The following is a 112109-nucleotide window of genomic DNA, read 5'->3' on the forward strand; positions in this document are numbered from 1 at the left end:
CTCCTCGGCGGTCAGCGCGGGCAGCAGGTGGAACGACTGGAACACGAAGCCGACCAGGCGCCGGCGCAGGTCGGCGCGCGCCTCTTCGTCCAGCGTCTGCAGCGCGTGGCCGTCGAGGGTGATGCTGCCGCTGTCGGGTGTGTCCAGCCCCGCCAGCAGGCCGAGCAGGGTGGTCTTGCCGGAGCCGGAAGCGCCGACGATGGCGAAGCTTTCGCCGGGGAGAATCTGCAGGCTGACCTTGTCGAGAATATCCAGCCTGCCTTCGGGACCATCGACCGACTTGCTAACATCGCGAGCTTCAAGCAGCGGTTGGGAAGAATCACTCATGCGTCGAAGCCCTGGCTGGTGGTTGTGCAGCGTGTTGTTGCTCGGTTGGTTCGGCGCCGCTCAGGCCGCGTCGCCGAAGACCGTGCTGGTACTGGGTGATTCGCTGTCTGCCGCGCACAACATTCCGGTCGAGTCCGGCTGGGTACACCTGCTGGATGCGCGTCTGTCCAACATGGTGCCGAAGTGGACCGCGGTCAATGCCAGCATCAGTGGCGAAACTTCATTGAGTGGACGCAATCGCCTGCCTGCGCTGCTGACCCGGTACCGGCCCGCCGTGCTGATCATCGAACTGGGTGCCAACGATGGCTTGCGCGGCCTGCCGCTGCCGGCACTGCGGGCGAACCTGGAGGTGATGATCGTGGCGGCGCAGCAGGCGAAGGTGCGCGTGCTGCTGGTGGGTATCGAGCTGCCGGTGAACTATGGACCGCAGTATCGCGATGGCCTGCGTGCCATCTATGCCGAGCTCGCGCTCAGCCATCGCACCGCGTTGGTGCCGTTCCTGCTGGAGGGCGTCGCACTTGATCCGGCGAAGATGCAGGACGACGGCCTGCATCCGGTGGCCGCTGCCGAGCCGGCGGTGCTCGATACCGTGTGGAAGCAACTGCAGCCGTTGTTGCGTGAAAGCAAAACCAAACAGGTCATGAATTGATCCCGCTGGTTTCACGCTACCCTCACCCCGTCGACGTTTTCATCTTCACTTATGTGAAATCACGGAAGGGGAAGACAAATGACCGTACACGACGAGCAAGCCGGACTGATCCTGCTGGTTGAGGACAACCGCCAGATCGCCGAGATGGTGGGCGAATTTCTCGAACGCCGGGGCTATTCCGTGGATTATGCGGCGGACGGCGTGAGCGGCCTGCATCTGGCGGTGGCCAACAGCTATGACGTGCTGGTGCTGGACCTGATGCTGCCCGGTCTGGACGGGCTCGAGGTCTGCCGCAAGCTGCGCAAGGAGGCGAAGAAATCCACGCCGGTGCTGATGCTGACCGCGCGCGACACGCTGGAGGACAAGCTGGCCGGGCTGGAAGCGGGTGCCGACGACTACCTGGTCAAGCCTTTCGAAGTGCGTGAACTCGAAGCGCGCGTGCGCGCCCTGATCCGCCGTGACCGCCGTCAGGTCTCCACCGAGGTGTTGACGGTGGGCGACATGACGCTGGATACCGCCACGCTGCAACTGACCCGCGACGGGCAGGAACTGACCGTGTCGCCAATCGGCCTGAAGCTGCTGGCGATCCTGATGCGCGAATCGCCGCGGGTGGTCAGCCGGCGCGACATCGAACGCGAGATCTGGGGCGATACGCTGCCCGACTCCGATACCTTGCGCTCGCATCTGTACAACCTGCGTCGGGTCATCGACAAACCCTTCGCACGCCCTCTGTTACATACCATTCATTCGGCAGGTTATCGCCTTGCGGATCTCGAATCCGAAGTCGCCTCTTCCCCCGAGACGGCGTGACCCGAGGTGGCGAAGTCAGGTAATGGATAGCAGGGTCACCGTTGTGACATCACGGGTGGGTGCCTTCCGTCGACGCATCGCGATGGTCTTCGCGCTCCAGTTCGTCACCGTGGTGTTCGCCTGTGTGCTGGGCATGTACAACGTGATTCCCACGCCCCTGGTGATTGCGGTGATCGTGATCATCACGACGCTGGCGTGGTTCATCACACGACGCGCGTGGCGGCCGGTACGGGCGCTGGCGCGCGTGGTGAAGCGCTGGGATGGTCAGTCGCCCGATCCGGGCTTGCTGAAAGTCGAGCAGCTGTCGGCGCACACTGATGCTGATGTCGCCTTGCTCACGCGTGGCCTGCACGGTTTTGCCGTGCGGCTGGCCAGCTTCAATCAGCGCGAGCGCAATTTCACCCGCGACGCCAGCCACGAACTGCGCAGTCCGCTCACCGTGATCAAGATGTCGGTGGACATGCTGGCCGAGGAAGAGGGGTTGAGTGATTTTGGTGCGCGCTCGATACGCCGCATCAAGCGCGCCACCCGGGAAATGGAGGTGCTGGTGGAAGCCTTGCTGGTGCTGGCACGCGAAGCGGACAGCCCCGCGGATGACCGTCATTTCATCGTCAACGACATCTTGCGCGAGGAGCTGGAGGCCGCACGCGAAATGCTGTCTGGCCGGCCGATCGAACTGCTGCTGGAAGAACCTGCGCGATTTGCCCTGCAGGGTTCGCCGCAGGCGTTGTCGGTGCTGTGCTGGCAGCTGATCCGCAATGCCTGCCAGCAGACCGAGCAGGGCAGCGTGGTAATCAGCGTGCTGCCGGGGATGATCACCGTGCGCAATCGTGCCGGCACATCGGAACCGGGGCCGGTAGGGCCCCCACTGCGTGCGGAAGGTGTCGACCGACACGGCTTCGAATTGGCGATCGCACAGCGCATCAGCGACCGCTTCGCATGGCCGCTGGAACTGCAGACGCTGCCCGGCAAGGACAACGTCGCCAGCATTCGTTTCCCGCACCCGCTGCCGGCCGAGCTGTCCGCCGTTTCCGGGTCGTAGGCGGGCGCTGCCCGCCGTTTTCGTCACGTACGGAAAGCGCCGGCGGGGGAGCGTATCCCCCGTCTCGCACGCCCCATATCAGCCTGCCAGCGAAGACGCCAAGGCGAACGCGCAGCCGGTCTTGCTCTTGACGTCTTCCAGGCTCACCCCTTCGTTGAGTTCGAGCAGGGTCAGGCCCTTGCCCTTCTCCACCGCGAACACGCAAAGGTCGGTGATGATCAGGTCGACCACCTGCTTGCCGGTGAGCGGCAGGTCGCAGGCATCCTTGATCTTCGGTGAGCCGTCCTTCGCGTTGTGCTCCATCAGCACCACCACGCGCTTGACGCCGCTGACCAGGTCCATCGCGCCACCGGGGCCCTTGACCATCTTCCCCGGCACCATCCAGTTGGCCAGGTCGCCCTGCGCGGAGACTTCCAGGCCACCCAGGATCGACAGGTCGATGTGGCCGCCGCGGATCATCGCGAACGAATCGGCGCTGGAGAAGAAGCTGGAGCCGGGAAGGGTGGTGATGGTCTGCTTGCCGGCATTGATCAGGTCGGGGTCGAGCTGGTCCTCGGTCGGGAACGGACCGATGCCGAGCAGGCCGTTCTCCGACTGCAGAGTGACGTTGACGCCGTCGGGGATGTAGTTCGCCACCATGGTCGGAATGCCGATGCCCAGGTTCACGTAGAAGCCGTCCTGCAGCTCCTGTGCGGCGCGTTTGGCCATCGCCACGCGGATCGGGCTTTCCTTGCCGGCAGCCACGCCGGCGATGGTGCGGAACTCGATCCGCTTCTCGTATTTTTCGCCCTGCACGATGCGGTCGACGTAGATGCCCGGCACATGGATGTTGTTCGGGTCCAGCTCGCCGACCGGCACCAGGTGCTCCACCTCGGCCACGCAGGCCTTGCCGCAGGTGGCGATCATCGGGTTGAAGTTGCGCGCGGTCTCGCGGAACACCAGGTTGCCGTGCGCGTCGCCCTTCCACGCCTTGACGATCGACAGGTCGGCCGTGATGGACTCTTCCAGCACGTATTCCTTGCCGCCGAACACCTTGGTTTCCTTGCCCTCGGCCAGCTTGGTGCCGAACGCGGTGCGCGTGTAGAAGCCGGGGATGCCCGCGCCACCGGCGCGCAGCTTCTCGGCCAGCGTGCCCTGCGGGGTCAAATGGAGTTCCAGTTCGCCGGCCAGCGTCTGCCGCTCGAATTCCTTGTTCTCGCCCACGTACGACGCATACACGCGCTTGACCTGATGCGTCTTCAGCAGCGGACCCATGCCGAAATCGTCCACGCCGGCGTTGTTGCCCACGATGGTCAGATCCTTGGTGCCTGCTTCGAGCAGCGCGCCGATCAGGTTCTCGGGGATGCCGCACAGGCCGAAGCCACCGGCGGCGATCGTCATGCCGTCGACCAGCAGGCCATCGAGGGCCTTGGCGGCGTTGGGGTAAACCTTGTCCATGCTGTGCCTTCCTCAGGGAGAGTCAGCTGAGAAGGATACGACGGATTGGGTCGCACCGACCTTGTACCAAGGTCCGAGACCACCCGGACGATGGACTTGACGCTAGCAATTACGCGTGTAAACATAAATTTACTTACACGCGTAAACGGTGCGCCATGGCAATCAGTGAAGCCGAAGCAGTGGTGATGGATGTGCTGTGGCGCGAGGCGCCGCGCACGGCGGAAGAAATCCTCGCCGAGGTCGGTCCGGCACAGAATTGGCAGGAAGGCACGGTGAAATCCCTGCTCAACCGCCTGTTGCGCAAGAAGGCGGTGCATGCCGAACGCGACGGTCGCCGCTATCTCTACACGCCGCTGCTGGCACGCGAGCACTACGTGCAGCAGGAGAGCAAGGGCCTGCTCGATCGCCTGTTCGGCGGCCGCGTGGCGCCGCTGGTGGCGCACTTCTCCGAGCAGCGCAAATTGTCGAAGAAGGACATCGCCGAACTGCGCAAGCTGCTGCAGGAGCTCGACGATGAACATTGAACTGACCGGCATCGACTGGCTCGGCCGCGGCTGGTTGCTGCTCCTCGCGTTCACCGCGGCGGCGCTGCTGGTGGCAGCGCTGCGCCGGCCATGCCGCCGCCTGTTCGGCACCGAACGTGCCTTTCAGCTGTGGCTGCTGCCACCGCTGGCGATGGTGGCCAGCCAGCTGCCGCATGCGGCCGTCGCGTCGGTCGTCGTGTTATCGCCGGTGGTATCCGCCATCACTTCGATGGCCACCGCGTTGCCGGCGCACGCCGCCGGTTCGGCTGTCACCGACTGGCGCGCATGGGTCGTGCTGCTGTGGCTGCTGGGCAGCATGCTCAGCCTGCTGCTGGCAGCGCTCGCGCAAGCGCGTTACCGCGCGCGGCTGCGTGGTGCAACGCATGTCATTGACGTGCACTCGCGCTGGCCGATGCTGCGTGCGCCAGGCTCGGATATCGGCCCCGCCCTGGTCGGTGCCTGGCGCAGTCGCATCGTGCTGCCTGCTGATTTCGAATGCCGCTACGACGCCACAGAGCAGATGCTGATTCTCGCCCACGAAACCATTCACGCGAACCGCCGCGATGGCTGGTGGTGCTTGCTGGCGCAACTCGTGGCCGCGATGTTCTGGTTTCATCCACTGGCCTGGTGGGCGCTGGCAGCGTTGCGCCATGACCAGGAGCTGGCCTGCGACGCCGCGGTGTTGCGCGCGTATGGCACGCAGCGGCGCAGTTATGCGAATGCGATGTTGAAGACCCAGTCGGCCGCGTTCGCATTGCCGGTGGGTTGCCCCTGGTCACCCCGTCATCCCATCACGGAGCGTATCGCCATGTTGAAGCTGCAACAGCCCGATCTTTTCCACCGGCGCGCCGGTGGCGCACTTGTCGCCTTCCTCGCCATCGGCGTGGCCGGTGCCGTCTATGCCACGACGCCTTCGCCACCCGCAAAAACCGGCGATGGCATCAGCGACCACTACAACCTGAAGATCGACGTCGCCATGGCGGGACACCCGGATTCGATGCATTTCATCCGCTGCCTGAAGCCGGGCGAATACACCGAGCTGAGCGGTACGGACACCAGCACGCTGTCGTGGCAGGGCCGATTCAAGGTGTCGCCGGTGACCGGTGGGCAGTTGGAAGTGAGTGCGCAGGTCGATACCCATTTCGATCGCGGTGACGGCAATGTGCGGACGCAGTCGGCCAAGCCGATCGTGCGAACCATGCCGGGCCAGCAGGCAAGCATCGTGTTCGGCCAGACTATTGACGGCAAGCATCGCGAGAAGCTCGAAAACAACACCATCAGGATCGGTGTGACGCCCGGCATAGGTTGCGATAGCGGAGCTATTTCATCTGCTTGGCATCCGGTGACGGTCGATCAGCGGGCCAAGGGCAGTCCAGCGCGAGCGCTGGCGGAATCGGTGGCAGCCAAGGCCGGGTTTGTGCTGGTGAATCCCGAGGCTCTGGACAACCGCCAGGTAAGCTTGAATTTCGAACAGGTTCCGGCCACGTCAGCCTTGCAGCTGATCGCCGATATCGATGGACTGCGTGCGGTATTCAACGACAAACGAGTGCACTTCGAGCCGAAGTGACCGGCAAGGCTGGCTATACTCTCCCGGTGATCAACCGGGAGAGTTTCGTGACGCTGCGCCATCTGCTTGTTGCCCTTGCCGCCCTCGGCATCGCCGCCGCCAGTCATGCCGCCGTCCCGCCCGTGCTGGTAATCCACGGCGGCGCCGGTGTGATCAAGCGCGACATGACGCCGGCGAAAGAGCAGGCGCTGCGTGCGGCGATGACCCAGGCCTTGCAGGACGGTTACGCGCGGCTCAAGGCGGGCAAACCGGCGCTGGACGCGGTGACTTCGGCGCTGACCGTGCTGGAGGACGATCCGAACTTCAATGCGGGCAAGGGTTCGGTATTCACCCACGACGGCCGCAACGAACTGGACGCGGCGATCATGGACGGCTATACGCTTCGCGCCGGTGCGGTGGCCGGAGTGCAGCGGGTGAAGAACCCGATCCTGCTGGCGCGTGCGGTGATGGAGCATTCGCCGCACGTGATGTTGTCCGGGGCTGGTGCGGAAGCGTTCGCGCAGAGCATCGGCATGCCGCTGGTCGATCCGCCGTATTTCCGCACCGATGCGCGCTGGCAGCAGTTGCAGAAGGCATTGAAGGAAGACTCTGCGAAGCAGCCGCATGCGGATGAAGAGACGGCCAGACATTTCGGTACGGTGGGCGCGGTGGCGCTGGATGCGCAAGGTCATCTGGCAGCAGGCACCTCCACCGGTGGCATGACCGACAAGCGCTGGGGTCGCATCGGTGATTCGCCGATCATCGGTGCCGGCACCTATGCCAACTCCGGTTGTGCGGTATCGGCCACCGGCTGGGGCGAGTTCTACATCCGCACCGTGGCGGCGCACGCGATCTGCATGAGGGTGACCCTGATGCGCGTGCCGCTGAAGCGCGCCGCCGCCGAGGTGATCAATCAGGAAATTCCGTCGATGGGTGGCAACGGCGGCGCGATTGCGCTGGACGCGCAGGGTCACATTTCGATCCCGTTCAACACCGACGGCATGTATCGCGGCTGGATTGGCGCCGATGGCGTGCCGCATGTGGCGTTGTACGGGGATGAGGATGACGGTACCGCCGAGATGCCAGCGCCGGCGCCCGCCGAAAGCGCACCGCCTTTGTAGGAGCGCACCTCGGTGCGCTCCTACAGCAGCTTGTGCAGCTGTTCGGGCGTCAGCGCGCCGCTGATGCCGATCCGGCTGCCGTCGGCGCGGATCACCAGCACGCGTGGGGTCTCGCCACCCCAGTTCGGATCGAGCAGGAAGTTGATGCGTTCGGGTGAGGCTTCGGCGTAGGCGCGCGCAGGATAGACGTCCATCTGCATGCTGTGCAGACGTGCTTCGATCGCCTCATGCGATTCGATGCTGTCGGTAGTCACCGTGACCAGTTCGATATCGTGCGGGTGGGCCCGTTGCAATTTGGCCAACGCTTCGAGGTTCGGTTCGCAATAGGCGCAATCGAGTGACCACAGGGCGATGATGCGCATGCCGTGCGCTGGTGCCTGCAACAGGGCGGGGGTGTTGGTGGCGGCCAGTGGCTGCAGCGAGCCGGCGCAGGCCAGCGTCGGCAGCAGCAGGACGAACGCGAGCAGCAGGCGTTTCATCGCGGCACCTCGACCAGGCGAAAGCCCGCGGCGGTATTCCACGCCACGAACGCGCGACCCTGCTTCTGCAGCAACTGCGGTGAGCCCGTCGCGCCGGCGCTGCGGGCAATCTCGCGGGCGGCATCGAAGTGCGCCCCGTTGTCGGTGGAGCGGCGCAGCATCAGCGCGTAGACCCCGGCGCCGACCTGATTCCATACCACCCATACCGTGTGGTCATGCACGACCACGTCGGCATGGCTGGCGCCGGCGCCGGCAACCACCAGTGGCTGTTGCGGCGGATGGCCGGGATCGAGCTGGCCGTAGTGGATGGTGGGCGCGCCTTTCGCCCCGTACCACACGGCATGACGCACGCCGTCGGCACCGATCGCCAGGCCGGGACCGTGGTGCGGACAGCCGGCGATCTGCCAGTCGCTGAAGGTGGCGCGCTCGACCTGGCTGGTCTGGCCGTCGGTGCGCAGCACGGCCAGCGCATGGTCGCGGATGTTGTCGCCGTAGATGCTGCGGAAGAACGCTGCTATCCGGCCGTCCGGCGTGCGCGCCAGCGCAATGCGGCAGCACTCGCAGCTCTGGTCGACCAGCTTGCGCTCGGGCACGAAAGTGCTGCCGCCATCGTCCGACCAGCTGTAGTACACCGCGGCGCCCAGGTAGCGCTTGCCGGTGGCGCTGGCGGCGAGCAGGTCGCGCTTGTCGATCCAGGCGATCACGATCCGGCCCTTGCCATCGACGGCGAGCGCGTCGAAGCGGTGGGTGATTTCGGCGCGATCGTGGTGCACGGTGAGCGGCGCGCTGAAATGCTCGCCCGCATCCATCGAGCGGGCGAAGCGCACGAAGCCGGTCCATGGCGCGGCGCGTGGTTGCGACCAGCTCACGTAGATTTCGTCGTGCGGTCCGAACGCGATCTTCGGGCGGTTCTCGCCTTCGGCGTAGATGCGTTCGGCCTGCGCGTTCACCTCGATCGGTGCGCTCAGCGTGCGGCCGTCATCGTCGGAGTGACGCAGTCGCACGTGGCCGTCCGCGGCGTCCACCAGGTACAGCCGACCGTGGCTGTCGAAGGCCGCGCTGGCGCCGAGTTCGGGGCCCTTGGGCATGTCCATCTGCATGCTGTCGTGGGCCAGCAATACAGGTGAGAACAGGAAGAGCAGGGTGATCAGTAGTGGGCGCATCACGGTTCCTCGGGATTCCAGGCTTTGCTCCTCCCCCTGCTTGCAGGGGGAGGTTGGGAGGGGGTGAGGCTTTTGACTTTGTGGTCAAGAGCGACCCCACCCCAACCCTCCCCTGCAAGCAGGGGAGGGAGCAGGGCGCGCTGGGCGGGAGCGCTGTTCACAACTCCCAGCGCAGCTCGCCGAACCAGCTGCGGCCGGCGTAGGGATGGTAGACCCAGTAGTGCTCGTTGGTGAGGTTGTCGACACCGAGCGCGGCGACCCAGCCCGGGGCGAACTGCCAGCGCAGTTTCGCGTCGGCGACGGTGAAGCTGCTGACGGCGCCGTAGCCGTCCAGGTGGTCGCTGTTGTCCAGTGAACCGTACTGGCGACCGGAGTGACGGATGCCGAGCGAGGCATGCCACTGCGGCGCGAAATGGTAGTTGGCGAAGACGCTGGCACGGACCTTCGGAATGCGCGGAAAGCTCTTGCCGTTGGCCAGCGGATACTGGCTGTCGGCCAGCGTTTTGGCGTGGTTGAAGGCGAGGCTGGCCTGCAGGTCGAGGCCGTCGAGCCAGAGATCGCTCAGGCCGATTTCGCCCTCGATCCCGCGGCTGCGCATGCGGTCGATGTTCTGCACGCTGGTGACGGTGGGAGTGACAGTGATGTCGGTCTGCGAGTACAGCGAATCGGCGATGCGATCCTGATACAGCGAGACACGCCAGTGCCCGTTCGCCAGATGCCGGTTCAGCGTGAGGTCGGTGGATTCGTCGATCTCGGGCTTGAGGTTCGGGTTGTTGTTGACGATCGCATTGGCCGACAGGCTTCCCTGGAACAGCTCGTTCACGGTCGGGTAACGCACCGCCTTGCCGTGGGCCAGACGCAGCTCCCAGTCCTCGGCGAAGTCCCAACTCAGTGCCGCCTTGGGCGAGAAGTCGGTGCGCTGGCGATCGGCGTAGCGCAGGGTGTTGTTGGTGTTGCCACGCAGGCCACCGTAGGCGCGCCATTGCTCCAGCCGGCCGCCCACGGTCAGCGCCCACGCGTCGGCGAAGCTCCATACGTCCTGCAGGTACAAAGCGCGGGTCTGGCTGCGACCGCCGAACGCACTGACCAGCACGCCATCCGCGTCGCCCAGCCAGTGGCTGGCGTTGCGCACCCGGCTGTCCAGCACGTAACGATCGACATGTGCGCCCGCGTACAGCATGTGCTGCCCGCCGAGCGGGCCGGAGCTGCGCAGGTCCAGCGTATCCCAGCCGGACCCGGCCTTGTTCGCGACCGTGCCGGGACCACCGGCCGGCTTGCCGGGTTCGGCGAGGCTGGCGGTGTTGGCCAGCGAATGCAGGAAATCGTAATGGCTGGCCACCGCGGTCCAGCGCCAGCCGCCATCAAGGTGGCCGTTCAGCTCGATGCCGTAAAGCATGTGCGTGTCACTGGCCGAGCTCGGTGCCAGTCCGCTGGCGGGCAAGGTCCAGGTCTGCCCGGCGGCGCTGATGGTGCCGCTGCCGACCAGGTTGCCGTTGCCATCGCTGATCAGGCTGCGGGTGAAATCCTCGGCGCGGTTGTGCCACCAGCCGACGGTAAACAACGCGGCGACGTGGTCGCCGAGGTCGACGCCGACTTTCAGCTTGGCCTGATCCTGCACGGTGTGTTCGATGCTGTTGGCGCCATAAACCAATCGGGACGAGCCATTCGGGTTGCGATCCAGCACGGCGCCGCTGACCGGCACCGCGATCGCCGGATCGCCACCGGCCCTGGCGGTGGCGTACTGCATCGGCTGGCTGTGGTTGTCCAGGCGGCTGTATTCGAGCAGCCAGCTGAAGCGGCCTTGCTTGTTGCCCAGCGTTGCCGCGGCCTGGTGTCCGTTGTAGTGGCCGCCGGCACCGTAGGCGTCGTGATAGTCCTGGCTGAAGAACTGGGTGCTCACGCTGGCGGTCAGCCGCTGTGGCAGCACGGTATGGATCAGCACCGTGCTGCCGAGCGAGTTGCCCGGAAACAACGCGGAGTAGGGCCCGTACAGCACGTCGACCGCACCGATTTCCTGCGGCGCCACCATGCCCCAGCGCGGCGCGCCGTCATAGCCGTTGGTCATCAGGTTGGAAAGCAGCAGGCCGTCGGCATAGACCAGGCTGCGTGCGCTTTGCAGGGTGCCGGCATTGCGTCCGCTGATCACCGCATTCGGATCGCCGATGTAGCGCTTGCGCACCATCATGTTCGGCGCGTACTTCAGCGCGTCGGCACTCTCGGTGACGTTCTGCTGCTGCAGCTGCTGCCGGTCAACGCGGACTTGCACGGCGGGCGTTTCCGTCACCATGGTGTCGCTGGCGTGCACCGAGATTGGTGTGAGGGTGGTGGTCTGCAGCGGATTGTCGGAAGCCCGCGAGGGAGTGGTGGCCACGGCGGCGGCGAGCGCGCAAAGGCCAAGCGGGAGGGCGTTCATTCGGTACTCTGGACGGGGGTCTAGGGTTGCAAGGATAGTCCGATGTCCTGCACGCGAAAGATGGCGCGTTGTCGCAGCAGAGGGCCGCCATGGGATGCGCGGGCCCGGCGAAAGGTGCCCGGCTTGTGTGTAGGAGCGCACCCTGTGCGCGATGCTCTTCGTCACGTGACGGAAAGCATCGCGCACAGGGTGCGCTCCTACACACGCGAATCAGTCGTCGCGCTCGGGCCTTTCGCGCACCGGATGCTTGCTCAGCTTGCGCTGCAGGGTGCGGCGATGCATGCCAAGCCGGCGTGCGGTTTCGGAGATGTTGCCATCGCATTCGGTGAGCACGCGCTGGATGTGTTCCCATTCCAGCCGGCGCAGGGCCAGCGGCTGCTCCGGCGCGTCGGGCAGATCGCCGTCGTCGGCTTCGCTGTCGCCGTCGAGCAGCGCGCGCACCACGGCATCGGCATCGACCGGTTTGGCCAGGTAGTCGTGGGCGCCGCGCTTGATCGCCTCCACCGCGGTGGCGATCGAGGCGTAGCCGGTCAGCAGCAAGACGCGAAGATCCGGCACCAGGGTGTGCAACTCGGGGATCAGCCGCAGGCCGTTTTCCTCGCCCAGTTTGAGATCAAGCACGCAGTAGCGCGGGTTGTGCCGGCGGGTCAGTGCGCGGGCGTCATCGAAGTTGCCGGCGGTGATCACCTCGAACCCGCGCGAGCCCATCGCCCGTGCCAGCACGCGCAGGAAGGTGGCATCGTCGTCGACCAGCAGCAGCGGACGCGCCGTGGCGGCTTGGGGCAACTCGGTCATCGCGGTGCTTCCTGATCGTGGTCAAGTTCCCATTCTTGCCGGAAGCGGCCGGACTTGCACGTGTGGCAGCCTATTTTTCGGCGATCACCGCCAGCGGCAGGCGCAGGCGCACCTCGGCGCCATGGGCGGTGTTTCCGGCGATCAATTCGCCGTCGAGCCGTTCCGCGGTGGCTTCGGCGAGGGCCAGGCCGATGCCCAGCCCGGCCTGCTTGTGTGAATGGCCGAGTGCCGTGACCTGGTCATCTTCGTCAAAGCCGGGGCCATGGTCGCGTACGCACAACTGCAGCCAGCCGCCGTCGCGCGAAATCGCCAGCGCCACGGCGCAGGAGTGCCGGGTAAGCGAGGCGTCGACAGCATTGTTCAGCAGGTTGAGCAATGCATGCCGCAGGCCCGGCGGCGTGCGCAACATGATGGGTGCCAGTTCCGCGTCCAGCGTCACGGTCAACTCCGCTTCCGGGCGCAACAGCTGGAAGCGTTCCAGGCAGCCATGGATGAACTGGTCCAGCCTCAGCCGCTCCGGCTCCTGCGACAGCTGCGCCTTGCCGAAGGCGACCATCTCGCGAAGAATCGTGCGGCAGCGATCGACCTGGCCTTCGAGCAGTTCCAGGTCTTCCGACAGCGTGCCTTCGCCGGCATGCTCGCGGCGCAGCTCGGGCAACAGGGTGCGCATGGTCGACAGCGGCGTGTTGAGTTCGTGCGCGGCGCCAGCGGCCTGGGTGGCAATGGCCAGAATGCCTTCATCGCGCAGCGCACGTTCACGCACGCGCTGCACTTCGAGCTGCTGCAGCCGCAACACATGGGCCAGCCGGCTGATGAAGAAGCTCAGCAGCAAGGCCATGATCACGAAGTTCACACCCATGCCGGCCACATGCAGCGAGAACCGGCTGGGCGACAGCTCGCCGACTTCCATGGGTAGCGGTTGGTGCCAATACAGCAGGATCAGGTAGGCAATGCCGGCCAGCGTGGATACGGTCAGCACCGAGCGCGCCGACAGCGCCGCCGCGCTGAGCGCGATCGGCACCAGCAGCAGGGTGATGAACGGATTGCTGGCGCCGCCGGTGAAATACAACAGGTAGCCCAGCACCAGCGTGTCGAAGGCGATATGGCCGACCGCCTCCCATTCGCCGAGCGGCCACGGCTGGGTCAGTCGCCATGCGGCGAAGACCGAGAACACCGCCAGCACGCCGATGCCGACCAGCAGGGGCAGCAGCGGCACATCCAGATGCATCCACCAGGCGCATACCAGCACCGCGGTGCTCTGGCCGGCGATCGCGCAGATCCGCAACCAGGCCAGCGTGCGCGTCAGCGCGAACGGGCCGATGCGTTGGGCGGACCGATGAGGCATGGCGATCTTCCAGATGGGCGCGCAATTTGCGAAACCCGCCGCGCGAGGCGCGGCGGGTTTCGGCGGTCACGCCGGGTTGTTGAATTCCTCGCTGCGTACGGCAGGCAGCGGCGTGTGGCTGTTCGCGGGATCGGAATGACTGGCCGACAGCTTGTTCATCAGCGGCAGCATGACCAGCGCGATCACCACGCAGGCGATGCCGACGAAACCGAGCTTGTTGAACAGGCTCACGTAGATCGTAAGCGACTGCACCGGGTCGGTGATGTTGTCGGGGATGTGCGCATAGTTGGCCACGATGCTGCCGAGGTATTGCGACAGGCCCACCGCCACGTAGTACGCGCCCATCATGAAGCCGCCCATGCGCGAGGGCACGTAGCGCGCGATCATCGCCAGGCCCAGGCCGCTGACCAGCAACTCGCCCAGCGAGTACCAGCCGTAGCCCCACACCATCGTCCACGACGACACCTGGCCGGCCACCGCCGAGCTTGCGCCCACGCCGTACATGAAGAAGCCCACGGCGACGGCGGCAAAGCCCAGCGCGAACTTCAGCGCGATCGAGGGATCCTTGCCGAGGCGGCCGAGCGAGTTGTAGGCGAATACCAGCACCGGGCTCAGGATGACGATCCAGATCGCGTTGAGGTTCTGGTACTGCTCGGGAATCCAGTTGAACAGATGCTTGCCGAATACCTCGAACGACAGGTTCACGTTGTGCTGCGCGAACAGGTTCAGCGACGTCGCCATCTGCGAGTAGAAGATGAAGAAGAAGATCGTTTGCACGGTCAGCACCAGTGCCGCGATCAGGCCGGCGCGTTCGCTGGGCTGGCTGCTGCGGATCAGGTGGGCGAACACGCCCAGGATCACCAGGCCGGCGGCATAGACGCAGACCCGCGCCACGAATTCGCTCTGCAGGATGAAGGTGACCACGAACACCAGCAGGAACGCTGCGCCGAACACCGGCAGCGCGCGGCCCATGTTCATCGGCAGGTCGTCCGCCGGCGAGCCGATGTGCCGCAGTGCGCGACGCATGAACAGGTAATTGACCAGGCCCAGGATCAAGCCGAGCGCACAGACGCCGAACGCGGTGTGCCAGCCCATGGAGTCGCCGTATTTCGCCGCAACCACATTGCGGATCCACGGTGTGGCCGTCATCGAGATCATCGAGCCGATGTTTACCGCCATGTAGTAGATCGTGAAGGCGCTGTCGATCTTGGTGTCGTCGCCCTCGTAGATCTTGCGTACCAGATTGCCCGCGTTGGGCTTGAAGAAACCGTTGCCGACCACGATCACGCCGAGCGCGAAATAGGTGAGGTTGGCCGGGGTCAGCAACGCCATCAGGCCGCTGCCGCCATCAGTCAGGCCCAGCGCCTCCGGCGGGATCCACAGGATGCCGTAGCCGATCGCCAGCACGGTGGCGCCGATCAGCATGGTGCGCCGCGTCCCCAGCAGCTTGTCGCCGACCCAGCCGCCGATCGCCGGGGTGGCGTAGATCAGCGCTGCCGCTGCGCCCCAGACCAGGTTGGCCCTGGTGTCGACGAAGCCGAGCTTCTTCATCAGAAACGTGACCATCAACACCTGCATGCCGTAGAAGCCGAAGCGCTCCCACATCTCGATCATGAAGACGGTGGTGAAGGAGCGCGTCTGCGAGACGGGCGGATTCTGGATTGCCATAGATTTTCCGTGCGGGTTTCAGACCATGGCGACGTGCTGGCACGCGCCTGCGGCATGTGATCCTGAACAGACCACAACCGCCGAAGCGTAACCCATTCGCCCGCGGGGTGTAGCTGCACTGCGACATGACTTAAGCGCGGCGCGTATGCCTGGCAGCCGCATGGCGGGGATTCGGCCAGCGCTGATCGGTGCACGCTTGTGGCATCATCTGGCGCTTGCCATCGCCTGTTTACGGAGTCCGGTCACCCATGCGCCAGCCTGATCCGAACCTGCGGCAGCCGGCCGCCCGGCGCTTCCGATAATGGCCGCCGAAGGTTTTCGCGGCCCGAAGCAGGTCTGGAATGCGTTCCAGTGGTCGATGAAGGGGCTGCGCGCGGGGTGGAAGCACGAGGCATCGTTTCGCCTGGAGGCCTGCCTCGCCATCGTGATGGTTCCGCTGGGGCTGTGGCTGGGCCATGGCGGGCTGGAGAAGTTCGCGCTGATCCTTGCGCCGCTGCTGGTGTTGTCGGCCGAACTGCTCAACTCGGCGATCGAGGCGGTGGTCGACAAGGTCAGCCCGGAATTCAACGAACTGGCCGGGCGCGCCAAGGACATGGGCTCGGCAGCCGTGTTCGTGCTGCTGGCGCTGGTGGTGCTCAGCTGGGTGCTGATCCTCGGCCCACGCCTGTTCGGCTGAGCCGCCGCTTTCACCCGGTGCTGACACGATGGCACGCAGTCGCGTGGGATGATCGAATGAAACCTTTCACCGGAACGGAGCCGTCCATGAAGACCTTGCGCCATCTCGTACTGCTGCTGCTCGTGGTCATGCTTTCGGGCTGCGGCTACAACGCCATCCAGAAGCAGGACGAAGCGGTCAAGGCCGCGTGGTCGGAGGTGCTCAACCAGTACCAGCGCCGCGCTGACCTGGTGCCGAACCTGGTCAACACGGTCAAGGGCTACGCCCAGCACGAGGAAAAGGTCTTCGTCGAGGTGACGCAGGCCCGCGCCAAGGTCGGCAGCCTGCAGGTCAATGCCGACTCGCTGAACGATCCGCAGAAGCTGCAGCAGTTCCAGGCCGCGCAAGGCGAACTGGGCAACGCGCTGTCGCGCCTGATGGTGGTCAGCGAGAACTATCCGCAGCTGAAAGCCGACGGCCTGTTCCAGAACCTGCAGGCGCAGCTGGAAGGCACCGAGAACCGGGTCAGCGTGGCGCGCAACCGCTACGTGCAGGCGGTGCAGCAGTACAACGGCATGATCCGCACCTTTCCCAACAACATGACGGCGAAGATCTTCGGCTACCAGGTCAAGCCGAATTTCAGCGTGCAGAACGAGCAGGCGATCTCCACCGCGCCGAAGGTCGACTTCGGTACCGGTGCGCCGGCACCCGCCGCGACGCACTGATGATGGCCAGGCGCCTCCTGCGGCGCTGGCTGCTGCTGGCCCTGCTGCTGCCGGCGCTGTTGCACGCGGCTGCTGCGGTGCCAAAGCTGGCGCGCCATGTCACTGACCTCACCGGCACGCTGAGCGCGCAGCAGGTCGACCAGTTGGACGGCCAACTGGTCGCACTGGAAAAGGCCAAGGGCGCGCAAGTGGTCGTGCTGATGGTCGGTTCGACCGGCGACCAGGACATCGAGGGCTACTCGCTGGCAGTTGCCGAAGCCAACAAGGTCGGCCGCAAGGGCATCGACGATGGCGTGCTGCTGCTGGTCGCCAGGGACGACCGGCAGGTGCGCATCGAAGTCGGCTACGGCCTCGAGGGGGCGATTCCCGATGCCGCCACCGCGCGGATCATCCGCGAATACATTGCGCCGAAATTCCGCAGCAACGATTACTTCGGCGGCATCAGCGATGCGGTCGGTGCGTTGACCCAGTTGATCAACGGCGAAGCCTTGCCGCCGCCCGTGCGCGGCTCTCCCGAGGATGCCCACTCCGGTCTCGATCTGCAGACCGGACTGATGATCGCGGTATTTGCGGCGCTGTTCCTGCGCGGCATTTTGGGGCGGGCGCCAGCCTGGCTGCGTGTAGCGCTCGGTGCGCTGGCGATCGGCGGCCTGCTGTGGTTGCTGATCTCGATCGGCGCCGGCCTGCTCGGTGCGCTGATCGGTGGCGTGCTGATGCTGCTGCCCGGCGGCGCAGGGCGTTCGATCGGTGGCGGCGGCTGGGGCGGATTCGGCGGGGGTGGCTGGGGGGGCGGCAGCAGCGGTGGCGGTTTTGGCGGCGGCGGTTTCAGCGGTGGTGGCGGCAGCTTCGGCGGCGGCGGTTCTTCGGGGAGCTGGTGATGGTGCGCATGCAACGGCTGTGGGCAAACCTGTTCGGCGGCTGGTTTCAGCTGTCGCGGCGTTTTCCGGCTGCCCTGCTGGACGAGATGGCCGCGGTGATCGCCGCCGGCGAGCGCAATCATCTGGGAGAGATCCGTTTCGCGCTGGAGTCGCGCCTGGCACCGCTGGAGGTGCTGGGCGGACTTGATGCCGCGACCCGGGCGCGGCAGGTGTTCACCCAGCTGCGCGTGTGGGACACCGAACTCAACAGCGGTGTGCTGCTCTACGTGCTGATCGCCGAACAGCGCATCGAGATCGTTGCCGATCGCGGCATTTCGGCCAAGGTGGCGCCACGCGAATGGGAGGCCGTCTGCGCGCGCATGCATGAGAGCTACGCCCGCGGCGAATGGCGCGCCGGCAGTCTGGCGGGCATCATTGCCGCGAGTGATCTGCTGACGCGGCATTTCCCCGGTGAGGGCAAGTCCAATCCGGACGAATTGCCTGATCGGCCGGTACTGCTCTGAACCAGGCCGATCGAGTGGTGCACGCGGGGAAATCCAGCCCTGAGCCGTCACGCAAGCGCGTCGGGTTGCATCAACTTCCGTTGTCGGACAACAGCGCCTTGTCGTGAGGATGCACGCCGCCATCGAAACCGGTATGCGAACCGGTCATCCGGGCGCTGACTATTCGCCGGCGCGGATTTCCGCCAAAAAAGAGGCCGGCATCAGCCGGCCCCCCTTCACCTGATGTGACTTCCGGCGGTCAGAAGAACTTCCACTCCAGCTCGGCAAAGATCGAGCGACCGTAGCCGTTGTAGTTGAAGCCGTCGTAGTAGGGATAGGCGGTGTAGGTGCTGTCCCGCGGTGGCCGCTTGTTCAGCACGTTGTTCGAGATCAGCGACACCTTGACCTCGTCGTTCACCTGCAACTGCACGCTGGCGTTGTAAGTGATCCACGGCCCCACCGTACCGGTCTCCTTGTAGTTCATCGTCGGGCCGTTGCGCATGCCGTACAACGTGGCAGACACGGGCCCCTTGGTCCAGTTGATGGTGGCGCTCTCGCGATGCTTGAACTCACGCGGGAAGGCGCGATAGCTGAGCAGATTCAGGGTGGGATCACCCGGGTACTGCTTGTAGGTATGATCAAGCGTGACGTTGTAATCGGCACCGAAGGTGAAGTCGCCGAAGCTGCCAGCCTCCCAGCGGTACTGCGCGCCAGCCGTGGCACCGGTCACCTTTTCCTCGGAGATGTTGATCGGATAGGTGCTTACGCTGTTGATGCCCGACTGCAGTGGATTGGCGGGGTTGTTGTTGCGGTCGATCAACGCCAGTGCTTCCACGCAACGCGGCGAATTGATGTCCACCGATGACCCGCCGATCGTGTGGCCAAGCCGGCAATCGGCTTCCAGCGAGAGGATGCCGTTGATGCTGCGCTGGGATACCTCGTTGCTGATGTTCACACGGTAGTAGTCAGCGTGGATGTTGAAGTTGGAGCTGGGCGACCACACGATGCCGCCGGTGAGCGACTTTGCCGTAATGTTTTTCAGGTCCTTGTTGCCGGCCTGGGTGCCGAATACCTGTTCGTTGTTGTAGGGACAGGTGTCCACGTCAAAGTGGTCGCCGTCCTCCACCCGGCAGCGGTAGTAGTCCACCACGTTGGTATAGAAACCGCTGGAGCCCTGGAACAGGCCGGCCATGTCCGGTGCGCGGAAGGCGGTGGCGTAGGTGCCGCGGATGAGCAACGTGTCGATCGGGCGCAGTTCCAGACCCAGCTTGTAGGTGGCCTTGGAGTCCGTGCGACCGGCTGCCTTGTAGGTGTCGTAGCGGGCCGAGGCGCTGGCAGTCAACCAGGTGGTCACCGGCAAGCTCAATTCGGTGGCGGCCGCGTAGCGGTCGCGCGTGCCTTCACCCTGGGTGCCGGTGAGGCCCCAGAAATAGCCGTCGATCAGGCGCGGATCGGTGGGGTTCTCCCATTTTTGGTCGCCGTATTGCAGCAGGATCGCCAGGCCGGCCGAGCCACCAGGCAGGTCGAAGAGGTTGGTATTGGTAACGGTGCCGGTCACTTCCTGCGTATAGGTATGCGAGCGCGTGCGGATCTGCTCGCTCAGCGAGTTGTATACCGCGGGCGTCATCAGCGAATAGAAGCGGTCCAGGTTGAGGTTGAAGACCGGGTAGTAATCGAAGACGGGGTCGTAGCCGATCTGGTCACCCAGGAAGTAGTTGTCCACCTTGTTTGCCACCAGATGCATCTGGCGGGTGGTAATGACGTTATCGGAGCGGTGGTAGTAGGCGTCGTAGCCCCAATCGGAATCACCGAAGGTGCCGCGGAAGCCGATATTGGCGACATAGGACCGGTTGAGATCCGTTTCATTGGCCGCGTTGCCAATGCCATTGGCGGAGCTGTCGATGGTGTATTGGGTCTGGATGAACGAACCGGGGCCGTCAGCAGCCGAACCATTGTCGACGTTGGCGGCATAGATCGGACCGAAATCGCTGCTGGAACCCCACCAGGTGTAGTTGGTGCCGACGTAGTAATCGGTCTTGCTGACGTTCAGCAGACCGTTGGCGTAGAACTGCGTATTCGGCGTGATGTCGTAGGAGAAATTCAGATAGCCGGTGCCGGCTTTCGCCCCATTCATGATGGTGGAATAGGCAGGCGAGTTCGGGCTGCCGCAGAAATTGCCGCGACCGGCCGCGTCGGTGGCGTACACGGTGGTGTTGTCCGAACCGCCGGCAACCCGGTCGCAGCTGGCCTTGCCACCGGGCACGAAGAACTGGTCGGTGCCGATCTGGTCGTAGAACAGGTCGACCAGCAGGTAGTCCAGCGCCGGTCGGGTCTGGCCCGCGGGCAAGCCCGGACGATCATTGTTGGAGTCGAACCAGCGGCGCTGGTAGCGGTAGATCGGACGCTGGTTGCGCAATTCCAGACTGTAGGTCAACTTGGCCTTTTCCCAGTCGTGGCCGCCGGTGAGCTGGAAGCGCTGGCTGCCACCGCCGCCTTCGGAGAAGCCGCCACCACGCAGGTTCATGGTGACGCCTTCAACGTGCTGCTTCAGGATGATGTTGACCACGCCAGCGATCGCGCTGGAGCCGTAAATCGCCGACTGGTTGCCGGGGACGATGTCAATGTGGTCGACCATCGCCATCGGGATGGTGGAGATGTCCACGAAGTTGCCCGAGCCGTTGTACAGCAGCGGGTAATCGGCCATCGGCTTGCCGTCGATCAGGAACAGGGTGAAGCCGGGATCGAGGCCGAGCAGGCTGATCGTCTGCGCACCCTGAGTGAAGCCGCCGGAAAACTGCGATCCTTGCACGGAACCGGTGGCTTGCGGCAAGGCCTGCAGGGCGTCGGCAACGGTGGTGAAGCCCTTTTTGGTGATGTCCTCGGCGGTGATCTGGATGGTCGGCGTGGCCGTCTCGATCTGCGAGCGCGGCAGCAGCGAGCCGGTGACCTGGATGCTCTTCAGCTTGGTGGCATCCTTCTCGCTTGCCTTGGTCGCGGGCTGATCGACTGCTGCTGTGCCGCTTTGATCCGAAGTGCTGCTGTTGTCCTGGTTCTGCGCATGAGCGGCGGTTGCCCACAACGGCAACGCCAACGAAGCACAGATGGCCGTGGCAAGAAGCTTGCGATGCATGTATTTCCCCTTGTATGGCAGGAATGCCTGCGAGGTTTCCCCATCGCAGACTTTCGGCGAATGTCCCCCGACATCCATTTGGTGACCCGATCGTCCAAGTAGTGCGGCAAGTCACGATTTCGACCATAACGCAAGCTTTACAAAGCCGCAACAAGTTGCGCTGGCATTTGATTCAGCGGGCTCTGGCTGGCGTGTTTCCCCGGATTTCGGCGAGGACTGCGCCGCAGCGATACGCGGAGCAGGCAAGGGTGATTTCGCCGCGGGCGGGACCCCGGGCGCCTTGCACGCCCGGGGCGGATGAAAGTGGAATCAGACAACAGCATCGGCTGTGAATCGGGCCGTTCCGGTCAAGGTGCTCCGGTGCCGATGTGCTTGTCCAGGAATGCCTGCAACGCCTCGTAGAACGCGAGATTGTTTTCTTCGCTGTAAAAGCCGTGTTGTTCCTTGTCGCGCACCAGCCACTCATAGGGCTTGCCGGCCTTGTCCAGCGCCGAGCGCAATTCCGTGGCGTTCTCGTAGGGGACGCGCGGGTCGTCCTTGCCGTGGATGATCAATACCGGGATGTTGAATTGGTCCAGGTGATAGATCGGCGAGATCGCACGAATGGTCGCGTCATCCGTGCCGATGGCCTGGACGAAGTAGTTGCGGCCACTGGCCGAACGGCGCGTGTCGCTGCGATGCAGTTCGATGGCGTAGTCGGAGACACCGGCATAGTCCACCGCGCACTGGAACATGCCCGGTGCGCGGATCGGCGCCATCAACGCGGAGTAGCCGCCGAAGCTGGCGCCGAAGATGCACACGCGTTTGGAGTCGGCGTAGCCCTGCCTGATCGCCCACTTCACTCCGTCGATCAGATCCTGCTGGATGCCGGTACCGAATTGCTTGTAGCCGGAGTGCTCGAAATTGGTGCCGCGCCCACCCGAACCGCGGTAGTTGACCTGCAGCACGCCGTAGCCGCGATTGGCCAGGAACTGCGACCAGGGGTCGTAGCTCCATGAATCGGCCACGCCGATCGGGCCGCCATGAGGCAGCAGGACCAGCGGCACCGGCTTGCCGCTGCTGTTCGCAGGCATGGTCAGGAAGCCTGTCAACCGGGTGCCGTTGCTGGCGGTGAAGGTGATCGGTTGGCGCGCAACCATCTGTTGCGGGTCGATCCACGGCAGGCCGCGAAACAGCGGTTGCAGGTTCATCGTGTTGCGGTCGAACAGCGCATAGGTGCCCGGGTCGCGGTCGCTGCGCGCGCCGATGATCAGCTGCATGCCGTCTTCGCTGGCGCTGGCGACGGTGAGGAATTCGTCCGGAAATTTCTCGGCCAATGCCTTGCTGACCTGCGTATAGATGCTGTCGTCGAGGTACTGGATGCGCGGCTTCCCGGTGTTGAACACCACGCCATAGGGTTGATACGGGTACGGTGTCCACAACACGTCGCCCACGGAGCCGACGGCATCGCCGGCAAGCAGCTTGCGACCGCTGCCATCGAGGTTGCTCACCACCAGTTGGTCGGGACCGCCTTCGGCGCTGTACAGCGAATAGAGCTGCTTGCCGTCGGCGCTGATGTGCATCGGCACCAGGCGCTTGCCGGTGACGCTGGCCGGCAGCTGCTTCCATGGGGCATCGGCGTTGTCGCGGCTGTAGACGTCGATGCGATAAGGATCGTCCTGGTTGCTGCCGTAGGCGAAGCGCGCCACATCCTCGTGCAACACGAAGGTCATGCCGGCCTCGTCGATCTGACCCATCAGGCGGGGGTGTCCGCTCGACGTCTCGACGTCATAGATCAGGGTTTGGCCGCTGTCGTGCGTACCGCTGCTGGCGTAGCTGCGGAACGGACTGACACTGAGGTAGACATGCCCATTGAGCTGGTGCGGCGTGCCGGCAATGAAGCCGACACCGCGAACCATCCCGAGGATGTTCATGTTGGCGCCCTTGGTATCGCGCACGCGCCAGCTGTACAGCACGCGCTTGTGCGAACCGTCGAGGTCGACAGCGACGACTTCGCCGGTGCCCTGGGGAGCTTCCAGTGTGCCGTTCTCCTCGCCCAGGCCCATCACCAGGCGGGTATTGCTGACCCAGGTGATATCGAGGGGCAGGGTTCGAGCCGCCATGTTCAGACGGCTGATCGGCTTCAGATCCGGCAGCGAAAGCACGCCGAGCTGGTAGCTGCCATCCTCGTTGTGCACCGAGACGGCCAGATGCTTGCCGTCAGGTGAAATGACCGGATTGGTCAACGACGGATGCCGGGCGAAATCCTTGTAGGGAATTTCCGCCGCATGAACGGCCATGTGCGCGAACAGGCACAGCATGGCAAGCATCATCAGGCGAACTGGATGTTGCATGGTCACTGTCTTCTCCAATGCAGAACAGGTGCATCCAGGTGCGGCTTACGGGGCAGGCGGTACACCGGGGCCGATGTTCTTTTCCAGGAACGCCTGCAATTTCGTGTAGAGCTCGATGTTGTTCTTCTCATCGTAGAAGCCGTGACCTTCACCTGGCTTGCTCATCCATTCGTAAGGCTTGTGGGCGGCTTCCAGCGCGGCGCGCATCGCCTTGGCGTGGGCAAACGGCGCCCGCTGATCGTCTTCGCCATGGATCAGGAACACCGGCACGTCGATCTTGTCGGCCAGATTGACCGGCGAGTTGGCGGCCAGCTCGGCAGGGTTGTCGCCCATCTGGACGCGCAGCGCACTGCGGCCGGCCTTGCTCTCCTGGGTATCGCCTTTCTTGTAACGCATGCCCATGTCGTAGATGCCCGCATAGCCGATCGCGCACTTGAACATGCCGGGCGCGCGAATCGGTGCCATCAGCGCAGAGTAGCCGCCGAAGCTGGCGCCGTAGATGCAGATGCGTTGCGGATCCGCGTAATCTTCCGAGATCGCCCATTTCACCGCATCGATCAGGTCCTGCTGGATCCCCGTACCCCACTGGCGGTAGCCGGCATTCCTGAAGTTGTAACCCCGGCCGCTGGAACCCCGGTAGTTCACCTGCAGCACAAGATAGCCACGACTGGCCAGGAACTGGGCGTCGTCGTCGAAGAACCAGTCGTCCTGCACGTCGATCGGGCCGCCGTGGGGCAACAGCACCATCGGCAACTTGGACAGGTCCGCACCCTTCGGGATGGTGAGGATCGCCTCCAGTTCCGTGCCATTGCTGGACTTGAAACGCAACGGCCGCCGTTCGGCCATGCGGGCCGGATCGATCCATGGCTCGACGGAAAACAGCTTGAGTACCTTGTAGTTTTTCGTGTCGATCAGGAAATAGCTGCCCGGATCGCGGTCGCTGCGGACCGAGAACAGCAGCTTGCCACCGTCTTCGCTGAAATTGACGAAGTGGACGTAGCTGCCGGGAAACTTCAGGCTGAGTGCACGGTGCAACTTCGCCACAGGCAAGTTGGCATCGATGTAGGTGAACTTCGGCACGCCGGTGTCCAGCACGGTGGCGAAGGGTTGGTAGGGAAACGGGGTCAGCTCCATCGTGCCGATGCTGCCGAAGCTGTCGCTGGCGATCAGTTTGCGGTTGCCACCGTTTTCGTCCTGCGCGATCAGGGTGACCGGACCGCCGTCGGCGGAATAGCTGGCGTAGATGCGCTGCTGGTCCGGCGTGAAGAAGAGCGGAATGAAACTGTTGCCGTTCGCATCCCCATTGACCTGAACCCAGCTGCCGCCCTGCTGATGATAGAGCACGAATTTCCAGTCGTCGTTGCGGCCGTAGGCGTAATGTGCCTTGCCGTCACCGCCGACCATGAAGTCCATGCCGCTTACCTTGATCTGACCCATCAGGCGACGCGTATTCCTCTCCGCGTCGACGTCGTACAAGGTACTGTAATCCTGGCTCTCCCAACTGTAGGTGGTCATGTAGAAGTGGCCGTTGGCAGGGGTTGGCTGGCCAGCCACGAAACCTGCGCCGCGATCCGTGCTGCGGGTGCCGGCGCGTGAGCCGGTCTGGGTTTCGAACCCATAGAGATAGTCCTGCCTCTTGCCGTCGAAATCGGTGGCGATCACTTCGCCGGTCGCCGCAGGCTGGTCGATCGAACCTACCTGCTTGCCTTTTTCCACTACCAGCCGGGTATTGCTGGCCCAGGTGATGCCGACAGCCAGTTCGTACTTGGGCAGGCGCAGCAAGCTGACCGGCCGGGTCATGTCGGCCACGTCATAGACAGCCAGTGCGTGCGAATTGCCATCGGCGTAGTTCATGTTGACGGCGAGGTGCTTGCCATCCGGGGAGAGCTGTGGCATGGACAGTTGCGCGTGGCGGGCGAAGTCCTCTACAGGGACCCGGTCGGCGGCCGCAGCGACCACGGGCAACAGCAGGCAGGCAGCGGACAACATGGTCCGCACAAGACGACAATCCATCGATTTTCTCCCCTGACGCTCCAAAAGCCTGAGTCCGGTCGCCTGGAGCGAGGCGGTCGGGCCGGATGCGGACATCCCTGGATAATTGCAATGCAGCGCTCGTCCAGACTCCCCTGGGACGGGTGGCATCAGGTCGATTCTAGTTCTTGCCAAAGCCCGGTTGGAAGAGGCGCGTCGACGCCGTCCGTTTCGATGTCCCGCTACACTTGGACTTTGCTCGCCTGCCAGGCTGCCATGTCCGAACCCTACGTCGTCCATATCAACCCCGTCGCCTTTCAGCTGGGTCCCATCCAGGTGCATTGGTACGGCCTGATGTATTTGCTGGGATTCTTCTTCGTGGCGGTGCTCGGTGAATACCGTCGCCGACGCGGGCGCCTGCCGGTGAGCCGCGATGCGCTGGGCGACCTGCTGTTCTACGGCATGCTGGGCGTGATCGTGGGTGGACGCGTCTGGTACATGCTGTTCTATGCGGACATCGACTGGATCTGGACGGCGCCGCTGACCCTGTTCAAGGTGTGGGACGGCGGCATGAGCTTCCATGGCGGCCTGCTCGGCGTGCTGGCCGCCGGCTGGTGGTGGTCGCGGCGGCAGCAGTTGCATGTGTTCGACACGATCGACTTCGTGGCCCCGCTGGTGCCGATCGGCCTGGGGCTCGGGCGGCTGGGCAACTTCATCAATGGCGAGTTGTGGGGCAAGCCCAGCGACGTGCCGTGGGCGATGATTTTCCCGAGCGCACCGGACCGCCAGCCGCGGCACCCCTCGCAGTTGTACGAAATGCTGCTGGAAGGCGTGGTGATGTTCGTGGTGCTGTGGCTGGTTTCGCTGAAGCCGCGGCCGCGTTACCTGGTATCGGGGCTGTTTGCGCTGCTCTACGGCTGCTTCCGCTTCGCGGTGGAATTCGTGCGTGTGCCGGACGTCCAGCTTGGCTACCTGTTCGGTACGCAGTGGGTAACGATGGGGCAGATGCAGTCGCTGCCGCTGATTGCGGTTGGCCTGGTGCTCATGGCGATGTCGCGACGCGCCCCCACGCTGCCGCTGGCCGGGTGACGCAGCAGCGCTGCCTGTGCGCGATGTTCTTCGTCAGGTGACGAACAGCATCGCGCAGGGGGGCGCTCCTGCGGCTGTCTGGCGATCAGAAGTTGCGATCGCCGCCGATGATGTCGCCCAGCCCGCCGAGGATCGAACCTTCGCCGCGGCGCTGCCCACCGCCCTGCGGCGCCGCCGCCAGCATGCGGCCGGCCATGCGCGAGAACGGCAGCGACTGCAGCCAGACCGTACCCGGTCCGGTCAGGGTGGCCAGGAACATGCCTTCGCCACCGAACAGCATGCTCTTGATGCCGCCGACCGCCTTGACGTCCATGTTCACCGTGTCGTGGAACGCGACCACGCAGCCGGTGTCCACGTCGAGGCGCTCGCCGGCCTTCAGTTCGCGCTGCACCACCGTGCCGCCGGCGTGCACGAAGACCCAGCCGTCGCCTTCGAGCTTCTGCATGATGAAACCTTCCCCACCGAACAGGCCGGTCAGGATCTTGCGCTGGAAGAAAATACCCAGTTGCACGCCGCGCGCACCGGCCAGGAAGGCGTCCTTCTGGCAGATCAACCGGCCGCCGTGGTCGGACAGTTTCATGGCCATTACGGTGCCGGGGTAGGGCGCGGCGAACGCCACTTTCGCCTTGCCCTGACCGGCGTGGGTGAATACCGTGGTGAACAGGCTTTCGCCGGTGATCACCCGCTTGCCGGCGGACAGCAGCTTGTCCATCAGGCCGCCGCTCTGGCCGCCGCTGGAGCCGTCGCCGAAGACGGTGTCCATCTGTACCGCGGATTCCTTGTACATCAGCGCACCGGCCTCGGCGATCGCGCTTTCACCGGGGTCCAGTTCGATCTCGACGAACTGCATGTCGGTGCCGACGATGCGGTAGTCGATCTGGTCGGCACGGTCGCCGCCCATCGATGCCGGGATCGGCGGCGGCGCCAGTGGCGTGCTGCCGAATTCCGCCACGCTGCGGATCGGCTTCCATTCCGCAAACCCTTCGCACCAGCAATAGCCGTCCGGCTGGCGCTGCGCCTGTGCCCGCGCCGCGGCGTCGTCGAGCGGGCCGATCCGGTCGGTGTTCTCGCCGTAACTGAAAAACCATTGCGCCATGGTCCATCTCCTGGTGGAAAGGCCCGAGTCTAGGCCGGGGAAGTGCGTTGCGGGAGTGACCGTTGTCATGTCTCACGGGCTAGAATCCGATGATGCACGCTTATCTCGATCTGCTCCGCCACGTCCTCGACCACGGCACCGAAAAGACTGACCGCACCGGCACCGGCACGCGCAGCGTATTCGGCTGGCAGATGCGCTTCGATCTCAACCGGGGCTTTCCGCTGGTCACCACCAAGAAGCTGCACCTGAAGTCGATCGTGCACGAGCTGATCTGGTTCCTGCGCGGCGACACCAACATCGGCTACCTGAAGGAACACGGGGTACGCATCTGGGACGAGTGGGCGGACGCGAACGGCGACCTCGGCCCGGTCTACGGCGAACAGTGGCGCGCGTGGCGCACCGCCGACGGCGGCGTGGTCGACCAGATCGCCTGGGTGATCGAGGAGATCAAGCGCAACCCCGACTCGCGCCGATTGATCGTCAGCGCCTGGAATGTCGGTGAGCTGCCGAAAATGGCGCTGCTGCCGTGCCACACGATGTTCCAGTTCTACGTCGCCAACGGCAGGCTCAGCTGCCAGCTGTACCAGCGCTCGGGCGACATCTTCCTCGGCGTGCCGTTCAACATCGCCAGCTACGCGCTGCTGACCCACATGGTTGCGCAGGTCTGTGGCTTGGGCGTGGGTGATTTCGTGCATACCCTGGGCGATGCGCATCTGTACAACAACCACCTCGACCAGGCGCGGCTGCAGTTGAGTCGCGATGAACTGCCCTTGCCGCAGCTGAAGCTCAATCCGGCGGTGCAGTCGATCTTCGATTTCCGCTACGAGGACATCGCCATTGAGGGCTATCAATCGCATCCGGCGATCAAGGCGGCGGTCGCGGTCTGAGCGTTTGACGGGCGGGCAGGCCGATGTGCCGGGTCTTTTCAGGCGCCAGCCAGGTGGGCGCCGCGGCATGTCGTGACGAGTTGCCAGGCCGTCCGCGTGAACGTGCGTCGCTGCCGCGGCATTCGCGCAGCCTGCTAATATCCAAGGCAATCGGCGGCATCGCGCGCAACCGCCAACCGCCCCTTTGACTCAAGCCTTACAAGGACTCGCCATGGCCATCTCGCTGATTGCTGCACTCGACGAAAACTTCGCGATCGGCCGCAAGGGGCAGTTGCCCTGGCACCTGCCCGACGACTTGCGCTGGTTCAAGCAATTGACCACCGGCAAGAACGTGTTGATGGGCTACAACACCGCGTTGTCGATCGGCCGCGCGCTGCCGGATCGCGTCAACCTGGTGCTCAGCCGTCGCCACGAGGCGCCGTATCCCGGCCAGATCACCGTGCGCTCGATCGAGGAAGCGCAGGCGCGCTGCAGCGGTACCGGGCTGATGGTGATCGGCGGTGGCATGGTCTTCGCCGAGGCGCTGCCGCGTGCGCGTCGCATGTACCTCACCTGGGTCAGTGCCGCGATCGACGGCGCCGATACGTTCTTCCCGGGCGTGCATTTCAGCGAATGGACCGAGGTTTCGCGCGTGCACCACAAGGCTGACGCCGAGCATGCCTATGATTTCGACATGGTCGAATATCTGCGCAACAGCTGACGGCCATGCCGGCCGAGGTCAAGCCGGCCATGCACGTGATGGCCGCGGCCATGCTCGATGCCGGGGAGCGTGTATTGCTGGCACAGCGACCGCCGGGCAAGCACCTCTCCGGCATGTGGGAGTTTCCCGGCGGCAAGCTCGAGCCCGGCGAAACGCCCCTGGCCGGCTTGGCGCGTGAACTGCTGGAGGAAATCGGCGTCGTGCTGCTGCGTGCCGAGCCGCTGATTCGGGTACCCATCCACTACCCCGAGCGCGAACTGCTGCTGGACACGTGGCAGACGGAACACTGGGAAGGCGAGCCGCAATCGCTGGAGGGCCAGGCACTGCAATGGGTGATGCCGGAGCAGGTTGATCCATCAATACTGGCGCCTGCCGATCGTTGCATCCTGCAGGCGCTGCGGTTGCCCCGCCGCTACTCGATCACGCCCGCAGACCTGTCGCCGGACCAACGCGGTCCGTGGTTCGAACGCATCGGCCAGGCCATTGAACGCAGTCGGCAACTGGTGCAGTTGCACCTGCCGCTGTGGCCGCGCGATGCCGTGCGCGAGCTGGCCGCCGCCCTGTTGCCGCTGGCCCGGCGGCATGGTTCGCAGCTGCTGCTGAGCGGCGACATCGAAGGCGCGCTGATGCTGGGCATCGGTGTGCAGCTCGACGGTCGTCAAATGGCCGGCCTTTCGGCTCGCCCGCTGCCGCTGTCGCAACTGGTCGGCGCCAGCTGCCGCCATGCCGCCGACCTGGCCATGGCCGAGCAGCTCACCGCGGACTTCGCCACGCTGTCACCGGTCGCCGCCACCCGCACTCGCCTGCAGACCCCGCCACTGGGCTGGCCACGGTTCCAGGCCCTGGCCGAAGCCGCGGCGCTGCCGGTCTACGCCCTCGGCGGCATGGCCCCCGCGCATGTCGCCCAGGCCCGGGCGAACAGCGGCCAGGGTGTCGCCGGCATCCGCGAGTTCTGGCATTTGTAGGAGCGCCTGTGCACGATGTCTTTCGTCACGTTGCGGAAAGGCATGCGCACTTCGGCGCGCCCCTACGAGGTGCGCCGGGACAGCGCCAGGTAGTGTTGGTGCAGGTCGGCCACAGCGTGGTCGAGGGCGGCCTCGTCGCCACTGTTGTCGATCACGTCGTCGGCCAGTGCCAGGCGATCGGCCCGGCTGGCCTGGTTGGCCAGCATGCGGCGGGCCAGGGTCTCGTCGATGCCGTCGCGGGCAGTCAGGCGGGCCAATTGCGTCGCTTCGGGGGCATCGACCAGCAGCACGCGATCGACCCAGCGATAGTGTGCGAGGTTCTCGGCCAGCAGCGGAATGGCCAGCAGGCAATACGGGCCTCGCTCAGCCAGCGCGCGGTCGCGCAGCCATTGCCGCACGCGGGGATGGATGATGGCCTCCAGCGTCCGGCGTGCGCCTGGATCGGTGAACACGCGCTGGCGCATCGCGGCCCGATCCAGTCGGCCGGCGTCATCCAGCACCTCGGCACCGAATGCCGCGACCACCTCGGCCAGTCCGGGGGTGCCCGGTTCGATCACTTCCCGCGCCGCCACGTCGGCGTCATGCACGTGCACGCCCAGCGCTTCGAAGCGCCGGGTCACGGCGGTCTTGCCGGCGGCCACGCCGCCGGTGAGCGCAATGACCAGGGCGGGTGCCGCAGCGGTCATCGCATGCCGGTCAGGTGCAGGTAGCCGTTCAAAAGCTCGGGACCGGTCACGAACCAGACCCAGCCAGCCGCGGCGATGAACGGCCCGAACGGCATCGGGATCTCGCGCTCATGCTTGCGCAGGGCGATCAGGGTCCCGCCCACCAGCGCGCCGATCAGCGATGACAACAGCACGATCGGCAGCAGGGCGACCGGCCCCATCCACGCGCCCAGCGCCGCCAGCAGCTTGAAATCGCCGTGGCCCATGCCTTCCTTGCCGGTGAGCAGCTTGAATGCCCAATACACGCTCCACAGGCTCAGGTAACCGATGGCGGCGGCGAGGATCGCGGCGGGCGCGCTGACGAACATCGGCAGCAGCGACAGCAGCAGGCCCAGCCAGAGCAGCGGAAAGGTCAGCTGGTCGGGCAGCAACTGGGTACGAAAGTCGATGCCGGACAGCGCAATCAGCGTCCAGGTGAAAGCCAGCCCCGCCAGTCCGGTCCAGGTGGGGCCGAATTTCCACACGATCACCGCGCTCAGCACACCGCTGAGCAATTCGACGAGCGGATACTGGATCGAGATCTTCGCCTGGCAATAGCGGCAACGACCACCCAGCAGCAGCCAGCCCAGCAACGGAATATTGTCCAGCGCCGACAACCGATGCTTGCAGTGCGGGCAATGCGACGGCTCGCGCACGATGCCTGGTGGCAACGGTTCGTCTTCCGTCTGAAGTTCCAGCACATCGCGCGCCTCGTGTCGCCAGGCCGCCGCCATCCGCTCGGGCAGGCGCAGGATCACCACATTGAGAAAGCTGCCCACCAGCAGGCCGAGTACGGCAGCCAGGGCGATCCAGAGGGCGAAGGGAAGTTCGGGCATGCGTCAGCCTAGTTATTTTGCGTCCCCGGCGAGGGTACGGTGCCTGGCGTAGGGGCGCACCCTGTGCGCGATGCTCTTCGTAACGTGGCGGAAAGCATCGCGCACAAGGTGCGCTCCTACAAAAAAGCGGCGGGCAATGCCCGCCGGCTCTTGATGCTTTTGGCTGCGTCAGACCGTGCCGGCCAGCTTGAAGATCGGCAGGTAGAGTGCCACCACCATGCCGCCCACGATGCCGCCCAGCACCACCATGATGATCGGCTCGAGCAGGGTCGACAGCGTATCGACCGCGTTCTCCACCTCTTCCTCGTAGAACTCGGCCACCTTGAACAACATGTTGTCCAGCGCGCCGGATTCCTCGCCGATGGCGGTCATCTGCACCACCATGGTGGGGAACAGGCCGGTCTGTTTCATCGCCAGTTGCAGCTGGTGGCCGACCGAGATGTCGTCGCGCATCTGCCGCACGGCGTCGCCGTAGACGATGCTGCCGGTGGCGCCGGCCACCGCCTCCAGCGCCTCGACCAGCGGCACGCCGGCGCGGAAGGTCACGCCCAAGGTGCGTGAGAAGCGGGCGATCGCCGAGTTGCGCACGATATTGCCCATCACCGGCATCTTCAGCGACAACCGGTCGAGGAAGTGGGCGAACTTCAGCGAGCGCTTCTTGGCGACGACGATGGAGACGATGCTGCCGATGATCACGCCGATCACCAGCCACCAGTAGCTCTGCATGAACTCCGACATGCTCACCAGTACCTGGGTCGGCGCGGGCAGGTCGGCACCGGCGTCCTGGAAGGTCTTGGTGAACACCGGCACCACGAACAACAGCATGATCAGCATGACCAGGAACACCACGGCCAGCACCATCATCGGGTAGAACAGTGCCTTCTTGATCTTCTTCTTGATCGCCTCGGTGCGTTCCTTGTAGGTGGCCACGGTGTCCAGCACGGTGTCCAGCACACCGGAGGCTTCGCCGGCACGTACCAGGTTGCAGTAGAGCTCGTCGAACTGCACCGGGTAGCGGGCAAGGGCCTCGTTGAGTGAGGCACCACCCTCGATGTTCTGCTTCACGTCGAGCAGGATGTTCTTGAAGCGGACGTTCTTCTGGCCATCGGCGATGATGTCGAAGGACTGCACCATCGGCACGCCGGACGCCATCATGGTGGCGATCTGGCGGCTGAACACGGCCACGTCGCCCGGCTTGACCGTGCTGCCGGTCGAACCGAACATCGGCTTGGAACGCTCGCGCACGGTCTGCGGGTTCATGCCCTGGCGGCGCAGCTCGGCCTTGACCAGCGACGCATTCTTCGCCGGCATGTCGCCCTTCATGCGCTTGCCGCGCTTGTCCAGCGCCACCCATTCGTAGGTGGTCAGCTTGCTGACTTCGGCACGTTGGGCGCCGAGCGCGCGCGCCTTGTCGATGTTCGTTGCGGTAGCCGTGGCCATGCGCATCTTCCCCCAGTGGTCCAGTCCCGGCGCCGTCCCCCGCGGGCGGCAAACAAGATATTCGTGAAGCTTATGTCATTTTTGCCCCGGCAAACCGTGGCGCCGGACGCAACTTCAGTGCGGCATTCGTCCCGATTCGGCCAGTTACTCTTTGGTCACCCGGTCGATCTCGACCAGGCTGGTCAGGCCCTGCTTCACCTTGAGCAGCGCCGAAGCGCGCAGATCATTCACTCCGGCGGCCTTGGCCGCCGCGGCGATCTCCATGGTGTTGCCACCCAGCAGGATGATCTTCTGGATCTCCTCCAGCATCGGCATCACCTGGTAAATGCCCACGCGACCCTTGTAGCCATCGTTGCAGCCATCACAGCCGACGGCCTCATAGACGGTCATTCCCTCGTCAATGTCGGCCTGGCTGAAACCAGCGTCGAGCAGCACCTTCGCCGGCAGATCCATCGGCTTCTTGCAGTCGTGCAGGCGCCGGGCCAGGCGCTGGGCGATGATCAGGGTGACCGAGGAGGTGATGTTGTACGGGGCGATGCCCATGTTCATCAGGCGCGAAATGGTCTGCGCCGCGTCGTTGGTGTGCAGGGTGGACAGCACCATGTGCCCGGTCTGCGCGGCCTTGATCGCGATCTCGGCGGTTTCCAGGTCGCGGATTTCGCCGACCATGATCACGTCCGGATCCTGGCGCAGGAACGAACGCAGCGCGCTGGCGAAGGTCATGCCGCGCTTCACATTCTGCTGCACCTGGTTGATGCCTTCGACGCGGATTTCCACCGGGTCTTCCACGGTGGAGATGTTGCGTTCCGGCGTGTTGAGCATGTTCAGGCCGGTATACAGCGACACCGTCTTGCCCGAGCCGGTGGGGCCGGTGACCAGTACCAGACCGTAGGGCTTGTGGATCGCGTCGACATAGAGCTTCTGCTGATCCGGCTCGTAGCCCAGCTTCTCGATGCCGATCTTGGCCGAGGAGCCGTCCAGGATGCGCATCACGATCTTTTCGCCGAACAGCGTGGGCAGCACGCTGACACGGAAGTCGACCGCACGTGTCTTGGACAGGTTGAGCTTGATGCGGCCATCCTGCGGCACGCGTCTTTCGGCGATATCCAGCTGCGACATCACCTTGATGCGCGAGGAGATGCGGTTGGCCATCTTCATCGGCGGGTTGGCGACGGTGCTGAGGATGCCATCCAGGCGCACGCGTACCCGGTACTGGGTTTCGAACGGTTCGAAATGGATGTCCGAGGCGCCACGACGGATCGCGTCGACCAGCACCTTGTTGATGAACTTCACTACCGGTGCGTCGTCGCCACCGGTTGCGTCGATGCCGCTGCTGGACTCGCCCTCGCCATCCCCCGCTTCGATATCCAGTTCGTCGAGGTCGCCACCACCCATGTCAGGCATGGTATTGCGCATGTTGTTCAGCAGACCTTCGATCACTTTCTGCAGTGAACCGCGCTCGACCAGGATCGGCTCGACCATGCAGTTGGAGTGGAACTTGATCTCGTCCAGCGCATGCGACTGCATCGGATCGGCGATGCCCACGTACAAGCGCTTGCCGCGACGGAACAGCGGCAGCGCCTGGTGCTTGGTGATCAGCGCTTCGCTGATCAGGTCCAGCGGCATCGTGGCGGGATTCAACGAGGTCACGTCCATCATCGGCATGCCGAACTCGACCGACGCCACCCGTGTCAGTTCGGCGCCCTCGACCAAGCCGTGATCCAGCAACCAGGTGCCGAACGCGGCCTTCTGTTGCCCGCTGTCCGCCATGGCCTTGCGGACCACGTCCTCCGGCATCACCCCTTCGGACACCAGCCGACGCGCCATGCCGGACAGACCCGTAAGCGATGGTTGCAATTGAGATGACATAAACGGCTCGACTTTGCCCCTGTATGTTGTTGAATCTACCGCAGTGCGGCCCTCAGGTCATCCATTCCCTGTCGATGCGGCACGGCATGGTGATTCAGTGTACAAAGCCAGCCCCCGCGCAGAGGCCCGGCTTTGCTCCTCCCCGTCCATGGCAGGGGAAGGCTGGGTGGGAGTGCTTTTGCCTTTGACGCCAAGAGCGACCCCACCCCAACCCTCCCCTGCGAACAGGGGAGGGAGCAAAAGCCACCCGTTCGATTCCTCCGCTGCTTGCCCGATCCCCACGGCCGATTCCTCCCCCTGCCTGCAGTGGGAGGGCAGGAGGGGGTAAAGCTCTTGATCTCCCTCCATGGTTGCCCGACGCCACCCGACCGATTCCTCCCCCTGCTTGCAGGGGGAGGGCAGGAGGGGGTGAAGCTCTTGATCTCCCCCCAACCAACCCCGCACTGCCAACTTCCCTTCTGACCCCATCCCCCCTTCACGCTATGATCCCTCCCATAATCAGGGGAGCCACCTGTTGAACCGCCTCAGCATCATCCTGCCCGCCAAGAACGAAGCGCCCGCGCTGGCGGCGTTGCTGCCGCGCCTGCGTGCCGCCCATCCCGACGCGGAAATCATCGTCGTCGACGACGGCTCCACCGACGAAACCCGCAGTACCTGCAAGGCCAGCGACATCACCTGCCTCAGTTCGCCGTACTCGATGGGCAACGGCGCGGCGATCAAGCGTGGCGCCAGGGCCGCTACAGGCGACATCCTGATCTTCATGGACGGTGACGGCCAGCACGACCCCGCCGACATCAAGCGCCTGCTGGACCAGTTGAACCGCGGCTACGACATGGTCGTCGGCGCCCGCGACTGGGACAGCCAGGCCGGCGTCGGCCGCGGCCTGGCCAACACGCTGTACAACTGGCTGGCCAGCCGCATGACCGGCCACCCCGTGCTCGACCTCACCTCCGGCTTCCGCGCCGTGCGCGCAGACAAGTTCCGCGAATTCCTGCACCTGCTGCCCAACGGCTTCAGCTACCCCACCACCAGCACCATGGCCTTCTTTCGCAGCGCCTACGCCGTGGCCTACATCCCGATCAAGGCCGCCCAGCGCGTCGGCAAAAGCCACATCAAGCCCCTGCGCGACGGCCTGCGCTTCCTGCTGATCATCTTCAAGATCGCCACCTTGTACTCGCCGCTGAAGCTGTTCGTGCCGGCGAGCGTGGTGTTCTTCCTCCTCGGCTGCGCCAACTACGCGTGGACCTTCATGCATGAAGGGCGCCTCACCAACATGAGTACGCTGCTGTGGAGCGCAGCGGTGATCGTGTTCCTGATCGGACTGATTTCGGAGCAGATCACCGGCTTGATGTATCGACGTGATGCCTGAACGTCCTTCCTCCGCTCCATGGGCATTGCTGGTAACACGCAATTTTCCGCCCCTGCTCGGCGGCATGGAAAAGGTCAACCAACATCTGCTCGAAGCGCTGGAGCCTGTATGGCGAACAGCGTTGTGCGGGCCTGCGGGGTGCGCACAATACGCTCTGCCACGGACGGAGGTGCGGCAGAGCCGGGTTAAGCCGTTGCCATTGTTCCTGGCTGCGATGCTGTGGCAAGCGACACGTCTGGCGTGGCGACGCAAACCCGAATGGGTCATTGCCGGCAGCGGCCTCACCGCGCCGATCGCCTGGCTGGCGGCGCGATGCGTAGGGAGCAAGGCGGCCGTCTATCTGCATGGGCTCGACATCGTGGTGCCCAGTCGCATGTATCAATGGCTATGGCTGCCATTCATCCGAGGCTGCGATCTCGTCTTGGTGAACAGTGGCAACACGGCGCGATTGGCACAAGGGAATGGCGTACGATCCGGCAAAGTGCATGTGCTGCATCCGGGGACCGATCTGCCCACGCTGGACGCCACGGCAGCACGCGATTTCCGCGAGCGCCATGATCTCGGGCGGCGGCCGCTACTGCTTTCGGTGGGACGATTGACCCAGCGCAAGGGGCTTGCCGAGTTTGTGGCGAAGGCGTTGCCGGCAGTTGTTTCCCATTGCCAGGACGCGTTGCTTCTGGTCATTGGCGATGAGGCCAGTGATGCCTTGCATACGCGAACAGGCTCGGAGCGCGAGCGCATCCTCGCCGCGGCCCGTGATGTCGGCGTCGAGAGAAACCTCCACTTTCTCGGGCGCTGCGACGAAGCAACCCTTGGCGCGGCCTACCAGGCCGCCGATCTGCACATCTTCCCCGTGCTTGAATTGCCGGGCGATGTGGAGGGCTTTGGCATGGTGGCGCTGGAGTCGGCGGCGCACGGTCTGCCCACTGTCGCCTTTGCAGTGGGGGGGGTGCCAGACGCCGTACAGGATGGACGGACCGGCACTCTGGTCGAGCCGGGCGACTATGGCAGTCTGGGCGAGGCCGCGATTTGGCAGCTTGCGCAGACCCGTGATGTATCGACTGCAGCCATCTGTCGAGAGTTCGCAGCCGGCAGGGCCTGGCCGGTCTTCGGCGAGCGCCTGCGCAAGCTGCTGGGTACGTCGGATGTCTGACACCCGACCGACCGATCACTCTACTGACGCGGGCGACGCGCCGTCGCGTAGGCCCCACGCCGTGCTTGATCTGCCTTCGCGCCGCTTCAAGGGGCTGAAGATCGAGCGACTTCTGGATCTGGCCAATCGCCCGCAGCCGCTACGTATGCTGGAAGTCGGTACCGGCTCGGGAGGGATTGCCCATTACTTCGGAACGCATCCGCAGTTGTGCTGCGAAGTGGATGCTGTGGACGTCCACGACAATCGTCTGGTAACCGAGGGCTATCGCTACCACCAAGTGCACGACACACAGCTTCCCTTTGCGGATCGGTCGTTCGATGTTGTGTTGAGTAACCATGTCATCGAGCACGTTGGGGACGAGCAGGCGCAGCGCGCGCACCTGAAGGAACTGCATCGAGTACTGCGCCCCGACGGCGTGGGCTATCTGGCCGTGCCCAATCGCTGGATGCTGGTTGAACCTCATTACAGGTTAGCGTTCCTGAGCTGGCTGCCGCATGCTTGGCGCACGCCTTATCTTCGGTTGGCAGGCAAGGGCAGCGCATACGACTGCGAGCCCCTGCAGATGGGGCAAGTCGAGCGGTTGTTCAGGGATGCCGGCTTGGATGGTCGCAACCTGTGCATCGATGCGCTGCGCGCCACGTTAGAGATCGAGCGTCCGAAGTCTCTTTCGGCAGCCGTCCTGCGGCACATCCCCGACAGGGCATTGCTTCCGTTGCGACGGATCATTCCGACGCTGATCTATCGCTTTCGACGTACGACTTCCGAGAACAGCTGATCAAGCCGCAGCGCGTGTTCGTGCCAGGTGGGGCGTGGGCCGTATTCAGCGCGCGGCGTATCCAGAAGGTCCAATATGCGTTCAGAAAAACTTGCTGCATCCCCGGGCTGGACGAGATGATCGGCACTTCCTGCGAGCATCCAGCGCACAGGCGCGGTATCCGTCGCCACGACAGGCACGTGACAAGCCATGGCTTCGCACAGCTTGGCCGGGTAGCTGTATCGACCGAAGCTGGTATCGGCAGTGACTACACAGGCAACGTCGAGGGCATTGATCAATTCGGGAAGCTGTACATCGGCTACGTAACCGGTGCCCACTACGCCCGGTTCGGCTAGTGCCTCCGGTGGTGGTCTGCCACTCAGCACAAGCTGCAGGTCGGGTTGCAATGCACGCGCCCGTCGGAACGCATCGAGCAGCATGGTGGTGCCCCGGTTCCTGGCCCAGCTTCCGATGTAACCGATCAAACGTGCCTCGCTCGGTAGCCCCAGAGCGAGTCGGCATGCCTGCTTGTCGAGCGGTCGGAACTCCGGGTCCGCGACCATGGGAATGATTTCCACCGGATGGCCACCTCGGCGGTGTGACTGCAACCGTTGCGCCAACTGTGGGCCTGCAGCGGTTACCAAATCGGCGGCGCGGATCGATCGCCTCCAAAGCAAGTGCAATGGGAGATTCCACGGCATATACGCTTCATAGTTGTCGTAGGCGTCGATCGCAACACAGGCCCCGGTAGCGCGGCCGAGTCGGCCTGCCATCCAACCATAGTAGGTATCAGACACGCCCATGACCCAGTCGGGCCGGAATTCATTGGCATGCTGACTCAGTTTGCCGTAGAGGCCGCTGATGCCGAGCGTTCGGAGGTCCTCGTTCAACCATTCCACGCCGGCGATGCGGACACGTGAAGAGGAGAAATTCCGATGGCTGCAGAGCAACACCTGAACTTCATGGCCAAATGCGGCTAGCGCTGTAGGAAGATTATGGAATCGGCCGTACGGGCGTTCGATGAGATCCCGCTGCTGTGGATGGCGCTTGCCAATGAAGAGAATTTTCATTGTGGAGAAAGTGCCTCACCGATGATTTCGTTGAGGCATGCGTTGAACTGGGACTGTCCCCATTTGCTGGACCGCAATTTCCCCGCCGCCGAGAGGCGTGCGCACAAAGCGTCGTCCGTCGCGAGAGAGACGATGGCAGCGGCGATATCCGCCACCGACAATGGGTCGAAAAGCAATGCGGCTTCGCCAACTTGTTCTGGCATGGCGTAGATGTTCGATAGCGCCATTGGACACCCGACAACCATGGCTTCGAGTGGTGGAATATTGGTGGGACCAAAAAAGGTCGGCATGACTAGCGCGCGTGCCTTTCGGTAGAAAACGGACATGTCCTCCTCTGGAATGTAGCCGAGGATATGGACCCGGTCACGGAGATTGAGCTTGCCTATCGTGTCGAGAACCGTTGCATAAGCATTCTTCTTTGATCCGGCTAATACCAGGTGGACATCGGGGGCGGATTCGATCGCCTTGGCCAGCGCTTCGAGCAAGCGGACATGGTTCTTGTGTTCCCAGAACTGCGCCGGATAGAAGAGAAACTTTGGCGGCAAGATGTAGCGGGAATCAAAGTCAATGGGGGCCGCGTCGTTGATGTAGTCGGGGGCTACGAAAGGCAGCACATGGACGCGCCGGGTGGGCACTGGATAGGCTTCGAGCACGTGAGCCTTGCCGATTTGAGAGTCCACGAGAATAGCGCGGGCATTCGCGCACAGGTTCCGGTAGTGGCGCTCCCTGCGCCAGTAGAGGCCCCAGCCGGACACTTCTGGAAACTGCCTCTCATGTCGGTGCATGAGGTCGTGAATTACACCGATGGTTCTGCTGGGCAATGCGTAGGTCAGTACATCCTGAGCGGGGAATATCCAGAGATCGCACTCCTGGCGCAACAGGTGTCGAGTCAACCTGTGGACATAGGGTGCAAGCCTGTGCCAGAGCGCGATAGGAAAGCCCAGCCTGAGTGCCAGCCGAGTAGCTGGCTCGAACCGGCTTTCATGTAGGGTCAACACCTCGATATCCGGATGTTTAGCGAGAATGGACGACCAGGCAGGATGGGCGGCGGCGACGACGACGTCGTACGCGCTGCGAGGTAAGGCCGAAATCGCAGTCAACATGGACTGCGCGTATTGAAACGCACCCCCGCCCTCTGGAGGAAAGCCTAAATAGAGGCCAATGCGCTTCATTTTGCGGCAACAAAGCAGGCATTCCAGGTTTCCAATCCTGGCTCTCCTCCAACCATCCATGTTTCAAGCGCAATTCGCTTCATGCCAGCCATCTCAAGCAGCATGTCGACTTCGGGCGCGAACAGATAGCGCATCGGGTGGACCTCCTCGATGGTTTCGTTGCCTTCGGGTCTGTCGACACGGATATCGTAGTGCACGTCGACCCGATTGTCGTTGGGATACTGCACTGGTTTGGCGGTTCGGGTGATTTCGAAACCGTCACCGTGCAACTCGCGCACCCGCTGCCGAGGCGGGTCCGTCAGCACACCTGGTCCATACCAGCAGTCGAAGATGAAGAGGCCGCCCGGGCCAAGGTGTGCCGTAGCGGTGCTCATCGCCGCAGCGAGATCGGTATTGGATGTCTGATAACTCATGACGTGAAACAAGGCTAGGACGGCATCGAAACCACGTCCGGCACGGAAGTCTCGGAGATCGCCCCGCGTAAAACTGAGGCCGTGTTCTCCGGATTGCAGGCTGCGCTCCTCGGCTCGTCTCACCATGGCTTCACTGCGATCGACTCCAGTAATGGTGTACCCAAGCTTCCTGAGTTCACGTGCGTGCATTCCTGTGCCGCAGCCGAGTTCAAGGATTTCACCTGGAGCGGGTTGGTAACGGCGGATTAACCCGTCCACATAGGCTGCCTCCCCGGCATAGTCCTTGTCGCGATACAGGAGGTCATAATAGGCGACGTAGGCGTCAAAATTCTTGCTCATCCGAGTACCTTCCATACCGCATCGGCCACCTGACCCATATCGGTGTCGGTCAATGCCATACCGCTCGGGATATAGAAACCCTGGCGATAGAGACGCTCTGACACGGGGTGCGAATCTTTCGCAAATAATCCCATTCGCCTCAATACCGGTTGCTCGTGCATGGGACAGAAAAATGGGCGGGTTCCAACGCCCTCGGCAGCAAGAAGGCGCATCGCCTCCTCGGCATTGATGCCCTTGCTTTCGTCTATGACCAGTCCAAATACCCAGTAAATGTTCCGTGCATAGTTGGTTTCAGGCAGCGGAATCTGCACGCCGGGCAGCGACGACAGCGCCGCGGCATAGCGCGCGCCCATGCGGCGTTTCCGGTTCGCGAACTCATCAAGACGTGCCAGCTGCGCCAAGCCAAGTGCGGCCTGCAAGTTCGTCATGCGCAGATTCCAGCCAAGCCGCTCGTGCACAAAGCGCTTTTGCGGCTGAAAGCAAAGGTTTCTCAAGCTCCGGCAATCATCGTCCAAGGCGGAGTCGTCGGTCAGAATCATCCCGCCTTCGCCGGTAGTGACATGCTTGTTAGGATAGAAGCTGAATGTACTCAGATCGCCAAAGCTTCCGCACGGGCGCCCCTTGTAAGTCTGCCCATGCATTTCGGCCGCATCTTCTATCAGCTTGAGGCCGTATCGGTCCGCGATGTCCAGCACAGGGTCCATGTCCACCGGTAAGCCGTAAGTGTGCACGACCATGATCGCCTTTGTGCGCGACGTGATCTTCGCCTCGATCTGATGCACGTCCATGTTCCAAGTGACGGGATCGCTGTCCACCAGCACAGGTACTGCCCCTGCTCGAACGATCTGCCCGATGCAGGAAATGATGGTGAAGGCTGGCATGATGACTTCATCGCCCGGGCCGATGTTCAGCGCATCAACGGCCGCATCAAGTGCGGCCGTTCCATTGCACACGGCAATGCCATGTCTGCGCCCCATGCTGGCTGCGAATTGCTCTTCGAATTGCCGAACGAACGGCCCTTCGGATGAAATCCAGCCGGATTCGATACATTCGAGCAGGTATTTTTTTTCGTCACCATCCAGCAGCGGCGTATTTACCGGAATCATGAGTCTATGCTTCGTAGTTTGATTTGATCGGCGGGTACTGTATCGAAACGGGTCTTGTCCTGGTCTCCTGCATAGGGGCCTTGTTTGACTTCGATGATTTCCGTCGGCTCCAACATTTCGAACCCGTGCCCACCGTACGCAAGCAGGATTACATCCCCCGTTTCAAGAATCATGCTTTCCAAGTAATCCTGCTGATCGGAATAAAAGTCGACGCGCAATCTTCCACTTCGGATCACGAGCACTTCCTTGGTGTATTGGACTTCGCGCATCACCGGGCGATGGACGTGGGGCTCAATCACGTAACCCGTGGGCCGATTCATGTAGCCCAATTGTTGAGAGTAGCTTCCGGGCGTGAAGAACTCGATGCCATCGGCCCGGAACTGGCGACGGACAATTAAAGCCAGCTCTTGCTCGTTGTGGAAGATTCGCTGGATTGCCGTTAGGTGTGTCATGTCGATTGGTGTGCCCGGTGATTATCAATTGGCATCAACTTGTGAGCGCCGCAGGTTACGAGATCCATTGAAGTGGTCGCGAACTATAAGGTTCCAAGGATGCGTATGAGTGCTGCTGGCCAGCGGCCGCCGATTTCATGCTTGGCGAGCATGACCGCAATGGTCTCGACGGTGAGTAACGGCGATGCGCCAACGTACTCGCAAACATCCTCGAAACACCTCAGGCCCAGACCTCTGGCAAGGGCCCTGCCGCGCACTGCGCGCCACCCGCTTGGGCCAAGAATGCGCTCGATCTCTGCTTTGTGCTTGGACGTGACATAGCAATAGCCAGAAAAGTCGCGATTTCGATCGTCGCTAATGCTTCCTTCGCCATGCCGGTGCCAGCAAAATAGCGGTTGGCCAATGAAAGAAAATTTTGCGCAGCGGGCAAGACGAATTGCGGTGTCCCATTCTTGGTAAGATGGGCAATGGGTGTCTAGAAATCCAATTTGCTGCAGCTTTGAGCGATGAACTACCATGCCTTGAAACATCGGTCCCGGCCGAGTTAAGAGCTTCGCGTAGCAGTCACCTTCAATTGCGGGAATATTCAGGGGCGAAGCTATTCCGGAGTGGTTGTCTACGCAGATTCCGGCGGAGTGCAGAACGACATCCGCGCTTCCACGAAGAGCGGTAAGACGCTGATGCTGTATTTCCAGCTTGTTCGGTAGCCAAAAATCATCGGAATCATTGAACGCGATCCATTCGTTCCTCGCGGCAAGAATCCCGGTATTCCGTGCAGCTTGGGCACCCATCGGCTGAGCGTGCCGTATGACCCTGACGCCAGGTAACTGCATGACGACATCAGCTGTTCCGTCTGTCGAACAATCATCGACAACAATAACCTCCTGAGCTGGGCAACTTTGGTCCAGGACGGAAGTTACTGATGCTTTGATCAACGAGACTCTGTTCCTTGCGGGAATGACAACAGAGACTGGGATGGATTCCATCATTTCGAGGTGACCAATCGTAGGGCCGTATAGCGACCAAGCAGCGCGACGGTATATATCAGAACAAAAGCGTATGCGGCACCAATGATTCCGAGAGCATGGATGGCGAGAACCAGAATTGCCGCATATATCAGGGATTCGGCGACTTTCAACTTGGCGTCAATGTCCATGCGGCCGATGACTGCCAGTGCGGGGGAGACGACGTGGCAACACGAGCGAGCCGCGCAACCAAACAAGATGATGAGCGATAGATTTATCGCCTCGAACCACTTGCTCGATGGAAAGAGCATATGGCTCGCTATCCTGGCGGACAGTAGCGCCAAGAATGCCAAGAGAAAAATCGCGCCGGTGGCCATCAGATAGCGATGCACGGTGCGCTTGAGCCAGCCGGGTTCGCTTGTGGTCACGCGCGAGGCGAGATGCGGTGTGGCGGTACGGGCGAGAGTGGAAATGTGTAATTGGCCGGGTGCTTCCGCAATCTTCTGGGCGAGCAGATAGATGCCTGATGCGGCGGGCGATACCATGGCTCCCAGCAATAGTTTGTCGAGACCATTGGTCATGTAGGTGGCCAGCGAAATCACAGCGAGCGGACGACCCTGCAGTGTCAGTCTGTATAGCAATGGAAGGGAGAACTTCTTGAGTGGCCTGCTGAGCGCGAGTGTGTAGGAGAGGACCGTGGAAAAAGTCGTAGATACGATCTGACCGATGGGAATCAGCCATATACTCGGCCAGCCCATCAGCAGTATGCAAACCGTGATCAGTGCAATGATTTGCCCAGCGATATCGCAATGAGCGCTTGACGAAAATAGGCCACTCCTCTCCAACTGGAGTAGCGCCGGATTTGCGCAGGCGGAAACGACCGTGGACGCCGCTATTGCAAAAGAAAGTCCGACGAGAAGACTGGTGGGGGCGCTGATAAATATGGCGGTGACGAGCGCGACGGGAACCGTGGCCATCGCAATAAGTACACGGGCAATCAGTATTCCCAGCCATGTGGTTCCAAGTAGTTGGGGTTCATCGTTTGTGGATAGGTCGGAGAGGCGAGTGACGTAAAGATACTTGAGGCCGCCATCAGCGAAGACACCCGCTGCAGCTGCTATTGAAGCGGCGATGGCGTAGGTGCCAAAGTTCGTCAGGCTGGTTGAGCCAGCAACGAGGAACAGTCGAGCAAATGCAGCTGCCTGGGCCGTAATCGTGCCAGCGGTGGCCCAGCGGATCGAGATTGAAAGATCGCGTGGTCTCACGCAAGCTTCTCGATCAGCACGCAACCCTTTTCCAGAGGCAGCCATGTCAACTTGGCCGCTGGGCAGAGTGCCGACCAAGCCTGGATCATCCGCCGATCTCCGGGGCGATTCGTATCGTCGAAGATCATAATGCCGCCAACCGACAGGAGCCGCCAAAGCGTAACTAATGCCGGTTCGCGCGCATTTGGATCGAGATCTGTGGGCGGTCCGTCGACGATGACGATGTCAAGCTGGCCGATATCGGCGATGACGGATTCGTCATACCACGCAGAACTCCGCAGCGGATCCTTTACCAGTGGAGCATGCCGAATCTCGGCAAACGCGCAGAGTCCCGCTTGTTCAAGTTCGACAGAGGTCGCATGCGCATAACTGGCGTCATGATCTAGGCTGTACAGGTGTCCGTGATTGTTCCACTTCAGAGCTGAGGCAGTGACTATGGTCGATATGCCGGAACCCAACTCAAGAAGGCGTGAGGGCTTCCGCTTCCTTATTTGTCTGGCGATCTCAGAGAGCAAGTCAGGAGATGCAGTCCATTCGCTTATTCCAGGGGGAATGTATCCATCGGGAAGCAAACGCATCAACGCGACGATGTCCCACATGCGAGTCCGCATCCCACGCACCGACTCTGCCCACCGCAGTGCGCGACGCCAGTAGGACCTCGCGCTGATGACGACGACAACAAAGGCGGTGATGGCGGCAAGGGCAGATATTGCAAAGATGTCAACGTTCATTGGCGCGCTCAAGAAAATCTGCATATGTGGACGCCAGCCCGGAACTCAGCGATCGAAATGAATGCCACCCGAGGCTTCGTATCACCGCTGAATCCAGTAACTTGCGCGGCGCTCCATCGGGTTTTCCGAGATCGAAGTAAAGATGTCCTTCAAAGCCCACTGTATTGGCGACGACGCGCGCGATGTCCGCGATGGAATGTTCTAGGCCGGAGCCCACGTTGACCAATTCATTGCCGTCGTAGTTCTGTGCAAGCAACAGAAGCGCGTCCGCGAGATCATCCACATGCAACAGTTCTCGCAATGGCCGACCCGTCCCCCAGACGGCGACTTCCTTGTCCCCTCGCATTTTGGCTTCGTGGAAACGCCGAATCAGCGCCGGTATCACATGCGAGTTGTCAAGATCGAAGTTGTCGCCTGGCCCATACAAATTGGTCGGCATGGCGCAGATGGCATCAAACCCGTACTGCTGTCGATACGCCTGACACATCTTCAACCCGGCGATCTTGGCGATGGCATACCATTCGTTGGTCGGCTCCAGCGGACCGGTCAGCAGGTATTCCTCCTTGATCGGCTGCGGACAGTCGCGCGGATAAATGCAGGACGAGCCGAGGAACAGCAGCTTCTTCGTGCCGTGCTTCCACGCGTTGTGGATGACGTTGGTTTGGATCGCCAGGTTGTCGTGGATGAATTCGGCGGGATAAGTGCTATTGGCATGGATTCCACCGACCTTGGCGGCAACGAGGAATACATACTCGGGACGCTCGCTCGCGAAGAATGTTTCGACAGCGGCCTGGTTGGTGAGGTCCAGTTCCGAGTGGCTGCGCGAGATCAGGTTGGTGGCGCCGTCGGCAGTCAGGCGACGGACAAGCGCGCTGCCGACCAGTCCGCGGTGACCTGCAATATAGATACGGGAATCGAGATTCATATGAGCTATTCCTGCGGCGAGTGCGCTTTGAACCCGACACTCGCCACAAGTGCGTCCCGCTCGGCGAGAGCCAAGTCGCTGCGCATCATCTCGCCGACAAGCTCTGCAAATCCGGTGCGCGGAACCCAACCCAGCTGTCTACGTGCCTTGCTCGGATCACCCAGCAGAGTGTCCACTTCTGCCGGCCGGTAGTAGCGTGGATCGATGGCGACAACGTGCTGACCGGGACGGGCAAATGAATGATCCGGTGCTGTTTCTATGCACGCGTATTCGTCGGCGCCGCTGCCATGCCATGTGAGGGTGATGCCGAGTTCACCGGCGCTTTGCTCAACGAATTCGCGAACCGAATGCTGCGTTCCCGTGGCGATCACATAGTCTTCCGGTTTCTCTTGCTGCAGCATCATCCACTGCGCTTCGACGTAATCACGCGCATGGCCCCAATCACGTCGCGCATCAAGATTGCCGAGGTAGAGGCAGTCTTGCAGGCCCAGGTGGATGCGGGCCAGCGCACGGGTGATCTTCCTCGTCACGAAGGTTTCGCCGCGCCGGGGGGACTCATGGTTGAACAGGATACCGTTGCAGGCGTACATGCCGTACGACTCGCGGTAGTTCACCGTGATCCAGTACGCATAGAGCTTGGCTACCCCGTAGGGCGAGCGCGGGTGGAACGGTGTTGTTTCGCGCTGCGGCGTTTCCTGCACCAGGCCGTAGAGTTCGGAAGTCGACGCCTGATAGAAGCGGGTTTTGCTCTCCAGTCCAAGGATGCGAATGGCCTCGAGAACCCTGAGTGTCCCCATGGCGTCGGTATTGGCGGTGTACTCCGGAGTCTCAAATGACACCTGTACATGGCTCTGCGCGCCGAGGTTGTAGATCTCGTCCGGCTGTACCTGTTGGATGATGCGGATCAGGTTGCTGGCGTCCGTCAGGTCGCCGTAATGCAGGAAGAAGCGTGGTGCGCTTTCGTGCGGGTCCTGGTACAGGTGATCGATGCGGTCAGTGTTGAAGGAAGAGGCCCGCCGCTTGATGCCATGGACTTCGTAACCCTTGGCCAGCAGGAATTCCGCGAGGTAGGCCCCGTCCTGGCCGGTAACTCCCGAAATAAGCGCACGCTTCATGTCTGGTCCGATGGTTGGTAGTGGCCGCAAGATAACAGTCTAAGTGCTGGCCGTCCGTGTGCGTAGCGGCAGTTCGGGTTGGGGTGTGTCTGTTCGAGAATGCGAACGCCCGTGTCGCCCCCACACGCATCAGGCGGTGGGCCGGAGCTTGCCCTCGGCTCACGGGCAAGTTCATGGGGTGTTGCCAGCGTAGACATCGATATATCGAGGCCAAGCCCACGTTTTGGCTGTTAAATGTCAATTTATTGATGTTTAAAGCCTAGGGGCAATCCGGCGAAACCGCGTGGCGAGCCAAGGCAGGTCCACGCTGAAGGATGACTTCCCAGCGACTGCTTACGGCAAATCCACCAAGGCGTGCAGTTCGTCCAGGCTCTGGTTCAACCGCCCGCCCACGTTCAAGCCTTCCAGCCCTTGCAGTGCGACGCGTGCCTCTTGCTTGTGACCTTGCGCCGCAAGCATGCGGATCAGGGTGATCCGGTAGGCGGGTTCGTCGGGACTGGCCTTGACGGCCGCATCGGTCATGCGCTCGCCGAGGTCGTGTTCGTCAAGCACATTCCAGGCGTAGTCGCCGTAGGTGGCAAACAGGCGCGCACCGGGATGGGAATGGGACAGCGCCGCAGTAAAGGCTTGCCGCATGCGATCGACAGGAAGGTTGCAGTGACGGTCGCGGGCGCACTGGGTCAGCGCGCCCAGCGAGCTTTCATCCTGCACCCCGGGCGGGTGGGCTTTCAGCTTGGCGATCATGCTGTCCCACCACGCGTCCTTCAGTGGCAGCTCCATCCGTGCATTCATGAAGATCAACGCCTGCTCCGGAAGGATCGAGGAATGGGGCAACCTGGCGGAGGCTTGCAGTGGCGCGTAGGCCAGCCGGGTGAACGGCGACGCGGGGTTGTAATGCGAGTAGATGATGTAGGTACGACCCAATTCGTACTGGGCGCGCGGTGACTGCGGCGCGCGCGATGCCAGTTCCTCAGCCAGTCGCAACGGATTGCCCCAGGCATGGGCGGTGATGGCGGTGAGCGCCGTCCAGTGCAGCATCAGTCCGGCCAGCAACACGTAGCGCGGTAAGGCCATCGGTAGCCGGTCCGTGGACTCACTTGCTGGTGGCTCGTCCCCCACCAAGCTTGTTGTAGGAGCGCACCCCGTGCGCGATGGGTTTGTTTCGCGCACAGGGTGCGCTCCTATAGGGAAGGTGCCGCGTGAGGGCGCAGCGAGCAACGGCACAACCGCCAGCAGCAGTCCAAAGCTGGCGAAGTAATTGCGATGCTCGTAGATCAGCTCCAGCGGAAGCACGGTGCCGGTCAGCAAGTGGCAGCCGAGAAACAGTGCAATACCGAGCGCGGCCAGCGGCCGGCGTCGACGCAACCATGGCAACATCGCCATCAGGCTGACCAGTAAGACGATGCTGGTCAGGGTGGTCCATGGCGTCAGCAAGCCGGTCGAGACTTGGAAGTCGTCGTGATAGAACGACAGCGCATCCGGGGTGGGCAGCAAGGTCCAGCCGATGTAATCCGTGACAATACGCGCCTCGCTGAGCAAGCGGGTGCCCAAGGTGAAATCCCGGGTGGCCCAGGCTCCCGGTTTCAGCAGATCGGGCAGCAGCCACGCTACGCCGATGACTAGCGGCAAGGCCAGTACCAGCAGGAACAGGATGACGACGCGCCAGTCTTTCTGCGACCCATCCGACTCCGTGGGGCGGGCGCCGTCCGCAGGCTCTCCGTCCAGATGTTCACAACGCGAAATGGCGGGCAATGCCCGCCGCATGGGGCCGGATGCGGCTAGGATTTCCCGTGACTGACAGCTTTCGCCAACGGTTTCCATGCCCGCTCTGCGCCAACCGAATATTGCCCACTCAACCAGCAGCGCATACAGCGGCAGCATCACCGCGGTTTCCTTGGCCAGCAACCCGAGTGCGGTGGGTACGGTGATGCTGAGTACGCACAGGCTGAAGCCGCCCCAGCATGACCCGGTGTCGCGCGCAGGATCGGGTCGAGTCAGGGTGGCTGGAAAAAGCATGCGCCGGCGGCCGGCGACGTAACCGATCAGGCCAAGCAGTACGAACAGGTTTGCCATGCTCTCCATGCGCTGTACCACGTAAAGCACACCGGTGAGGTTGATCGGTAACAGCATCCAGCTGCCGGCGATCAGTACGGCGACGATGCCGATGCGACGCTCCTCTTTGGATGTCGCCGAGAGCATCGCCCGCGAGCGAGCTCCTGCGGAAAGGTATCGCAACAATGCGCGCGCCAGCAGAAAGACCAGCACCCCGTTGAGTAGGTGGATGACCAGGTTGGTCAACTTCCAACTGTACGGATCTAGTCCGCTGACCAGATAATTCGCCGCGAAACTCAGTGAGGCCAATGGGCGTTTGAACTCGCTGGCCGGCGAAGACAAAGCTGCGCGCACCAAGCTCGCAACGCTGTCCTCGACGGGATGCACGCCTTGGTTGTCGACGATGTTGGGATAGTCGTCGAACAGCCAGCCGCCTTGAAGGCCGGCGCCGTACACCGCCGCAGCGCAGACCATGAGCAGCAGCAAGAGCCAGAGACCAGGCTGACGACAACGGTCAATGGCCCTCATGCAAGTCCGATCTCTGACGGAGGGGTGTTGCCGGCATGAGTCTTTGGGGTTGCGATCATCAAAGCGCGACTGTCTGGGGGCCTGCCCGTGACTCTCTCATATACGGAGAGCTGCTGTGTATGGCCTGCGCGCGAAGGAGGCTTCCTATGGTTTGCGCTTCAGCTCGTCAAGCTGTTGGCGCAGACTGCGCCAGTCGGACTTGTCGTGGAGGCCCGGAGTCGCCTGCTCAGCATAGGGCACCACCGCAGAAGCCTCCTGCAAACGATGTTTGGTGAGCAAATACTTGAGCAATCTTGCCGGGTATCCGGAATCGGCTAGGCTGGACGAAATCGCCAATTCCAGCTGGCTGATCGCCAAAGGCATGTCGTGCATGACTGCACTGGCGACTTCGGCGTATTGGGCGTGCATGGCCGCGGAGTTCGGAGTGCGCTGCAGCACGATCTGATATGCCTCGCCAAGGCGCCGGGGGTCAAGTGCTGCTTCGCCGCTGACGGCACGGGTGGCAAGGCCTTGCAGCGCTCGATACTCCTGCGGTCCGAGCGGTCGGGTCTGCAATTTGTGCAGCAGACTCTCCCACCAAACGTCCTTGGGCGGCGCGCCCTGGGCGGCGGCGGTCAACAGCAGTGCCTGCTCGGGCAAGGGGGAGGAATCGGGCAAGGCTGCGCCGCGTTCCAGTTCGCTGATCGCGCGACCAAACAATGGCGACTCCGGATCACCTTTGGACAGATCCATATAAAGGCGAGCCAGATCGTAGCTGGCTCGCGGCGAAGTGGGATTGTCATGAACAAGAGTCATGGCCAGTTGCAGGGGATTGCCCCAAGTGGCTGCGCGCAGGACGGTGAGGAAGCCGAAGCTGACTAAGAAAATCGTCGCCAGGATCGCGGGAAGGCGGGGGTGAGCGTGACGGGTTGCCAGCCAGAGTAGATCTGTCAATGCCAACATGATTCCAAAGAGCGCGGGATAATTGCGGTGCTCGAAGACAAGCTCCAGCGGAAGCGGTGCGCTTGTGAGCAGGTGAGCCAGGAAGAACCAGGCAATCCCCAGCGCCAGTAGCGGACGACGCAAACGCATCGCTGCAGCCAAGCCCAGCAGGCCCAGCAGGAACAGTCCGCCTGCCAGCGTGGTGGCCGGTGTCAGCCATCCGGTGGAAACAAGATAGTTGTCGTAATAGAAATGCATCTGGCCAGGCAGCGGCAGGATGCTCCAGCCGATATACATCGACAGCGCGCGCAACTGGGTCAGTTCGCGCTCCCACGCGGTATAAGGACGGCCAGCAAATGCCTCGGAGCCGAGGGCGTAATGGGGCAGCAGGTAGAACGCAAATATCGCGATCGCCGCGACGCAACCTGCCGCGTACAGGTATTGCCAGTTACGCTTTACTTTCGGTCGGGCTGCGCCGAAATGCAGGATGGTAAGCTCCACCAGAAATGCGTAGCCCGGAACAAGTACAACGGTTTCCTTGGTGAAGTAGCCCACTGCAATAAGAGATACGCTAACCAGCAGCCAAGGCCAGCTGCGCCGATCCGACAACTGCAATTGCCGGGCACGCCAGTAACTCAATAGCGCAAGCAGCGTGAAGGTGAAGCCTAGCAGTTCCATGCGCTGAACAACGTACATCACGGTGGATACCTGCAACGGATGGAGCGCCCACGCAGTCGCCAGGACCCAAGCCCAGATCCCGGTTCGCCGATGATGAGCGATGGCATCGTCCGAATCGCGCGAAGACCAGCCAACGCGCAGCAGGCGCGCGCACAGAGCGGCAAGCAGGGCGGTGTTGAGCAGGTGGATGGCCAGATTGACTGCCTTGAAACCCCAGATGCTTCCGCCGCTGGCGTAATTCACGGCATAGCTGAGCATAGCCAGAGGGCGCTGGATATTGGCCTGCGACCACAGCCATACGTCGTGAAATGCCTGCCAGTTCCACCGGTTGACGTGAAAGGCCGGATTCTCCACGAAGATGGGGTAATCATCAAAGAGGAAACCGCCGGACAGGGCAGGCCAAAGCGCCAGCGTGACAAGGGCAAGCGCACAAAGCTTGTACAGTGAGACGTGGTATTGGCTGGATTTCACCTGGATTCCTAATTTGACGTTTTTGTTGTTCCGATGAAACGGCATAAAAAAAGAGGGGCCTTAGGCCCCTCTCTTCTTTTAGCTTTTCATGATCAAAATTCAATCATGTCGCTCGCAAACGGTTTAGACGCTGCAGCCCTTCGGACGGAACTTGTCATCCAAGTCGCTCTTGCAATTCCACGAGCCGCTGCTGGTGCGATCCCACTGAATATACTTGTTGAGAACCTTGGGGTTGCCCTTCAAAACGCACTTGAGCGCGGCAGTTGCCGAACCATCAGCGGCGGGTGCGGCACCTGTAACGGCACAGCGCTCGGTGCTGGCCTGCAGGCCCAGCGAATCTACTGTGGTGTAAGAGGCTGCAGTGGTGACGCCGTTGTTGACCTGCTCTTCATAAGCAGTCTTTCCCGGGGTGATGTCGGCCAGGCCGGCAGTTGCCTGCGAGCGCGCAACGTAGTTCTGGTACTGCGGCAACGCGATCGCGGCCAGGATCGCGATGATCGCAACCACGATCATCAATTCGATCAGGGTGAAGCCTTTCTGCATCGTCTTCATGGTGTTTCCTCTGTTTTGGTTAGCTAACCGTTGATGCCCCCTGAGCCCCGGTCCCGAATTCCCCCTAGGCGGGAACGGACCCCTTTACTCGCGGTCAGGAACGACCAGGAAGCTCACGGCAGTTCAAGCAGTTTGTGTGCCATCACTACCGCCGTGATATTTCCGCATGGTTGCGGGCCCGGTGATTGTGCACACAGTCACGAATCTCCACAAGCGATGCCGAATTGGCGAATTAAATGGAAGCGTATCCGCATCGATGCAGGGATTTGGCTTGTCGTGCCGTGTCATCAGTTGACGCTGAGCGTCAGTTTCTGGCGCGAAGAAGTGTTAGGTGCGATCAAAAAATGGTATGTAAGTCAGGAAAGAGCGCAGTGACAGCATGGGCTCTGTCAGTCCCGAATCCATGCTGGCAGCGGCTCACGGATAGCAGCCTTTCGGAGTTTGACGGGCAGCAAGATCGGTCTGGCATTTCCAGTTACCCGAGCTGTTGCGAGCCAACGTGATCTTCTTGCCCTTGACCTCGGGATTTCCCTTGATCTCGCAGACGATCTCGCCGACTCCGTCGACCGGCGCGGTTGCTGTAACGTGGCACCGCTCCGTATCCTGCTGCAGGCCAAGGTTGTCGACATCGGTGTAGAGCGTGGCGGTGCTGTCGCCGTTGTTGGTCCGTTCTTCGTACGCGGAGCGCCCAGACGTGATCTCGTCCAGCGCCGCCACGGCTTGCGACCGAGCCACGTAGTCGCTGTACAGCGGCAGTGCGATGGCCGCCAGGATGGCGATGATGGCCACGACGATCATCAACTCGATCAATGTGAAACCGGCGGAACGGTGCTGGCGCGACATGGTGGACTCCCCTGTGAGTCCCACCAGACACGCAGGTTTTGTACCAAATGTGAAGAAGGTACGTGCGGGGCGTCACATTTGCGAAGCCGGACTGGCAGGCGCGGACGGGCGGGTTCGGGACGAGGGGAGCGGTGGGTCCGCAATGACGTTCTTCGCCAGTTATTGCCGGGACTAGGCTTGCCTGGGACAGGTTTGACGCTTACCGTCATTACCTCTCGCCAGCCAAGGACCCCCCATGAAACCACTGATTGCCGCATTGCTGCTGACGCTGGCGGTGCCCCCCGCGATGGCACAAAGTCCCGTGGATACCACCTTCACCAAGATCCAGGGCCCGCACGCCTTCAACGTGCGCGACCTGGTGATGATGGATCGGGTCAGTGATCCGCAGTTGTCACCGGATGGGCGCCATGCGGCGTTCGGCGTGCGCAGCACGGATTACGCGGCGAACAAGGGGGTCAGCGCGATCTACGTGCTGGATCTGGGCAAGGGTGGCCAGCCGGTGAAGGTGGTCGACAAGGGCGGTTCGGCGCGCTGGTCGGCGGACGGGCGCAGCCTGTACTTCATGGCGCCGGCCAAGGGTGTCGAGCAGTTGTGGCGGCTGGATCTGGGCGATGGCGCTGGCTTGAACCTGGGCAAGCATGCGGCCGCCGTGCAGGTCAGCCATGGCGTGCTGGACCTGGGCGGCTACAAGCTGTCGCCGGATGGCAGGCAGGTATTGCTGTCGTACGAGGTATTCACCGACTGCGCCACGCTGGCCTGCACGCAGCAGCGGGTCGACGCGCGCGACAAGGACAAGGCCAGCGGCACGCTGTACAAGAAGCTGTTCGTGCGGCACTGGGATACCTGGGCGAATGGTCGGCGCAATCAATTGTTCGTCGGACAGTTCGATGGCAAGGGTCAGCTGGCGGCTGAGCCTAAGCTGCTGAGTCGCGGCATCGACGGCGACGTGCCGAGCAAGCCGTTCGGTGACGAGGGCGAGTTCAGTTTTGCTCCGGATGGCAAGACGGTGTATTTCGATGTGCGCATCGCCGGCAGCAGCGAGCCGTGGTCGACCAACTTCGATGTCTACAGCGTGCCGGCGAACGGTTCGACCGCGCCGAAGAACCTGACTGCCGAAAACAAGGCATGGGACGCGTATCCGGTGGCCTCGCCCGATGGCAAGACGCTGTACTACCTGGCGATGAAGAAGCCGGGCTTCGAGGCCGACCGTTTCGCGATCATGGCGCTGGACCTGGCCAGTGGCAGCCGCCACGAAGTGGATCCGCAGTGGGACCGCTCGCCCGGCGGGCTGACGATTTCCGCTGACGGCAAGACGCTTTACACCACCACCGACGACAACGGCCAGCATCCGCTGTTTGCGATCGACACGGCCAGCGGCAAGGTCAGCCAACTGGTGGGCGAGGGCACAGTGGGTGGCTTCTCGCTGGCCGCCGACAAGTTGCTGCTGAGTCGCGACGATCTGAAGCATCCGGCCGATCTGTACCTGGCAGCCGCCGATGGCAGCGGGCTGAAGCAGGTCACCCACTACAACGCGGCGGACCTGAAGAACGCGAAGATGGGCGATCCGGAATTCTTCACCTTCAAGGGCTGGAACGACGAAACCGTGCAGGGCTACGTGGTCAAGCCGGCCGACTACCAGGCGGGGCAGACCTACCCGGTGGCGTTCATCATCCACGGCGGTCCGCAGGGCGCGATGAGCAACGGCTGGAGTTACCGGTGGAATCCGCAGACCTATGCCGGCCAGGGCTTCGCGGTGGTTACGGTGAACTTCCACGGTTCCACCGGCTATGGTCAGGCGTTCACCGATTCGATCTCCGGCGACTGGGGCGGCAAGCCGCTGGAAGACCTGAAGCTGGGCTGGAAGGCCGCGCTGGACAAGTACAGCTTCCTCGACGGCGACCGCGCCTGCGCGCTCGGCGCCAGCTACGGCGGCTACATGGTGTACTGGATGGCCGGCGTGTGGAACCAGCCGTGGAAGTGCCTGGTCGACCACGACGGTGTGTTCGATGCGCGCGCGATGTACTACGACACCGAGGAGCTGTGGTTCGAGGAACACGAAAACGGCGGCACCCCGTTCGATCAACCGCAGAACTACGAGAAGTTCAACCCGGTGAACCACGTCAAGGACTGGCGCGTGCCGATGATGGTGGTGCATTCGGCGAAGGATTTCCGCATTCCGGATACCCAGGGTCTGGGCGCGTTCACTGCGCTGCAGCGTCGTGGTATCCCCAGTGAGCTGCTGCACTTCCCGGACGAGAACCACTGGATTCTGAAGCCGCACAACAGCGTGCAGTGGCACGATGCGGTGAATGCGTGGCTGAAGCAGTGGACGGCGAAGGACGCGCCGAAAGCCGCCTCGAACTGAGCTGATTGATGTGATGAAAGCGGCGGCCTCCGGGCCGCCGTTTTTGTTCCGGGCTTCTGGTTCCTCCCCCTGCATGCAGGGGGAGGCCAGGAGGGGGTGGCTCCGGGTGGCGAGGAAGATCAAGAGCTGACCCCACCCCAACTCTCCCCTGCAAGGCAGGGGAGGGAGCACGTTGTTGCGCGCTCTCGCTCCTCCCCCTGCGGAGCAGGGGGAGGAGCGAGAGGGGGTGAGCTCTTGACCTTGCCTTCAGCGCAACAGCGCGCGCAATCGGCTGCGGGTGAACGCCCCCATGCGAAGCTGTTCGCACAGGGCTTCGAGTTGCTCGGCGGGGCGGCGTTGACGTTGCAGGGTGTCGATGCTGGTGGCGCCGGGGGCGTCCAGTGCGATGCGGGTGAGCCGGCGGTACAGGCGCGCCTGTTCGGCGTGTTCGCGCAGTTTGGCGGCACACGCGGCGGCGCCGCGCAGGCGCAGGAAGGCGACTTCGTCGATGCGGTCGAGCAGGATGTCGAGGCTGCCGAAGTGACTGAGCAGGGCGGCGGCGGTCTTGGCGCCGACGCCGGGGACGCCGGGAATGTTGTCCACGCTGTCGCCGCACAGGGCGAGGTAATCGGCGACCTGATGGGGGTGCACGCCGAGCTTTTCGTGCACGCCCGCCGGTCCCCAGCGCAGGCCGCGGCCGTAATCCCACTGCTCGTCGTGCTCGCCCAGCAGCTGGCCGAAGTCCTTGTCGGCGGACACGATCACGCTGCGCCAGCCCTGCGCGCGCAGGTTCCACACGGTGCTGCCGATCAGGTCGTCGGCCTCGAAGCTGTGGTCGATCATCAGATGCACGCCGAGCGCTTCGGTGATCGCGCGGCACTGCACGAATTGCCATTCCAGATCCGGCGGCGGCAGTTCGCGATTGGCCTTGTACGGCGGGTAGATCGCATTGCGGAACGAGCTGGTCAGCGAGGCGTCAAAGGCCACCGAGATGTACTCGGGCTGCACCCGTTCGAGCAACTCGCACAGGAAGCGGGTGTAGCCGTGCACCGCGTTGACCGGGCGGCCTTCGGCGTCGTGGAATTCGTCGGGCATCGAGTGCCAGGCGCGGAAGACGTACAGGCTGCCGTCAACCAGATGGACGGCTGGACGGCCATTTTCTGTGGCGTTCACGGGGTCCAGTTGCTGAGCAGGTCGCCCAGCGCCGGGCGATCGCGATCGGGTACGTCGGTTTGTGGCGTGCCCAGGTGGACGAAGCCGATTACCTGCTCGTTGGCGGCCAGGCCAAGCAGCGCCGCCACTTCGCGGTCGTAGGCGGCCCAGCCGGTGAGCCACTGGGCGCCGTAACCCAGCGCGAACGCGCCCAGCAACAGGTTGTGGGCGACCGCGCCGGCGCTCAGCTTCTGCTCGATCTCCGGCACCGTGCTGTCGGCGTCCAGGCAGGCGATCACCGCGATCACCAGCGGCGCGAAGGTGTAGCGCAGGCGGTCCTTTTCCAGTTTGGCCTCGGACATCCCGGGGTTGTTGTTCAGCGCGATCGCCGCGACCCGCTCGCCGAAGGCCAGCTTGGCGGCGCCTTGCAGGCGGATCAGCCGGAACGGCACCAGCTTGCCGTGGTCGGGCACGCGGATGGCGGCTTCCAGCAACTGTTGCAAGGTGGCTTCGTCCGGCGCGGGTTCGCCGAGCTGGCGCGAGGGAGTCGAGTGGCGCTGTTGCAGCAGGGAAAGATCAAGGGGCATGGAAGAGTTTCGATGAGTGGCGATGTTGTCCGGCGCGCCGGGCGGGTGGGTCGGGTCAGGCCGGCATCGGCAGGCGGAACGAGCCTGGCAGCAGCTCGGCCACGCTGGTCTGCTCGGTATCGCCGTGCAGGTTGCCCAGCAACACCGGCATCGCGTCATGGCACAGTTCGGACATTACCTGACGGCAGGCGCCGCAAGGACTGACCGGGCCGGGCGTGTCGGCGATCACCGCCAGCGCCACGAAGTCGCCACGCCGGCAACCGGCCGCCATGGCGCTGAACAGGGCGGTTCTCTCCGCGCAGTTGCACAGGCCGTAGGCGGCGTTCTCCACGTTGCAGCCGCTGAATTGCCGGCCATCGCGGGTCAACAGCGCAGCGCCGACCTGGAATTTTGAATACGGTGCATAGGCCTGTTCGCGCGCGCTGCGCGCCAGGACCATCAGTTCGTGGAGCGAGGACGGATCGAAAGCGGCGGGTGCTGCGGGCATCGGGATCTCCGGCGATGACCCCGGAACGGGCGAGCCGCGCGTGCCGGCGGGCCAGCTTACTCTTTTGGGCCGGCCCGGATCAAAACCCCTGCATGCCGCTAAGATGATCGAACCATTGCCGAGGGGACTGCATCATGGGGATCACCATTGCCGCTTTGCGTGAGACTGCCGCCGGCGAGCGCCGCGTGGCGATCACGCCCGAGATGGCGAAGAAGCTGCGCGGCAAGGGCATCCGCGTGCTGCTTGAGCATGATGCCGGACGCGCGGCCGGCTTTCCCGACACAAGCTATGCGGACGTCGAGTTTGCCGAGGCGGCGGCGGTGCTGGCACAGGCGGATCTGCTGGCCTGCGTGCTGCCGCCGGACGATGCGGTGTTCGCCGCAATGCGCGAAGGCAGCGTGGTGGTCGGTCAGTTGCGTCCCTATGGCGCGGCAGGGCGGGTTGCCGCGTTGGCTGCGCACAAGTTGAGCGCCTTTTCACTGGAGCTGCTGCCGCGCACCACGCGCGCGCAGGCGATGGACGTGCTGAGCTCGCAGGCGGCGGTGGCCGGTTATCGCGCGATGCTGATCGCCGCCGAGGCCTCGCCGAAATTCTTCCCGATGCTGACCACCGCCGCCGGCACGATCCGGCCATCGAAGGTACTGGTGATCGGCGCGGGCGTGGCCGGGCTGCAGGCGATTGCCACGGCGCGGCGGCTGGGCGCGCAGATCGAGGGCTATGACGTGCGTCCGGAAACGCGCGAGCAAGTGGAGTCGTTGGGCGCGAAGTTCCTCGACCTCGGGGTCAGCGCCGCCGGCAGCGGCGGTTATGCCCGCGAACTTTCCGCCGAGGAGCGCGCCGCGCAACAGCAGGCGCTGGCCGATCACCTGAAGTCGTTCGACGTGGTGGTTACCACCGCCGCGGTGCCCGGGCGACCGGCGCCGAAAATCCTGACCGCGGCAATGGTCGACGGCATGAAGCCGGGCGCGCTGATCGTGGATCTGGCCGCCGAGGGCGGCGGCAACTGCGAACTGACCCGGCCGGGCGAGCGGGTCGAGCACGGCGGGGTGGTGATCCTGGGCCCGCTGAACCTGCCCGCCGGTGCGCCGTTGCACGCATCGGAGATGTATGCGCGCAACGTGTTCAATTTCGTCGAGCTGCTGGTGCACGACGGCGCATTGAAGCCGGATTTCGACGACGAGCTGGTGGCGAAAAGCTGCCTGAGCCACGCCGGCGAGACGCGTTTCGCCGGCTGAGGTCAGCCAGGCCAGGCTGCGGCGTTGCGCAGGGCGGGCGCAGTGACCTTGGGAAAACGGCAGGAGCGCACCCTGTGCGCGATGCTCTTGGTCACCTGACGAAAGGCATCGCGCCCAAGTTGGCGATGACCAGCCCGGTTTCAGGGTTGGTCGGGGCCATCGGGTGGCGGTGGCGGACGATCATGCCCGCGACGTTCATTCCAGTGCAGGCGTTCGGCAGGTGGCAGCGCGTGCCATTCGCGGATCAGCCTTTCGCGCTGCGCCGGTGGCAGTTTCTGGAAGCGCTCGAAGGTGTTGTGCAGCTGTTCGCGTTGCTGCCTGGGCATCTGGTGGAATTTACGCATGTTCTCGCGCGCCTGCTTCCGCTCGGCGGGCGTCATTTGTTGCCAGCGGGCGATGTGCTGGCGGACTTCCTCGCGCTTTTCCGGCGGCAGGGTGACCCAGCGTTCGGCACGCTGCAGCATGCGCGCCTGCTTGCGTGGCGACATGCTGTCCCAGTCATTCTTCAGCGGTGCCAGCACGTCGCGCTGGGCCGGATCCAGGCCGCTCCACGGGCGCGCCGGTGCCGGCGCTTCGTCCTGCGGCGGCGGTGGCACATGCTGTGCGTACAGTGGCGCCACCGCTACGCCGCCGAGCAGGAAGGCCAGCAACGGGGGCAGGATCGGACTAAGGATTCGATTCATGGCTCAGCGTTTCGCAGACGGGCCGTCGGTGCTGGCCAGCCAGTCGTAGAAGTCCAGGTTCTGGTAAAGGTTGGGGTCGGTCTTGTCGGCATCGGGTGGCAATTCCGTGTCCGCGTCGTCGATGCTGCTTGTTGAGAGTGCCGCGGTCGGGGCGTGTTGTTGCGGCAACGGCTGCCACACCATCAGCGCCGCCAACGCGATCACGGCAAACGCGCCCGAGGGGATCAGCCAGCGGACCGTGCGCTGCACCGAGGCGTTTGGTTTCTGCAGCGCTTCACGGCGGGCAGCACGCAGCCGCCCGGCAGTCACCGGATCGATGTGTTGCGCGGCCTCGTGCCAGAGCTCGCGTGAGCGCTGCTCCAGCCGGTCGTCGGGCCGATGGTTGTTCAGCCTGTTCTTGTCCAGCGAATTCATCGCCAGTCCTCCAGTTGGTCGCGCAGATGATGCATGGCGCGCGACAGATGGGTTTTCACGCTGCCTTCGGAGCAGCCCATGGCGCGAGCGGTTTCCGCCACGTCGAGCCCTTCCAGCATGCGCAGCATGAAGGCTTCGCGCTGGCGCTGCGGCAGTTGCCTGACGGCGGCGGCCATGTCGACGTATGCTTGCGAATCGTGCAGCCGGCCCAGCGGATCCTGGCCCGGGTCGGCCGGTTCCCACACGGGCAGCTCATCGCCGTCGCCATCGCGGCCGCCACCGAGCCAGCCGACGACGATCGAGCGTACCTTGCGCCGTCGCTGCAGGTCGACCACTCGCCGACGCAGGATGCCCCAGAACAAGGGCGCCCATTCCGTGGCCGGTTTGTCGCGGTAGTGCTTGACCAGCCGCAGCATGGCGTCCTGCACCGCGTCCAGCGCGTCCTCCCGATGGCGCAGCTGCAGTTCGGCCATGCGGAACGCGCGCCGTTCGACCTGCGCAAGGAACGCATCCAGCGTGGCGGGCGCCTCGCGGACGTCACTCAACAGTTCCGCGCCGAGTGTGCCGATGGCGCTGTTCACTGCGAACTCGTCCCCGATTTCGGTTGAACCATCTGCGGGCTCCAGTGGTGGGATCCCGGAGTTCAACGCGGCAGGCTCGCACGGGTTGACCGGCACCCGTATGATGCAAACTCGACGTCCTGGCGGGCGGCTCTCACGGGGGATGGGGTCATGATCGACGGTTTCCTGGCGCTGTACATCTTCATGCTGGCTGCCTTTACCGGCTATGAAATCATCGCGCGGGTGCCGGTGATCCTGCACACGCCACTGATGTCCGGCTCCAACTTCGTGCACGGCATTGTGCTGGTTGGCGCCATGATCGCGCTAGGCCGGGCGCAGACGCCGTTCGAGATTTCGATCGGCTTCATCGGCGTGCTGCTGGGCGCCGGCAACGCCGCCGGCGGCTACGTGGTGACCGAGCGGATGCTGGAAATGTTCAAGTCCAGCAAGCCGGTCGCCGACAAGGAGAGCAAGTGATGAGCTGGTTGCCGACGTTGATCAAGGCCTGCTATTTCATCGCCGCGCTGCTGTTCATCCTGGGCCTGAAACGCATGAGCTCGCCGCGCACCGCGCGCGGCGGCATCGTGTGGGCCGGCTACGGCATGCTGCTGGCGGTGCTGGCCACCTTCTTCCTGCCCGACATGCACAACCGCGGGCTGATCGTCGCCGCGGTGCTGATCGGCGTGAGCGCCGCGTGGTGGACCGGTCGCCGCGTGGCGATGACCGCGATGCCGCAGATGGTGGCGCTGTACAACGGCATGGGCGGCGGTGCGGCGGCGGCGATCGGTGCGGTCGAGCTGATCGGCTATGCGCGTGGCCTGGGCCTGCTGCATGCGGTGCCGGACACCTCGCCGCTGCGCCCCGAAGCCTGGGCGGTGAACGGGTTGCCACCTGCGCTGACGCCAGTGGAACTCACGCTGGGTGTGCTCGGTGCCTTGATTGGCGCGGTGAGCTTCTCCGGCTCGCTGGTGGCGTTCGCCAAGTTGCAGGGCTGGATGGACAAGCGCTTCGTGTTCGCCGGTCAGCGCGCGGTGAACCTGTTGCTGCTGGCTGGCGCCATCGTGGTGGGCATCTTGCTGGTGCTGGGCCAGGCCAGCCTGCCGCTGATCCTGGCGTTCTTCGCGCTGGCGCTGCTGTTCGGCCTGATGATGACCTTGCCGATCGGCGGTGCCGACATGCCGGTGGTGATCTCGCTGTACAACGCATTCACCGGCCTGGCGGTGGCGTTCGAGGGTTTCGTGCTGGGCAACGAGGCGATGATCATCGCCGGCATGGTGGTCGGTGCGGCGGGTACCTTGCTGACCCAGTTGATGGCCAAGGCGATGAACCGCTCGATCGGCAACGTGCTGTTCGGCAGTTTCGGCGCGGCCGGTGGCGAGGCGCAGGCGATCGAGGGTGCGCAGAAGCCGATCGATGCCGCCGACGCCGCGGTGATGATGGCGTACGCCGAGCGCGTGGTGATCGTGCCCGGTTACGGCCTGGCGGTGGCCCAGGCGCAGCACAAGGTATGGGAATTCGCGCAGTTGCTGATCAAGCGCGGGGTGAAGGTGAAGTTTGCGATCCACCCGGTCGCCGGCCGCATGCCGGGACACATGAACGTGCTGCTGGCCGAAGCTGGCGTGCCGTATGACCTGATCGCCGACATGGAAGACATCAACCCCGAGTTCGCCACCACCGACGTGGCGCTGGTGATCGGTGCCAACGACGTGGTGAATCCGCTGGCCCGGACCGATCCGGCCTCGCCGATCTACGGCATGCCGATTCTTGATGTGGGCAATGCGAAACATGTGATCGTCATCAAGCGCGGCAGGGGCACCGGTTTTGCGGGGATCGAGAACGCGCTGTTCTATGCCGACAATACGCGGATGTTGTATGGCGACGGGCAGGCGGCCGTGGGTGAGCTGGTGACGGCGCTGAAGGAAGTCGACGGCTGACCTGCCCGGGATTTTGCAGGCGCGGTGAGCCTGCGGGCCCAAAAAAAGGATGCCCCGTTGCCGGAGCATCCAGTGGCGACCCGGGGAGGGTCGGTCGCCAGGAGAACGCCTGGGATGCCGAATCGCGGAAGCATCCTGCCGCTATTGAAACGCCGTTGCCGACGCCTGTCCGTGCCCTGTTGCGCAGATCAGGCGCCGCTGGTGCCTGATCTGCGAAGGTCCGTCCGTGGACTGCCAGTTCATCGTGTTGGCAAAGCCTGCTAGAACCAGACGCCGACGGTGACGCCGTAGGTGCGCGGTGGCAGGTATTGCGAGGTGTAGATGAAGCTGCCGTCGGGCAGGGCGAAGCGACCGGCGCTGGTGCGCACCTTGCCGTCGGCCACGTTCTGCACGTAGCCCGAGACCCACCAGCGATCCTGCGGCTCGGTGTAGCGCACCGAGACGTCGCCACGCGTATAGGCCTTCTGCTGATCTCCCTCGCCGAGGTTGAACGTGCTCAGCCACTGCGAGCTCTGGTACTGCGCGGACACCCGCGGGGTCAGCCGGCCGCCGTTGCTCAGGTGGAAATCATGCTCGTAGATCGCGGTGAGCGACAGGTTCGGCGCGTGCGGCAGGTCGTTGCCGCTGACGTTGATGCAGTTGCTGATGCCGGACACCGGGGCGCAGGCAGGCAGGCCCTGATAGTCGTTGCTGCCGGCGTAGAGCAGGGTGCCCAGTTCCTTCTTCGGGATCGCCGAGAACACCAGGTTGAGCCGGTCGTCCTGGCTGGAATAAGCCAGCTCGGATTCGAAGCCCAGCACCTTGGTGGTGCCCTTGACGTTGGAGAAGCCCAGTCCGCGGTTGCCGTCGGGGTAGGTGATCGGCGCGGCCAACTGGAAGTTCTTGAACTGCTCGTAGTAGATCGCGCTGTTCCAGGTCAGGTGGCCATCGAGGAAGCTGAACTTCGAGCCGACTTCGTAGTTGGTCAGTGTCTCCGGCGCGTACAGCGTGCCGGCATCCTGGGTGCCGCCGGATTTGTAGCCGGTGGACACGCTGGCATACACCAGGCCGTGCTGGCCGACGTCGGCATCGAGCCGGCCCAGCCAGGTGACCTTGCTCTTGCTGTATTTCGCATCGTTGACGGTGGAGATGTTGAAGCCCACGTTGCCCGGTTCGACATCCGGCGCGATCGGCACTTGCGGCACGGTCGGGTCATACGCCCAACCCCAGCCGCGGCCGCCGACGTTCTCCTTCTTGTCCCTGGACCAGCGCGCGCCGCCGGTGAGGCGCAGGCCGTCGCTGATGTGCCAGGTCGCCTGGCCGAAGAAGGCGGTGGACTTCACTGTTTCCTTGGGCTGGATGAACGAGCCCTGCCAGCCGATGGTGCCCTGCGAGGTGCCGTTCAGGATCGGGATGTCGAAGCGGATGTTGTTGTCTTCGGCGGCGTAGTAGGCGCCGAGGATCCAGTCGACGGCGTTGTCACCGACGGACTTCAGGTCCAGCTCGTGGCTGTAGTTGCTGTAGTTGGAAAAGTTGGTGCGGTCGTTCTGGTACGAGGCGCCGGTGTTGAAGCTGGTCGGTACCTGCGCACCGTTGTCCTGGTCGAAGTTGCTCTTGCCGGAGAAGCGGTTGAAGCCGGCCACATAGCTCAGCAGCATCGAGTCGCCGAGCTTGAAGTCCATCCGGCTGCGCACCGTGTTCGAATCGCGCTTGAGATAGGGCGCGGTATCGATCAGCGCCGACCAGAAATCCTGCCCGGCACGGGGCTTCTGCATCAGGCTCATGCCCGGCGTGCCGCGGTCGCGGAAGTATTCCCAGGACAGGTTCCAGGTGAAGTTGTCGCTGGGCTGCCACAGCGCGCTGACACGCGCGGCGGACTGGTCCTGCGCGTTGTACTTGTCGCCACCGGTCACGTAGTTGCCGGCATTGATCGGCTGGAACGTGGCGAGCGTGCCGCCGCTGGCCAGGTAGTTCGCCTGCTGCTGCGCGACGCTGGGCAGCTGTTTCGACGGGTTCTGGTAATCGACGTAGCCGTCATGCTGTTCCTGCGCGACCGCGATGCGCATGCCGAAGGTGCTGCTGATCGGCAGGTTCACCGTGGCGCGGGTGCCTATGTGGCTGTAGTTGCCCGCCTCGATCTGCGCGTTGCCGTAGAAGCCGCTGAGGTCCGGCTTGCCGGTCTGGAAGTTGACCACGCCGGCGGTGGAGTTGCGCCCCCACAGCGTGCCCTGCGGACCGCGCAGCACTTCGACGCTGTCGATGTCCAGCAACAGTCCGGCGGCGGCCTCCGGCCGCGGCGAATACACGCCGTCGATGAACATCGCCACTTCCGGATCGGCGTATTCGGTCTTGGCGCTGTCGTTGCCGATGCCGCGCATGGTCAGCGTGACCACGCCATGGTCGCCCTGCGAGGTGGCCTGGAAACCGGGGACCAGCTTGGTGATGTCCTGCACCGTCATCACCCGCTCCTTGTCGAGCGAGTCCGCGCTGATCACGCTGATCGCGACCGGGGTTTTCTGCAGCGGCGTTTCGCGCTTGGTCGCGGTGACCTGGACGCTGTCCAGATCCTTCACCTTGCGCGCGTCCGCCGCTTTCTGCGGGGCGGTGTCCTGACCTGCAGCGTAGACGGTGCCGGAGGCAAGGATCGCGGTCATCGCGATGTACAAAGCCGAGTAGCGTAATTTCATTTCACCCTCTCCCCAAAGATCGTCTGGACATGCAGTGGTCGTGGACATGCGCTATTGTGCGTAATGACAGCGCTGTCAAAATGTATGACAGCGCTGTCATCGGGGCCGATCCTACTGCGAAAATCCATGTTTGGCTTGTTGCTGCGCAGCACGCCGCGGAGGGCGCGAAATGTCACGCATTCAGAAGATCCTGGTAGTCGGCGGTGGCACGGCAGGCTGGCTTGCCGCCTGTTACCTGGCCAAGACGCTGAACACCGCCGCGCCCGGCAGCATCCGGGTCGAGCTGGTGGAGTCGCCGAACATCGGCTTGCTGGGGGTGGGCGAGGCGACCTTTCCGTCGATCCGCGGCACCCTCGCCGCGATCGGCCTGGACGAACGCCGCTTCCTGGTCGGCGCCAGTGCCACCTACAAGCAGGGTATCCAGTATGTGAACTGGGTACGCCCACCTGATACGGCGGGAGCGGACCGCTTCTTCCATCCGTTCAGTCAACCCAGCCAGCGCCCCGGCAGCCCGGAGCTGCTGCCTTACTGGCTGCTTGGCGGCGCGCCCGCGGGCACTTCATTCGCCGAGGCGGTGACCATGCAGCAGCGGCTGATCGATAACGGTCGCGCGCCGAAGCGCGCCAGTGATCCCGACTATCAGGGGCCGATGAACCACGCCTACCATTTCGACGCGGCCTGCTTCGCCAGGGTGCTGGCCGAGCATGGCCAGCAGCTGGGCATCAAGCGTCACCTGGCGACGGTGGAGCGCGCCGAGCTGGACGAATCGGGCGCCATCGCGCGCATCGTCACGCGGGAAATCGGCGATCTCTCGGCCGACCTCTACGTGGACTGCACCGGCCTGCGCGGCGCACTGATCGGTGGCGCGATGCAGTCGCCGTTCCACAGCCGGCGCGATGTGCTGTTCGCCGATCGCGCCGTGGCGCTGCAGGTGCCATACCAGAAACCGGATGCGCCGATCCTGCCGTTCACCCGTGCCACCGCGCAGGAGGCGGGCTGGATCTGGGACATCGGCCTGCAGCAGCGGCGCGGCATCGGCTACGTCTATTCGTCGCGGCATGCCGATGCGAACCGCGCGGAAGAAGTCATTCGTGGCTACGTGGGCGACGCCGCGGCCGGACTGGAGGCGCTGCATATCAAGTTCGAGACCGGCTATCGACCGGAACACTGGCGTCGCAACTGCGTGGCGGTGGGGCTGGCCGGCGGCTTCGTCGAGCCGCTGGAATCCACCGGCATCGCGCTGGTCGAACTGGGCGCCTATCTGATCACCCACCTGTTGCCGGGCGACGTCGATGACATGGAACGCACGGCGCGCCAGTTCAACCAGATGATGGTGGCGCGCTACGAGCGCATCATCGATTTCATCAAGATGCACTACTGCCTGTCGCAGCGCCGCGACCATGCGTTCTGGATCGACAACACCGATCCGGCCAGCATCCCGCAGACCTTGCAGGACCGCCTGGCGCTGTGGCGCCACCGCCCGCCACATCGGCTGGACTTCGTCACCGACCTGGAAATGTTCATGCCGGCCAGCTGGCAATACGTGCTGTACGGCATGGAGTTCAAGACCGAGCTGGAGCCGATGCGCAGCGCGTATACGCAGATGGAGGCGGCGCAGCGCGAATTCGCGATGATCCGCGAGATGTCCGCGCACGCCTTGAACGATCTGCCGGATCATCGCGCCCTGGTCGAGCAACTGTGTCGCGAACATGCACAGCGGACGGAGCGGCGTGAAACGGTGGGCGTGAGCTGAACGGCTCGGGCGGGCATTGCCCGCCCTGTGGCGCTGTAGGAGCGCACCCTGTGCGCGAGCTTTTTCGTCACGTGGCGAAGAGCATCGCGCACAGGGTGCGCTCCTACAAAAAACGGGTTTTCGAAGTTCTCTTCAGCGGCGTCACGAGCGGCGGACCGTGCCCGCTCGACGCGCCGTGCGGAAGTCGCTTCAATGCAACTCGATCACCACCAGCCCCTGCACCGGCACGTCGAGTGCCAGCTTGCCGTCGTGCACGTCCATGGTTTCCGGGGCGGCCAGCTGGCCGGCTGTGCGCAACTGCTCGATCTGTGCTCGGCTGGGCGAGTCGGGCCGGCCCATGGCGTCGAACGCGGCGACGGCATTGCCGTGGGTTTCGTCCACGCGCCAGACGGTGGCATGGGCGGCGGCGGGCAGATGCCGCAGGGCGATGCTGAAATGTTTCGTGGCGCCGCCGGGTTTGCCGGCCGTGTAGCTGGCCGTGTCGCCGACGGGCGCGGCGTAGTTCCACAGCGCGATCACCACGCAGCCGTCTTCGCGCCGGGTGACCAGGGCGGAATCCGAATCCGTCGGCAGCCGTTGTCCGCCCAGCTTGTGCAGCAGCGCGAAGGCGTTGAACGCGGGCTTGGGTATGCGGTCGGCGGCGATCAGCCCGAAGCCGCCGTAGAACGGGTTGCGCACCACGCCCTGTTCCTCGAACACGTCGGAGAACGACCAGTAGCTCATCACCTCGATCTTGCCGGCGCATTCGCGGATCGTGTTGGCCAGCCATGGCCCCATGAACACGGTGTCGGTGACGTTGGGCAGGTTGGCGTAGCTGGCGTTGTACTCGCTGAACACCAGCGGCATCTTCGGATAGGGCGACGCGGCGATCTCGCGGTGCACCTTGTCCACCGCGCGGCAGACCATGTCGCGGCGGGAGACCTTCTCGGCGCTGTGCAGCACGTTGTCCGCGGTGTCATCGCCGTAGACGTGGCTGCTGACGAAATCCACCGGCACTTTTGCCTCGTGCGCATGCTTGAGGAAGTCGGGAATCCACGCCGCCTGCGCGGTGCTCGGGCCGCCCACGCGCAGCCGCGGGCTGACCGCCTTGAGCGCGCGCACGGTGTGGTCATACAGCGTGAAGTAGCTCGACTGCGCCGGCGTGCCGGTCCAGAAGCCGATATTCGGCTCGTTCCAGACTTCGAAGTACCAGCTGGCCACTTCCTCGATGCCGTAACGCTCGACCAGATGTTTCGCCAGCGCGCCGATCATCGCGTCCCACTCGGCGTAGTTCTTCGGCGGCGCGATGTTCGGGTGGTACCAGAACGGATGCAGCGCGACCGGATCGGAAGTCAGTTCCGGCGGCATGAAGCCCAGTTCGACGAACGGCCTGAAGCCGTGCTCGAGCAGGCCGTCATAGATCTGGTCGACGTAGGAGAAGTTGTAGGAGATCTTGCCCTGTGCGTCGCGCTGCACCAGGCCCACGTCGTGGTCGAGGATGCCGTGGAAGCGGATGTAGCCGACGCCGGTGGCCTGGTGCACGGCGTCCAGATTCTTGCGGTAGTCGTCGCGCAGCGCCAGCGAGGCGCGGCCGGAGCCGAGCATCTGTTCCCAGAAATGCGGGAAGGCAGTGCCGTCGGCGGTGGCGTCGACGTGGACCGTTTCGGTTGCCGCGGGAGCGGCATGCCCCACGCCGACGACCAGCAGGGTCGTGGCGAAGGTGGACAACAGAAGCTGGCGGGCAATAGACATGTGACTCATGGGCTGTCCGGATGGTCGCGGGCGGATCGCCTGGGGCGGCGGATGTAAACGTTTACATCATGGCGCGCAGTCTCGTACGGATTCACGGCGGCGTCCACTGCCGCCAGTCATTCCGGAGCGCTCAGTGTGGCGGCGAAAGCAGGATGGCCTGTGCTTTGCCCGCAGCAACCCGGACCCAGGTCAGCGTGCCGAAACGATCGTGCGCGCTGGCCCAGCCTTCGCCCTGGCTGTGCTGCAGCGAGTCGGCATCGCTGAAGAATTTCATCGGCCGGCCATCACGGCTGACCGCAGCGGCGCCGGCGCCGTGGATCTTCAACAGGTAGAACTTCAGCGGCGGCTTGTAGCTGCCGGTGACCGTGCCCGTCTCGAAGCGCACGCCGTCGTCTTGTCGTTGCACGGCCAGCGGTTGGCGGAAGTACGCGGCGTGTTCGTAGTCGTAGCTGTTGCCGTCATCGTCGTAGTAGTCGAACTGTGTGCGCGTGTCGCCGGGAAAGACCTCGACCTCCAGTTGCGTCACCGGATGCTGGCCCACGTAGTCCATCACCGGCTGGGTCGGCACGATGCCGCCGTCGCGCACGAACAGCGGGATGTCGCTCCACGTCTTGGCGTCGATCGCCAGCGTCACGTTCTGGCCACCGGCGTAGCGCTTGCCGGTGAACCAGTCGGTCCACTGGCCGGCGGGCAGATAGATCGTCTTGGAGGTCTGGCCCTGCTCGACCACTGGCGACACCAGCAGGCTCTCGCCGAACATCCAGCTGGCCACGTCGTTGCGCACCTTCGGATCGTCTGGCCATCCGAACACCAGCGGGCGCACCAGCCCGACGCCGGTGAGGCGGCGCTGGTCCTCGTAGCTGTAGATGTAGGGAATGAGGCTGTAGCGCAGGCGGATCGCATCGGCGGCGGCCTTTTCGGCGGTCGGCCCGTACAACCACGGCTGGCGCTTCTGGCTGGAGTCGCCGTGCACGCGGAACACCGGCACGAAGGCGCCGAACTGCACCCAGCGCGCGTAGTTCTCCGGCGTCGGTGTGCCCGCGGTGAAGCCGCCGGTATCCATGCCCCACTGCATCGCGCCCACGTCGATGGCGCTCAGCATGCGCGCGCGCTGGCCGGCCATGCTGGCGAAGCCGGTGTGGATGTCGCCCGACCACATGCCGTAGGCGTAGCGCTGCGCGCCGAGGTAGAAGTTGCGGCTGATCGACCACACGCGCTGGTTGGTGATGGCGCGCTGGCCGTCGTAGATCGCGCGCTGCATGTCCAGGTGCTGGGTGTCGATGGCGACGTTGTCCGCCTCGTCGTTCCACCAACCCACGATGCCGGAGTTGAACGCGCTCTTCATGTGGTCGAAGAACCACGTGCGCGCCTTCGGATTGGCGAAGTCGATCTCGCGCACCGGCTTGCCGGAGAAGTAGTCCTTGGCCGGCTTGTTGCCCTTGAGGAAGTAGCCGCTCTCGGCCGCCTCGCGGCCTTCGATGGTGTCGACGTGCACGCGCGGCTTCATGATGCCGGTGAGCTTGATGCCGCGCTCGTCGAGCATCTGCTTGAGCTTGCCGCTGGGGCCGTCGGGGAACTTGGCGGTGTTCCAGGTGAACTCGCCCCAGTCGTTGCCCCAGTCCTTCCAGTCGAAGTCTAGCGTGAAGTTGTCGATCGGGATGTGCTTGGCGCGATACGTGTCGACGATCTGCAGCAGCTCCTTCTCGTCGATGCCCCACTGGCTGTTGGTGAAACCGATCGCCCACTTCGGGAACAGCGGCGTGTGGCCGCTGACCTTGGCCACGTCGGCGAAGATCTGCTTCGGCGAGCCGGCGATCAGGTAATAGTCCAGGTCCTTGCGCGAGGTGTCGCCGGCAGCGATGCGGGCGCCGTCGAGATGGAATGTGCCGCCCACGGTATCGATCAGCACACCGTAACCAGCGGTGCTCCACACCAGCGGCGCACCGGCATGGCCCTGCTCGCCCGCGGTGATGGTCTGCGTGCCGGTGCGCAGCAGGCCGGCGCTGGCGTCCTCGGTGGCGTTGTAGCCGCCGATGCCGTAGAGCGGATCGCCCTTGGCGTGATCCAGCGACAGCTTGCCGGCGGTGAGTGCGCTGAGGTCATGCTGGGTCAGCAGCACGTGCCCGACCGCATCGGAAAACTGCAGGCTGCCATCGCGCGCATCCCAGCGCAGCGTGGCCGCGTTGGTGGACAGCGTGGTGACGCCGCCCGCGGTGCTGGTCTTCACGTCGGTGAGCGCGGCTGGCATCGCCTTCGGGTCGATCACAATGGAGGCCGGGCTGCTCTCGCCGTTGGGCAGCGCATGCACGCGAACCGTGTTCGGCGTGATGAAGCTGATCGCGATGCGGTCGCTGCCGTGGACGAGGGTGAGGCTGCCGTGCGCCACCTCCGCGCTGAACGCGGCATCGGCTGGGGCAGCGGACGCAGGCATGACCGCCATGCCGAGGCAGAGGCCGAGGGCGAGGGTCAGGTGGCGTGGCGTGAAGTGGGACATGCGGAAACCTTGCATCGGGGAACGGGAAAGCGGGATGGCCGGCATTACTGCAGGATCACCGAGGTGTAGGGCGGCAACGTGAGCTGGCCGCCAGCGAGCGTGGCGCCGGAGGCGGTCTGGCGCACGATGGTGGAGAACGTCGGCGCGCCATCGCCGAGCGTCACGTTCTGCGCCTGGCCGGAGAGGTTGTGCAGCACCAGCACGCGCGATTTCGGGTCCTGCAGCTGCCAGCCGACCACCTGCGCGTTGCCGCTGGCGAAGGCGGTCAGCGCGCCGTCGCGCAGCGCGGGGATCTGCTCGCGCCAGTGGATCAGCGTTCGGTAGCGGGCAAGCAGTGAATCGGGATCGGCCAGCTCGGCCTGCACCGAGACGTCCGCGCCATCGTGCGACGTTGATGGCTTCCACGTTGTCTCGCCGCTGGCGTGTTCGGAGCGCGCCCAGCGCATCGGCTCGCGCAGGTCCGGGTCGGGCTTGACCCCGCGCATGCCCAGCTCCTCGCCGTAATAGACGAACGGCTGACCGGGCAGGGTCAGCAGCATCGCCGCAGCCATGCGCATGTGTTGTGCGTTGCCATCGAGCTGGCTCATCACGCGTTCCTGGTCATGATTGGACAGAAACGGCGCGTCCACGCCTGCCTTGCCGGTGGCCTTGCGATAGGCGGCGTCGGTGCGCGCCAGCAGCGCGGGCAGGTCGCCGGCGCGCTCGTTCCTGGCGCTGTCGATCAGCCGGCTGGCCAGCGGAAAGTCGAACACCGCACTGAGCGGCCCGAACCAGGGCGCGAGTTTGTCCGGCGAATCCTGGGTGACTTCGCCCACGATATAGACGTCCGGACGAATCACCTGCATGGCGTGGCGAAATTGCGACCACCAGGCCAGGTTTCTGGCGAGCACCTGTGGGTCGCCGTCTTGTGCCTTGAAGTCGTAGTAGATGTGCTGGGCCGCATCGAGCCGAAAGCCGTCGACGCCCTGCTTCAGCCAGTAGCGGCCAACGTCGAGCATTTCCCGGCGCACCGCCGGCGTGTCGTAGTTGAGGTCGGGCATGGCCCCGGTGAAGTCGCCCAGGTAGTGCGCGCTGCCTGCCGCCCGCCAGGCCTGCCCGCCGACGGCGCTGGCCGCGGCCAGGTCGGTGTGCGGCCCGGCCCAGCTGTACCAGTCGTGATAGGGACTCGCCGGATCGCGCGCGGCGATGAACCACGGATGCCGGTCGCTGGTGTGATTGATCACCAGATCGATGACCACCTTGATGCCGCGTTTGTGTGCCTCGACCAGCAGCCGGCGGAAATCGCCAGCCGTGCCGTATTGCGGGTTGATGCCGTAGTAGTCGGTGATGTCGTAGCCGTGATAGCTGGGTGACGGATTGATCGGCATCAGCCAGATGCCGCTGACGCCCAGTGCCTTGAGATAGTCGAGCTTCGCGGTGACGCCGTTGAGATCGCCGATGCCGTCGCCGTCGGTGTCGTACCAACTGCGCACGAAGATTTCGTACCAGACGTCCGGGCGGGCGGTGGAGGCAGCGTCCGACGACAGCGCCTTGACTGCAGCCTCGTGGTGCTCGGCAGGCGCACGCGCGGATGGCGCCGCGCATCCGGTGACGAGCAGGGCATTGCACATTAGCAAGGCAAAGGCAGCAGGGCGCATCAACGGGGACTCCGGCAACTTGCGGCTGATCGTGTCGTTTTTGCGTGGCGAATGGCTTGCGCCGGGCGGCGACCATCCATCGTGAGAGTGCTCTTCATGGTAGGCCGCCGGGCGGCGAATGCCGCAGTTGTGCATACGTATTCATGCGCCGCGGGGGCGCTTTTCAGCGCTGCGCCGTGAGATGAGCGAGCGGCTTTCGACGCGCCGGTGCGGAACGCGTCCGCCTTGGCGGCGGCCGGTGGGACGGGCACGGCATTGGTTGCATCATGCGCGCCGTGCGCGACACAAATGGCGGGCAAAAAAAACCTGCCGGCGTCGCCGCCGGCAGGACAGGGAGTAGCTGCGTTGGCTCAGAATTTGTAGGTGGCGCCAAGCAGGTAGGTACGGCCCCACTCGATGTACTCGAGCGGACGATCCCTGGTGCCGGCGTAGGTGCGATACGGCGCGTTCGTCAGGTTGCTGGCCTGCAGCTGCACACTCAGTCCGTGCAGCTTGCTGCCCTCGGCGAAGGTGTAGCCAACCTGTGCGTCGAAGATTTTTTCGCCGACGACATAGCGCAGCGTGCGCGCACCGTTGAAGTTGCCAATTTCGCCGATGAAGTCCGAACGCTTGCGCTCACTGATGCGGGCATCGAACCCATTCTTTTCGTAGTAGGCGGTGAAGTTGAACACGCGCTTGGACAGGCCTGGCAGGCTGATCGGGCCATCGCCCACGCTGGTCGCGTTCTCGGGAGATCTGATCTTGACGCTGCTGTCGTTGAAGCTTGCGCTGCCCAGCACGCCGAAGCCATCAAGTGCCGGCGTAAGCATGCTCAGCGGTATCGATGCCGACAATTCCAGACCCTTCAGACTGCCACCCTTGCCGTTGAACGGAGCACTGAAGGTTCCCTTGGTCAGGGTCGGCGGCTCGTTGGGACCCGGCACATAATTGGCTACCAGGGACGAGAAGTCGTAGTTGTCGCGCGTCTGCGTGTAGATGTAGCTGGTCAGGTCCTTGTAGAAGAACGCCGCGGCGACGTAGCCACTGCCACCGAAGTATTTTTCCCACGACAGATCGAAGGCGTTGGCGCGCCACGGGTCAAGCCTCGGATTGCCGCCGCTGGCACCCGGCTTGCCGGTGGTCTTGTCGACCCCGAACTCCAGCGAGGCGCGCATGTCATCCATGCGCGGACGCGCAACCTGCTTGGCCAGTGCCACGCGGAGCATCTGGGTGTCGGTAAGCGAGAAGGCCAGATTCAGGCTGGGCAGTACGTCGGTATAGGTCTTGCCGTCGGTGAACCTTTCGATCTGGCTGCCAACCGGCTTCGAATCATTGAAGACGTTGGCCGACGAGGACTGGTCCGCGCGCTGCACCTGGACGCCCACGTTGCCGCGCACGGGAATGCCCCATACGGTGTCGATATTCGCCATCGCATAGGCGGTGGTGATCTTCTCCGACAGGTCCCAGGCCTTGGACACCAGATACGAGGCGTCTTCGTTGGGCGCGAAGGTCATGTAGCGCGCGACGGCACCCGGCACATACCACGACGGGATCTTGCCGACGCCGGCGAAACCCAGGTCCACCAGGCCGTACTGCAGGTCGGGTGCGATCGCCGTGTCGCCCTGGGCACCGACGTTGATATTGCCTTCGGGCTGGTGCTTGATCTTTTCGCGGTCGGCGTAGTTGATGCCCACTTCCACGTCGGTGATCAGCTGGCTGACCGAATCGGGCATCGGGATGGTGGCGCCGAGCTTGGCGCTCTTCAGCTGATCGCTGACCCTCGGCGCCTTGCCGTAGCCTGAGCCGTAAATGGTATTGGTCAGGAACAGCTTGCTCGCATCGGAATAGTTGAGTCCGGGCGCCAGCTGGGAAAAGTTGCTGCCCGAGTAGTTCAGGTTGAGCGAATCAAGCTGCGGTGCAGGCACCAGCTGGGTGTTGTTCTCGAGGTTGAGCTCGCGACGCTTGGCCTTGGAGTAGCTGAGGTCGGCCACGATGCTGACCTGACCGGCATTGAACTCGTTCTTCCAGCCTGCCGCGTTGATGGTGTCGTGACGGCTGTTGTACATGCCGCGCACCAGCGGATAGATGTTGTTGGCCGTGCCGCCGGTGAATGTCCCGTTGCCGTTGATCGTCGGGTTGGTGACGGCGAGACGGCCGTAGCCGCCGTTGTAGTCGCCAAGGTTCACCTCGAACTGGTTGGCGGTGTCCTTCTGCGTGGCCTTGGTATGGAACAGGTCGAGCGTGCTGGTCCAGCTTTCCGACGGCCGCCATTCCACCGTGGCCATCACGCCGTCGCGCTTGGTGTAGCCGGTGCGGCGCAACGCCTTGATGCCATCCGAGAACCAGGTGCCGGCGGGCACGCCAGGACGCCAGTTGTCACCCACCTGCTGCCAGGGTTCGTACAGGCCGACCTGATTTTCCTGGGTTGGGGTCTGCGAGTGCGCGTAGCCAACGGCAATGCCCAGCGTGTGATCCATGAACTGGCCGATGTAGCTGGCGTTGAATCGATTGCCGAACGCACTCGAATCTGCTGCCCGGCCCAGCGAATTGTGCTGGCCGCGCACACCGACAACGGTTACGGCCTGCTGGTAGTCCAGCGGCCGCACGGTGTGCATGTCGAGCGTGCCGGAAAGTCCCTGGCCGATCAGGCTGGCCCTGGGCGTCTTGTACACGGTGACGCCGCTGACAAGTTCGGAAGGATACTGGTCGAATTCCACGCTGCGGTTGTCACCGGTGCTGACCATCTCGCGACCGTTGAGCAGGGTGGTGGCGAAGTCCGGCGAGAGACCGCGCACGCTGATCACCTGGGCGCGTCCGGCGACGCGCTGGGCCGACACACCCGGCAGGCGCGCAATCGATTCGGCGATGCTGACGTCAGGCAACTTGCCGATGTCTTCGGAAGAAATGGCTTCGACGATCTCGTTGGACGATTGCTTGGTCGCGATCGCGCTCTGGATACTCTGCGCGAAGCCGCTCACCGTCACCACGCCGAGTTCGGTGGCTTGCTGCTTCTTCTTCGCCTTGGCGTCCTTGACTTCCTGGGCGGTGGAAGTAGTGCTTCCCTGAGTGGTGTCCTGGCTGGACTGGTCGGCGTTGCCGGTCGGAGGTGTCGCGGCCCAGGTCACCGAGGTGGCGCAGAAGCCCACCGATGCCAGCGCCAGAACCAGCACTTTGCGTTTGAGTATCACCGTTATCCCCTCCCAGGGTTGCGCGTCATTATTGGTCATTGGTTTCAGCCCCAGCGTCGCGGCGGATGACTCGCGCTTGCGCAGCACCTGTCCGTCGACGTGGCGCCATGGTAGGGCGGCGTCCGCCGGTCGGACCGTTCATGCATACGTATTCATTGTGCTGCTGTGCGTCGAAGACGACGCTGCAACGCAGTCGCCGAGGATGCATCGATCGCTCGGGTATCGAGCCAGGGTTGGTGGGCGCGAATGCCGCTGCGGCGCTGTTTGCGTGCTCGGCAGCAGCGATGGAACCGGCTTCGCGGCTGCATCGTCATGCCTCATGCTGCGCTGCGATAAGCGCATTCGATGAATACGTATGCACTGTCGCCGTGCTGTCTGCACGCTGCCGCTAAGCTCCTCCACGGGCTGCACAACAGCGTGCCTGCAGGCGCGCGCTTCGACGCGGCAAACACACGGGACAAGCGAATGAGTGATGCACCCTGGTGGCGCGGCGCCGTCACCTACCAGATTTATCCGCGCAGTTTCCTCGACACCGATGGCGATGGCGTGGGCGATCTGCCGGGCATCATCGAGCGGCTCGACTATGTCGCCAGCCTCGGTGTCGACGCGATCTGGATCGCGCCGTTCTTCAAATCGCCGATGGCCGACTTCGGCTACGACATTGCCGATTATCGCGACGTCGATCCCCTGTTCGGTTCGCTGGCCGACTTCGATGCCTTGCTGGCGAAGGCGCATGGGCTGGGCCTGAAGGTGATGATCGATCAGGTGCTCAGCCATACGTCGGCGGAGCACGCCTGGTTCAAGGAGAGCCGGCAAAGCCGCGACAACCCGAAGGCGGACTGGTATGTGTGGGCCGACGCGAAAGACGACGGCAGCGCGCCGAACAACTGGCTGTCGCTGTTCGGTGGCTCGGCCTGGCAGTGGGAGCCACGCCGCGGCCAGTACTACCTGCACAACTTCCTGACGTCGCAGCCCGACCTGAATTTCCATCATGCCGAGGTGCGCACGGCGATTCTCGACAGCGTGCGTTTCTGGCTGGACAAGGGTGTGGACGGCTTCCGGCTGGATGCGATCAACTTCTGCTTCCACGATCGCCAACTGCGCGACAACCCGCCCAAGCCGAAAGACAAGCGCGTGGGCCGCGGCTTCAGTCCGGACAACCCGTACGCGTTCCAGTACCACTATTACAACAATACCCAGCCCGAGAACCTCGCCTTCCTGGGCGAATTGCGCGCGCTGATGGACGGCTATACGGACGTGGCGGCACTGGGCGAGATTTCCTCGGAGGATTCGCTGGCGACGATGGCCGAATACACCCGTGCCGGCCGCCTGCACATGGGGTACAGCTTCGAGCTGCTGACCGATGACTTCAGTGCGGCACACATCCGCGGCACCGTGCAGACGCTGGAAGCGCAGATGACCGAGGGCTGGCCATGCTGGGCGATTTCCAACCACGATGTGGAGCGCGTGCTGACGCGCTGGGGCAAGGGGCAGTCGTCGGGCAGGCTGGCCAACCTGCTCACCGCGATGGTCTGCTCGCTGCGCGGTTCGGTATGCGTCTATCAGGGCGAGGAGCTGGGATTGACCGAGGCGGAGCTGCCGTTCGAGGCGCTGCAGGATCCCTATGGCATTGCCTTCTGGCCGCAGTTCAAGGGCCGCGATGGTTGTCGCACGCCGATGCCGTGGAGTGATGCCGCGGCGCATGCCGGCTTCAGTCGCGGCACGCCGTGGTTGCCGGTGCCGGCGGAGCATCGTGCGCTGGCGGTGGGTCGGCAGGATGCCGATCCGCATTCGGTGTTGAACGGCTTCCGCCGCTTCATGCACTGGCGTCGTTCGCAGCCGGCGTTGCGCTGGGGCGACATCGCCTTCATCGACACCGCCGAGCCGGTACTGGCATTCACCCGCCGGCTGGCCGGGCAGACCCTGCTGGTAGTGTTCAACCTCGCCGATGCGCCGGTGGATGTCGAGCTTTCCGACGAGCTTGCCCGACTGCAGCCGCTGGATGGCCATGGCCTGCAGCCGGGTCACGTCGACGGCAACTGCCTGCGGCTTCCCGGTTACGGCGTGTGGTTTGCCGGCGCGGCTTGATGGCGCGAAACGCGATCAGGCCCCCGCACATCAACGACACCGTCGACGACGTGCAGGGTCGGCAGCTTTGACTCCTCCCCCTGCAGCGCAGGGGAAGGTCGGCGACCGAAGGGAGTCCTTCAGGTGACGGGGTTGCTTCGGGTGGCGAGAAGATCAAGAGCGGACCCCACCCCGACCCTCCCCTGCGAGCAGGGGAGGGAGCGCGTCGGCCGGCACGTGTGACTCATCCCCCGTCGTGCAGGGGAAGGGGCGGGCCGACTACTTCCGCTGCGCCGCGCTGGCGTCGCGGGTGCCGCGGAATTCGGAATCCTTGCTCCAGTTCGGCCATTGGTCGGAATTGGCCAGCTCGCTGCCGACGCCGTAGAGCACCTGCAGGTCGCGCGCCATGCCGGTGAACGACCAGCTGGCCTGCCATTCGTCGGCAGGCTGGTGGTAGCGCTTCTCGGTGTACGCGTCCTCGGCCGCCTTGCCGGCCTTGAGTCCGCCATCGACCCAGTCGTTGCCGGAGCCGAACGACACGGCCGGCACGCCGCGCTTGGCGAACGAGAAATGATCGGAGCGGAAGAAATAGCCCGCTTCCGGCTTCGGGTCGGCCGTATACGTCATGCCGTGCTGCTTCGCCTCGGCGACCAGGTCATCCAGCAGGCCCAGCTTCGCGCTGCCGGAGATGGTGAAGTTGCGCGCGGGCCCGTGCGGGTCGAGCGCATCCATGTTCAGCACGCCCACGGTGGTGGCCAGCGGGTACAGCGGATTGGCGGCGTAATACTCGGAGCCGAGCAGGCCCTTTTCTTCGGCGGTGACGTTGAGGAACACCACCGAGCGTTCGGGTTTGGCTCCCTGCGCGAACGCGCGCCCCATCTCGATCAGCGCCGCGGTGCCGGTGGCGTTGTCGACGGCGCCGTTGTAGATGCGGTCGCCGCTGGCATCCGGTGCGCCGACGCCGAGGTGATCCCAGTGCGCGCTGTAGATCACCGTCTCGTCGGGGTGCCTGCTGCCCTCGATGCGGCCGACGATGTTGTGCGAGGTGATCACCTGCGAGTCAACCTTGAAGTTCGCCGAAAGGCTTGCGCCCTTCAGCGCCACCGGCTGGAAGTCGCGTGTCTGCGCCTGCTTCTTCAGCGTGTCGAAATCCAGGCCGGCGTGCCTGAACATCTGCACCGCCAGATCACGCTGGATCCAGCCTTCCAGCTGCGGATGCACGGCGGCGGGTTTGGCACGCACGATGTCGAACATCGCGTTGATGTTGGAGTTCTTCACCGTGGCCCAGCCGTAGGAAGCCGGCGCCGTTTCATGGATCACCAGCAGGCCCAGCGCACCTTGTCGCGCGGCTTCTTCGTATTTGTAGGTCCAGCGGCCGTAGTAGGTCATCGCCTTGCCGCCGAAGTCGCCGTGGCCGGTTTCGAAATCCGGATCGTTGACCAGCACCACGGCGATCTTGCCGTGCAGGTCGACGCCCTTGAAGTCGTCCCATTGCCGCTCCGGCGCCTTGACGCCGTAGCCCACGAACACCAGCGGTGCGTTCGCGATGGCGACCTTGGTCGAGCCGTCCATCGGTGCGCGCACGGCGATCTGCTCGCCTTGGGTCAGTGCCTCCTGTTGATTTCCCAAAGTGAGCTTCAACGAAGGAATGCCGGCGATCTGGCTGCGCCGAAGCGGCACCGCCTGGGTCCAGCTTCGTTTGCCGTCTTTCAGGTCGCCGCCGGGCTGCAATCCGGCGGCTTTCATCTGCGCCACCACGTAGTCGATCGTCTTCGCCTCGGCGGGTGTGGCCGGGCCGCGGCCCTCGAATGCGTCCGAGGAGAGCGTCTTCACGTCGGTCGACAGCCGCGCGGTACTGAAGGTGGGCTGGTCGGTGGCCTGGGCGGTCGAACACGCCGCCATGACCAGGGTGCTGAGGAGGAGTCGCTTCACGGGCAGTCACCTGTCGGAGGGCAGAGTGCTCCGATACTAGTCAGCAACTGCGCGGGGGTCCATCAAGCTGCCGCGATACCTCTGGCCGCGCGGCGGCTGCGCCGTTCGGAGCCGTTCGGCCCGAAGGATTTCCCGTGCTTCAGGCCTTGCGCACGCGCCGCGGCTTCGCCTGTGCCGCGATGATCAGTTGCTCCAGATAGGCGATGCCTTCCTCTTCGGGGAAGAACGCCACCACATCGGCAACGGTAAGTTCGTGCCGCTTGCGCAAGGCGAGGAATTCCTCGCGGGCCATCGCCATGCGCTGCGCCGCCTGGGCTTTCTTGCCCAGCGGCTTGGCGGCCTGCTGCTTTTCCACTTTCTGCTCGAGCTTGGCAAGTTCCTCCTGGAACTGGCGGAAATCGTATTTCTGGGAAGTCATGGTTCGTGGAGTTCTTCGACGTGTCGGCCGATTTTCGCATGCCCGCGCCCGCAGGCGGGAAGATCGCCGTTCAGTTCATTCCACTCTGCCGGCTCAGGCGGCCAGGTTCCGCCTGCTGCGATCAAGGATCAGCGCCAGCGCGTTGTCCTGCGAGTCCCGCGCAGCGCTGTAGGCTTGGGAAAACAATGTGGAAAAGCGTTCCGTCGGGCCGGTTGGCGGCGGCGCCACAGCTTCTTCCTGCCGCACGGCGTTCGCGGCAATGATGGAGGGTGGTGCTGCCATCGGCTCCGCCGGTGCGAGCGATGGACTGGTGCCGTTTGCCAGCGACTCGCGACAGCGCGCATAGCGCTGCCGCAGCCGATCGGCCAGCAGCCGCTGCGTGGTGCCTGCAATGAGCTTGGTGGAATGTTCGTCCATGGCCGCTTCTCGATCGAACCCGAACCGGTTCATCCACGAGCAAGCAGTATTTGTGCCAATTCGAAAACTTGTGATGAAGATCACAATTCGCATGCGGCTTTTGCAGTAGACGCCTTGCGCGCAGCGGGCCGCGAGTCGCCACCATGCACCCCGGCGTGCCCTCCGCGCAAGTCGAAGCTTGCCACCTGACGAGGGCTCGACCATGCAAAAGTTGTCGCGGAGTGACCCAAATCGACCAGCTGCGCCGATGCCCTTCTGCGTCACGAGCCACTCAGGACCGAACCGCACCCCGGGGCGGTACTGCACGTTTCGGACACGCAAACAAAAGCCGCAACAGGTGCGGCTTTCGTGAGACACATGACATGCATGGTGGCCGGGGACGGAATCGAACCGCCGACACGGGGATTTTCAATCCCCTGCTCTACCAACTGAGCTACCCGGCCGGGAACCTGGCGATCAAGCACAACCGGGAGGGTTGCTGTTGATGCGTGGAGCCGCGCATTAGACCGAATGCGCGGCGTTTCGTCAAGACTCGGTGGGCGGCGGGGTGAAGCCGTTGGCCTGGTCGAAGTCGCCGCCGAACAGGAATTTCTCCATTTGTTCGCTGAGGTACTTGCGCGATTTCGGGTCGAGCGGGTTGAGCCGGTACTCGTTGATCAGGGTGGTCTGGTGGGCCAGCCATTGCTGCCAGGCGGGCTTGGAAATCTCGCTGTAGATGCGCTGGCCGAGCGGGCCGGGCCAGGGCGCAAAGTCGAGGCCTTCGGCGTCGGTGCCGAGTTTGCTGCAATGGATGGTGCGGCTCATGGTGTCATTCCTGTGCGGCCCTTGCGGGCAGACGGATCAAATGCTGTGCAAAGTTTGCAGGATGGGCTCAGCCGGCGTCGTTGACCTGCAGCAAGAGGCTGCGCACCGGCGCGGGCAGGCCGAGCGCATCGAGTTCGTCGATGTCGCACCAGCGCAGGCCCGGATTATCGGCGATACCTCGCGCGGGTGTCGCGCGATCGAACAGCAGTGGCTCGATCCCGAGCCGATAGTGGCTGAAGACGTGGGTGAACGGGGCCAGTGCCTGTGCGTCGTCGATCTGCGCGTGTTGCCGCGCCACGCGCCAGGCGTCGTCCGGATCGCTCGCTTCGGGCAGGCTCCACAAACCCGACCACACGCCTTGCGGGCCACGGCGTTCCAGCAGGACGCGGCGATGGGCATCGCGCAGGATCACCATGATGGTGCCGCGTGTCGGAAGGATCTTGCCTGGCTTGCGGGTGGGCAGTTGCGCAGTGAGGTCGTCGCGACGGGCCGCGCAGTCGGCGGCAAGTGGACAGGCGTCGCAACGTGGCCTGGAACGCGTGCAGATCGTGGCACCCAGATCCATGATCGCCTGGGTGTAGTCCGCCACGCGCGTGCTCGGCGTATGTTCTTCGGCGCGCAGCCACAGCTGTCTTTCCACCGCGCTCTCGCCGGGATGGCCATGGATGCCGTGGTAGCGGGCCAGCACGCGCTTGACGTTGCCGTCGAGGATCGCAAAACGCAGGCCGTGCGCCTGGGCGAGGATCGCGCCGGCGGTGGAGCGGCCGATGCCGGGCAGCGCGCCCAGTTCGGTGAAGTCGAGCGGCAGATGGCCGCCGTGCTGCTCCACGCAGATCTGCGCAGCGCGATGCAGGAAACGGGCGCGCCGGTAGTAGCCCAGTCCCGACCACAGCGCCAGCACCGTATCTTCCTCGGCGGCGGCCAGTGCGCCGAGCGTCGGCAGCGCGCCGACGAAACGCTCGAAATAGCCGACCACGGTGGCCACCTGGGTTTGTTGCAGCATCACTTCGGACAGCCACACGCGATAGGCGTCGCGCTGACCATCGGCGCGTGCCTGCTGCCATGGCAGGTCCTTGCGGCCGTGCTGGTCGAACCAGCGCAGCAGTCGCCTGGCGAAACCGGCACTCATGGTTTCTTCTTGGCCGCGGGTTTCGCCGCGGGTGCGGCGACCGTGCTGGCGGGGGCGGGTGCGTCGACGCCGGCCTGGATGGTGAGGCCTTCGATATTGATGCCGGCGGCCTGGATGCTGGCAATCTCGGCGTGGCCGCTGCCCGGTGGCACGCTCAACTGCGGACCCCGTGGATCGCCCAGGTCACTCCACCAGCGTGCCAGCGCCAATGGCGGCAGTTTCAGGTCGGCATGGTTGGCGGGGCCATCGAGCTTCAGCGCCAGCAGCAAGGGGTTGCTCTGATCGGCGGGAGTGAGTCGCAGCGAGATGGCGTACTGGTCCTGGTTGGCCTGTTCCAGTTTGCCGGCCAGGCTGGCGACGGCGTTGGCCGCACCATGCCAGTACGCGCTGCCGGTGAGGGCAAGCCGGAGGGACTTGCCTTGCGCCAGATGCAGGGTGATGTTCTGCAACCGCAGCGCATTGCCTTCGATGCGGGGTGTGGCCGACAAGCGCAGTTGCACCGGCGTACCCGCCGCGGTGACCGCGGCAAGGTCGAGTGGAAATGGCTGGCCGGTGACCAGGCTGCCGGCTTCGAGCGAGACGTTGCCCAGCAGCACCTCGTTGCCACGCACGACGCTGCCGTGGCTGATGCTGACGCCGGTGTCGATCCGCGGAATGTTCGGCGGTGCCCCCGCGGGCTGGGCCGGCAGCGAGGCAAGCCACTCCTGCAGGGCATCCAGGTCAACTCGCGGCGAGTCGATTTCCAGTTGCGAGATGACGGTGGGGCCGCCGAGCAAGGTGTGCCACGGCAAAGCAAGCTGGCCGTGTGCCGCCAGCAGGATTGGCGCGGTGGCGCCGGTGGCATTCAGCGTGATGCCGTCCAGTTGCAGGGCCGGGCGTGGAAACAGGGTCGGACTGGCCGGACTGGCCAGGCTCAATTCCAGCCCGGCCGTGCGGGCCTGGGTCTGCAGCATGCGGGTGAAGCGTTCCGGCTGCAGCAGCAGGTACACCGCGATGATCGCCGCCAGCACCAGCGCCAGGGCCAGCCCGCCACATGCCATCAGGATCAACCGCCATCGACGCGACATGCGTTCAGCTCCGCCGTTGCGGCGCGGTCATGAGCCAGTTGCTCCGACGCCCAGGCTGGCCGGCAGCAGGCCGTCGACGAAGGCGGCGGCGTCGAAAGTGCGCAGGTCGATGGCGGTTTCGCCCAGGCCCACGTAGCGGATCGGCAGGCCGAACTCGCGGGCCAGCGCGAACACCACGCCACCCTTGGCCGTGCCGTCGAGCTTGGTCACCACCAGGCCGGTGACGCCGACGATCTGGCGGAACTGGCGTACCTGGTTGACCGCGTTCTGGCCCGTGGTGCCGTCCAGCACCATCAGCACTTCGTGGGGCGCGTCGGCGTCGATTTTCTTCAGCACGCGGGCGATCTTGCCCAGTTCGTCCATCAGGCCGCCCTGGGTGTGCAGGCGGCCGGCGGTGTCCGCGATCAGCACGTCGGCGCCGCGCGAACGGGCCGCCTGCAACGCATCGAAGATCACGCTGGCCGAATCGGCGTCCTGGCCCTGCGAGATCACCGGCACCTGGTTGCGTTCGCCCCAGGTCTTGAGCTGCTCGACCGCGGCGGCGCGGAAGGTGTCGCCGGCAGCCAGCATCACCGCGTGACCTTCATCGCTCCAGCGCCGGGCCAGCTTGCCGATGGTGGTGGTCTTGCCGGCGCCGTTGATGCCGACCACGAGTACCACGAACGGCTTGCGATGGCGCACGTCCAGCGGCTGCTCGACCGGCTTGAGCATGGCAACCAGCGCCTCGCGCAGCGCGGCCAGCAGCGCCGGCGCGTCGGCGAATTCGCGCTTGTGCATGCGCTTGCGCAGGTTCTCGACCAGTTCGGTGCTGGCTTCGATGCCGACATCGGCGGTGATCAGGGTGGTTTCCAGTTCGTCGAGCAGGTCGTCATCGAGCTTGGGGTGACGCACGAACAGCGAGCCCAGGCTGCGCGAGAACAGGTTGCCGGAAAGCCGGTCGCGCCAGCCGCGTTTGGCCGGTGTTGCGGCGGCATCTGTCGCGGGCGCGGCGGCCGCCTCGAAGCGGTCGGGATCGGTCGGCGACGGCACCTCGGTCGGCGCTTCATGCAGCGCAGGCGCCTGGCCCTCCACCATCACGGCACCGACCGGTGCGGGAGAGGTTGGTTGTTCCGCGTCCTTTTCGGCGGGCTTTTTCTTCCAGAACTTGAGCATTGCGGCCGGGATTCAAAGACAATGGGCGGCATGCTAACACTCCAACCTGTACTGCCCGCTGAGGCGCCGCGTGCCGCCGGCGCGATCGCATGAGCGGCAGCGGCAAGCGCAGCCCGGGGCGAATCCGGATCATCGGCGGCCAGCTGCGCAATTCCCGCCTGGACGTGCCTGACCTGCCGGGCTTGCGACCCACCGCCGAGCGGGTCCGCGAGACGCTGTTCAACTGGCTGGCGCCGGTAATCCAGGGTGCACGCTGCCTGGACCCGTGCGCGGGCACGGGCGCGCTGGGTATCGAAGCCTGGTCGCGCGGAGCGGCTGCCGTGCAGTTCGTCGAACGGGATGTTTCGGCGGCGCAGGCGCTGCGGGCGAATCTTGCGCGGTTGAAGGTGGATGGCAGCCAGGTGGTGGCCGCGGACGCCACCGGTTTCCTGCAGCAGGCCGGGCAGCCGCACGATCTGGTCTTCCTCGATCCGCCGTTCGCGCTGGATCTGTGGTCGGTGCTGGCCGCATTGCTGGAACAGGGCGGCTGGCTGGCCGCGCAGGCGTGGATTTACGTGGAATCGCCCCGCGGTGTGTCGCCCGCCTTGCCAGTGAACTGGCGGATGCATCGGGAAGGTCAGGCGGGCGAGGTGCGTTTTGCGCTCTATCGGCGCGCGCTTCCGTTAAGCTAGTGGCACAACCACTGCCGTTTCTGTCTTGTGAGCAAACCCTTGGGCAATCCGCGCCTGGCCGTTTACCCGGGCACCTTTGATCCGATCACCAATGGTCATACCGACCTGGTGACCCGCGCCGCGCCGTTGTTCGATCGCGTGATCGTGGCTGTGGCCGACAGTTCCAGCAAGGGACCGGGCTTCAGCATCGGCGAGCGGATATCGCTGGCGCGGATGGCGCTGGCCGACTTGCCGAACGTGGAGGTGCGCGGCTTCGACTGCCTGCTGGCGACCTTCATCGAACAGGTGGGCGCCGGCGTGATCATTCGCGGCCTGCGCGCGGTGTCGGATTTCGAATACGAGTTCCAGCTGGCCAGCATGAACCGGCATCTGATTCCCCAGGCCGAGACGCTGTTTCTGACGCCGGCCGAGCAATACAGTTTCATTTCGTCCTCGCTGGTGCGCGAGATCGGCCGCCTCGGCGGAGACATTTCCGGTTTCGTGCATCCGGCGGTACAACAGGCCATGCGGCAGCGCTGGCAGAAGAGCCTCGCCGGCTCCAACAAGCAACCCGAAACAGAAGGTGATAACCATGCGTAAGTTCGCTCTCATTGCTGCCCTCGCGCTGACCGCCAGCCTGGCCCTGAGCGCCTGCGGCAAGCACGAAGAAGCCCAGCAGGCCGGCCAGCAGGCCAGCCAGCAGGCGACCAAGCCGACCGATCCGAACGACATCAAGGCATGGAATGCCTACCTTGGCCAGATCGTGCAGAACAACATGCAGGGCATGAAGGCTGATCGCCCGTACCCGTACCTGGTGCCGGCAGGCGACTCCGCCGACGCCGTGGCCGGCCGCGGTCGTCAGCTGTCGAACGTGCAGGACACCGTGGCGCGCGGCGTGCTGCCGGGCAACATGCTGGTGTTTGCCGGCCCCGATTCGGCCAAGACCGCCGACCTGGTGGCCGAGGCCTTCAAGGACGCCAAGCCCGGTTCGTTCAAGGACGTGATCGTCCTGTTCATCGGTGACAAGGCGGACGAGCAGCGCGTCGACGCCGTGCTCAAGCCGACCGGCGCCACGGTGCGTTTCGTCGCCATGTAATAAAGCAGGAGTGGGTGGAGAGAGTGAGTGGAGAGGGCTGCGCTTCGCTTTCTCTCATTTCCCGCTTCTCTTCACTCACTCCTGTTTTCAATCATGTCCCTGAAAATCCTCGACACCTGCGTCAATTGCGACGTCTGCGAACCGGCTTGCCCGAACAAGGCCATCTCGCTGGGCGAGGAGTTCTATGTGATCGACCCGTCGCTGTGCACCGAATGCGTGGGCCACCACGACGAACCGCAGTGCGTGGTGGTGTGTCCGGTCGAATGCATCATCAGCGACCCGCAGCACGTCGAATCGCACGAGCAGCTTGAACTGAAATATCACCACCTGATGGCAAAGGAGTCCGCGGCATGAGCATGTCCATGAACTGGCGGATAGTGACTTTGGGCCTGCTGCTGGTCGCCGGCGGCGCTTTCGCCGCCGATGGCGTGCCGACGAAGACGACCACAGCCCCGAACAATCACGTCTCGGTCCAGCGTCCGGGACATGCGGCGATTGCCAGCGCGAACTTCCACGCCACCGAAGCCGGCCTCGAAATACTGGCCAAGGGCGGCAACGCGTTCGACGCCGCGGTGGCAGTCGCGTCCACGCTGTCGATCGTGGAGCCTGAAAGCTCCGGCATCGGTGGCGGCTTCATGGCCGTGCTGCATCGTGCCAAGGACGGCCGCAACGTGTTCATCGACGCACGCGAAACCGCGCCGGCGGCAGTGAATGCCAAGGACTACCTCAATCCCGACGGCAGCCCCAACCGTGACACCGCGCTGAAGGGTCCGCTGTCCGCCGGCATTCCGGGCGAGCCGGCGGGATTGGTGCTGATCGCCAGGCGTTATGGGCGTTTGCCGCTGGCGCAATCACTGGCGCCGGCGATCCGCATCGCCCGCAACGGTTTCGAGCCGGATGAGCGCCTGCGTGGGGCGATCGCCGGCATGCAGAAAGACCTGCAGCGCTGGCCGGCCTCGGCGGCAAAATACCTGCCGGGTGGCAAGCCGCCAGCCGCAGGCGCGCTCTGGAAGGACCCGGGCCAGGCGCGCACGCTGGAGCTGATCGCCGCGCACGGCGACAACGGCTTCTATCACGGCGAGACGGCGGACAAGCTGGTCGCTGCGGTGAAGGCGGCCGGCGGCAACTGGACGCTGGCCGATCTGGCCGGCTACAAGGCGAAGGAGCGCACGCCGATCACCGTGGATTACCGCGGTTACCAGATCATCACCGCACCGCCGCCATCGTCCGGCGGCGTGGCGATCGCCGAGATCCTCAATATCCTGTCCGGCTATGACCTGACCAAGATGGACCAGGTGCAGCGCGTGCACTACATCGTCGAGGCGATGCGCCGCGCATTCCGCGACCACAACGATTATCTGGGCGATCCGGACTTCGTGAAGATGCCGCTGGAGATGCTGCTGTCGCCGTTCTACGCCGACGGCCTGCGCCAGAGCATCCTGCCGGACCAGGCCACGCCGTCATCGATGCTGCCACGGGCCGAGGCGGCCGAGCCGGGCATGCATACCACGCATTTCTCGATCATCGACGCCGACGGCAACATGGCCGCGGTGACCTCCACGGTGAATTACACGATGGGGTCGAGCTTTGTCGCTGCAGGCACCGGCGTGCTGCTGAACGACGAGATGGATGATTTCGCGCTGGTACCGAACAAGCCGAATGTCTACGGGCTGCTCGGCAGCAAGGCGAATGCGCCGGTGGCTGGCAAGCGGATGCTGTCGTCGATGTCGCCCAGCATCGTGATCGGCGCCGACCGCACGGCGGTAATCGGTTCGCCGGGTGGTTCGACCATCATCACCCAGGTGCTTGAGGGCATCCTGCATTTCATCGACGGCGAAAGCGCGCAGCAGATCGCCGCCCACAAGCGCTTCCATCACCAGTACATGCCCGACGTGGTCAACGTGGAAGAGGGCACCTTCGACGCTGCCACCAGCGCGGCATTGACGAAGATGGGCTATACGCTGAAGCCGCGCGAGTCGTGGGGCTTCATGAACGTGGTGACCTGGGACCGCAAGTCGAACAGGTTGGACGCCGCCAGTGATCCTCGTCGGCCGTCCGGGCTGGGCAAGGTGCAGTAACACGACATCCATGAGTGCGGGATTCGCTGCCGTCCCCGGATGCTGCATGATGTAGCCATGGCGGGCAGTATTTTGCCGCCGGCTACGATCGGAGCAGGTTGATGGATTTGGGCAAGGGGATCTCGGTGAGTGCGCTGGCGTTGAGCGTCCTGGGCGCATTGCTGGTGCTGGCCGGGATCGGTCTGGTGGCGACGACGGCGCGTGGCCTGCAGGACTACCACGCCGCGGCCAGCCTGCATGGTGGCGAGGTGATCGATCTGGGCGAGAACGCGCGCCCGGAAGCGGGCCAGCACGGCGCCATGGCACGCGTTACCGGCACGCCGCGCGTGGTCGAGGCGCCGCGTGACCCGGATTTCAATCTGCGGGCAAGCACGCCGGTGCTGGTGCGTCATGTGGAAATGTTCCAGTGGCGCGAGATAAGGGTGGGCGACAGCGTTCATTACGAGTTGGACTGGGTCGATCACCTGCTGGACGCCGGTCACTTCGTCGACTCGAAGGGGCACGCCAATCCCGTCGGCTTCCCGATCGACGGCAAACAGTTCGATGCGGGGCTGGTGCAGCTGGGTGGATTCAAGCTGGATCCGGTGTTGCTGCATGCCATGCCCGGAACGGTGCAGGTGTCGCCCGATGCCGCCGTGCTGCCGGAAAATCTCGCGGCCAGTTTCTCGCGCTACCAGAACTACCTGGTCACCAGCGCGCGGCCGGGCGACCCGCGGCTGGGGGATGTGCGGGTGAGCTGGAACGAGGTGCCGCTGCAGGAGCTGACCGTGGTGGGACGCATCGACGGCGACCGGCTGGAGGCTGCCGCCGACGCCCCGGATGGCAAGGGTTACATCGTGCAGGTGGGCGACGTGCCGCTGCTGGACCTCTTCCCGGACCTGCCAGTACCACCGGAGTTCGTCTGGAGCTGGCGGATCCTTTCCATGCTGCTCGCTTCGCTGGGCGCCTTCGTGCTGTTGTCGGCCCATCGCGAACGGCGCGACCCACTGCTGGCGCTTGGCCTGGGTGCGCTGGTCGTGGGGGTGGTGGCTGCCGTGCTGTGGCTGGGCGACATGCAGACCATGGGTGGCTGGCTGGCAGTTTCGCTGGTAGGCCTGGGCGTCGCGGTATGGCGTTTGCGCGGACCGTTTTTCGGACCGGGGCGCGACTGAGCGCTCGCCGGCTCAGGCTTTCGTGGCGTCGAGCGGCTTGCCGTGCTCGATGAACCACAGGCCGGCGAACAGCTTGGGGTCGATCGAATAGCCGTCCGCGGCGCGGGCGAACAACCAGGCACCGGCTTCGCCGCGCGGTACTTCGTGCACCACGATGTTCTCGCTTTCGTCGCCGCCGCCGGGGCCGACTTTCTGCAAGTCCCAGGCGCGGGCGAAGGCGATCATCTCGGTGCTCATGCCCGACGACGACGGTCCCTGGTGGATGAATTCCATCCGTTCGCAGCGATAGCCGGTTTCCTCCTCCAGTTCGCGTTGCGCCGCCAGCAGGACATCTTCGCCGGATTGCCCGGGCAGGTCGCCGACCAGGCCGGCCGGCATCTCGATGGTGTTCTGCAGGATCGAGACGCGGTATTGCTCGACGAACAGCACCTTGTCCTGGGGCGTCACCGCCAGGATGATCACCGCCCCGCCGGGGTTGTTGCGTTCGGCGTATTCCCAACGGCCGCGTTTGCGCAGGCTCAACCAGCGGCCTTCGCAGAGGGTCTCCACCGGCGCGCTGGCGTCGGCGGGAATGCGGCTGGCGGAATCGTTCATGCGGTCACGGCGGGCAGGATGGAAGCAGCGGCCATGTTGACGGTTCCGTGGCGTGTCGACAACCGCTTGCCGCTGCGCGGCACTACAGCCAGCGCGCGCGCTTCAGTGCCATGTAGATGCCGCCGACGATGGTGGCCATCACCACGATCATCGCCGGATAGGCCCACGGGCGGCTGAGCTCGGGCATGTGGGTGAAGTTCATGCCGTACCAGCTGGTCAGCAGGGTAGGTGCGGCAAGCATGGCGGCCCAGCCGGCCAGCTTCTTCATCACCTCGTTCTGACGCAGGCTGACCAGCGACAGGTTGACGTTGATCGCGGCGGTGAGCATCTCGCGCATCGCGCTGATCGCCTCGTTGACGCGGAACGCGTGGTCGTAGACGTCGCGGAAATAGGCGCGCAGTTCCTCGGGGATCAGGTTCGGGTAAAGCCGGATCAGCTGCTGCACGATGTCCTGCAACGGCGCTACCGCCAGGCGCAAGGTCATCAGGTCGCGCTGCATGTCGTACAGCCGGCGGATCGTGCTGCTCTTGAAGGTCTCGCCGAAGATGTCGTGTTCGAGTTGCTGCACTTCCTCGCGGAAGTCGCGCACGATCGGCAGCAGGTTGTCGACGATGAAATCGAGCACCCCGTAAAGCGCGTAGCTGGGACCGTTCGCCAGCAGCTCCGGGGTGTGCTCGCAGGTGCGTCGCGCCGGTGCGTAGGACAGCGATGCGCCGTGGCGCACGGTGACCAGGTAACGCGGGCCGAAGAAGATGTGCGTTTCGCCGAAGGCGAGCTGGCCGTCAATCAGCTGCGCGGTCTGCACCACCAGGAACAGCGAGTCCCCGTAGGCCTCGATCTTGGTGCGCTGGTGCGCGGCATGGGCGTCCTCGATGGCCAGGTCGTGCAGGCCGAATTCGTCCTGGATCTTCAGCAACAACGCCTCATCCGGTTCGTGCAAGCCAACCCAGACGAAGGTGTCCGGTTCGGCCAGCACATCGCTGATTGCATCAAGTGTGACCTCGCCGATCCGGCTGCCATCCTGGTGGTAGGCGATGCAATTGACCACCATGCCTGTGGCGGGCCTTGGTTGGTCACTGGACGGCTGGTCAGTGGACGTCCTGGAGTCTGGCGCGGGCGAAATCGGATTCATGCAACGCATGATGCCCCGCGCCTGCGGGCGGGGCAACGCGCATCAGCGCGGGCGGCGCGGGCTCCATGCCAGCACCAGCCAGATCGGCAGCGCGAACAGCAGCCACGGCTGGTTCTGCTGCACGGTCCCCGGCAGCAGGTGCAGCAGCACCGCGATCACACAGGCAAGCAGCTGGATCGCGATCACGCCATCGATGAAGCGCGAGGCGGCGAGGCCGCGGCGCGCGCGCCACAGCGTTGGCAGCAGCAGCAATGCCAGCGGGTTGAACAGCAGCAGGTTGGCGTTCGCCCATGCCGAGTGGTGGGTGGTCAGCGTCCACAGCGCCAGCAAGACGATGCCGACCAGGGCCGCGGCGACCAGGTAAAGCGTGCCGCACATGGCGTAGCCGATTGGCCAGCGGCGGCGGCCGAGCAGCAGCAGTGCAGCGACCAGCAACCCGGCGAACGCCAGGGGCAGGCGCAGGTCGGGCGATGTGAGCGGCGGCACCTCCAGCCGGTTCGCCGAAACCAGTTGCTCGTTGAGAACCAGCGGCCGCACGCCGTCATGGCCGTCGTCCAGTTGCACCTGGCGCAGCTGGGCCTGCAACACTTCGGGCAGGAAGCTTTCCCGCCATGCATCAAGCGGTTGATCGGCATACGGCCCGAGGCCCAGGTCCAGCACCAGCATCAGCCAGGGCTGGGCGCTCATCAGGCGATCGGTCTGCTGGCGGTAGGTCATGGTGCCGGCGCGGGACTTCAGCTGGCTGGCCAGCACGCCGCCCAGCGCCTGGTTCAGCGCATCGCGCACGCGCGTGGTGCAGTTGTCCGCGTAGTAGTCGTAGTTGTAGCCGGCGTTTTCCGGGCGCAGGTTCCACAACAGGAAGTCGCGCAGGGCCGCGGCCTGGCTGGCATCGAGCGCCAGTGTCTGGCGGGTGATCGAACGCCCGGCCTCGACGTAATAGCTTTCGTCGAGGCTGGTCGGTGCCGCATCCATCAGATAGTGCATGCGGCCGCGGGCGAAGTTGACGAAGAAGTTCGCCTCGTTGAAGTCGAACACGCCGTAGTTGAAGCTGACCGCTTCGCCGGAGGCGGTGTCACGCACTTCGATGGCATCGTGGCCGAAGCGCTCCCAATAGGTTTCGCCTGCGCCGTAGGTGATCAGCGACACCTCGAGGTTGGCGCCCGGTGCGTTGGCGACGCTGGCGCGCGCCGGCGAAAGCAGGGTGCACAGCAGCAACACCAGCAGCAGGCCATACGAGCGGCAGCGGCCACCCGGCAAACGGGCGATCGTCATGTGGGCTGGCGCACCACGCGGAAGCCCTGCACCCGGCGATCGTCGGCATGGGTGACGTGGAACAGGTAGTCGCCGATGGCGACTTCCTCGCCGACCTCGGGCAGGTGACCGAATTCGGAAGTGACCATGCCGCCGACGGTGTCGTATTCCTCGTCGGGAAAGCCGGCGCCGGTCTGCTCGTTGAAGTCTTCGATCGGGGTCAGCGCGCTGACCAGCCAGTCGCCACCGGGTTGCTCGTGCATCAGCGAGGGCTCTTCCTCGTCGTCGTGCTCATCATCGATTTCGCCGACGATTTGCTCCAGCACGTCCTCGATGGTGATCAGGCCGGCCACGCCGCCGTATTCGTTGACCACCAGGGCCATGTGATTGCGGCTCAGCCGGAATTCTTCGAGCAACACGTTCAGCCGCATCGACTCGGGGATCAGTACGGCCGGGCGCATGATCGAGCGGATGTCGAAGTGCTCGGCGGCGCCGAAGAATTTCAGCAGGTCCTTGGCCAGCAGGATGCCGAGGATCTCGTCCTTGTCTTCGCCATGCACCGGGAAGCGCGAGTGGCCGGATTCGACCACGGCAGCAAGAATGTCGGGCAGCGGCGATGCCGCCGCCAGCATGACGATCTGTGCGCGCGGCACCATCACGTCGTCAACGCTCAGTTCGGTGACCTTGAGCGCACCCTCGACCATGGTGAGGGTGTTCACGGACAGCAGTCCGTTGGTCTGGGCGGAGCGCAATTCCTCGATCAGTTCGTCGCGGTTGCGTGGCTCGCCGGAAAACATGTGGCCCAGTCGATCCCACCAGGTTCGGTGGGCCGGGCCGCTGGTACTGCCGGGGTCGTCGCTCATTGCTCGTTGGGTTTCAGCCCGAAACCGGGCGGAAGGCCGATTCTAGCGGAAAAATCGTGACGGTTCAGGGCACAGGCCACGCGGTTTGGCTCCTCCCTCCTGCTTGCAGGGGAGGGAGCACGCCGGCTCAGGCGTACGGGTCGGCAACGCCAAGGCCAGCCAGGATGCGGGTTTCCAGCGCTTCCATGGCGACGGCCTCGGTTTCTTCGATGTGGTCATGGCCGAGCAGGTGCAGCACGCCGTGGATGGTCAGGTGGGCCCAGTGATCGCGCGGCAGCTTGCCTTGCTCGGCGGCCTCACGCAGCACCACCGGCGCGCAGATGGCCAGGTCACCGATCAGCGGCAGGTTCAGGCCGGGCGGCAGTTCGGCGGAAAACGACAGCACGTTGGTGGCGTAATCCTTGCCGCGGTAATTGCGATTGAGCGCGCGACCTTCGGCAGCATCGACGATGCGGATCGCCAGCTCGCTGCGCTTGCGCCGTTTCGCGCCGCGCAAGGCGGCCTCGACCCAGCGGTGGAAACTGGCTGGTGCGGGCAGGCCGATGCGCGGCACGGCATAGCTGACGGCAAGTGTCACCGGGGCGCTCATGCGTCGTCGCCTTCCTTCTGCTCGAACGCCTCGTAGGCGCGCACGATCTTCGCCACCAGCGGGTGGCGCACCACGTCGCGCGACGTGAAGAAGGTGAAGCTGATGCCGTTGACCCCGCGCAGCACCTCGATCGCCTGGCGCAGGCCCGAGCGGGTGTTGCGCGGCAGGTCGACCTGGGTGACGTCGCCGGTGATCACCGCCACCGTGCCGAAGCCGATCCGGGTGAGGAACATTTTCATCTGCTCGACGGTGGTGTTCTGCGCCTCGTCCAGGATCACGTAGGAGTCGTTGAGCGTGCGTCCGCGCATGTAGGCCAGTGGCGCGATTTCGATCACGTTGCGCTCGATCAGCTTGGCCACTTTCTCGAAGCCGAGCATTTCGTACAGCGCGTCGTACAGCGGGCGCAGGTAGGGATCGACTTTCTGCGACAGGTCGCCGGGCAGGAAGCCGAGTTTCTCGCCGGCCTCCACCGCCGGGCGCACCAGCAGCAGTCGCTGCACGCGATTCGCCTCCAGCGCCTCGACCGCGCTGGCCACCGCCAGATAGGTCTTGCCGGTGCCGGCCGGACCCACGCCGAAGCTGATGTCGTGGCTGGCGATCGCGTGCAGGTAGCGCGCCTGGTTGGGGCCACGGCCCTTGATCACGCCGCGCTTGACCCGGATCGCCACCTCCTGCGTGCCTTCGGCGGCGTCGGCGCCGATCGCGTCGATGCCGGACTCGGCCAGATGCAGGTTGATCTTGGTGCCGGTCAGGGCCTCGTCCTCGGTCAGCGCGTAGAGCACGCGCAGCACTTTCTCGGCTGCACGTGCCGCCACTTCCTCGCCGATCATCTGGAAGATGCTGCCGCGATGGTTGATCTCGATGCCCAGCCGCAACTCGATCTGCCGCAGGTGTTCGTCGAACGGCCCGCACAGGTTGGCGAGGCGGGCATTGTCTTCGGGGTCGAGCGCGAAGTCGCGTTGGATAAGTTCACTCATAAGACGCGCGAGAGTAACGCGCGAGCGGCACAAGGGCCACCGCCTCCAGTGACGCGCGAACCGCGGGCGGCGCATCCATGCCGGCGGCCGCAGGCACCGACGGAGCCGGCGCTTGAAACTAATTAACTGATGAATTAATTTATGTGCATGGCCAGAGCAACCCCATCCCCCGGCCGAACGCGGCGCCGTCGCGCCGGCCGTCCCGGCGCCGACCAACCCGATCTGCGCGAACTGCTGCTGGACACCGCGATCGCACAGTTTGCGCGGCACGGCATCGCCGCCACCTCGCTGCGCGCGATCGCCGGCGCGGCCGCCGTCACGCCCGCGCTGCTGCATTACTACTTCGGCGACAAGTCGCGGCTCACCCAGGCACTGCTCGACGAACGGCTGCTGCCTGCGCTGACTGGCCTGCGTGCGCAACTGGAGCAGGGCGGCGACGACCCGCTGGTGCTGATGGAAGGCTTTGCCCGCGGCATCACGGAGATTGTCACCCGGCATCCGTGGCTGCCGTCGCTGTGGGTGCGCGAGGTGCTGAGCGAGGACGGCGTGCTGCGCGAGGCGATGCTGCACCGGGGCGCCCCGTCGCTGCCGCAGATGCTGGCGCAGCGTTTCGCCGCGGCGCAGGCCGCGGGGCGCTTGAACCCCGGGCTCGATCCGCGGTTGCTGGTCGTTTCGCTGGTCGGCCTGACGATGTTTCCGCTGGCCAGCGCGCCGGTGTGGCGCGGCGTGTTCGACGCCGGGGATCTGGACGCCGGCACCCTGCTCAACCATACGCTGGCGCTGCTTCGGCGCGGCACGGAACCGGCATGAATCCAGGGAGGCGCACATGAAAACCACCGGTCTGATCCATCGCCTGGTCCCGCTCATCGCGGGCACAGCATTGCTGCTGGGAGCCTGCACGAAGACCCCTCCCGAGGCGCTGGGCACGCTCGAGCACGACCGCATCACGCTGCCGGCGCCAGCCGCCGAGCGCATCGTCGCGGTGCAGGTGCGCGAGGGCGAGCAGGTGCGGGCGGGGCAGCCGCTGCTGCTGCTCGACCCCGCCCACACCCGGGCGGAGCTTGCCGCCGCCGAGGCGCAGCTGAGCCAGCAACGCGAAGTGCTGGCCGAGCTCGAGGCGGGGCCGCGTTCGGAGAACATCGACCAGGCGCGCGCGAATCTGGCCGCGGCACAGGCGCAGGCGCGCGAGGCGCGGGCCTATTACGCGCGGCTGCTGCCGCTGAAGACTCAGAGCTACGTGGCTGCGGCGGACCTGGATCGCGCCCGTGCCGCGGCCGGCAATGCCGACGGTCAGGCCGCGGCGGCCGGCGCGGCGCTGGCCGCGCTGGTACACGGCTCGCGCCCGCAACAGATCGCGCAAGCGCAGGCGGCGGTGGCCGCTGCTACCGCCCAGGTGCGCGCGCAGACGGTGCTGCTGGAAAAGTTGAGCGTGGTGGCGCCGCGTGCCGGCTGGGTCGACAGCATCCCGTACAAGCTCGGCGACCAGGCGCCGGTCGGCTCGCCGCTGGCGATCCTGCTGGCCGGCGACACGCCCTACGCACGCATCTACGTGCCGGAGCAGCAGCGCGTCGGCGTGCATGTCGGCGATGCGGTGGACGTCTATGTGGCCGGACGCGCCGTACCGTATGCCGGCAAGGTGCGCATGCTCCGCAGCGAGCCCGCGTTCACGCCGTACTACGCGCTGATCGGCGAGGACGCGGCGCGCTTGAGCTATCTCGCCGAGATCGCGCTCGGTGCGGATGCCGACGCGTTGCCCGCGGGGCTGCCGGTGCGCGTCGAATTTTCCAGGGCCGCGAAGTGAACACGCCGATCGCAGGCGATGCCGACCGGCTGGCGATCCGCGCCCGCGACCTGACCCGGCGCTTCGGCGAACTGGTGGCGGTGGATCACGTCGACCTCGACGTGCCGGCCCGGCGCGTCTACGGTTTTCTCGGCCCCAACGGATCGGGCAAGTCGACCACCATCCGCATGCTGTGCGGCCTGCTCACGCCCACTGACGGCCAGATCGAGGTTCTGGGGCTGCAGATCCCCGCGCAGGCCGATGCGCTGCGTCCGCACATCGGCTACATGACCCAGCGTTTCTCGCTGTTCGAGGACCTTACCGTGCGCGAGAACCTGCAGTTTCTGGCGGCCATCCAGGGCGTGCCGAAGGCGAGGACGAAACGGCGCATCGACGAACTGGTCGAGCAATACCATTTCGCCGACCGACGGAATCAGCTGGCCGGCACCTTGAGCGGCGGCCAGAAGCAGCGTCTGGCGCTGGCCGGCGCGGTGATCCACGAGCCGGAGCTGCTGTTTCTGGACGAGCCGACCAGTGCGGTCGATCCGGAATCGCGCCGCGACTTCTGGGAGAAGCTGTTCGAGCTGGCCGATCTCGGCACCACGCTGCTGGTGTCCACGCATCTGATGGACGAGGCCGAGCGCTGCCATCGGCTGGCGATCCTCGATCGCGGCCGGCTGGTGGCTGACGGTACCCCGGGTGAACTCACCGCCGCGCTGGCGGGGCGCACCTTCCTCATCGATACCGCCGATCCGCGCCGCGCCCAGCGCACGTTGGTCGATGTGCCCGGCGTGCTCGGCGTGGCCCAGGTCGGCACCAGCCTGCGCGTGCTGGCTGGAGACGATAAGGACATGGCGCAACGCATGGACGAGGCGCTTGCCGCCGTCGGACAGCACGCCGGCGTGGCGGCGGCCGCAGCGAACCTGGAGGATGTCTTTGTCGCCGCCACCCGCGGCGGCCTGGCGGGGGCGGGCGCTCGCGGGCGGGAGCGCGCCGCATGAGCTGGCGCCGGCTGTGGGCCATCGTGCTCAAGGAGCTGCGCCAGCTTCGCCGCGACCGCGTGACGTTGGCGATGATCATCGGCATCCCGATCATCCAGCTGGCGCTGTTCGGCTACGCGATCAACTTCACCCTGCGCGGGCTCAACGCCGGCATCGCCGACCAGGCCGGTACCGCCGGTTCGCGCGCGCTGGTGATGGACATGCTTTCCAGCGGCGTGATCGCGCCGGTCGCGGTGGCGAACACGCCCGCGGAGCTGATGGAAATGATCCGGCGCGGGCAGATCAGCGTGGGCGTGGTGATCCCGCCGGATTTCGAACGCCGCCGCATCGACGGTCGCGAAGTGGCGCAGATCCTGGTGGACGGCAGCGACACCGCGGTACAGAGCGCCGCGGCGCAGCTGGCGCAGACGCCGATCGACAGCGCCCGGCCGAGCCTGCGCGCACCGCTCGCCAGCACGCCGGCGCCGGCGCCGATCAGCGTGGTGAGTTTCTACAATCCGCAGCGGCTGTCCACGGTGAACATCGTGCCGGGCCTGATCGGCGTGATCCTCACCATGACGATGGTGCTGTTCACCGGCATCGCGGTGGTGCGCGAGCGCGAGCGCGGCAACATGGAGCTGCTGATCGCCACGCCGTTGACCAGCACCGAACTGATGATCGGCAAGGTGCTGCCGTACATCGCGATCGGTCTGGTGCAGGCCAGCGTGATCCTGGCGCTGGGCATCTGGCTGTTCCACGTGCCGATCCGCGGCAGCGTGCTGGACGTCTATCTGGCGACGGGCCTGCTGATCCTGGCCAGCCTGGCGCTGGGGCTGCTGATCTCGACGCGGGCGCAGTCGCAGTTCCAGGCGATGCAGATGACGTTCTTCGTGTTCCTGCCCTCGATCCTGCTGTCCGGCTTCATGTTTCCGTTTGCCGGCATGCCGAAGTTCGCGCAGTGGTTTGCCGAGATCCTGCCGCTGACCCATTTCCTGCGGCTGATCCGCGGCGTGATGCTGCGCGGCGCCAGCCTGTGGGAGCTGTGGGGCGAGGTGCTGGCGCTGGTGGTATTCACGCTGGTGATGATGACCGCGGCGATCCTGCGCTTCCGCAAGCGGCTGGATTGAGCGGTCAGGAGCGACCCCTCAGCCAGGCACTCCCTGTGGTCGCCCAGCCCTCCCCTGCGAGCAGGGGATGGGGGCAGCGCGGGTGCTGCGACGGGTCACGCTCAGGCGATGGCTTCTTCGCTCAGCCGCACTCGCCCGCGCAGCGAATTGGCCATCGCGTCGGTGATCAGTACGTCGACGAACTGGCCGATCATCCGCGGGTGTCCGGCGAAGTTCACGTAGCGCATGTTCTCGGTGCGGCCCATCAGCTCGCTGGGGTCGCGGGTGCTGGGTTTTTCCACCAGCACGCGCTGCACGCTGCCGACCATCGCCTCGCTGATCTTTTTCGCGTTGGCGTTGATCGCCGCCTGCAGCCGCATCAGACGATCGTGCTTTTCCGTCGCCGGGGTGTCGTCGGCGAGGTTCGCCGCCGGCGTGCCGGGGCGCGAGGAGAAGATGAAGGAGAAACTCTGGTCGAAGCCGATGTCCTCGATCAGCTTCATGGTCTTCTCGAAATCCGCCTCGGTCTCGCCGGGGAAGCCGACGATGAAGTCGGACGAGACGCAGATGTCCGGCCGCACCGCGCGCAGCTTGCGGATCTTCTGCTTGAATTCCAGCGCGGTGTAGCCGCGCTTCATTGCGCCCAGGATGCGATCGGAGCCGGCCTGCACCGGCAGGTGCAGGTAGTTGGCCAGCTGCGGCACGTTGGCGTAGGCCTCGATCAGCGAGTCGGAGAACTCCAGCGGGTGCGAGGTGGTGAAGCGGATGCGGCCGATGCCGTCGATCTGGGCGATCGCATGGATCAGCACGGCGAGATCCGCGCTGCCGCCATCGTGGGTCGGGCCGCGGTAGGCGTTGACGTTCTGGCCCAGCAGGTTGACCTCGCGCACGCCCTGTGCGGCCAGCTTGGCGATTTCGACCAGCACGTCGTCGAACGGACGGCTGATTTCCTCGCCCCGCGTGTACGGCACCACGCAGTAGCTGCAGTATTTCGAGCAGCCTTCCATGATCGACACGAACGCGGTTGGGCCTTCGGCGCGTGGCTCGGGCAGGCGGTCGAACTTCTCGATCTCGGGGAAGCTGATGTCGACCTGCGGCAACCCGCTGGCGCGCTGTTTCTCGATCAGCTCGGGCAGGCGGTGCAGCGTCTGCGGGCCGAACACGAGGTCGACATAGGGCGCGCGCTTGACGATCGCCGCGCCTTCCTGCGATGCCACGCAACCGCCCACGCCGATAAGCACCGGCCTGCCATCGCGCTTGTGCTGCTTCCAGCGGCCGAGCTGGCTGAACACCTTCTCCTGCGCCTTCTCGCGGATCGAGCAGGTGTTGATCAGGATCACGTCGGCCTCGGACTCGTCGGTGGTCAGCTCCATGCCGTGCGACGCCTTCAGCACGTCGGCCATCTTGGCCGAGTCGTACTCGTTCATCTGGCAGCCGTGGGTCTTGATGAAAAGTTTGGAAGGCGCTGGCTTGCCGCTCATGGCTGGATACCGTGATTCGTGAGGCACGACGTGCCATCGTGCGAACCGTGCAGTTTACCCGGGCCAGCGCCGCCCTGCCAGTAATTGGGCATGGCGGATCAAGCACTTGCACTCCGTCTGCACGGGCGCCCGCGAGCATTGCCGTCACCTCGGCGCCCGGCCAGCCGCCGCGGCAGAACGCTGCATGGCGCACGAATTCGCCGGCCCGCACTTGGCGCTGGCGCCGCATGGCGGCACACTGCGCCCATGTTCGACGTCGCAGGTCATGGGGGAAGCGTCGATCGACCGCTCCGGGGCTTCCCATTACGCACGATCCTTGCCGGGGTCGCGCTGGTCTGTGGCTTGCTGTGGTGGCCGGCGGCCAGGGCTGGCGTGCTGTATCAATGCACCGGCGGCAACGGCGAAACGGTCTACAGCAGCAGCAAGGCCGGCTATCACGGTTGCCGGGCGATCAGCAGCTACCCGGGTTCCGCCACGTCACGGCTCAAGGCGCCGCCACCCTCTCGCGTATCGTTGACCGGGGTCTCCGGGACGGTGCTTTCCCCGGCTCGCACACTGGCCACCGGAGGCATGGAATCCACCTCATTGGCCAAGGTGCGTGGAACCGTCGAAACCAGCGCGAATCCCGTGGGCGAGGCGCCGGCCGGCAATGTCTCACTGGCGTCCGTGCAGGGCTCGGTGCTTGCCGAAACAGCCGTGCCCAAGAGCGCAGCTCCCGCCGCCGTTCCCGGCCAGTGGACTTATCGCGAGTCGCAGGCTCCCGTCGCCCAGACGCCCGCCGCGGAACAGCCCGTCGACAAGGTATTGCGAGGCGCGGTGTATCGGATCGTGCGTGCCGATGGCAGCGTGGAGTACACCAACCTGCCGCAGGTCGGTGGCCGGCGCGGCAGTGCGGTGACCATGCTGTTCACCTATATCGCCACCTGCGCTGCGTGCAACCTGCATTCGACCGTGCGCTGGGGCAGCGTGTCGCTGAACCTCACCGCCTATGCGGACGCCATCCGTTCGGCCAGCATGGAGTACGGCGTCGACGAGGCGTTCCTGCGCGCCATCATCCATGCCGAAAGCGCGTTCAATCCGCGCGCGCTGTCGCTCAAGGGTGCGCAGGGCCTGATGCAGCTGATGCCCGGCACGGCCGGCGACATGGGCGTGCTGGATGCCTTCAACAGCGATCAGAACATCCGCGGCGGCGCACGTTATCTGAGCCTGTTGCTGCACGACTTCAACGGCGACGAGCGGCTGGCCGCTGCCGCCTACAACGCCGGCCCTGGCGCCGTGCAGCGCTACAAGGGCGTGCCGCCGTATGCCGAAACGCAGGTCTATGTGGAGCGGGTGGGCACCTTGCGCAAACGCTACGGCGCGGCGATCCACCAGCCGCTGGCTTCACGTGGAGCAGGCTCGGCACCCTGATCCCCGGCCTTCGCCGGGCACCATCAATTGCCGGACAGGCTGTTGGCACCCATCGCCGGCCGCTGGGCGACGGTGACTTCGAGATGGAACGGGCTGCCGTTGCGCAGGCCCGAGACCTCGACCTTGCTGCCGGGCTTCAGTGCCGCTTCGTAGCGGCGCAGATCGGCCGGGCCCAGGATGTCGTCACTGCCGATGCGCAGCAGGATATCGCGCAGCCGGATGCCGGCCACCGCGGCCGGGCTGCCCGGGTAGACCGCGGTGACCAGGGCGCCGCGCGCCGCTGCGGGCAAGCCACTGTTGGCGGCCACCGGCACGAAGGCGTAGTCGGCGCCGAGCCAGCCGCGGACCACGTGGCCGGTGGCGATGATCTGGTCCAGCACCTTCTTGGCGGTGGTGACGGGTATCGCAAACCCGATGCCTTCGGCGCCGGCTGCCTTGCCGATCAGCAAGGTGTTGATGCCGACCAGTTGCCCCTCGGCATTGACCAGCGCGCCACCGGAATTGCCCAGGTTGATGGCGGCATCGGTCTGGATGAAGTCCTCCGCGCTGGAGCTGTTCAACTGACGACCGATGGCACTGACGATGCCCATGGTTACGGTCTGGTTGAGTCCGAGCGGGTTGCCGATCGCCAGTACCACGTCGCCCGGACGCAGGGGCTGGCTGGCGATTGGAATCACCGGTGGATTGCTGGCGTCGATCTTCAGCACTGCCAGATCCGACTCCTCGTCGGCGCCGACCAGGCTGGCCTTGGCGATGCGGCCGTCGTACAACAGCACCTGGATGTCGGCGGCCTGCGCGATCACGTGGTTGTTGGTCAACACGTAACCCTGCGGACTGACGATGACGCCCGAGCCCAGGGTCTGTTCGCGGTGCTGATAGGTGGTGGGCTGGCCGCCGAACAATTGCTGCAGCACCGGGTTGTCGTACATGCGCACGGCCTGCTCGGTGACGATCTTGTTGGCGTAGATGTTGACCACCGACGGCGCCGCAGCGGCGACTGCGTCGGCGTATGAAACCGGGCCGTTGCCCACATGCGGCTGGCTGACGGTCGGCTCGGGTGTTGCGGCCAGGCCAAAGTGGGCGCGCAGCCGCTCGCCGCTGCCGGGCCAGAACAGGCCGACCACGAAAGCCATGGCCAGGCCGAGAATGGCGAAGCGGGCAATGAACAGGAGCGTGCCGGCGGCATGTTTCATGTCGGAGGAGGTGTCCCGGCGATCGTGCGAGTGGGGTGGCGGCTGGACTTCGCCGTGATGCCGTTTATTGTACGGGGCGGGGCCTGACGCTACACTAACGCGATTTTTGCAGGCACCAAAACGCCTGTGTCTCAATGCCTAGCAATGTAATCCGGAGAGCCTGATGGCGAACGAAGTCGTCGATCACGGCCGCCGCCGTTTCCTGACAGCAACCACTGCGGTGGTTGGTGGTATCGGAATCGTGTCGGCAGCTGTGCCCTTCATCAAGTCGTGGGAACCCAGCGCGCGTGCCAAGGCCGCTGGCGCTCCGGTTACGCAATCGCTGGCCAAGATCGAGGCGGGGCAGTTGCTCACGGTGTCGTGGCGCAGCCTGCCGGTGTTCGTGCTCAATCGCACGAAGGCCCAGTTGGCCACCCTGCCGATGGTGGACTCGCGCCTGGTAGACCCCAAGTCCGACGGTGCCTCCGCCGAGCAGCAGCCGAAGTACGCGCAGAACGAGGCGCGCTCGATCAAGCCGGAATGGCTGGTCGTGATCGGCATCTGCACGCATCTGGGCTGCGTGCCGGACTTCGTGCCCGAGATCAAGCCCGAGCCGTTCGACCCGGAGTGGAAGGGCGGCTTCTATTGCCCGTGCCACAAGTCGCGCTACGACCTGGCCGGTCGCGTGTTCCAGGGCGTGCCCGCGCCGAAGAACCTGCCGGTGCCGCCGTATCATTTCATTGATGACAGCACCATCCAGATTGGCGTGGATCCGAAGGAGGCTGGCTAATGGCCAACGTATTCACGAGCATCGGTGACTGGGTCAACGAACGCGCACCCGGCATGGCGCCGATGTACCGCGCGCACATGACCGAGTATTACGCGCCGAAGAACTTCAACCTCTGGTACTACTTCGGGTCGCTGGCCCTGCTGGTGCTGATCAACCAGATCGTCACCGGCATCTTCCTGACCATGAACTACAACCCGAGTGCGGCGGGAGCCTTCAACTCGGTCGAGTACATCATGCGTGACGTGGAGTGGGGCTGGCTGATCCGCTACATGCACTCCACCGGTGCCTCGCTGTTCTTCGTGGTGGTGTTCCTGCACATGTTCCGCGGCATCATGTACGGCTCGTACAAGAAGCCGCGCGAACTGGTGTGGCTGCTCGGCATGCTGATCTTCCTGGTGCTGATGGCCGAAGCGTTCATGGGTTACGTGCTGCCGTGGGGCAACATGTCGTTCTGGGGCGCCAAGGTGATCATCTCGCTGTTCGGCACGATCCCGTACATCGGCAGCACGCTGGTGGAATGGATCATGGGCGACTTCCTGCCGGCCGACGCCACCCTGAACCGGTTCTTCGCACTGCACGTGATCGCGCTGCCGATCGTGCTGCTGCTGCTGGTGGTGCTGCATATCGCCGCGCTGCACGAAGTGGGTTCGAACAACCCCGATGGCGTCGAGATCAAGAAGGGTCCCAAGGGCAATCGCTGGGATGCGCTGAAACCCACCGACGGCATTCCGTTCCATCCGTACTACACGGTGAAGGACCTGGTAGGGGTGGGCTTCTTCCTGATGATCGCCGCGTTCATCATCTTCTTCGCGCCGACCTTCGGCGGCTGGTTCCTGGAACACGACAACTTCATTCCGGCCAACAACCTGGCGACCCCGTCGCACATCAAGCCGGTGTGGTACTTCACCCCGTTCTACGCGATCGTGCGCATGATTCCGTCCTTCCTCGGCTCGGCCGTGTGGGGCGTGATCGCCATGTTCGGCGCCATTGCGGTGCTGTTTGCGCTGCCCTGGTTCGATCGCGGCAAGGTCAAGTCGATCCGCTATCGCGGCACCGGTTTCAAGGTGGCGCTGGGCCTGTTCGTGGTGTCGTTCATCTCGCTGGGCGCGGTGGGCGCGGGTGTGACCGCCGAGGTGATGCCGGTCTGGTTCGGCAACATCGACGTGACCTTCTGGGAAAACCTGTTCGGTCGCGTGATGACGGCGGTGTACTTCGGATTCTTCGCATTCCTTTGGGCCTACACATATTTCGGCTGGGAAAAGACCAAGCCGGTTCCGGAACGGGTGACGACGCATGACTAAGCGGCAGCTGCTAATGAAGCGATACATCTTCCCGCTGGCGCTGGCGTTCAGTCTGATCGTCGGCAGCGCGTCGGTGCAGGCCTCCGAAGAGGGCGGCCTGCCCCCCGCCGGCACCAATGTGCAGGACCAGGCTTCGCTGCAGCGCGGTGCCAAGTTGTTCTTCAACTACTGCGTCGGCTGCCATTCGCTCAAGTACATGCGTTACGAGCGGATCGCCGGCGACCTGGGCTTGACCGAAGCCGAAGTGATGGAGAACCTCAACTTCACCGGCGCGAAGTTCGGTGAGACCGTGGTTTCGCACATGCCTGCGGACTTGGCGGCCAAGTGGTTCGGCAAGGCACCGCCGGATCTGTCGCTGGAAGTGCGCGCCAAGGGCGCGGACTGGGTGAACGCGTATCTGAACTCGTTCTACCTGGACCCGAGCCGGCCGGTCGGCTGGAACAACACGGTGTTCCCGAATGCCTCGATGCCGTTCCCGTTGTGGGAACTGCAGGGCTTGCAGACGCCGGTGATGGCCGAAGTCAAGCCCGGTGAGGATGCCAAGGTCGAGAAGCTGGTGCTGTCGCAGCCGGGCAAGATGACGCCGGCGCAGTTCCAGCAGGCCAGTCGCGACCTGACGACGTTCCTCGAATACGCTTCCGAGCCGGCGGCGCTCGAGCGTCATCATTACGGTATCTGGGTGCTGCTGTTCCTGGCGTTCTTCACCCTGCTCGCCTACGTCCTCAAGAAGGAATACTGGAAGGACGTCCACTGAGTCCGAATGGCATCAACCGACTGCGGCGGCCATGAGCCGCCGCAGTCGTCTCACCGATGGGGAATTGCGCATGGTCCCAAGCGCTCGCTCGCGTACCGTATTGACGCTCTACACCACCGCCGATGACGTGCAATGTCATCGCGCCAGGCTGGTGCTGGCCGCCAAGGGGGTCAGCTACGAACGCGTCCTGGTGGATCCGCTGCATCCGCCGGAGGACCTGATCGACCTCAATCCCTATGCCAGCACGCCGACCCTGGTCGACCGCGATCTGACCCTGTTCGATACGTCGGTGGTCTGCGAATACCTTGATGAGCGCTATCCGCATCCGCCGCTGATGCCGATCGATCCGCAGTCGCGGGCGCGGCTGCGGGTGGCCGCGGTGCGCATCGAGAAGGACTGGCTCACCGAAGTGGACATCATCCGTGCGGGTGGTCGGCCGGTGGATGCGGCGCGCAAGCGGCTGCGCGAGCATCTGCTGGCTTCCGTGCCGCTGTTCAAGGCGGCGAAGTTCTTTCTCAATTCCGAAATGAGCCTGGCGGACTGCCTGGTGGCGCCGGTGATCTGGCGACTGCCATGGCTGGGCGTGGAGCTGGGCAAGGAAGGCAAGCCGTTGCTCGATTACGGCGAGCGTTTGTTTCACAGTCAGGGTTTTGCGCGCAGCATGACCGATCAGGAAAAGGCGATGCGGCAAAACCATGAGCAAGAATGACGTCGTGCCAATGAGTTCCAATCGACCGTACCTGCTGCGGGCAATCTATGACTGGATCAGCGACAACGAGCTGACCCCGTACATTCTGGTGGATGCCGGCTTTTCCGGGGTGCGGGTGCCGCCGCAGGTGGTCAAGAACGGTCAGGTCGTGCTCAATCTGGCGATGCGGGCGGTGGCGAATCTCGACCTCGGCAACGACTGGGTCAGCTTCCAGGCGCGCTTCTCCGGCGTCAGTCAGTCGATCCAGATCCCGGTGCAGGCGGTGCTGGCACTGTACGCCCAGGAAAATGGCCAGGGCATGATGTTTCCGGCCGAAGAAGAGGGCGGTGACCCGCCACCGTCGGCACCGGAGCCGGACGACAGCAGCCGCACCACGGCCGCCGATGACGTGGGCGGCAAGCCGAAGCGCAGTACACCGCACCTGCGGGTCGTGAAGTAGCCCGCGAGTCGTGCACGCGCGGCCATAGGCCATACGGCCGCGCTCAGTTCAGGCGATCGCTGCGGCGCGGGCGCAAGGCCACCACGTTGTCGACCGGTGTGGTCGGCAAGGCATGGCTGGTCGGCTCCTCGTGCGGCAGCACCCTGATCACCGGAAGGCTCAGGCTGGTGACGCTGTCGCCGAGCATCCACAGTCGGCATGTCTCGCGATCATGGCCGTCGATGCTGACCTCGAAACCGTAACAGCGCTCGATCCGACGCAAGCCGTTGACCCGACGCAGGCGCAGGGCACGCAAGCCGACCGTCTCATCGAGCAATTGCAGACCATGCTGCCGGCACTGGCGCCGCGCCTCCTGCACGGCGCGCTCCCGCGCCGCGCTGAGCTTCAGCCACGATGTCACAACGGCGACCAGAGCCAACAGCAGCAGCAGATTGAAGACATCGCTCATGCCTGCAGTGTGTGGGTGCAGCCGGTCCAGCGCAAGGCGCCGGCGATCACCGGATCAGGGTCGCACGGATCAATCTTGCTCAGTCCAGTTGCAGGCGCAGCGACAAGTCGATCGCCTGGACATGCTTGGTCAGCGCGCCGACCGAGATGAAGTCCACGCCGGTGCGGGCGAATTCGCCAATCGTGTCCAGGTCCACATTGCCGGACACTTCCAGCGCGACCCGACCTGCCGTGCGGCGCACCGCCTCGTGCATGTCCGCCAGCATGAAGTTGTCCAGCATGATGCGGTCCACGCCGGCCTGCAGGGCCTGTTCCAGCTCATCGAGATTCTCCACCTCGATTTCCAGCAACAGGCTGGGATGCGACTGCCGTGCCGCCTGGACGGCGGCGGCAATGCTGCCGGCCGCGATGATGTGGTTTTCCTTGATCAGGATCGCGTCGTACAGGCCCATCCGGTGGTTGTGGCCGCCGCCGCAGCGTACGGCGTATTTCTGCGCGACGCGAAGGCCGGGGATGGTCTTGCGCGTATCCAGCACCCGCGTGACGGTATCTCCCATTGCGGCGACATAACGCGCGGTCAGGGTGGCCGTGGCGGAAAGCAACTGCAGGAAGTTCAACGCGGAACGCTCGGCGGTAACCAGTGAGCGCGCGTGGCCGGACAGCTGGCAGATCACCGTGCCAGCGGCGACACGTTCACCGTCCCGGACCTTCCAGCCGATGCGTACCGCCGGATCCATGCGCCGAAAACAGGCATCGAACCATGCCGTGCCGGCGATCACCGCGGCTTCGCGGCAGGTCAGTTCCGCGTGGGCGCGTGCGTCGACGGGCAGCAGGTCAGCAGTGGCATCGCCGGCACCGAGGTCTTCGGCGAGGGCCCGTTCGACATCCTGGGCGATCTGATCGGCTGAAGGTGCGATTGGTGCTGCAATGGGACTCATTCGGCGGAGGTGTCTTCGGAAGAGGGGTGTTCGCTCTGACTCAGCTTGCCCACGATGGCCGTCATCGCCCGATCAAACAGCGCGTTGGCCGCCAGCACGCGAGCCTGCCCCCCGGTGATCAGGACGGTCAGTTCCTGCGGCGAATAGTCCGCTACCTTGAGGCCGCGGCGATTGACGAAGAGGTAGCGCCCACTCATCGGGCTGATCCACGACAGCTTCGCGCGGGTCATCGCCTCGGTGGGCAGGCAGAACTCCAGCCAGGTACCGGGCTGGAGCGCAATCACCTGATGCCATTCCGGGCTGTCCAGCGGAACTTCAGCGACATCTTCCTCGAGTTCTTCTTCATGTGAACTCTGGCTTGCCATGATCGGCTGGATGTTGTCGGGGATCGCCAGCATGGCAGCGTCTTCCTCGACGGTGACGACCTCGGCCGGCCCCAGGGTTTCGCCCAGTTGCTGGCGATAATAGGTATGCAATTGCGTCAGCAGGCGCTCCACGTCCTGTTCCTGGAACGCCACGTTGGCCAGACCCTGGCGCAGTGCCCGTTCGATGCCCGGCAACATCTGGCGCAGCAGCTGCCGGCTCTCGTGGTCCTGCGGAACACGCGTGCTGGCAATGAAGTCGTCGATGAAGCGCAGCGCGCTCTTGAACGAGGGAGCATCCTCGCCTTCGCGCAGCAGGGTCAGCACCAGGTGGTTGGCCCAGGCGCGTGCCAGCACGCCGTGCACCAGCGGCGGCAGTTTGTTGTCGCCGATGCGATCAAGGATTTCGCGTGCCGCGCGCCGACGTGCCTGCTCGAGTTTTTCGCGGCCACGGGTGGACTCCGCCACCCGCTGCTCGGCCAGCTCGGAACGACGCTTGTTGGCATCCTGGAATTGCTGCAGGTCGAGCAGCAGACGCTCGAAGATGCCCATGTCGTCGTCGAAGTCATGCAGCAACTGGTCGACGATCCATTTCACCTTGTCGTGCAGGCGCTGGTCGCGATCCGATTCCTCGGACCAGCTCTTGGCCTGTTCAGCCAGGCAGTCCAGCAGCCGACGCGCGGGATGCTGGCGGTGGGCAAACAGTTTGCGATCCAGGATCGCCGCCTTGAGATACGGAATCTGCAGGCGCGCCAGCATCACCTGCATGGAAGCGGGCAGGTTGCGGTCCTCGAGGATGAATTCGAACAGCATGCCGACCAGGTCGATGGTGTCCTCGTCGATGGTGGCGACGTGGCTGGGCTTCTCGCCGCGCAGCGCGCCAAGCTGGGTCAGCAACTGGCCTTTCAGCTGCAGCACTTCGCGGCTGAGTTCGGCGGCGTCGTCCGGCCGTGCGTGCGGCAGCGGACCGGCACTGGCAATCTGGCTCTGCAATACGCTCAGCGCACCAAGCAATTCGTTAGCCGACGGCAGCGGACCGCTGGGCATGGCGGCCGCGCCGCCGGCATGCGGACGCCGCGCGCTGAACAGCGCGTGCAGCGTCTGCAGCAGATCGGTGGGAATCTCGCCGCCTTCTTCAGCGCTGACGCCGAGCGCGCCGTTGGCGGGATCCATGCCGGCCTGGCTGGGGGCACCGCTCGCCTTCGCGCTGCTGCCGCGCAGGATTTCATGGCGCAGCTGCGGCAACACGCCCGCGCGCACCAGTTCGGCATTGATGCTCTGGTACAGCTCTTCCAGGCACGACAGCACGTAGCGGTCGAACAGCTTGTAGATGATCAGCTTGACGCGCATGTCGGCGCTGAGCTCATGCAGCGCCTGGCGGAAAGACTGTGCCAGGACCGCCGGCCCCACCGGGTTGCTGGCGTCCTCGACCTTGTTGCCGCCGCAGATCACCGACAAACGCTGGTTGACGGAGAACAGATCGCGTGAAAGCCGCGCTTCGTTCTTGCCGATCATGCTGGTGATCGCCAGCGACTCCTCCAGCTCGTTGTCCGCCACCAGGGAGAGTTCGACCCCGCTGATCGAGGACGGCAGCTGCATGGCCGCCGCCTTGGGCGGGTGGGCAAGTTCGGCGATGCTGCGACTCACCGCAGCCAGGAAGTTGCGCTCCACCGTCGGTCGGCGTTTGCGCACCTCGCGCATGCCGTCGAAATAGTGCATCTGGGTGGCGTTGTTCTCGGCCTTCTCGGCCAGGTCGAACAGGGCGTCGTCGACGTGTTCGAAGGCGTTGCCGATCCACTGCTGCAGATGCTTGCCGGCAATGTTGCGCACCCCGACCAGCAGCTCGCCCACGCGCTCGCTGGCCGGATCCATGCGCTGGCTCAGGTTGACGACTCGGGATGGATCGGTGGCTTCATTCATCGCCAAACCCCTGAAACATGGCGTGCGGCTGGACCCACAATGGGTCGCTCAGGTACTGAAGATAAGGCAAAGCAGCCACCCGTGTCATGCGCGGGCGCGCGTTTCACGTGGTGCGGCGACTTCAGGCGGCAGGGAAGTCGCTCAGCTGCAGCGTGCCGATCCCTTCCTCGGGCAGCATCACCGGGATGCCGTCCTCGACCCGGTAGATCACCTTGCCATCGGTGGTGATCAGGCCTTCGCTGATGCGCTCGCGCACGGCGACGCCGGCAATCGTGTCGACTTTGCCGGCACCGATGCCGTCGTTCAGCGCATCGAGTTCGCGTTTGGTCAGGGGCCGCAGCGGGGTTTTGCTGACC

At 64.5% G+C, this 112109-nt stretch carries 99 protein-coding genes and 1 tRNA gene (2 of these 100 running past the window's edge); 39 read left to right on the forward strand and 61 right to left on the reverse strand.

The features are described 5' to 3' along the window. Window positions 1-327: the beginning of an ABC transporter ATP-binding protein gene (locus ACQGNJ_RS09270; RefSeq protein ID WP_426688956.1), read on the reverse strand. The gene continues 375 nt to the left of window position 1, outside the view; the window shows 327 of its 702 coding nt (coding positions 1-327); its start codon is at window positions 325-327; the stop codon falls past the left edge of the window. Here ACQGNJ_RS09270 and ACQGNJ_RS09275 point away from each other — a divergent pair. The 3 genes from ACQGNJ_RS09275 (at window position 326) to ACQGNJ_RS09285 (ending at window position 2828) form a co-directional block, all read left to right on the forward strand. After that, window positions 326-976: an arylesterase gene (locus tag ACQGNJ_RS09275; RefSeq protein ID WP_426688957.1), complete on the forward strand. Its 651-nt coding sequence runs from the start codon at window positions 326-328 to the stop codon at window positions 974-976. The two genes, ACQGNJ_RS09270 and ACQGNJ_RS09275, sit on opposite strands and share 2 nt — an antisense overlap. Before the next feature lie 78 nt (window positions 977-1054). Further along, window positions 1055-1786 carry a response regulator transcription factor gene (locus ACQGNJ_RS09280; protein ID WP_426688958.1) on the forward strand — a complete coding sequence of 244 codons (732 nt, stop codon included), beginning with the start codon at window positions 1055-1057 and terminating at the stop codon, window positions 1784-1786. 82 nt (window positions 1787-1868) lie between these two features. Next, entirely contained in the window at window positions 1869-2828 is a 960-nt protein-coding gene (locus ACQGNJ_RS09285; protein ID WP_426688959.1) for a sensor histidine kinase, read from the forward strand. A gap of 78 nt (window positions 2829-2906) precedes the next feature. Here ACQGNJ_RS09285 and ACQGNJ_RS09290 read toward each other — a convergent pair whose 3' ends face one another. Beyond that, window positions 2907-4265, reverse strand: coding sequence for a 3-oxoacid CoA-transferase (locus ACQGNJ_RS09290; protein WP_426688960.1), 1359 nt, complete (start codon window positions 4263-4265; stop codon window positions 2907-2909). Between the two features lie 155 nt (window positions 4266-4420). On the opposite strand from ACQGNJ_RS09290, the gene ACQGNJ_RS09295 reads away from it, so the two are divergent. The 3 genes from ACQGNJ_RS09295 to ACQGNJ_RS09305 are packed head-to-tail and all read left to right on the forward strand — an operon-like array spanning window position 4421 to window position 7456. Beyond that, entirely contained in the window at window positions 4421-4789 is a 369-nt protein-coding gene (locus ACQGNJ_RS09295) for a BlaI/MecI/CopY family transcriptional regulator (protein WP_426688961.1), read from the forward strand. After that, window positions 4779-6356 (forward strand): M56 family metallopeptidase, encoded by a 1578-nt coding sequence (locus ACQGNJ_RS09300; protein ID WP_426688962.1) that lies wholly within the window; start codon window positions 4779-4781, stop codon window positions 6354-6356. The genes ACQGNJ_RS09295 and ACQGNJ_RS09300 overlap by 11 nt, the downstream gene beginning before the upstream one ends. Before the next feature lie 47 nt (window positions 6357-6403). Continuing rightward, window positions 6404-7456, forward strand: a complete 1053-nt coding sequence (locus ACQGNJ_RS09305; RefSeq protein ID WP_426688963.1) for an isoaspartyl peptidase/L-asparaginase family protein — start codon at window positions 6404-6406, stop codon at window positions 7454-7456. Window positions 7457-7476: 20 nt separating this feature from the next. Here ACQGNJ_RS09305 and ACQGNJ_RS09310 read toward each other — a convergent pair whose 3' ends face one another. The 6 genes from ACQGNJ_RS09310 to ACQGNJ_RS09335 form a co-directional block, all read right to left on the reverse strand. Next, window positions 7477-7935: a hypothetical protein gene (locus ACQGNJ_RS09310; RefSeq protein ID WP_426688964.1), complete on the reverse strand. Its 459-nt coding sequence runs from the start codon at window positions 7933-7935 to the stop codon at window positions 7477-7479. After that, on the reverse strand, window positions 7932-9098 hold the full coding sequence (locus tag ACQGNJ_RS09315; protein ID WP_426688965.1) for a sialidase family protein: 1167 nt from the start codon (window positions 9096-9098) through the stop codon (window positions 7932-7934). Before ACQGNJ_RS09315 ends, ACQGNJ_RS09310 begins: the two co-directional genes overlap by 4 nt. 157 nt (window positions 9099-9255) lie before the next feature. After that, window positions 9256-11511, reverse strand: a complete 2256-nt coding sequence (locus ACQGNJ_RS09320; RefSeq protein WP_426688966.1) for a TonB-dependent receptor — start codon at window positions 11509-11511, stop codon at window positions 9256-9258. Window positions 11512-11721: 210 nt separating this feature from the next. Next, on the reverse strand, window positions 11722-12306 hold the full coding sequence (locus ACQGNJ_RS09325) for a response regulator transcription factor (RefSeq protein WP_426688967.1): 585 nt from the start codon (window positions 12304-12306) through the stop codon (window positions 11722-11724). Between the two features lie 70 nt (window positions 12307-12376). Further along, on the reverse strand, window positions 12377-13651 hold the full coding sequence (locus ACQGNJ_RS09330) for an ATP-binding protein (protein WP_426688968.1): 1275 nt from the start codon (window positions 13649-13651) through the stop codon (window positions 12377-12379). Between the two features lie 66 nt (window positions 13652-13717). Next, window positions 13718-15319, reverse strand: a complete 1602-nt coding sequence (locus tag ACQGNJ_RS09335; RefSeq protein WP_426688969.1) for a peptide MFS transporter — start codon at window positions 15317-15319, stop codon at window positions 13718-13720. 301 nt (window positions 15320-15620) lie between these two features. Between ACQGNJ_RS09335 and ACQGNJ_RS09340 the strand changes: the two genes are divergently transcribed. From ACQGNJ_RS09340 to ACQGNJ_RS09355, 4 genes are all read left to right on the forward strand, one after another. Next, on the forward strand, window positions 15621-15995 hold the full coding sequence (locus tag ACQGNJ_RS09340; RefSeq protein WP_426688970.1) for a diacylglycerol kinase: 375 nt from the start codon (window positions 15621-15623) through the stop codon (window positions 15993-15995). A gap of 86 nt (window positions 15996-16081) precedes the next feature. Then, window positions 16082-16699, forward strand: coding sequence for a LemA family protein (locus tag ACQGNJ_RS09345; protein WP_426688971.1), 618 nt, complete (start codon window positions 16082-16084; stop codon window positions 16697-16699). Between the two features lie 2 nt (window positions 16700-16701). Further along, window positions 16702-17577, forward strand: a complete 876-nt coding sequence (locus tag ACQGNJ_RS09350) for a TPM domain-containing protein (protein WP_426688972.1) — start codon at window positions 16702-16704, stop codon at window positions 17575-17577. After that, the gene (locus ACQGNJ_RS09355) at window positions 17577-18080 is read left to right on the forward strand and encodes a TPM domain-containing protein (RefSeq protein WP_426688973.1); all 504 of its coding nucleotides are present in this window, start codon (window positions 17577-17579) and stop codon (window positions 18078-18080) included. The genes ACQGNJ_RS09350 and ACQGNJ_RS09355 overlap by 1 nt, the downstream gene beginning before the upstream one ends. A 238-nt stretch (window positions 18081-18318) precedes the next feature. Here the strand turns inward: ACQGNJ_RS09355 and ACQGNJ_RS09360 are convergent, their stop codons facing one another. The 3 genes from ACQGNJ_RS09360 to ACQGNJ_RS09370 form a co-directional block, all read right to left on the reverse strand. Beyond that, window positions 18319-21189, reverse strand: coding sequence for a TonB-dependent receptor domain-containing protein (locus ACQGNJ_RS09360; protein WP_426688974.1), 2871 nt, complete (start codon window positions 21187-21189; stop codon window positions 18319-18321). Between the two features lie 347 nt (window positions 21190-21536). Beyond that, entirely contained in the window at window positions 21537-23522 is a 1986-nt protein-coding gene (locus ACQGNJ_RS09365; protein ID WP_426688975.1) for an alpha/beta hydrolase family protein, read from the reverse strand. A gap of 45 nt (window positions 23523-23567) precedes the next feature. Then, window positions 23568-25418 (reverse strand): alpha/beta hydrolase family protein, encoded by a 1851-nt coding sequence (locus ACQGNJ_RS09370; RefSeq protein ID WP_426688976.1) that lies wholly within the window; start codon window positions 25416-25418, stop codon window positions 23568-23570. Between the two features lie 351 nt (window positions 25419-25769). On the opposite strand from ACQGNJ_RS09370, the gene lgt reads away from it, so the two are divergent. Next, window positions 25770-26582, forward strand: coding sequence for a prolipoprotein diacylglyceryl transferase (lgt, locus tag ACQGNJ_RS09375; RefSeq protein ID WP_426688977.1), 813 nt, complete (start codon window positions 25770-25772; stop codon window positions 26580-26582). An 85-nt stretch (window positions 26583-26667) separates the two neighbouring features. On the opposite strand, the gene ACQGNJ_RS09380 is transcribed toward lgt, so the two are convergent. After that, complete coding sequence (locus tag ACQGNJ_RS09380) at window positions 26668-27678, reverse strand: TIGR00266 family protein (RefSeq protein ID WP_426688978.1); 1011 nt, start codon at window positions 27676-27678, stop codon at window positions 26668-26670. Window positions 27679-27770: 92 nt separating this feature from the next. On the opposite strand from ACQGNJ_RS09380, the gene ACQGNJ_RS09385 reads away from it, so the two are divergent. The 3 genes from ACQGNJ_RS09385 to ACQGNJ_RS09395 all read left to right on the forward strand — a co-directional run bounded on the left by ACQGNJ_RS09385 (window position 27771) and on the right by ACQGNJ_RS09395 (window position 30230). Continuing rightward, window positions 27771-28565 carry a thymidylate synthase gene (locus ACQGNJ_RS09385; protein WP_426689068.1) on the forward strand — a complete coding sequence of 265 codons (795 nt, stop codon included), beginning with the start codon at window positions 27771-27773 and terminating at the stop codon, window positions 28563-28565. Between the two features lie 211 nt (window positions 28566-28776). Next, a complete protein-coding gene (locus tag ACQGNJ_RS09390; protein WP_426688979.1) occupies window positions 28777-29265 on the forward strand; it encodes a dihydrofolate reductase in 489 nt (162 codons plus the stop codon). Between the two features lie 5 nt (window positions 29266-29270). Then, window positions 29271-30230, forward strand: a complete 960-nt coding sequence (locus tag ACQGNJ_RS09395) for a Nudix family hydrolase (protein WP_426688980.1) — start codon at window positions 29271-29273, stop codon at window positions 30228-30230. 62 nt (window positions 30231-30292) lie between these two features. Here the strand turns inward: ACQGNJ_RS09395 and coaE are convergent, their stop codons facing one another. The 4 genes from coaE to pilB all read right to left on the reverse strand — a co-directional run bounded on the left by coaE (window position 30293) and on the right by pilB (window position 35079). Further along, on the reverse strand, window positions 30293-30916 hold the full coding sequence (coaE, locus tag ACQGNJ_RS09400) for a dephospho-CoA kinase (RefSeq protein ID WP_426688981.1): 624 nt from the start codon (window positions 30914-30916) through the stop codon (window positions 30293-30295). Then, a complete protein-coding gene (locus ACQGNJ_RS09405) occupies window positions 30913-31770 on the reverse strand; it encodes a prepilin peptidase (protein WP_426688982.1) in 858 nt (285 codons plus the stop codon). The genes coaE and ACQGNJ_RS09405 overlap by 4 nt, the downstream gene beginning before the upstream one ends. A 168-nt stretch (window positions 31771-31938) precedes the next feature. Continuing rightward, on the reverse strand, window positions 31939-33210 hold the full coding sequence (locus ACQGNJ_RS09410; protein ID WP_426688983.1) for a type II secretion system F family protein: 1272 nt from the start codon (window positions 33208-33210) through the stop codon (window positions 31939-31941). A gap of 144 nt (window positions 33211-33354) precedes the next feature. After that, window positions 33355-35079, reverse strand: coding sequence for a type IV-A pilus assembly ATPase PilB (gene pilB / locus ACQGNJ_RS09415; RefSeq protein WP_426688984.1), 1725 nt, complete (start codon window positions 35077-35079; stop codon window positions 33355-33357). Window positions 35080-35593: 514 nt separating this feature from the next. Between pilB and ACQGNJ_RS09420 the strand changes: the two genes are divergently transcribed. The 3 genes from ACQGNJ_RS09420 to ACQGNJ_RS09430 all read left to right on the forward strand — a co-directional run bounded on the left by ACQGNJ_RS09420 (window position 35594) and on the right by ACQGNJ_RS09430 (window position 38376). Further along, window positions 35594-36448 carry a glycosyltransferase family 2 protein gene (locus ACQGNJ_RS09420; RefSeq protein ID WP_426688985.1) on the forward strand — a complete coding sequence of 285 codons (855 nt, stop codon included), beginning with the start codon at window positions 35594-35596 and terminating at the stop codon, window positions 36446-36448. Next, window positions 36441-37601 carry a glycosyltransferase family 4 protein gene (locus ACQGNJ_RS09425; protein ID WP_426688986.1) on the forward strand — a complete coding sequence of 387 codons (1161 nt, stop codon included), beginning with the start codon at window positions 36441-36443 and terminating at the stop codon, window positions 37599-37601. Before ACQGNJ_RS09420 ends, ACQGNJ_RS09425 begins: the two co-directional genes overlap by 8 nt. A 61-nt stretch (window positions 37602-37662) precedes the next feature. Further along, complete coding sequence (locus ACQGNJ_RS09430; protein WP_426688987.1) at window positions 37663-38376, forward strand: class I SAM-dependent methyltransferase; 714 nt, start codon at window positions 37663-37665, stop codon at window positions 38374-38376. Here ACQGNJ_RS09430 and ACQGNJ_RS09435 read toward each other — a convergent pair. From ACQGNJ_RS09435 to ACQGNJ_RS09500, 14 genes are all read right to left on the reverse strand, one after another. Further along, window positions 38340-39425, reverse strand: a complete 1086-nt coding sequence (locus tag ACQGNJ_RS09435) for a glycosyltransferase (protein WP_426688988.1) — start codon at window positions 39423-39425, stop codon at window positions 38340-38342. The genes ACQGNJ_RS09430 and ACQGNJ_RS09435 overlap by 37 nt on opposite strands. Continuing rightward, the gene (locus tag ACQGNJ_RS09440; protein ID WP_426688989.1) at window positions 39422-40528 is read right to left on the reverse strand and encodes a glycosyltransferase family 4 protein; all 1107 of its coding nucleotides are present in this window, start codon (window positions 40526-40528) and stop codon (window positions 39422-39424) included. The genes ACQGNJ_RS09435 and ACQGNJ_RS09440 overlap by 4 nt, the downstream gene beginning before the upstream one ends. Before the next feature lie 65 nt (window positions 40529-40593). Then, complete coding sequence (locus ACQGNJ_RS09445; RefSeq protein WP_426688990.1) at window positions 40594-41349, reverse strand: class I SAM-dependent DNA methyltransferase; 756 nt, start codon at window positions 41347-41349, stop codon at window positions 40594-40596. Further along, window positions 41346-42455 (reverse strand): DegT/DnrJ/EryC1/StrS family aminotransferase, encoded by a 1110-nt coding sequence (locus ACQGNJ_RS09450; RefSeq protein ID WP_426688991.1) that lies wholly within the window; start codon window positions 42453-42455, stop codon window positions 41346-41348. The genes ACQGNJ_RS09445 and ACQGNJ_RS09450 overlap by 4 nt, the downstream gene beginning before the upstream one ends. Further along, a complete protein-coding gene (locus ACQGNJ_RS09455) occupies window positions 42452-42907 on the reverse strand; it encodes a cupin domain-containing protein (protein WP_426688992.1) in 456 nt (151 codons plus the stop codon). The genes ACQGNJ_RS09450 and ACQGNJ_RS09455 overlap by 4 nt, the downstream gene beginning before the upstream one ends. A gap of 83 nt (window positions 42908-42990) precedes the next feature. Next, complete coding sequence (locus ACQGNJ_RS09460; RefSeq protein ID WP_426688993.1) at window positions 42991-43896, reverse strand: glycosyltransferase family 2 protein; 906 nt, start codon at window positions 43894-43896, stop codon at window positions 42991-42993. Further along, entirely contained in the window at window positions 43893-45137 is a 1245-nt protein-coding gene (locus ACQGNJ_RS09465) for an oligosaccharide flippase family protein (RefSeq protein ID WP_426688994.1), read from the reverse strand. The genes ACQGNJ_RS09460 and ACQGNJ_RS09465 overlap by 4 nt, the downstream gene beginning before the upstream one ends. Continuing rightward, window positions 45134-45868, reverse strand: a complete 735-nt coding sequence (locus ACQGNJ_RS09470; protein WP_426688995.1) for a class I SAM-dependent methyltransferase — start codon at window positions 45866-45868, stop codon at window positions 45134-45136. The genes ACQGNJ_RS09465 and ACQGNJ_RS09470 overlap by 4 nt, the downstream gene beginning before the upstream one ends. Continuing rightward, on the reverse strand, window positions 45858-46793 hold the full coding sequence (locus tag ACQGNJ_RS09475; protein ID WP_426688996.1) for a GDP-L-fucose synthase family protein: 936 nt from the start codon (window positions 46791-46793) through the stop codon (window positions 45858-45860). Before ACQGNJ_RS09475 ends, ACQGNJ_RS09470 begins: the two co-directional genes overlap by 11 nt. 5 nt (window positions 46794-46798) lie before the next feature. Next, window positions 46799-47908: a GDP-mannose 4,6-dehydratase gene (gene gmd / locus ACQGNJ_RS09480; protein ID WP_426688997.1), complete on the reverse strand. Its 1110-nt coding sequence runs from the start codon at window positions 47906-47908 to the stop codon at window positions 46799-46801. A 333-nt stretch (window positions 47909-48241) separates the two neighbouring features. Then, window positions 48242-50488 carry a hypothetical protein gene (locus tag ACQGNJ_RS09485; protein ID WP_426688998.1) on the reverse strand — a complete coding sequence of 749 codons (2247 nt, stop codon included), beginning with the start codon at window positions 50486-50488 and terminating at the stop codon, window positions 48242-48244. A 144-nt stretch (window positions 50489-50632) separates the two neighbouring features. Next, entirely contained in the window at window positions 50633-52558 is a 1926-nt protein-coding gene (locus ACQGNJ_RS09490; RefSeq protein WP_426688999.1) for a tetratricopeptide repeat protein, read from the reverse strand. Between the two features lie 123 nt (window positions 52559-52681). Beyond that, window positions 52682-53110, reverse strand: coding sequence for a pilin (locus ACQGNJ_RS09495; protein ID WP_426689000.1), 429 nt, complete (start codon window positions 53108-53110; stop codon window positions 52682-52684). A gap of 417 nt (window positions 53111-53527) precedes the next feature. Continuing rightward, a complete protein-coding gene (locus ACQGNJ_RS09500; RefSeq protein WP_426689001.1) occupies window positions 53528-53953 on the reverse strand; it encodes a pilin in 426 nt (141 codons plus the stop codon). A 235-nt stretch (window positions 53954-54188) separates the two neighbouring features. Here ACQGNJ_RS09500 and ACQGNJ_RS09505 point away from each other — a divergent pair, with 235 nt between their 5' ends. Beyond that, complete coding sequence (locus ACQGNJ_RS09505; RefSeq protein WP_426689002.1) at window positions 54189-56318, forward strand: S9 family peptidase; 2130 nt, start codon at window positions 54189-54191, stop codon at window positions 56316-56318. 246 nt (window positions 56319-56564) lie between these two features. Here ACQGNJ_RS09505 and ACQGNJ_RS09510 read toward each other — a convergent pair whose 3' ends face one another. The 3 genes from ACQGNJ_RS09510 to cdd are packed head-to-tail and all read right to left on the reverse strand — an operon-like array spanning window position 56565 to window position 58523. After that, window positions 56565-57470 carry a 5'-3' exonuclease gene (locus ACQGNJ_RS09510; RefSeq protein ID WP_426689003.1) on the reverse strand — a complete coding sequence of 302 codons (906 nt, stop codon included), beginning with the start codon at window positions 57468-57470 and terminating at the stop codon, window positions 56565-56567. Continuing rightward, a complete protein-coding gene (locus tag ACQGNJ_RS09515) occupies window positions 57467-58036 on the reverse strand; it encodes a nitroreductase family protein (protein WP_426689004.1) in 570 nt (189 codons plus the stop codon). Before ACQGNJ_RS09515 ends, ACQGNJ_RS09510 begins: the two co-directional genes overlap by 4 nt. 55 nt (window positions 58037-58091) lie before the next feature. Continuing rightward, on the reverse strand, window positions 58092-58523 hold the full coding sequence (gene cdd, locus ACQGNJ_RS09520; RefSeq protein WP_426689005.1) for a cytidine deaminase: 432 nt from the start codon (window positions 58521-58523) through the stop codon (window positions 58092-58094). 134 nt (window positions 58524-58657) lie between these two features. Here cdd and ACQGNJ_RS09525 point away from each other — a divergent pair, with 134 nt between their 5' ends. Then, a complete protein-coding gene (locus ACQGNJ_RS09525) occupies window positions 58658-59758 on the forward strand; it encodes an NAD(P) transhydrogenase subunit alpha (RefSeq protein WP_426689006.1) in 1101 nt (366 codons plus the stop codon). 140 nt (window positions 59759-59898) lie between these two features. Here ACQGNJ_RS09525 and ACQGNJ_RS09530 read toward each other — a convergent pair whose 3' ends face one another. Genes ACQGNJ_RS09530 through ACQGNJ_RS09540 form a run of 3 tightly spaced genes read right to left on the reverse strand, consistent with a single transcriptional unit; the run spans window position 59899 to window position 61436 of the window. Further along, a complete protein-coding gene (locus ACQGNJ_RS09530; RefSeq protein WP_426689007.1) occupies window positions 59899-60441 on the reverse strand; it encodes a DUF3106 domain-containing protein in 543 nt (180 codons plus the stop codon). A 3-nt stretch (window positions 60442-60444) separates the two neighbouring features. Further along, a complete protein-coding gene (locus ACQGNJ_RS09535; RefSeq protein ID WP_426689008.1) occupies window positions 60445-60855 on the reverse strand; it encodes a hypothetical protein in 411 nt (136 codons plus the stop codon). After that, on the reverse strand, window positions 60852-61436 hold the full coding sequence (locus ACQGNJ_RS09540; RefSeq protein WP_426689009.1) for an RNA polymerase sigma factor: 585 nt from the start codon (window positions 61434-61436) through the stop codon (window positions 60852-60854). Before ACQGNJ_RS09540 ends, ACQGNJ_RS09535 begins: the two co-directional genes overlap by 4 nt. A gap of 150 nt (window positions 61437-61586) precedes the next feature. Here ACQGNJ_RS09540 and ACQGNJ_RS09545 point away from each other — a divergent pair, with 150 nt between their 5' ends. Continuing rightward, the gene (locus ACQGNJ_RS09545) at window positions 61587-61892 is read left to right on the forward strand and encodes an NAD(P) transhydrogenase subunit alpha part 2 (RefSeq protein ID WP_426689010.1); all 306 of its coding nucleotides are present in this window, start codon (window positions 61587-61589) and stop codon (window positions 61890-61892) included. Continuing rightward, entirely contained in the window at window positions 61892-63349 is a 1458-nt protein-coding gene (locus ACQGNJ_RS09550) for an NAD(P)(+) transhydrogenase (Re/Si-specific) subunit beta (protein ID WP_426689011.1), read from the forward strand. The genes ACQGNJ_RS09545 and ACQGNJ_RS09550 overlap by 1 nt, the downstream gene beginning before the upstream one ends. A 260-nt stretch (window positions 63350-63609) precedes the next feature. On the opposite strand, the gene ACQGNJ_RS09555 is transcribed toward ACQGNJ_RS09550, so the two are convergent. Then, entirely contained in the window at window positions 63610-66015 is a 2406-nt protein-coding gene (locus ACQGNJ_RS09555; RefSeq protein ID WP_426689012.1) for a TonB-dependent receptor, read from the reverse strand. Window positions 66016-66184: 169 nt separating this feature from the next. On the opposite strand from ACQGNJ_RS09555, the gene ACQGNJ_RS09560 reads away from it, so the two are divergent. Continuing rightward, a complete protein-coding gene (locus ACQGNJ_RS09560; RefSeq protein WP_426689013.1) occupies window positions 66185-67768 on the forward strand; it encodes a tryptophan halogenase family protein in 1584 nt (527 codons plus the stop codon). Between the two features lie 189 nt (window positions 67769-67957). Here ACQGNJ_RS09560 and ACQGNJ_RS09565 read toward each other — a convergent pair whose 3' ends face one another. From ACQGNJ_RS09565 to ACQGNJ_RS09580, 4 genes are all read right to left on the reverse strand, one after another. Further along, the gene (locus ACQGNJ_RS09565) at window positions 67958-69508 is read right to left on the reverse strand and encodes a GH39 family glycosyl hydrolase (RefSeq protein WP_426689014.1); all 1551 of its coding nucleotides are present in this window, start codon (window positions 69506-69508) and stop codon (window positions 67958-67960) included. A gap of 121 nt (window positions 69509-69629) precedes the next feature. Beyond that, a complete protein-coding gene (locus ACQGNJ_RS09570) occupies window positions 69630-71993 on the reverse strand; it encodes a TIM-barrel domain-containing protein (protein WP_426689015.1) in 2364 nt (787 codons plus the stop codon). Between the two features lie 44 nt (window positions 71994-72037). Continuing rightward, window positions 72038-73630 (reverse strand): alpha-amylase family glycosyl hydrolase, encoded by a 1593-nt coding sequence (locus tag ACQGNJ_RS09575; RefSeq protein WP_426689016.1) that lies wholly within the window; start codon window positions 73628-73630, stop codon window positions 72038-72040. A 350-nt stretch (window positions 73631-73980) separates the two neighbouring features. Beyond that, complete coding sequence (locus tag ACQGNJ_RS09580) at window positions 73981-76836, reverse strand: TonB-dependent receptor (RefSeq protein ID WP_426689017.1); 2856 nt, start codon at window positions 76834-76836, stop codon at window positions 73981-73983. 426 nt (window positions 76837-77262) lie between these two features. Between ACQGNJ_RS09580 and ACQGNJ_RS09585 the strand changes: the two genes are divergently transcribed. Further along, window positions 77263-78885, forward strand: a complete 1623-nt coding sequence (locus ACQGNJ_RS09585; protein WP_426689018.1) for an alpha-glucosidase family protein — start codon at window positions 77263-77265, stop codon at window positions 78883-78885. A 258-nt stretch (window positions 78886-79143) separates the two neighbouring features. On the opposite strand, the gene ACQGNJ_RS09590 is transcribed toward ACQGNJ_RS09585, so the two are convergent. The 8 genes from ACQGNJ_RS09590 to ftsY all read right to left on the reverse strand — a co-directional run bounded on the left by ACQGNJ_RS09590 (window position 79144) and on the right by ftsY (window position 85783). Then, window positions 79144-80766 carry a M28 family metallopeptidase gene (locus tag ACQGNJ_RS09590; RefSeq protein ID WP_426689069.1) on the reverse strand — a complete coding sequence of 541 codons (1623 nt, stop codon included), beginning with the start codon at window positions 80764-80766 and terminating at the stop codon, window positions 79144-79146. Between the two features lie 169 nt (window positions 80767-80935). Next, window positions 80936-81214, reverse strand: coding sequence for a 2-hydroxyacyl-CoA dehydratase (locus ACQGNJ_RS09595; RefSeq protein ID WP_426689019.1), 279 nt, complete (start codon window positions 81212-81214; stop codon window positions 80936-80938). Between the two features lie 93 nt (window positions 81215-81307). After that, a complete protein-coding gene (locus ACQGNJ_RS09600; RefSeq protein WP_426689020.1) occupies window positions 81308-81724 on the reverse strand; it encodes a hypothetical protein in 417 nt (138 codons plus the stop codon). Window positions 81725-81998: 274 nt separating this feature from the next. Beyond that, window positions 81999-82074: transfer RNA gene (locus ACQGNJ_RS09605), tRNA-Phe, on the reverse strand. A gap of 82 nt (window positions 82075-82156) precedes the next feature. Beyond that, window positions 82157-82435: an oxidative damage protection protein gene (locus tag ACQGNJ_RS09610; RefSeq protein WP_426689021.1), complete on the reverse strand. Its 279-nt coding sequence runs from the start codon at window positions 82433-82435 to the stop codon at window positions 82157-82159. Window positions 82436-82502: 67 nt separating this feature from the next. Beyond that, complete coding sequence (mutY, locus tag ACQGNJ_RS09615; protein ID WP_426689022.1) at window positions 82503-83564, reverse strand: A/G-specific adenine glycosylase; 1062 nt, start codon at window positions 83562-83564, stop codon at window positions 82503-82505. Next, entirely contained in the window at window positions 83561-84631 is a 1071-nt protein-coding gene (locus ACQGNJ_RS09620; RefSeq protein WP_426689023.1) for an AsmA family protein, read from the reverse strand. Before ACQGNJ_RS09620 ends, mutY begins: the two co-directional genes overlap by 4 nt. Window positions 84632-84658: 27 nt before the next feature. After that, the gene (ftsY, locus tag ACQGNJ_RS09625) at window positions 84659-85783 is read right to left on the reverse strand and encodes a signal recognition particle-docking protein FtsY (RefSeq protein ID WP_426689024.1); all 1125 of its coding nucleotides are present in this window, start codon (window positions 85781-85783) and stop codon (window positions 84659-84661) included. An 89-nt stretch (window positions 85784-85872) separates the two neighbouring features. Between ftsY and rsmD the strand changes: the two genes are divergently transcribed. From rsmD to ACQGNJ_RS09655, 6 genes are all read left to right on the forward strand, one after another. Continuing rightward, window positions 85873-86454 carry a 16S rRNA (guanine(966)-N(2))-methyltransferase RsmD gene (gene rsmD, locus ACQGNJ_RS09630; protein WP_426689025.1) on the forward strand — a complete coding sequence of 194 codons (582 nt, stop codon included), beginning with the start codon at window positions 85873-85875 and terminating at the stop codon, window positions 86452-86454. A gap of 39 nt (window positions 86455-86493) precedes the next feature. After that, window positions 86494-87033, forward strand: coding sequence for a pantetheine-phosphate adenylyltransferase (gene coaD / locus ACQGNJ_RS09635; RefSeq protein WP_426689070.1), 540 nt, complete (start codon window positions 86494-86496; stop codon window positions 87031-87033). Further along, window positions 87026-87529 (forward strand): hypothetical protein, encoded by a 504-nt coding sequence (locus tag ACQGNJ_RS09640; RefSeq protein ID WP_426689026.1) that lies wholly within the window; start codon window positions 87026-87028, stop codon window positions 87527-87529. Before coaD ends, ACQGNJ_RS09640 begins: the two co-directional genes overlap by 8 nt. 93 nt (window positions 87530-87622) lie before the next feature. Continuing rightward, complete coding sequence (locus tag ACQGNJ_RS09645) at window positions 87623-87883, forward strand: YfhL family 4Fe-4S dicluster ferredoxin (protein ID WP_426689027.1); 261 nt, start codon at window positions 87623-87625, stop codon at window positions 87881-87883. Next, entirely contained in the window at window positions 87880-89607 is a 1728-nt protein-coding gene (gene ggt / locus ACQGNJ_RS09650) for a gamma-glutamyltransferase (RefSeq protein WP_426689028.1), read from the forward strand. The genes ACQGNJ_RS09645 and ggt overlap by 4 nt, the downstream gene beginning before the upstream one ends. A gap of 101 nt (window positions 89608-89708) precedes the next feature. Continuing rightward, window positions 89709-90758, forward strand: a complete 1050-nt coding sequence (locus ACQGNJ_RS09655) for a TMEM43 family protein (protein ID WP_426689029.1) — start codon at window positions 89709-89711, stop codon at window positions 90756-90758. A gap of 12 nt (window positions 90759-90770) precedes the next feature. Here ACQGNJ_RS09655 and ACQGNJ_RS09660 read toward each other — a convergent pair whose 3' ends face one another. The 6 genes from ACQGNJ_RS09660 to ACQGNJ_RS09685 all read right to left on the reverse strand — a co-directional run bounded on the left by ACQGNJ_RS09660 (window position 90771) and on the right by ACQGNJ_RS09685 (window position 96164). Continuing rightward, window positions 90771-91352 (reverse strand): NUDIX hydrolase, encoded by a 582-nt coding sequence (locus ACQGNJ_RS09660; protein WP_426689030.1) that lies wholly within the window; start codon window positions 91350-91352, stop codon window positions 90771-90773. A gap of 82 nt (window positions 91353-91434) precedes the next feature. After that, complete coding sequence (gene corA, locus ACQGNJ_RS09665) at window positions 91435-92484, reverse strand: magnesium/cobalt transporter CorA (RefSeq protein WP_426689031.1); 1050 nt, start codon at window positions 92482-92484, stop codon at window positions 91435-91437. A 42-nt stretch (window positions 92485-92526) separates the two neighbouring features. Then, window positions 92527-93756 carry a lipoprotein N-acyltransferase Lnb domain-containing protein gene (locus ACQGNJ_RS09670; protein WP_426689032.1) on the reverse strand — a complete coding sequence of 410 codons (1230 nt, stop codon included), beginning with the start codon at window positions 93754-93756 and terminating at the stop codon, window positions 92527-92529. Further along, on the reverse strand, window positions 93753-94598 hold the full coding sequence (locus ACQGNJ_RS09675; RefSeq protein WP_426689033.1) for a CorC family transporter: 846 nt from the start codon (window positions 94596-94598) through the stop codon (window positions 93753-93755). Before ACQGNJ_RS09675 ends, ACQGNJ_RS09670 begins: the two co-directional genes overlap by 4 nt. Window positions 94599-94725: 127 nt before the next feature. Next, a complete protein-coding gene (ybeY, locus tag ACQGNJ_RS09680) occupies window positions 94726-95187 on the reverse strand; it encodes an rRNA maturation RNase YbeY (RefSeq protein WP_426689034.1) in 462 nt (153 codons plus the stop codon). Continuing rightward, on the reverse strand, window positions 95184-96164 hold the full coding sequence (locus ACQGNJ_RS09685; RefSeq protein WP_426689035.1) for a PhoH family protein: 981 nt from the start codon (window positions 96162-96164) through the stop codon (window positions 95184-95186). Before ACQGNJ_RS09685 ends, ybeY begins: the two co-directional genes overlap by 4 nt. 147 nt (window positions 96165-96311) lie before the next feature. On the opposite strand from ACQGNJ_RS09685, the gene ACQGNJ_RS09690 reads away from it, so the two are divergent. The 4 genes from ACQGNJ_RS09690 to ACQGNJ_RS09705 are packed head-to-tail and all read left to right on the forward strand — an operon-like array spanning window position 96312 to window position 100051. Continuing rightward, complete coding sequence (locus tag ACQGNJ_RS09690; protein WP_426689036.1) at window positions 96312-96974, forward strand: TetR/AcrR family transcriptional regulator; 663 nt, start codon at window positions 96312-96314, stop codon at window positions 96972-96974. 16 nt (window positions 96975-96990) lie between these two features. Next, window positions 96991-97965 (forward strand): HlyD family secretion protein, encoded by a 975-nt coding sequence (locus tag ACQGNJ_RS09695; protein ID WP_426689037.1) that lies wholly within the window; start codon window positions 96991-96993, stop codon window positions 97963-97965. 35 nt (window positions 97966-98000) lie between these two features. After that, a complete protein-coding gene (locus ACQGNJ_RS09700) occupies window positions 98001-98945 on the forward strand; it encodes an ABC transporter ATP-binding protein (RefSeq protein WP_426689071.1) in 945 nt (314 codons plus the stop codon). Next, the gene (locus tag ACQGNJ_RS09705; RefSeq protein ID WP_426689038.1) at window positions 98942-100051 is read left to right on the forward strand and encodes an ABC transporter permease; all 1110 of its coding nucleotides are present in this window, start codon (window positions 98942-98944) and stop codon (window positions 100049-100051) included. The genes ACQGNJ_RS09700 and ACQGNJ_RS09705 overlap by 4 nt, the downstream gene beginning before the upstream one ends. A gap of 101 nt (window positions 100052-100152) precedes the next feature. Here ACQGNJ_RS09705 and miaB read toward each other — a convergent pair whose 3' ends face one another. After that, complete coding sequence (gene miaB / locus ACQGNJ_RS09710; RefSeq protein WP_426689039.1) at window positions 100153-101511, reverse strand: tRNA (N6-isopentenyl adenosine(37)-C2)-methylthiotransferase MiaB; 1359 nt, start codon at window positions 101509-101511, stop codon at window positions 100153-100155. 246 nt (window positions 101512-101757) lie between these two features. On the opposite strand from miaB, the gene ACQGNJ_RS09715 reads away from it, so the two are divergent. Beyond that, a complete protein-coding gene (locus ACQGNJ_RS09715) occupies window positions 101758-102921 on the forward strand; it encodes a lytic transglycosylase domain-containing protein (RefSeq protein ID WP_426689040.1) in 1164 nt (387 codons plus the stop codon). Window positions 102922-102944: 23 nt separating this feature from the next. On the opposite strand, the gene ACQGNJ_RS09720 is transcribed toward ACQGNJ_RS09715, so the two are convergent. Continuing rightward, the gene (locus ACQGNJ_RS09720) at window positions 102945-104114 is read right to left on the reverse strand and encodes a S1C family serine protease (RefSeq protein ID WP_426689041.1); all 1170 of its coding nucleotides are present in this window, start codon (window positions 104112-104114) and stop codon (window positions 102945-102947) included. 163 nt (window positions 104115-104277) lie between these two features. On the opposite strand from ACQGNJ_RS09720, the gene petA reads away from it, so the two are divergent. The 5 genes from petA to ACQGNJ_RS09745 all read left to right on the forward strand — a co-directional run bounded on the left by petA (window position 104278) and on the right by ACQGNJ_RS09745 (window position 108086). After that, window positions 104278-104883 carry a ubiquinol-cytochrome c reductase iron-sulfur subunit gene (gene petA / locus ACQGNJ_RS09725; RefSeq protein ID WP_426689042.1) on the forward strand — a complete coding sequence of 202 codons (606 nt, stop codon included), beginning with the start codon at window positions 104278-104280 and terminating at the stop codon, window positions 104881-104883. Continuing rightward, window positions 104883-106184 carry a cytochrome b gene (locus ACQGNJ_RS09730; RefSeq protein ID WP_426689043.1) on the forward strand — a complete coding sequence of 434 codons (1302 nt, stop codon included), beginning with the start codon at window positions 104883-104885 and terminating at the stop codon, window positions 106182-106184. Before petA ends, ACQGNJ_RS09730 begins: the two co-directional genes overlap by 1 nt. Before the next feature lie 13 nt (window positions 106185-106197). Next, window positions 106198-106938, forward strand: coding sequence for a cytochrome c1 (locus tag ACQGNJ_RS09735; RefSeq protein ID WP_426689044.1), 741 nt, complete (start codon window positions 106198-106200; stop codon window positions 106936-106938). Window positions 106939-107008: 70 nt separating this feature from the next. After that, window positions 107009-107647 (forward strand): glutathione S-transferase N-terminal domain-containing protein, encoded by a 639-nt coding sequence (locus ACQGNJ_RS09740; protein ID WP_426689045.1) that lies wholly within the window; start codon window positions 107009-107011, stop codon window positions 107645-107647. After that, window positions 107634-108086 (forward strand): ClpXP protease specificity-enhancing factor, encoded by a 453-nt coding sequence (locus ACQGNJ_RS09745; protein WP_426689046.1) that lies wholly within the window; start codon window positions 107634-107636, stop codon window positions 108084-108086. The genes ACQGNJ_RS09740 and ACQGNJ_RS09745 overlap by 14 nt, the downstream gene beginning before the upstream one ends. Before the next feature lie 43 nt (window positions 108087-108129). On the opposite strand, the gene ACQGNJ_RS09750 is transcribed toward ACQGNJ_RS09745, so the two are convergent. From ACQGNJ_RS09750 to ACQGNJ_RS09765, 4 genes are all read right to left on the reverse strand, one after another. Then, window positions 108130-108534, reverse strand: a complete 405-nt coding sequence (locus tag ACQGNJ_RS09750; protein ID WP_426689047.1) for a DUF3301 domain-containing protein — start codon at window positions 108532-108534, stop codon at window positions 108130-108132. 79 nt (window positions 108535-108613) lie between these two features. Further along, entirely contained in the window at window positions 108614-109471 is an 858-nt protein-coding gene (gene nadC, locus ACQGNJ_RS09755; RefSeq protein WP_426689048.1) for a carboxylating nicotinate-nucleotide diphosphorylase, read from the reverse strand. Then, window positions 109468-111753 (reverse strand): DUF1631 domain-containing protein, encoded by a 2286-nt coding sequence (locus ACQGNJ_RS09760; protein ID WP_426689049.1) that lies wholly within the window; start codon window positions 111751-111753, stop codon window positions 109468-109470. Before ACQGNJ_RS09760 ends, nadC begins: the two co-directional genes overlap by 4 nt. 121 nt (window positions 111754-111874) lie before the next feature. Then, window positions 111875-112109: the 3' portion of a Trm112 family protein gene (locus tag ACQGNJ_RS09765; protein WP_426689050.1), read on the reverse strand. The gene runs 35 nt beyond the window's last position; the window shows 235 of its 270 coding nt (coding positions 36-270); its start codon lies beyond the right edge, outside the window; its stop codon occupies window positions 111875-111877.

This window comes from Rhodanobacter ginsengiterrae (assembly GCF_050026815.1).
GTDB lineage: Bacteria > Pseudomonadota > Gammaproteobacteria > Xanthomonadales > Rhodanobacteraceae > Rhodanobacter > Rhodanobacter ginsengiterrae.

What these genes read in the sequence shown, in the direction of transcription:
- ACQGNJ_RS09760 (WP_426689049.1), bottom strand. Translation starts at nt 111,753, where the DNA reads ATGAATGAAGCCACCGATCCATCCCGAGTCGTCAACCTGAGCCAGCGC.
- ftsY (WP_426689024.1), bottom strand. Translation starts at nt 85,783, where the DNA reads ATGCTCAAGTTCTGGAAGAAAAAGCCCGCCGAAAAGGACGCGGAACAA.
- ACQGNJ_RS09695 (WP_426689037.1), top strand. Translation starts at nt 96,991, where the DNA reads ATGAAAACCACCGGTCTGATCCATCGCCTGGTCCCGCTCATCGCGGGC.
- ACQGNJ_RS09750 (WP_426689047.1), bottom strand. Translation starts at nt 108,534, where the DNA reads ATGAGCGATGTCTTCAATCTGCTGCTGCTGTTGGCTCTGGTCGCCGTT.
- ACQGNJ_RS09735 (WP_426689044.1), top strand. Translation starts at nt 106,198, where the DNA reads ATGAAGCGATACATCTTCCCGCTGGCGCTGGCGTTCAGTCTGATCGTC.
- ACQGNJ_RS09500 (WP_426689001.1), bottom strand. Translation starts at nt 53,953, where the DNA reads ATGTCGCGCCAGCACCGTTCCGCCGGTTTCACATTGATCGAGTTGATG.
- ACQGNJ_RS09485 (WP_426688998.1), bottom strand. Translation starts at nt 50,488, where the DNA reads ATGAGGGCCATTGACCGTTGTCGTCAGCCTGGTCTCTGGCTCTTGCTG.
- ACQGNJ_RS09310 (WP_426688964.1), bottom strand. Translation starts at nt 7,935, where the DNA reads ATGAAACGCCTGCTGCTCGCGTTCGTCCTGCTGCTGCCGACGCTGGCC.
- ACQGNJ_RS09330 (WP_426688968.1), bottom strand. Translation starts at nt 13,651, where the DNA reads ATGCCTCATCGGTCCGCCCAACGCATCGGCCCGTTCGCGCTGACGCGC.
- nadC (WP_426689048.1), bottom strand. Translation starts at nt 109,471, where the DNA reads ATGAGTCCCATTGCAGCACCAATCGCACCTTCAGCCGATCAGATCGCC.
- petA (WP_426689042.1), top strand. Translation starts at nt 104,278, where the DNA reads ATGGCGAACGAAGTCGTCGATCACGGCCGCCGCCGTTTCCTGACAGCA.
- ACQGNJ_RS09335 (WP_426688969.1), bottom strand. Translation starts at nt 15,319, where the DNA reads ATGGCAATCCAGAATCCGCCCGTCTCGCAGACGCGCTCCTTCACCACC.
- ACQGNJ_RS09435 (WP_426688988.1), bottom strand. Translation starts at nt 39,425, where the DNA reads ATGAAAATTCTCTTCATTGGCAAGCGCCATCCACAGCAGCGGGATCTC.
- ACQGNJ_RS09525 (WP_426689006.1), top strand. Translation starts at nt 58,658, where the DNA reads ATGGGGATCACCATTGCCGCTTTGCGTGAGACTGCCGCCGGCGAGCGC.
- ACQGNJ_RS09390 (WP_426688979.1), top strand. Translation starts at nt 28,777, where the DNA reads ATGGCCATCTCGCTGATTGCTGCACTCGACGAAAACTTCGCGATCGGC.
- ACQGNJ_RS09670 (WP_426689032.1), bottom strand. Translation starts at nt 93,756, where the DNA reads ATGACGATCGCCCGTTTGCCGGGTGGCCGCTGCCGCTCGTATGGCCTG.
- ACQGNJ_RS09690 (WP_426689036.1), top strand. Translation starts at nt 96,312, where the DNA reads ATGGCCAGAGCAACCCCATCCCCCGGCCGAACGCGGCGCCGTCGCGCC.
- ACQGNJ_RS09570 (WP_426689015.1), bottom strand. Translation starts at nt 71,993, where the DNA reads ATGTCCCACTTCACGCCACGCCACCTGACCCTCGCCCTCGGCCTCTGC.
- miaB (WP_426689039.1), bottom strand. Translation starts at nt 101,511, where the DNA reads ATGAGCGGCAAGCCAGCGCCTTCCAAACTTTTCATCAAGACCCACGGC.
- ACQGNJ_RS09675 (WP_426689033.1), bottom strand. Translation starts at nt 94,598, where the DNA reads ATGAGCGACGACCCCGGCAGTACCAGCGGCCCGGCCCACCGAACCTGG.
- ACQGNJ_RS09280 (WP_426688958.1), top strand. Translation starts at nt 1,055, where the DNA reads ATGACCGTACACGACGAGCAAGCCGGACTGATCCTGCTGGTTGAGGAC.
- coaE (WP_426688981.1), bottom strand. Translation starts at nt 30,916, where the DNA reads ATGACCGCTGCGGCACCCGCCCTGGTCATTGCGCTCACCGGCGGCGTG.
- cdd (WP_426689005.1), bottom strand. Translation starts at nt 58,523, where the DNA reads ATGCCCGCAGCACCCGCCGCTTTCGATCCGTCCTCGCTCCACGAACTG.
- ACQGNJ_RS09610 (WP_426689021.1), bottom strand. Translation starts at nt 82,435, where the DNA reads ATGAGCCGCACCATCCATTGCAGCAAACTCGGCACCGACGCCGAAGGC.
- ACQGNJ_RS09655 (WP_426689029.1), top strand. Translation starts at nt 89,709, where the DNA reads ATGGATTTGGGCAAGGGGATCTCGGTGAGTGCGCTGGCGTTGAGCGTC.
- ACQGNJ_RS09640 (WP_426689026.1), top strand. Translation starts at nt 87,026, where the DNA reads ATGCGTAAGTTCGCTCTCATTGCTGCCCTCGCGCTGACCGCCAGCCTG.
- ACQGNJ_RS09350 (WP_426688972.1), top strand. Translation starts at nt 16,702, where the DNA reads ATGGCCAGGCGCCTCCTGCGGCGCTGGCTGCTGCTGGCCCTGCTGCTG.
- lgt (WP_426688977.1), top strand. Translation starts at nt 25,770, where the DNA reads ATGTCCGAACCCTACGTCGTCCATATCAACCCCGTCGCCTTTCAGCTG.
- ACQGNJ_RS09505 (WP_426689002.1), top strand. Translation starts at nt 54,189, where the DNA reads ATGAAACCACTGATTGCCGCATTGCTGCTGACGCTGGCGGTGCCCCCC.
- ACQGNJ_RS09445 (WP_426688990.1), bottom strand. Translation starts at nt 41,349, where the DNA reads ATGAGCAAGAATTTTGACGCCTACGTCGCCTATTATGACCTCCTGTAT.
- ACQGNJ_RS09645 (WP_426689027.1), top strand. Translation starts at nt 87,623, where the DNA reads ATGTCCCTGAAAATCCTCGACACCTGCGTCAATTGCGACGTCTGCGAA.
- ACQGNJ_RS09295 (WP_426688961.1), top strand. Translation starts at nt 4,421, where the DNA reads ATGGCAATCAGTGAAGCCGAAGCAGTGGTGATGGATGTGCTGTGGCGC.
- rsmD (WP_426689025.1), top strand. Translation starts at nt 85,873, where the DNA reads ATGAGCGGCAGCGGCAAGCGCAGCCCGGGGCGAATCCGGATCATCGGC.
- ACQGNJ_RS09705 (WP_426689038.1), top strand. Translation starts at nt 98,942, where the DNA reads ATGAGCTGGCGCCGGCTGTGGGCCATCGTGCTCAAGGAGCTGCGCCAG.
- ACQGNJ_RS09320 (WP_426688966.1), bottom strand. Translation starts at nt 11,511, where the DNA reads ATGAACGCCCTCCCGCTTGGCCTTTGCGCGCTCGCCGCCGCCGTGGCC.
- ACQGNJ_RS09355 (WP_426688973.1), top strand. Translation starts at nt 17,577, where the DNA reads ATGGTGCGCATGCAACGGCTGTGGGCAAACCTGTTCGGCGGCTGGTTT.
- ACQGNJ_RS09565 (WP_426689014.1), bottom strand. Translation starts at nt 69,508, where the DNA reads ATGAGTCACATGTCTATTGCCCGCCAGCTTCTGTTGTCCACCTTCGCC.
- ACQGNJ_RS09550 (WP_426689011.1), top strand. Translation starts at nt 61,892, where the DNA reads ATGAGCTGGTTGCCGACGTTGATCAAGGCCTGCTATTTCATCGCCGCG.
- ACQGNJ_RS09285 (WP_426688959.1), top strand. Translation starts at nt 1,869, where the DNA reads ATGGTCTTCGCGCTCCAGTTCGTCACCGTGGTGTTCGCCTGTGTGCTG.
- ACQGNJ_RS09275 (WP_426688957.1), top strand. Translation starts at nt 326, where the DNA reads ATGCGTCGAAGCCCTGGCTGGTGGTTGTGCAGCGTGTTGTTGCTCGGT.
- ACQGNJ_RS09685 (WP_426689035.1), bottom strand. Translation starts at nt 96,164, where the DNA reads ATGAGTGAACTTATCCAACGCGACTTCGCGCTCGACCCCGAAGACAAT.
- pilB (WP_426688984.1), bottom strand. Translation starts at nt 35,079, where the DNA reads ATGTCATCTCAATTGCAACCATCGCTTACGGGTCTGTCCGGCATGGCG.
- ACQGNJ_RS09595 (WP_426689019.1), bottom strand. Translation starts at nt 81,214, where the DNA reads ATGACTTCCCAGAAATACGATTTCCGCCAGTTCCAGGAGGAACTTGCC.
- ACQGNJ_RS09545 (WP_426689010.1), top strand. Translation starts at nt 61,587, where the DNA reads ATGATCGACGGTTTCCTGGCGCTGTACATCTTCATGCTGGCTGCCTTT.
- ACQGNJ_RS09575 (WP_426689016.1), bottom strand. Translation starts at nt 73,630, where the DNA reads ATGCGCCCTGCTGCCTTTGCCTTGCTAATGTGCAATGCCCTGCTCGTC.
- ACQGNJ_RS09325 (WP_426688967.1), bottom strand. Translation starts at nt 12,306, where the DNA reads ATGACCGAGTTGCCCCAAGCCGCCACGGCGCGTCCGCTGCTGCTGGTC.
- ACQGNJ_RS09410 (WP_426688983.1), bottom strand. Translation starts at nt 33,210, where the DNA reads ATGGCCACGGCTACCGCAACGAACATCGACAAGGCGCGCGCGCTCGGC.
- ACQGNJ_RS09315 (WP_426688965.1), bottom strand. Translation starts at nt 9,098, where the DNA reads ATGCGCCCACTACTGATCACCCTGCTCTTCCTGTTCTCACCTGTATTG.
- ACQGNJ_RS09425 (WP_426688986.1), top strand. Translation starts at nt 36,441, where the DNA reads ATGCCTGAACGTCCTTCCTCCGCTCCATGGGCATTGCTGGTAACACGC.
- ACQGNJ_RS09450 (WP_426688991.1), bottom strand. Translation starts at nt 42,455, where the DNA reads ATGATTCCGGTAAATACGCCGCTGCTGGATGGTGACGAAAAAAAATAC.
- ACQGNJ_RS09620 (WP_426689023.1), bottom strand. Translation starts at nt 84,631, where the DNA reads ATGTCGCGTCGATGGCGGTTGATCCTGATGGCATGTGGCGGGCTGGCC.
- ACQGNJ_RS09515 (WP_426689004.1), bottom strand. Translation starts at nt 58,036, where the DNA reads ATGCCCCTTGATCTTTCCCTGCTGCAACAGCGCCACTCGACTCCCTCG.
- ACQGNJ_RS09475 (WP_426688996.1), bottom strand. Translation starts at nt 46,793, where the DNA reads ATGAATCTCGATTCCCGTATCTATATTGCAGGTCACCGCGGACTGGTC.
- ACQGNJ_RS09460 (WP_426688993.1), bottom strand. Translation starts at nt 43,896, where the DNA reads ATGATGGAATCCATCCCAGTCTCTGTTGTCATTCCCGCAAGGAACAGA.
- ACQGNJ_RS09440 (WP_426688989.1), bottom strand. Translation starts at nt 40,528, where the DNA reads ATGTTGACTGCGATTTCGGCCTTACCTCGCAGCGCGTACGACGTCGTC.
- ACQGNJ_RS09345 (WP_426688971.1), top strand. Translation starts at nt 16,082, where the DNA reads ATGAAGACCTTGCGCCATCTCGTACTGCTGCTGCTCGTGGTCATGCTT.
- ACQGNJ_RS09290 (WP_426688960.1), bottom strand. Translation starts at nt 4,265, where the DNA reads ATGGACAAGGTTTACCCCAACGCCGCCAAGGCCCTCGATGGCCTGCTG.
- ACQGNJ_RS09740 (WP_426689045.1), top strand. Translation starts at nt 107,009, where the DNA reads ATGGTCCCAAGCGCTCGCTCGCGTACCGTATTGACGCTCTACACCACC.
- ACQGNJ_RS09365 (WP_426688975.1), bottom strand. Translation starts at nt 23,522, where the DNA reads ATGCAACATCCAGTTCGCCTGATGATGCTTGCCATGCTGTGCCTGTTC.
- ACQGNJ_RS09395 (WP_426688980.1), top strand. Translation starts at nt 29,271, where the DNA reads ATGCCGGCCGAGGTCAAGCCGGCCATGCACGTGATGGCCGCGGCCATG.
- ggt (WP_426689028.1), top strand. Translation starts at nt 87,880, where the DNA reads ATGAGCATGTCCATGAACTGGCGGATAGTGACTTTGGGCCTGCTGCTG.
- ACQGNJ_RS09600 (WP_426689020.1), bottom strand. Translation starts at nt 81,724, where the DNA reads ATGCGAATTGTGATCTTCATCACAAGTTTTCGAATTGGCACAAATACT.
- mutY (WP_426689022.1), bottom strand. Translation starts at nt 83,564, where the DNA reads ATGAGTGCCGGTTTCGCCAGGCGACTGCTGCGCTGGTTCGACCAGCAC.
- ACQGNJ_RS09530 (WP_426689007.1), bottom strand. Translation starts at nt 60,441, where the DNA reads ATGAATCGAATCCTTAGTCCGATCCTGCCCCCGTTGCTGGCCTTCCTG.
- ACQGNJ_RS09370 (WP_426688976.1), bottom strand. Translation starts at nt 25,418, where the DNA reads ATGCCACAGCTCTCCCCGGATGGCAAGCACCTCGCCGTCAACATGAAC.
- corA (WP_426689031.1), bottom strand. Translation starts at nt 92,484, where the DNA reads ATGAATCCGATTTCGCCCGCGCCAGACTCCAGGACGTCCACTGACCAG.
- ACQGNJ_RS09360 (WP_426688974.1), bottom strand. Translation starts at nt 21,189, where the DNA reads ATGCATCGCAAGCTTCTTGCCACGGCCATCTGTGCTTCGTTGGCGTTG.
- ACQGNJ_RS09405 (WP_426688982.1), bottom strand. Translation starts at nt 31,770, where the DNA reads ATGCCCGAACTTCCCTTCGCCCTCTGGATCGCCCTGGCTGCCGTACTC.
- ACQGNJ_RS09455 (WP_426688992.1), bottom strand. Translation starts at nt 42,907, where the DNA reads ATGACACACCTAACGGCAATCCAGCGAATCTTCCACAACGAGCAAGAG.
- ACQGNJ_RS09580 (WP_426689017.1), bottom strand. Translation starts at nt 76,836, where the DNA reads ATGACCAATAATGACGCGCAACCCTGGGAGGGGATAACGGTGATACTC.
- ACQGNJ_RS09560 (WP_426689013.1), top strand. Translation starts at nt 66,185, where the DNA reads ATGTCACGCATTCAGAAGATCCTGGTAGTCGGCGGTGGCACGGCAGGC.
- ACQGNJ_RS09340 (WP_426688970.1), top strand. Translation starts at nt 15,621, where the DNA reads ATGGCCGCCGAAGGTTTTCGCGGCCCGAAGCAGGTCTGGAATGCGTTC.
- ybeY (WP_426689034.1), bottom strand. Translation starts at nt 95,187, where the DNA reads ATGAGCGCCCCGGTGACACTTGCCGTCAGCTATGCCGTGCCGCGCATC.
- ACQGNJ_RS09470 (WP_426688995.1), bottom strand. Translation starts at nt 45,868, where the DNA reads ATGAACGTTGACATCTTTGCAATATCTGCCCTTGCCGCCATCACCGCC.
- ACQGNJ_RS09535 (WP_426689008.1), bottom strand. Translation starts at nt 60,855, where the DNA reads ATGAATTCGCTGGACAAGAACAGGCTGAACAACCATCGGCCCGACGAC.
- ACQGNJ_RS09660 (WP_426689030.1), bottom strand. Translation starts at nt 91,352, where the DNA reads ATGAACGATTCCGCCAGCCGCATTCCCGCCGACGCCAGCGCGCCGGTG.
- gmd (WP_426688997.1), bottom strand. Translation starts at nt 47,908, where the DNA reads ATGAAGCGTGCGCTTATTTCGGGAGTTACCGGCCAGGACGGGGCCTAC.
- ACQGNJ_RS09300 (WP_426688962.1), top strand. Translation starts at nt 4,779, where the DNA reads ATGAACATTGAACTGACCGGCATCGACTGGCTCGGCCGCGGCTGGTTG.
- ACQGNJ_RS09745 (WP_426689046.1), top strand. Translation starts at nt 107,634, where the DNA reads ATGAGCAAGAATGACGTCGTGCCAATGAGTTCCAATCGACCGTACCTG.
- ACQGNJ_RS09555 (WP_426689012.1), bottom strand. Translation starts at nt 66,015, where the DNA reads ATGAAATTACGCTACTCGGCTTTGTACATCGCGATGACCGCGATCCTT.
- ACQGNJ_RS09715 (WP_426689040.1), top strand. Translation starts at nt 101,758, where the DNA reads ATGTTCGACGTCGCAGGTCATGGGGGAAGCGTCGATCGACCGCTCCGG.
- ACQGNJ_RS09590 (WP_426689069.1), bottom strand. Translation starts at nt 80,766, where the DNA reads ATGGCGGCGTGTTCGACCGCCCAGGCCACCGACCAGCCCACCTTCAGT.
- ACQGNJ_RS09585 (WP_426689018.1), top strand. Translation starts at nt 77,263, where the DNA reads ATGAGTGATGCACCCTGGTGGCGCGGCGCCGTCACCTACCAGATTTAT.
- ACQGNJ_RS09380 (WP_426688978.1), bottom strand. Translation starts at nt 27,678, where the DNA reads ATGGCGCAATGGTTTTTCAGTTACGGCGAGAACACCGACCGGATCGGC.
- ACQGNJ_RS09730 (WP_426689043.1), top strand. Translation starts at nt 104,883, where the DNA reads ATGGCCAACGTATTCACGAGCATCGGTGACTGGGTCAACGAACGCGCA.
- ACQGNJ_RS09720 (WP_426689041.1), bottom strand. Translation starts at nt 104,114, where the DNA reads ATGAAACATGCCGCCGGCACGCTCCTGTTCATTGCCCGCTTCGCCATT.
- ACQGNJ_RS09495 (WP_426689000.1), bottom strand. Translation starts at nt 53,110, where the DNA reads ATGAAGACGATGCAGAAAGGCTTCACCCTGATCGAATTGATGATCGTG.
- ACQGNJ_RS09385 (WP_426689068.1), top strand. Translation starts at nt 27,771, where the DNA reads ATGCACGCTTATCTCGATCTGCTCCGCCACGTCCTCGACCACGGCACC.